General features: G+C 61.8%; 94 protein-coding genes and 1 tRNA gene (1 of these 95 running past the window's edge). 70 read left to right on the forward strand and 25 right to left on the reverse strand.

The window, feature by feature from the left end; all coding sequences use genetic code 11:
• The coding region (locus M5B98_RS22840; protein ID WP_248744060.1) for a retention module-containing protein at window positions 1-8,754 on the reverse strand (8,754 nt) is incomplete at its 3' end.
• Window positions 8,755-9,114: 360 nt separating this feature from the next.
• Between M5B98_RS22840 and M5B98_RS22845 the strand changes: the two genes are divergently transcribed.
• The 15 genes from M5B98_RS22845 to M5B98_RS22915 all read left to right on the forward strand — a co-directional run bounded on the left by M5B98_RS22845 (window position 9,115) and on the right by M5B98_RS22915 (window position 28,198).
• Window positions 9,115-10,467 carry a TolC family outer membrane protein gene (locus M5B98_RS22845; protein WP_119428529.1) on the forward strand — a complete coding sequence of 451 codons (1,353 nt, stop codon included), beginning with the start codon at window positions 9,115-9,117 and terminating at the stop codon, window positions 10,465-10,467.
• A gap of 34 nt (window positions 10,468-10,501) precedes the next feature.
• On the forward strand, window positions 10,502-12,658 hold the full coding sequence (locus M5B98_RS22850; protein WP_248744061.1) for a type I secretion system permease/ATPase: 2,157 nt from the start codon (window positions 10,502-10,504) through the stop codon (window positions 12,656-12,658).
• Window positions 12,648-14,015 (forward strand): HlyD family type I secretion periplasmic adaptor subunit, encoded by a 1,368-nt coding sequence (locus tag M5B98_RS22855; RefSeq protein WP_085712607.1) that lies wholly within the window; start codon window positions 12,648-12,650, stop codon window positions 14,013-14,015. The genes M5B98_RS22850 and M5B98_RS22855 overlap by 11 nt, the downstream gene beginning before the upstream one ends.
• Window positions 14,016-14,385: 370 nt before the next feature.
• Window positions 14,386-15,282 (forward strand): TauD/TfdA dioxygenase family protein, encoded by an 897-nt coding sequence (locus tag M5B98_RS22860; RefSeq protein WP_248744062.1) that lies wholly within the window; start codon window positions 14,386-14,388, stop codon window positions 15,280-15,282.
• A gap of 18 nt (window positions 15,283-15,300) precedes the next feature.
• Window positions 15,301-16,326: an ABC transporter substrate-binding protein gene (locus M5B98_RS22865; protein WP_248744063.1), complete on the forward strand. Its 1,026-nt coding sequence runs from the start codon at window positions 15,301-15,303 to the stop codon at window positions 16,324-16,326.
• A 5-nt stretch (window positions 16,327-16,331) separates the two neighbouring features.
• A complete protein-coding gene (locus M5B98_RS22870; RefSeq protein ID WP_248744064.1) occupies window positions 16,332-17,192 on the forward strand; it encodes an ABC transporter ATP-binding protein in 861 nt (286 codons plus the stop codon).
• Window positions 17,193-17,212: 20 nt separating this feature from the next.
• On the forward strand, window positions 17,213-18,079 hold the full coding sequence (locus tag M5B98_RS22875; protein WP_085608535.1) for an ABC transporter permease: 867 nt from the start codon (window positions 17,213-17,215) through the stop codon (window positions 18,077-18,079).
• 58 nt (window positions 18,080-18,137) lie between these two features.
• Window positions 18,138-19,055 carry a LysR family transcriptional regulator gene (locus M5B98_RS22880; protein WP_011331856.1) on the forward strand — a complete coding sequence of 306 codons (918 nt, stop codon included), beginning with the start codon at window positions 18,138-18,140 and terminating at the stop codon, window positions 19,053-19,055.
• Window positions 19,056-19,157: 102 nt separating this feature from the next.
• On the forward strand, window positions 19,158-20,693 hold the full coding sequence (locus tag M5B98_RS22885) for an MFS transporter (protein WP_248744065.1): 1,536 nt from the start codon (window positions 19,158-19,160) through the stop codon (window positions 20,691-20,693).
• Window positions 20,694-20,712: 19 nt separating this feature from the next.
• Window positions 20,713-21,783 carry an HlyD family secretion protein gene (locus M5B98_RS22890; RefSeq protein WP_085733425.1) on the forward strand — a complete coding sequence of 357 codons (1,071 nt, stop codon included), beginning with the start codon at window positions 20,713-20,715 and terminating at the stop codon, window positions 21,781-21,783.
• Complete coding sequence (locus M5B98_RS22895; RefSeq protein WP_248744066.1) at window positions 21,780-23,231, forward strand: efflux transporter outer membrane subunit; 1,452 nt, start codon at window positions 21,780-21,782, stop codon at window positions 23,229-23,231. Before M5B98_RS22890 ends, M5B98_RS22895 begins: the two co-directional genes overlap by 4 nt.
• A 271-nt stretch (window positions 23,232-23,502) precedes the next feature.
• Window positions 23,503-24,282, forward strand: coding sequence for an efflux RND transporter periplasmic adaptor subunit (locus M5B98_RS22900; RefSeq protein ID WP_085712616.1), 780 nt, complete (start codon window positions 23,503-23,505; stop codon window positions 24,280-24,282).
• Complete coding sequence (locus M5B98_RS22905) at window positions 24,279-25,598, forward strand: efflux RND transporter periplasmic adaptor subunit (RefSeq protein WP_248744067.1); 1,320 nt, start codon at window positions 24,279-24,281, stop codon at window positions 25,596-25,598. The genes M5B98_RS22900 and M5B98_RS22905 overlap by 4 nt, the downstream gene beginning before the upstream one ends.
• Window positions 25,599-27,695 carry a biotin/lipoyl-binding protein gene (locus tag M5B98_RS22910; RefSeq protein ID WP_248744068.1) on the forward strand — a complete coding sequence of 699 codons (2,097 nt, stop codon included), beginning with the start codon at window positions 25,599-25,601 and terminating at the stop codon, window positions 27,693-27,695. It abuts the gene before it with no gap.
• 11 nt (window positions 27,696-27,706) lie between these two features.
• Complete coding sequence (locus M5B98_RS22915) at window positions 27,707-28,198, forward strand: GNAT family N-acetyltransferase (RefSeq protein WP_412548552.1); 492 nt, start codon at window positions 27,707-27,709, stop codon at window positions 28,196-28,198.
• A 1-nt stretch (window position 28,199) separates the two neighbouring features.
• Here M5B98_RS22915 and M5B98_RS22920 read toward each other — a convergent pair whose 3' ends face one another.
• The 7 genes from M5B98_RS22920 to M5B98_RS22950 form a co-directional block, all read right to left on the reverse strand.
• Window positions 28,200-30,383, reverse strand: a complete 2,184-nt coding sequence (locus tag M5B98_RS22920) for a lipase family protein (protein WP_248744195.1) — start codon at window positions 30,381-30,383, stop codon at window positions 28,200-28,202.
• Window positions 30,380-31,219 (reverse strand): hypothetical protein, encoded by an 840-nt coding sequence (locus M5B98_RS22925; RefSeq protein WP_248744070.1) that lies wholly within the window; start codon window positions 31,217-31,219, stop codon window positions 30,380-30,382. The genes M5B98_RS22920 and M5B98_RS22925 overlap by 4 nt, the downstream gene beginning before the upstream one ends.
• A 12-nt stretch (window positions 31,220-31,231) precedes the next feature.
• Window positions 31,232-32,005 (reverse strand): hypothetical protein, encoded by a 774-nt coding sequence (locus M5B98_RS22930; protein WP_248744071.1) that lies wholly within the window; start codon window positions 32,003-32,005, stop codon window positions 31,232-31,234.
• The gene (locus tag M5B98_RS22935) at window positions 32,002-32,850 is read right to left on the reverse strand and encodes a DUF4123 domain-containing protein (RefSeq protein WP_248744072.1); all 849 of its coding nucleotides are present in this window, start codon (window positions 32,848-32,850) and stop codon (window positions 32,002-32,004) included. Before M5B98_RS22935 ends, M5B98_RS22930 begins: the two co-directional genes overlap by 4 nt.
• Window positions 32,847-34,916, reverse strand: a complete 2,070-nt coding sequence (locus M5B98_RS22940; RefSeq protein ID WP_248744073.1) for a type VI secretion system tip protein VgrG — start codon at window positions 34,914-34,916, stop codon at window positions 32,847-32,849. Before M5B98_RS22940 ends, M5B98_RS22935 begins: the two co-directional genes overlap by 4 nt.
• Window positions 34,917-35,085: 169 nt before the next feature.
• Window positions 35,086-35,397, reverse strand: a complete 312-nt coding sequence (locus M5B98_RS22945) for a DUF6916 family protein (protein WP_248744074.1) — start codon at window positions 35,395-35,397, stop codon at window positions 35,086-35,088.
• Window positions 35,398-35,454: 57 nt separating this feature from the next.
• On the reverse strand, window positions 35,455-36,042 hold the full coding sequence (locus M5B98_RS22950; RefSeq protein WP_085733413.1) for a phage tail protein: 588 nt from the start codon (window positions 36,040-36,042) through the stop codon (window positions 35,455-35,457).
• Between the two features lie 241 nt (window positions 36,043-36,283).
• Between M5B98_RS22950 and M5B98_RS22955 the strand changes: the two genes are divergently transcribed.
• The 7 genes from M5B98_RS22955 to M5B98_RS22985 all read left to right on the forward strand — a co-directional run bounded on the left by M5B98_RS22955 (window position 36,284) and on the right by M5B98_RS22985 (window position 49,195).
• Window positions 36,284-37,879, forward strand: a complete 1,596-nt coding sequence (locus tag M5B98_RS22955; RefSeq protein WP_248744075.1) for a glycosyltransferase family 39 protein — start codon at window positions 36,284-36,286, stop codon at window positions 37,877-37,879.
• 138 nt (window positions 37,880-38,017) lie between these two features.
• Window positions 38,018-38,863 (forward strand): sulfotransferase family protein, encoded by an 846-nt coding sequence (locus tag M5B98_RS22960; RefSeq protein WP_248744076.1) that lies wholly within the window; start codon window positions 38,018-38,020, stop codon window positions 38,861-38,863.
• Between the two features lie 53 nt (window positions 38,864-38,916).
• Window positions 38,917-45,300, forward strand: coding sequence for an Ig-like domain-containing protein (locus M5B98_RS22965; RefSeq protein WP_248744077.1), 6,384 nt, complete (start codon window positions 38,917-38,919; stop codon window positions 45,298-45,300).
• 47 nt (window positions 45,301-45,347) lie between these two features.
• Complete coding sequence (locus M5B98_RS22970) at window positions 45,348-46,862, forward strand: TolC family protein (RefSeq protein WP_248744078.1); 1,515 nt, start codon at window positions 45,348-45,350, stop codon at window positions 46,860-46,862.
• Window positions 46,846-47,451, forward strand: a complete 606-nt coding sequence (gene cysC, locus M5B98_RS22975; RefSeq protein ID WP_248744079.1) for an adenylyl-sulfate kinase — start codon at window positions 46,846-46,848, stop codon at window positions 47,449-47,451. Before M5B98_RS22970 ends, cysC begins: the two co-directional genes overlap by 17 nt.
• On the forward strand, window positions 47,448-48,233 hold the full coding sequence (locus tag M5B98_RS22980) for an aspartyl/asparaginyl beta-hydroxylase domain-containing protein (RefSeq protein ID WP_248744080.1): 786 nt from the start codon (window positions 47,448-47,450) through the stop codon (window positions 48,231-48,233). Before cysC ends, M5B98_RS22980 begins: the two co-directional genes overlap by 4 nt.
• Complete coding sequence (locus M5B98_RS22985) at window positions 48,221-49,195, forward strand: sulfotransferase (protein WP_248744081.1); 975 nt, start codon at window positions 48,221-48,223, stop codon at window positions 49,193-49,195. Before M5B98_RS22980 ends, M5B98_RS22985 begins: the two co-directional genes overlap by 13 nt.
• Here M5B98_RS22985 and M5B98_RS22990 read toward each other — a convergent pair.
• Both M5B98_RS22990 and M5B98_RS22995 read right to left on the reverse strand, forming a co-directional pair.
• Complete coding sequence (locus M5B98_RS22990) at window positions 49,161-49,919, reverse strand: slipin family protein (RefSeq protein WP_114880952.1); 759 nt, start codon at window positions 49,917-49,919, stop codon at window positions 49,161-49,163. The genes M5B98_RS22985 and M5B98_RS22990 overlap by 35 nt on opposite strands.
• Before the next feature lie 2 nt (window positions 49,920-49,921).
• On the reverse strand, window positions 49,922-50,473 hold the full coding sequence (locus tag M5B98_RS22995) for an NfeD family protein (protein WP_248744082.1): 552 nt from the start codon (window positions 50,471-50,473) through the stop codon (window positions 49,922-49,924).
• A 174-nt stretch (window positions 50,474-50,647) separates the two neighbouring features.
• On the opposite strand from M5B98_RS22995, the gene M5B98_RS23000 reads away from it, so the two are divergent.
• Both M5B98_RS23000 and M5B98_RS23005 read left to right on the forward strand, forming a co-directional pair.
• Window positions 50,648-51,109 (forward strand): aminoacyl-tRNA deacylase, encoded by a 462-nt coding sequence (locus tag M5B98_RS23000; protein WP_085712631.1) that lies wholly within the window; start codon window positions 50,648-50,650, stop codon window positions 51,107-51,109.
• A 129-nt stretch (window positions 51,110-51,238) separates the two neighbouring features.
• A complete protein-coding gene (locus M5B98_RS23005) occupies window positions 51,239-51,484 on the forward strand; it encodes a DUF2789 domain-containing protein (protein WP_065257452.1) in 246 nt (81 codons plus the stop codon).
• Window positions 51,485-51,493: 9 nt separating this feature from the next.
• On the opposite strand, the gene M5B98_RS23010 is transcribed toward M5B98_RS23005, so the two are convergent.
• Entirely contained in the window at window positions 51,494-51,694 is a 201-nt protein-coding gene (locus tag M5B98_RS23010; protein WP_085733407.1) for a hypothetical protein, read from the reverse strand.
• A 173-nt stretch (window positions 51,695-51,867) separates the two neighbouring features.
• On the opposite strand from M5B98_RS23010, the gene M5B98_RS23015 reads away from it, so the two are divergent.
• From M5B98_RS23015 to M5B98_RS23090, 16 genes are all read left to right on the forward strand, one after another.
• A complete protein-coding gene (locus M5B98_RS23015; RefSeq protein WP_085712633.1) occupies window positions 51,868-52,296 on the forward strand; it encodes a MarR family winged helix-turn-helix transcriptional regulator in 429 nt (142 codons plus the stop codon).
• Window positions 52,293-54,356 (forward strand): FUSC family protein, encoded by a 2,064-nt coding sequence (locus tag M5B98_RS23020; protein WP_085712634.1) that lies wholly within the window; start codon window positions 52,293-52,295, stop codon window positions 54,354-54,356. The genes M5B98_RS23015 and M5B98_RS23020 overlap by 4 nt, the downstream gene beginning before the upstream one ends.
• A complete protein-coding gene (locus tag M5B98_RS23025; protein ID WP_007957657.1) occupies window positions 54,353-54,562 on the forward strand; it encodes a DUF1656 domain-containing protein in 210 nt (69 codons plus the stop codon). Before M5B98_RS23020 ends, M5B98_RS23025 begins: the two co-directional genes overlap by 4 nt.
• A complete protein-coding gene (locus M5B98_RS23030) occupies window positions 54,559-55,446 on the forward strand; it encodes an HlyD family secretion protein (RefSeq protein WP_248744083.1) in 888 nt (295 codons plus the stop codon). Before M5B98_RS23025 ends, M5B98_RS23030 begins: the two co-directional genes overlap by 4 nt.
• Window positions 55,443-56,885 (forward strand): efflux transporter outer membrane subunit, encoded by a 1,443-nt coding sequence (locus M5B98_RS23035; RefSeq protein ID WP_248744084.1) that lies wholly within the window; start codon window positions 55,443-55,445, stop codon window positions 56,883-56,885. The genes M5B98_RS23030 and M5B98_RS23035 overlap by 4 nt, the downstream gene beginning before the upstream one ends.
• Window positions 56,886-56,978: 93 nt before the next feature.
• On the forward strand, window positions 56,979-57,614 hold the full coding sequence (locus M5B98_RS23040; protein WP_085712637.1) for an NADH:ubiquinone oxidoreductase subunit N: 636 nt from the start codon (window positions 56,979-56,981) through the stop codon (window positions 57,612-57,614).
• A 199-nt stretch (window positions 57,615-57,813) separates the two neighbouring features.
• Complete coding sequence (locus M5B98_RS23045) at window positions 57,814-59,325, forward strand: YdgA family protein (protein WP_114880958.1); 1,512 nt, start codon at window positions 57,814-57,816, stop codon at window positions 59,323-59,325.
• A gap of 257 nt (window positions 59,326-59,582) precedes the next feature.
• Window positions 59,583-62,066, forward strand: coding sequence for a poly-beta-1,6 N-acetyl-D-glucosamine export porin PgaA (gene pgaA, locus M5B98_RS23050; protein WP_248744085.1), 2,484 nt, complete (start codon window positions 59,583-59,585; stop codon window positions 62,064-62,066).
• Between the two features lie 12 nt (window positions 62,067-62,078).
• Window positions 62,079-64,076 (forward strand): poly-beta-1,6-N-acetyl-D-glucosamine N-deacetylase PgaB, encoded by a 1,998-nt coding sequence (gene pgaB / locus M5B98_RS23055; RefSeq protein WP_248744086.1) that lies wholly within the window; start codon window positions 62,079-62,081, stop codon window positions 64,074-64,076.
• A gap of 1 nt (window position 64,077) precedes the next feature.
• A complete protein-coding gene (pgaC, locus tag M5B98_RS23060) occupies window positions 64,078-65,433 on the forward strand; it encodes a poly-beta-1,6-N-acetyl-D-glucosamine synthase (RefSeq protein ID WP_248738709.1) in 1,356 nt (451 codons plus the stop codon).
• Window positions 65,430-65,960 (forward strand): poly-beta-1,6-N-acetyl-D-glucosamine biosynthesis protein PgaD, encoded by a 531-nt coding sequence (pgaD, locus tag M5B98_RS23065; RefSeq protein WP_119428556.1) that lies wholly within the window; start codon window positions 65,430-65,432, stop codon window positions 65,958-65,960. Before pgaC ends, pgaD begins: the two co-directional genes overlap by 4 nt.
• A gap of 103 nt (window positions 65,961-66,063) precedes the next feature.
• Window positions 66,064-66,624, forward strand: a complete 561-nt coding sequence (locus M5B98_RS23070; RefSeq protein WP_085712643.1) for a YbhB/YbcL family Raf kinase inhibitor-like protein — start codon at window positions 66,064-66,066, stop codon at window positions 66,622-66,624.
• An 88-nt stretch (window positions 66,625-66,712) separates the two neighbouring features.
• The gene (locus tag M5B98_RS23075) at window positions 66,713-68,404 is read left to right on the forward strand and encodes a vWA domain-containing protein (protein ID WP_248744087.1); all 1,692 of its coding nucleotides are present in this window, start codon (window positions 66,713-66,715) and stop codon (window positions 68,402-68,404) included.
• 29 nt (window positions 68,405-68,433) lie between these two features.
• Window positions 68,434-69,015: an RNA polymerase sigma factor gene (locus M5B98_RS23080; RefSeq protein WP_248744196.1), complete on the forward strand. Its 582-nt coding sequence runs from the start codon at window positions 68,434-68,436 to the stop codon at window positions 69,013-69,015.
• Window positions 69,012-69,623, forward strand: coding sequence for a hypothetical protein (locus M5B98_RS23085; protein WP_248744088.1), 612 nt, complete (start codon window positions 69,012-69,014; stop codon window positions 69,621-69,623). The genes M5B98_RS23080 and M5B98_RS23085 overlap by 4 nt, the downstream gene beginning before the upstream one ends.
• Before the next feature lie 20 nt (window positions 69,624-69,643).
• Complete coding sequence (locus M5B98_RS23090; protein ID WP_244220768.1) at window positions 69,644-69,913, forward strand: hypothetical protein; 270 nt, start codon at window positions 69,644-69,646, stop codon at window positions 69,911-69,913.
• A 66-nt stretch (window positions 69,914-69,979) separates the two neighbouring features.
• Here M5B98_RS23090 and M5B98_RS23095 read toward each other — a convergent pair.
• Window positions 69,980-70,056: transfer RNA gene (locus tag M5B98_RS23095), tRNA-Arg, on the reverse strand.
• Between the two features lie 444 nt (window positions 70,057-70,500).
• On the opposite strand from M5B98_RS23095, the gene gabD reads away from it, so the two are divergent.
• From gabD to M5B98_RS23110, 3 genes are all read left to right on the forward strand, one after another.
• The gene (gene gabD / locus M5B98_RS23100; protein WP_085712649.1) at window positions 70,501-71,943 is read left to right on the forward strand and encodes an NADP-dependent succinate-semialdehyde dehydrogenase; all 1,443 of its coding nucleotides are present in this window, start codon (window positions 70,501-70,503) and stop codon (window positions 71,941-71,943) included.
• A 186-nt stretch (window positions 71,944-72,129) separates the two neighbouring features.
• Window positions 72,130-73,407, forward strand: coding sequence for a 4-aminobutyrate--2-oxoglutarate transaminase (gene gabT / locus M5B98_RS23105; RefSeq protein ID WP_085684283.1), 1,278 nt, complete (start codon window positions 72,130-72,132; stop codon window positions 73,405-73,407).
• A 141-nt stretch (window positions 73,408-73,548) separates the two neighbouring features.
• The gene (locus tag M5B98_RS23110) at window positions 73,549-74,760 is read left to right on the forward strand and encodes a response regulator (protein ID WP_114880967.1); all 1,212 of its coding nucleotides are present in this window, start codon (window positions 73,549-73,551) and stop codon (window positions 74,758-74,760) included.
• A gap of 25 nt (window positions 74,761-74,785) precedes the next feature.
• On the opposite strand, the gene M5B98_RS23115 is transcribed toward M5B98_RS23110, so the two are convergent.
• Together M5B98_RS23115 and desA are read right to left on the reverse strand one after the other, a co-directional pair.
• Window positions 74,786-75,775 carry a GGDEF domain-containing protein gene (locus M5B98_RS23115; protein ID WP_248744089.1) on the reverse strand — a complete coding sequence of 330 codons (990 nt, stop codon included), beginning with the start codon at window positions 75,773-75,775 and terminating at the stop codon, window positions 74,786-74,788.
• A 144-nt stretch (window positions 75,776-75,919) separates the two neighbouring features.
• Window positions 75,920-77,104, reverse strand: a complete 1,185-nt coding sequence (desA, locus tag M5B98_RS23120) for a delta-9 fatty acid desaturase DesA (protein ID WP_248744090.1) — start codon at window positions 77,102-77,104, stop codon at window positions 75,920-75,922.
• Between the two features lie 146 nt (window positions 77,105-77,250).
• Between desA and dibA the strand changes: the two genes are divergently transcribed.
• The 6 genes from dibA (at window position 77,251) to M5B98_RS23150 (ending at window position 83,457) form a co-directional block, all read left to right on the forward strand.
• Entirely contained in the window at window positions 77,251-79,170 is a 1,920-nt protein-coding gene (gene dibA / locus M5B98_RS23125) for a phosphodiesterase DibA (RefSeq protein ID WP_248744091.1), read from the forward strand.
• A 190-nt stretch (window positions 79,171-79,360) separates the two neighbouring features.
• A complete protein-coding gene (gene oscA / locus M5B98_RS23130) occupies window positions 79,361-79,543 on the forward strand; it encodes a sulfur starvation response protein OscA (protein ID WP_085712654.1) in 183 nt (60 codons plus the stop codon).
• A 132-nt stretch (window positions 79,544-79,675) separates the two neighbouring features.
• Window positions 79,676-80,689 carry a sulfate ABC transporter substrate-binding protein gene (locus M5B98_RS23135; RefSeq protein ID WP_065257482.1) on the forward strand — a complete coding sequence of 338 codons (1,014 nt, stop codon included), beginning with the start codon at window positions 79,676-79,678 and terminating at the stop codon, window positions 80,687-80,689.
• Between the two features lie 70 nt (window positions 80,690-80,759).
• Window positions 80,760-81,578 (forward strand): sulfate ABC transporter permease subunit CysT, encoded by an 819-nt coding sequence (gene cysT, locus M5B98_RS23140; RefSeq protein ID WP_007952818.1) that lies wholly within the window; start codon window positions 80,760-80,762, stop codon window positions 81,576-81,578.
• A gap of 13 nt (window positions 81,579-81,591) precedes the next feature.
• Entirely contained in the window at window positions 81,592-82,464 is an 873-nt protein-coding gene (gene cysW / locus M5B98_RS23145) for a sulfate ABC transporter permease subunit CysW (protein ID WP_003220512.1), read from the forward strand.
• Window positions 82,465-82,467: 3 nt separating this feature from the next.
• Window positions 82,468-83,457, forward strand: coding sequence for a sulfate/molybdate ABC transporter ATP-binding protein (locus M5B98_RS23150; protein WP_085733384.1), 990 nt, complete (start codon window positions 82,468-82,470; stop codon window positions 83,455-83,457).
• Window positions 83,458-83,510: 53 nt separating this feature from the next.
• On the opposite strand, the gene M5B98_RS23155 is transcribed toward M5B98_RS23150, so the two are convergent.
• Window positions 83,511-84,035, reverse strand: coding sequence for a DUF962 domain-containing protein (locus tag M5B98_RS23155; protein ID WP_248744092.1), 525 nt, complete (start codon window positions 84,033-84,035; stop codon window positions 83,511-83,513).
• Window positions 84,036-84,120: 85 nt separating this feature from the next.
• Here M5B98_RS23155 and M5B98_RS23160 point away from each other — a divergent pair, with 85 nt between their 5' ends.
• Window positions 84,121-84,804, forward strand: coding sequence for a Crp/Fnr family transcriptional regulator (locus M5B98_RS23160; protein WP_115076135.1), 684 nt, complete (start codon window positions 84,121-84,123; stop codon window positions 84,802-84,804).
• Window positions 84,805-84,822: 18 nt separating this feature from the next.
• Here M5B98_RS23160 and uraH read toward each other — a convergent pair whose 3' ends face one another.
• Both uraH and M5B98_RS23170 read right to left on the reverse strand, forming a co-directional pair.
• Window positions 84,823-85,233: a hydroxyisourate hydrolase gene (gene uraH / locus M5B98_RS23165; RefSeq protein WP_248744093.1), complete on the reverse strand. Its 411-nt coding sequence runs from the start codon at window positions 85,231-85,233 to the stop codon at window positions 84,823-84,825.
• Window positions 85,234-85,249: 16 nt separating this feature from the next.
• A complete protein-coding gene (locus M5B98_RS23170; protein WP_248744094.1) occupies window positions 85,250-85,732 on the reverse strand; it encodes a GlcG/HbpS family heme-binding protein in 483 nt (160 codons plus the stop codon).
• A gap of 136 nt (window positions 85,733-85,868) precedes the next feature.
• Here M5B98_RS23170 and M5B98_RS23175 point away from each other — a divergent pair, with 136 nt between their 5' ends.
• The 4 genes from M5B98_RS23175 (at window position 85,869) to M5B98_RS23190 (ending at window position 89,506) form a co-directional block, all read left to right on the forward strand.
• The gene (locus tag M5B98_RS23175) at window positions 85,869-86,549 is read left to right on the forward strand and encodes a heavy metal response regulator transcription factor (protein WP_248744095.1); all 681 of its coding nucleotides are present in this window, start codon (window positions 85,869-85,871) and stop codon (window positions 86,547-86,549) included.
• Window positions 86,539-87,927 (forward strand): heavy metal sensor histidine kinase, encoded by a 1,389-nt coding sequence (locus tag M5B98_RS23180; protein ID WP_248744096.1) that lies wholly within the window; start codon window positions 86,539-86,541, stop codon window positions 87,925-87,927. The genes M5B98_RS23175 and M5B98_RS23180 overlap by 11 nt, the downstream gene beginning before the upstream one ends.
• A 114-nt stretch (window positions 87,928-88,041) precedes the next feature.
• On the forward strand, window positions 88,042-88,290 hold the full coding sequence (locus tag M5B98_RS23185) for a helix-turn-helix domain-containing protein (RefSeq protein WP_085746304.1): 249 nt from the start codon (window positions 88,042-88,044) through the stop codon (window positions 88,288-88,290).
• Entirely contained in the window at window positions 88,283-89,506 is a 1,224-nt protein-coding gene (locus tag M5B98_RS23190) for a type II toxin-antitoxin system HipA family toxin (protein WP_248744097.1), read from the forward strand. The genes M5B98_RS23185 and M5B98_RS23190 overlap by 8 nt, the downstream gene beginning before the upstream one ends.
• Before the next feature lie 15 nt (window positions 89,507-89,521).
• Here M5B98_RS23190 and M5B98_RS23195 read toward each other — a convergent pair whose 3' ends face one another.
• Window positions 89,522-90,526 (reverse strand): AraC family transcriptional regulator, encoded by a 1,005-nt coding sequence (locus tag M5B98_RS23195; RefSeq protein WP_248744098.1) that lies wholly within the window; start codon window positions 90,524-90,526, stop codon window positions 89,522-89,524.
• 100 nt (window positions 90,527-90,626) lie between these two features.
• Here M5B98_RS23195 and M5B98_RS23200 point away from each other — a divergent pair, with 100 nt between their 5' ends.
• Window positions 90,627-91,700, forward strand: coding sequence for a fatty acid desaturase (locus M5B98_RS23200; protein ID WP_248744099.1), 1,074 nt, complete (start codon window positions 90,627-90,629; stop codon window positions 91,698-91,700).
• 219 nt (window positions 91,701-91,919) lie between these two features.
• Here M5B98_RS23200 and M5B98_RS23205 read toward each other — a convergent pair whose 3' ends face one another.
• The 3 genes from M5B98_RS23205 to M5B98_RS23215 are packed head-to-tail and all read right to left on the reverse strand — an operon-like array spanning window position 91,920 to window position 95,955.
• Window positions 91,920-93,530, reverse strand: coding sequence for an arylsulfatase (locus M5B98_RS23205; RefSeq protein WP_248744100.1), 1,611 nt, complete (start codon window positions 93,528-93,530; stop codon window positions 91,920-91,922).
• A 14-nt stretch (window positions 93,531-93,544) separates the two neighbouring features.
• Window positions 93,545-94,360 (reverse strand): ABC transporter ATP-binding protein, encoded by an 816-nt coding sequence (locus M5B98_RS23210; RefSeq protein ID WP_248744101.1) that lies wholly within the window; start codon window positions 94,358-94,360, stop codon window positions 93,545-93,547.
• Window positions 94,357-95,955 carry an ABC transporter permease gene (locus M5B98_RS23215; protein WP_248744102.1) on the reverse strand — a complete coding sequence of 533 codons (1,599 nt, stop codon included), beginning with the start codon at window positions 95,953-95,955 and terminating at the stop codon, window positions 94,357-94,359. Before M5B98_RS23215 ends, M5B98_RS23210 begins: the two co-directional genes overlap by 4 nt.
• Window positions 95,956-96,259: 304 nt before the next feature.
• Between M5B98_RS23215 and M5B98_RS23220 the strand changes: the two genes are divergently transcribed.
• Window positions 96,260-97,273, forward strand: coding sequence for an ABC transporter substrate-binding protein (locus M5B98_RS23220; RefSeq protein ID WP_248744103.1), 1,014 nt, complete (start codon window positions 96,260-96,262; stop codon window positions 97,271-97,273).
• 39 nt (window positions 97,274-97,312) lie between these two features.
• On the opposite strand, the gene M5B98_RS23225 is transcribed toward M5B98_RS23220, so the two are convergent.
• The gene (locus M5B98_RS23225) at window positions 97,313-98,233 is read right to left on the reverse strand and encodes a LysR family transcriptional regulator (RefSeq protein WP_039764497.1); all 921 of its coding nucleotides are present in this window, start codon (window positions 98,231-98,233) and stop codon (window positions 97,313-97,315) included.
• Window positions 98,234-98,413: 180 nt separating this feature from the next.
• Between M5B98_RS23225 and M5B98_RS23230 the strand changes: the two genes are divergently transcribed.
• On the forward strand, window positions 98,414-99,334 hold the full coding sequence (locus tag M5B98_RS23230) for a TauD/TfdA dioxygenase family protein (RefSeq protein WP_085712666.1): 921 nt from the start codon (window positions 98,414-98,416) through the stop codon (window positions 99,332-99,334).
• An 87-nt stretch (window positions 99,335-99,421) separates the two neighbouring features.
• On the opposite strand, the gene M5B98_RS23235 is transcribed toward M5B98_RS23230, so the two are convergent.
• Window positions 99,422-101,032, reverse strand: a complete 1,611-nt coding sequence (locus tag M5B98_RS23235; RefSeq protein WP_248744104.1) for an alkaline phosphatase family protein — start codon at window positions 101,030-101,032, stop codon at window positions 99,422-99,424.
• 101 nt (window positions 101,033-101,133) lie between these two features.
• Complete coding sequence (locus M5B98_RS23240) at window positions 101,134-102,078, reverse strand: LysR family transcriptional regulator (protein WP_248744105.1); 945 nt, start codon at window positions 102,076-102,078, stop codon at window positions 101,134-101,136.
• A gap of 165 nt (window positions 102,079-102,243) precedes the next feature.
• Here M5B98_RS23240 and M5B98_RS23245 point away from each other — a divergent pair, with 165 nt between their 5' ends.
• The 13 genes from M5B98_RS23245 (at window position 102,244) to M5B98_RS23305 (ending at window position 114,977) form a co-directional block, all read left to right on the forward strand.
• Window positions 102,244-104,604: a TonB-dependent receptor gene (locus M5B98_RS23245; RefSeq protein WP_248744106.1), complete on the forward strand. Its 2,361-nt coding sequence runs from the start codon at window positions 102,244-102,246 to the stop codon at window positions 104,602-104,604.
• A gap of 23 nt (window positions 104,605-104,627) precedes the next feature.
• Complete coding sequence (locus M5B98_RS23250; RefSeq protein WP_248744107.1) at window positions 104,628-105,971, forward strand: aryl-sulfate sulfotransferase; 1,344 nt, start codon at window positions 104,628-104,630, stop codon at window positions 105,969-105,971.
• Between the two features lie 181 nt (window positions 105,972-106,152).
• Window positions 106,153-106,479, forward strand: coding sequence for a hypothetical protein (locus M5B98_RS23255; RefSeq protein WP_007952780.1), 327 nt, complete (start codon window positions 106,153-106,155; stop codon window positions 106,477-106,479).
• A 380-nt stretch (window positions 106,480-106,859) separates the two neighbouring features.
• Window positions 106,860-107,669 carry an energy transducer TonB gene (locus M5B98_RS23260; RefSeq protein ID WP_248744108.1) on the forward strand — a complete coding sequence of 270 codons (810 nt, stop codon included), beginning with the start codon at window positions 106,860-106,862 and terminating at the stop codon, window positions 107,667-107,669.
• Window positions 107,670-107,714: 45 nt separating this feature from the next.
• Window positions 107,715-108,440, forward strand: coding sequence for a MotA/TolQ/ExbB proton channel family protein (locus M5B98_RS23265; protein WP_007952775.1), 726 nt, complete (start codon window positions 107,715-107,717; stop codon window positions 108,438-108,440).
• Between the two features lies 1 nt (window position 108,441).
• A complete protein-coding gene (locus tag M5B98_RS23270; protein WP_003220570.1) occupies window positions 108,442-108,843 on the forward strand; it encodes an ExbD/TolR family protein in 402 nt (133 codons plus the stop codon).
• A gap of 167 nt (window positions 108,844-109,010) precedes the next feature.
• A complete protein-coding gene (locus tag M5B98_RS23275; RefSeq protein ID WP_085712674.1) occupies window positions 109,011-109,592 on the forward strand; it encodes an alpha/beta hydrolase in 582 nt (193 codons plus the stop codon).
• Between the two features lie 56 nt (window positions 109,593-109,648).
• Window positions 109,649-110,581, forward strand: coding sequence for a sigma 54-interacting transcriptional regulator (locus M5B98_RS23280; protein ID WP_248744109.1), 933 nt, complete (start codon window positions 109,649-109,651; stop codon window positions 110,579-110,581).
• A 167-nt stretch (window positions 110,582-110,748) separates the two neighbouring features.
• On the forward strand, window positions 110,749-111,546 hold the full coding sequence (locus M5B98_RS23285; RefSeq protein ID WP_007952772.1) for a MetQ/NlpA family ABC transporter substrate-binding protein: 798 nt from the start codon (window positions 110,749-110,751) through the stop codon (window positions 111,544-111,546).
• Between the two features lie 471 nt (window positions 111,547-112,017).
• On the forward strand, window positions 112,018-112,683 hold the full coding sequence (locus M5B98_RS23290) for an amino acid ABC transporter permease (RefSeq protein ID WP_007918712.1): 666 nt from the start codon (window positions 112,018-112,020) through the stop codon (window positions 112,681-112,683).
• Window positions 112,664-113,323: an amino acid ABC transporter permease gene (locus tag M5B98_RS23295; RefSeq protein WP_248744110.1), complete on the forward strand. Its 660-nt coding sequence runs from the start codon at window positions 112,664-112,666 to the stop codon at window positions 113,321-113,323. The genes M5B98_RS23290 and M5B98_RS23295 overlap by 20 nt, the downstream gene beginning before the upstream one ends.
• Window positions 113,320-114,102: an amino acid ABC transporter ATP-binding protein gene (locus M5B98_RS23300; RefSeq protein WP_248744111.1), complete on the forward strand. Its 783-nt coding sequence runs from the start codon at window positions 113,320-113,322 to the stop codon at window positions 114,100-114,102. Before M5B98_RS23295 ends, M5B98_RS23300 begins: the two co-directional genes overlap by 4 nt.
• Window positions 114,099-114,977, forward strand: a complete 879-nt coding sequence (locus M5B98_RS23305; protein WP_248744112.1) for a transporter substrate-binding domain-containing protein — start codon at window positions 114,099-114,101, stop codon at window positions 114,975-114,977. Before M5B98_RS23300 ends, M5B98_RS23305 begins: the two co-directional genes overlap by 4 nt.
• On the opposite strand, the gene M5B98_RS23310 is transcribed toward M5B98_RS23305, so the two are convergent.
• Window positions 114,974-115,343: the final stretch of an AAA family ATPase gene (locus M5B98_RS23310; protein WP_248744113.1), read on the reverse strand. 791 nt of this gene lie beyond the right edge of the window; the window shows 370 of its 1,161 coding nt (coding positions 792-1,161); its start codon lies off the right edge, out of view — the gene reads right to left on this strand; the stop codon is at window positions 114,974-114,976. The genes M5B98_RS23305 and M5B98_RS23310 overlap by 4 nt on opposite strands.

The raw sequence follows: 115,343 nt of genomic DNA on the forward strand, positions 1-115,343 counted from the left end.
TTCGATGGTGATCACCGCGCCGTTCGACAGGGTCACGGTCACCGGAGTGCCGGCCGGGTTGGTCAGGGTCGCGGTATAGACGATCGAGCCGCCTTCGGCCACGGTGCCGGTCGCGGTGAGCGACAGGTTGGTGGTGTCGATGGTGTCGGTCACGGTGGTGCTGACCGGAGTTTTATCAGCAACCAGATTCTCGTAGTTGCCACCGGTCACGTTGGTGATCGCGTTGGTGAGCGGCGCGTGGCCGTTCAGCACATCGTTCGGCGCGGTGGTGGTCACGGTGCCGGTGGTTTTGCCCACTTCAATGGTGATTTGCTGACCGTTGGACAGGGTCACGGTCACTGGCGAGCCAGTCACCGGCGCGCCCACGGTCGCGGTGTAAGTAACGGTGCCACCTTCGGCGGCGGTTTCGGAAGCAGTGAGCTTCACGGTCGTCGTGTCGATAGTGTCGGTGACTTCGGTGACGGCCGGAACGGTGCTTGGCACCAGGTTCTCGAAGTTGCCACCGGTTGCATCCTTGATGGTGACTTCGACCTTGCCGGCATCCTTGTAGACGTCATCGGCCGGGGCCGGAACGGTTACGGTACCGGTGGTTTTACCGGCTTCGATGGTGATGACGGCGCCGTTGCTCAACGTCACGGTCAGCGGCGTGCCGGCCGGGTTGGTCAGGGTCGCGGTGTAGACGATCGAACCACCCTCGGCCACGGTCCCGGTCGCGGTCAGCGACAGGTTGGTGGTATCGATGGTGTCGGTCACTGTGGTGCTGACCGGGGTTTTGTCGGCGACCAGATTTTCGTAGTTGCCGCCGCTGACATTGGTGATGGCGTTGGTCAGCGGAGCATGACCGTTCAGCGCATCGTTCGGCGCCGTGGTGGTCACGGTGCCGGTGGTCTTGCCGACTTCGATGGTGATTTGCTGACCGTTGGACAAAGTCACGGTAACTGGCGAACCGGTCACAGGTGCGCCCACAGTCGCGGTGTAGGTGACTGTGCCGCCTTCAGCCGCCGACTCGGTCGCAGTCAGTTTGACCGTGGTGGTATCGATGGTGTCAGTGACCTGAGTCACCGCCGGAACGGTGCTCGGCACCAGGTTCTCGAAGTTGCCGCCAGTGGCCGTCGAAATGGTTGCTTCGACTTTGCCCGCGTCCTTGTATACGTCGTCCGCCGGAGCTGGAACGCTAACGGTGCCGGTAGTTTTACCGGCCTCGATGGTGATCACGGCGCCGTTCGACAAGGTCACGGTCACCGGAGTGCCCGCCGGGTTGGTCAGGGTCGCGGTATAGACGATCGAACCGCCTTCGGCCACGGAGCCGGTAGCGCTCAGGGTCAGGTTGGTGGTGTCGATGGTGTCGGTCACGGTGGTGCTGACCGGAGTTTTGTCAGCCACCAGATTCTCGTAGTTGCCGCCGCTCACGCCGGTGATCGAGTTGGTCAGCGGCTCGTGACCGTTCAGCGCGTCATTTGGCGCAGTGGTGGTCACGGTGCCGGTGGTTTTACCGACCTCGATGGTGATTTGCTGACCATTGGCCAGGGTCACGGTAACCGGAGAACCCGTCACCGGAGCACCAACAGTCGCGGTGTAGGTAACGGTGCCACCTTCAGCAGCGGTTTCGGTCGCGGTGAGTTTCACCGTTGTGGTGTCGATGGTATCGGTGACGTTGGTCACGGCCGGAACGGTGCTCGGCACCAGGTTCTCGAAACCGCCGCCGGTGACGGTCGAAATGGTCGCTTCGACTTTGCCCGCATCCTTGTAGACGTCATCGGCCGGAGCCGGAACGGTCACGGTGCCCGTAGTCTTGCCGGCTTCGATGGTGATGACGGCGCCGTTCGACAGGGTCACGGTCATCGGGGTGCCGGCCGGGTTGGTCAGGGTCGCGGTGTAGACAATCGAACCACCCTCGGCCACCGAGTCGGTGGCGGTCAGGTTGAGGTTGGTGGTGTCGACAGTGTCCGATACCGAGGTGTTGGCCGGTTTGCTGTCGACCGCCAGGTTCTCGTAGTTGCCGCCGGTGGCCTTGTCGATGGTCACGCTCAGCGAGCTGCCGCCCGCCAGCGGGCTGTTCGGCGCGACGAAGTTCACGGTGCCGGTGGTCTCGCCCACGGCGATAGTGATGGTCTGGCCGTTGGACAGGGTCACCACGACCGGCGAGCCGGTCACTGGCGCAGTCACGGTCGCGGTGTAGACCACGGTTTCGCCTTCGGCGACGTTGGCGGTAGCGGTCAGCGATACTGTGGACGTGTCGATGGTGTCGTGGACGGTGGTGACAGCCGGGGCAGTGCTGGTGACCAGGTTTTCAAAGTTGCCGCCGGTGGCGCCCTTGATGGTCGTTTCCACGGTGCCGGCGTCCTTGTAGACGTCGTCCTTCGGTGCGTCGACGGTCACGGTGCCGGTGGTTTTGCCGGCTTCGATGGTGATCACGGCGCCGTTGCTCAACGTCACGGTCACCGGGGTGCCGGCGGCGTTGGTCAGGGTCGCGGTGTAGGTGATCTGGCCACCTTCGTTGACTTCCGGCGTCGCGCTCAGGGTCAGGTTGGTGGTGTCGACGGTGTCGGTCACGGTGGTGCTGACCGGGGTCTTGTCGGCGACCAGATTTTCGTAGTTGCCGCCGCTCACGCCGGTGATCGAGTTGGTCAGCGGTTCGTGACCGTTGAGTGCATCGTTTGGCGCGGTGGTGGTCACGGTGCCGGTGGTTTTGCCGACTTCGATGGTGATTTGCTGCCCGTTGGCCAGGGTCACGGTCACCGGGGAACCGGTTACCGGAGCGCCAACAGTCGCGGTGTAGGTGACGGTGCCGCCTTCCGCCGCCGACTCGGTCGCGGTCAGTTTGACCGTAGTGGTGTCGATGGTGTCGGTGACTTCGGTCACGGCCGGAACAGTGCTCGGCACCAGGTTCTCGAAGTTGCCACCGGTTGCATCCTTGATGGTGACTTCGACCTTGCCGGCGTCCTTGTAGACGTCATCAGCCGGAGCCGGAACAGTCACGGTACCGGTGGTTTTGCCAGCCTCGATGGTGATGACCGAGCCGTTGCTCAAGGTCACGGTCACCGGAGTGCCCGCCGGGTTGGTCAGCGTGGCGGTGTAGACAATCGAGCCGCCTTCAGCCACGGTGCCGGTCGCGCTCAGCGTCAGATTGGTGGTGTCGATGGTGTCGGTGACGGTGGTGCTGACCGGTGTCTTGTCGGCGACCAGGTTCTCGTAGTTGCCGCCGCTTACGTCGGTAATCGAGTTGGTCAGCGGTGCATGGCCGTTCAGCGCATCGTTAGGTGCGTTGGTGGTCACGGTGCCGGTGGTCTTGCCGACTTCGATGGTGATCGACTGACCGTTGGACAGGGTAACGGTGACTGGCGAACCGGTCACAGGTGCGCCCACAGTCGCGGTGTAAGTAACGGTCCCGCCTTCAGCCGCCGACTCGGTCGCAGTCAGTTTGACCGTGGTGGTGTCGATGGTGTCAGTGACCTGAGTCACGGCCGGAACGGTGCTTGGCACCAGGTTCTCGAAGTTGCCACCGGTGGCCGTCGAAATGGTGGCTTCGACTTTGCCCGCGTCCTTGTATACGTCGTCCGCCGGAGCTGGAACGCTAACGGTGCCGGTAGTTTTACCAGCCTCGATGGTGATCACCGCGCCGTTCGACAGGGTCACGGTCACCGGGGTACCAGCCGGGTTGGTCAGAGTTGCGGTGTAAACAATCGAACCGCCCTCGGCCACGGAGCCAGTGGCGCTCAGGGTCAGATTGGTGGTGTCGACGGTGTCGGTCACGGTGGTGCTGACCGGAGTTTTGTCAGCCACCAGGTTCTCGTAATTGCCGCCAGTGACACCCGTGATCGAGTTGGTCAGCGGTTCGTGGCCGTTCAACGCGTCGTTCGGTGCGGTGGTGGTGACGGTGCCGGTGGTTTTACCGACTTCGATGGTGATCTGCTGACCATTGGCCAGCGTCACGGTGACTGGCGAACCAGTCACCGGTGCGCCAACAGTGGCGGTGTAAGTGACGGTGCCACCTTCTGCTGCCGACTCGGTCGCGGTCAGTTTGACCGTGGTGGTGTCGATGGTGTCGGTGACTTCGGTAACCGCTGGAACAGTGCTTGGCACCAGGTTTTCGAAGTTTCCGCCGGACGCATCCTTGATGGTCACTTCGACTTTGCCAGCGTCCTTGTAGACGTCATCGGCCGGAGCCGGAACGGTCACGGTACCAGTGGTTTTGCCTGCTTCAATGGTGATGACGGAGCCGTTGCTCAACGTCACGGTCACCGGGGTGCCGGCAGGGTTGGTCAGGGTAGCGGTGTAAACAATCGAACCGCCCTCGGCCACGGTACCGGTCGCGGTCAGCGACAGATTGGTGGTGTCGACGGTGTCGGTCACGGTGGTGCTGACCGGGGTTTTGTCAGCCACGAGGTTTTCGTAGTTGCCGCCGCTCACATCAGTGATCGAGTTGTTCAACGGTTCATGACCGTTCAACGCATCGTTCGGTGCGGTAGTGGTGACGGTACCGGTGGTCTTGCCGACTTCGATGGTGATGGTCTGGCCGTTGGCCAAAGTGACAGTCACTGGCGAACCGGTCACAGGCGCACTGACCGTCGCGGTGTAGGTGACGGTTCCGCCCTCGGCCACCGATGTATCGGCGCTCAGTTTGACGGTCGAGGTGTCGATGGTATCGGTGACTTCCGTCACGGCAGGGACGGTGCTTGGAACAAGGTTTTCGAAGTTGCCACCGGACGCGTCCTTGATGGTCACTTCGACCTTGCCGGCGTCCTTGTAGACGTCATCGGCTGGGGCCGGAACGGTCACGGTGCCGGTAGTTTTACCAGCCTCGATGGTGATGACCGAGCCATTGCTCAAGGTCACGGTCACCGGCGTGCCAGCCGGGTTGGTCAGGGTCGCGGTGTAAACGATCGAACCACCCTCGGCCACGGAGCCGGTCGCGGTCAGCGACAGGTTGGTGGTGTCGATGGTGTCGGTCACGGTGGTGCTGACCGGAGTCTTGTCGGCGACCAGGTTCTCGTAGTTGCCGCCGCTTACGTCGGTAATCGAGTTGGTCAGCGGTGCATGGCCGTTCAACGCATCGTTCGGCGCTGTGGTGGTGACGGTACCGGTGGTTTTACCGACTTCGATGGTGATTTGCTGACCATTGGCCAGGGTCACGGTCACCGGCGATCCGGTCACTGGCGCGCCAACAGTGGCGGTATAAGTGACAGTGCCACCTTCTGCTGCCGACTCGGTCGCGGTGAGCTTCACCGTGGTGGTGTCGATGGTATCGGTGACTTCGGTGACGGCTGGAACGGTGCTTGGCACCAGATTTTCGAAGTTGCCGCCGGACGCATCCTTGATGGTCACCTCGACCTTGCCGGCATCCTTGTAGACGTCATCGGCTGGAGCCGGAGCGGTTACGGTACCGGTGGTTTTACCCGCTTCGATGGTGATGACCGAGCCATTGCTCAAGGTCACGGTCACCGGGGTGCCGGCCGGGTTGGTCAGGGTCGCGGTGTAAACAATCGACCCGCCCTCGGCCACGGAGCCAGTGGCGGTCAGCGTCAGATTGGTGGTGTCTACGGTGTCGGTGACGGTGGTCGAAACCGGGGTCTTGTCGGCCACGAGGTTTTCGTAGTTACCGCCGCTCACGTCAGAGATCGAGTTGGTCAGTGGTTCGTGACCGTTCAACGCGTCATTCGGCGCGGTGGTGGTCACGGTGCCGGTGGTCTTGCCCACTTCGATGGTGATTTGCTGACCATTGGCCAGGGTCACGGTCACTGGCGAGCCGGTCACTGGCGCGCCAACAGTGGCGGTATAAGTGACAGTGCCACCTTCGGCTGCCGACTCGGTCGCGGTGAGTTTCACCGTGGTGGTGTCGATGGTATCGGTGACTTCGGTGACGGCCGGAGCGGTGCTCGGCACCAGATTCTCGAAATTGCCGCCGGTTGTACCGGTAATGCTGACTTCGACTTTGCCCGCATCCTTGTAGACGTCATCAGCCGGAGCCGGAACAGTCACGGTGCCAGTGGTTTTGCCAGCCTCGATGGTGATGACCGAGCCGTTGCTCAAGGTCACGGTCACCGGAGTGCCCGCCGGGTTGGTCAGCGTGGCGGTGTAGACAATCGAGCCGCCTTCAGCCACGGAGCCAGTCGCACTCAGCGTCAGATTGGTGGTATCGACGGTGTCGGTGACCGTGGTCGAAACCGGGGTCTTGTCAGCCACGAGGTTTTCGTAATTGCCGCCGCTCACGTCAGTGATCGAGTTGGTTAGCGGCGCGTGGCCGTTGAGTACATCGTTCGGTGCGGTGGTGGTCACGCTGCCGGTGGTCCTGCCGACTTCGATGGTGATTTGCTGACCGTTGGCCAACGTCACGGTGACCGGGGAGCCAGTCACCGGTGCGCCAACGGTGGCGGTGTAAGTGACGGTGCCGCCTTCAGCGACCGAAGTGTCAGCGGTCAGTTTCACGGTCGAAGTGTCGATGGTATCGGTCACTTCGGTAACCGCCGGGACAGTGCTCGGAACGAGGTTCTCGAAGTTGCCGCCGGATGCATCCTTGATGGTCACTTCGACTTTGCCGGCGTCCTTGTAGACGTCGTCGGCAGGGGCCGGAACGGTCACGGTGCCGGTGAGCTTGCCGGCTTCGATGGTGATCACCGCGCCATTGGACAGGGTCACGGTGACTGGCGAGCCGGCGGCATTGGTCAGGGTCGCGGTGTAGACGATCGACCCGCCCTCGGCCACGGAGCCAGTGGAGCTCAGGGTCAGGTTGGTGGTGTCGACGGTGTCGGTGACCGTGGTCGAAACCGGGGTCTTGTCGGCTACGAGGTTTTCGTAGTTGCCGCCCGTAACGTCGGTGATCGAGTTGGTCAGGGGCGGATTGCCGGTCAGCGCGTCATTCGGCGCGGTGGTGGTCACGGTGCCGGTGGTCTTGCCGACTTCGATGGTGATCTGCTGACCGTTGGCCAGGGTCACGGTCACAGGCGAACCGGTCACCGGCGCGCCAACGGTAGCGGTGTAGGTGACAGTGCCACCTTCGGCTGCGGTTTCGGTCGCGGTGAGTTTTACCGTGGTGGTGTCGATGGTGTCAGTGACTTCGGTCACGGCGGGAACGGTGCTCGGCACCAGGTTCTCGAAATTGCCGCCAGTGGTGCCGGTAATGCTGACTTCGACCTTGCCGGCGTCTTTATAGACGTCATCGGCCGGCGCCGGAACGGTCACGGTGCCGGTGGTCTTGCCCGCTTCAATGGTGATGACTGAGCCGTTGCTCAACGTCACGGTCACTGGCGTGCCAGCCGGGTTGGTCAGTGTCGCGGTGTAAACGATCGAGCCGCCTTCGGCCACGGAACCGGTGGCGCTCAGCGACAGATTGGTGGTGTCGATGGAGTCGGTGACGGTGGTGGTCGCCGGCGTGGTGCTCGGCACCAGATTCTCGAAGTTGCCGCCCGTGGCACCGGTAATCGTGGTGCTGACGGTGCCGCCGTTGTTGTAGACGTCATTCGGTGCGGTCGGCACGTTGACGCTGCCGCTGGTCTTGCCGGCTTCGATGGTGATGGTCGAGCCGTTCGACAGGGTGACGGTCACCGGCGTCTGCGCCGGGTTGGTCAACGTCGCGGTGTAGGTGATCTGGCCACCCTCGACCACGGTGCCGGTCGCGGTCAGGGTCAGGTTGGTGGTGTCGACCGAATCGACGATATTGGTAACGGCTGGCGTCGGGTTCGGCACCAGATTCTCGAAGTTGCCGCCCGTGGCACCAGTGATGGTGGTGGTGACGGTGCTGCCATTGTTGTAGACGTCATTCGGCGCGGTCGGAACGTTGACGGTGCCGGTGGTCTGGCCGGCGCCGATGGTGATGGTCGAGCCGTTGGACAGGGTGACGGTGACCGGCGTCTGCGCCGGGTTGGTCAGGGTCGCGGTGTAGGTGATCTGGCCACCTTCGGTGACGCTGCTGCCCGCCGTCAGGGTGACGGTGGTGGTGTCGATGGTGTCGGTGACCTGGGTCACGGCCGGGGTGGTCGGCACGGTGACGGTAATGCCGTTGCCGCCGGTGGTGCCGGTGACGGTCACGTTGATCTGGCTGGCGTCGTTGTAGACCGTGTCATTCGGGGCCAGCGGCACGTTGACGGTGCCGGTGGTGGAACCGGCCGGAATCACGATCACCGCGCCATTGGACAGGGTGACAGTGAGGTCGGTCAGCGGCGCCTGGGTCAGGGTCGCGGTGTACACCAGCACGCCGCCGGCTTCGGTGATGGTCGGCGTGGCGCTGAGGCTCAGGGTCGAGTCGCGCAAGGCGTTGGCGGTGGTGTCGGTGGTCTGGCCGCCGGTGATGTTCTGGGCGGCTTGACCGCCGGAGTTGATGCCCGCAGTCGGGAAGCCGATGGTCGGATCGACGCGGCCAGCGGTCGCATCGAGCATCACGAAGCTGTGGCCGCCACCGGCGGCGCCGCCTGTACCAGCGGCGGTCGGGCCGGCTGCTGCGGCCTCTAGGGCGGTGGTCGGGTCGACACCGGCGGCAATGGCTTGCTGCAGTTCTTCAACGGACGGCGCGGCCTGCGCAGTGGCCTCGGCCAGGTCGGTGACGGAGTCCGGAGTGTCGGCGCTCCATTGAGTGTCACGACCCAGATCGAGGGTGCGGCCATCAGCCAGTTCCAGGGACACCGCGCCGGAAACGCCGGTATCGACCTGATCGCCGGCGAACAGACGGTCGCCTTCAACGAGTACGCGACGGACGCCCTCTGGGGACACCACGAAAACCTGACCGACAATGCTTTTGACGATGGCCACAACACTGCTCATTGAAGACTCTCCGGGTGTCACGTTCAGTTGACTTCCATAGACCTGATGGCTTTTCTGCGCCGATTCAGTCTGGACGTACTTTTAAAAAAATGTGAATCAAGTTTGACGCTGATCTTCGTCAATATTTTGGCTAGAATCTTTCGCTATTAACTTTATGCCAAACTATTGACCTTATGGATGCCATCCTAAACAATCGCCCCACTAATGTCACATTGATATTTACGCGGCGACTTGCCCTTGAGCATGTGATCCAGTTCCGGTTTTAAACTTTCCGACATACGGTCATTCCGGTTGCCATCATCCGACGCAGCACCCTTATTTGCTGTGATTCACGACAAGAAGTTTTGGGAATTCCTTACCATGCGTTCGCCCCTGTTCAAGGCTCTACCTTTCGCTCTCGCCGCGTCTTTTGCTCAAGCACAATCCTTACCGGAAGCCATGCAACAGGCACTGGATGTCCATCCGGAAATCCAGGCAGGGGTCAACAGTCGATTGGCTGCGGATTATCAGTTAAAGGCTGCCAAAGGTGGATACCTGCCCAAGGTCGACCTGCTCGGCGGTTATGGCCGTGAAGGCACCGACAGCGTCACCACCCGTGCCAACGGCGGTGGCAATCACTGGGAAACCCTGAACCGTGGTGAGTCGAGTGTGCGACTGTCGCAAATGGTTTTTGACGGTTTTGCGACGTCCAGCGAAGTCGGGCGTCAACAAGCCACCGTCAACTCCCGCGCCTATGCCTTGCTCGGCACCTCCGAGCGCACCGCGCTGACCGTGGCCCAGGTTTATCTGGATGTGCTGACCCGCCGCGAATTCGTGCGCCTGGCCGAGGAAAACCTCAAGAGCCACCAGCGCATCTACGATCAGATCCAGTTGCGCACCCAGCGCGGCGTCGGCAGCGGTGCCGACCTCGACCAGGCCGAAGCGCGGATGGCCCAGGCCCGCAACAACCTGATCACCGAGCAGACCAACCTGGCCGACTCGGAAACCAACTTCCTCAGCGCCGTCGGCCAGATGCCCGATCAACTGGAGCGTCCGGCGCCGTTCATGGCGATGATGCCGGCCAACCTCAATGAGGCCCGCGCGCAGATGCTGGAGAACAGCCCGATCCTGCGTTCGGCCGAGTCCGACATCGCCGCTGCGGAAAAGCAGTACGAAACCGCCAAGTCGACCTTCTACCCGCGTTTCGACGCCGAGCTGGGCCGCACCGCCGACAACGATCTCGACGGCCAGAACGGTCACAGCAATGAATGGCAGGCCATGCTGCGCATGCGCTTCAACCTGTACTCCGGTGGCAGCAACAAGGCGGATCTGGAATCCAAGTCCTACCTGTCGAACCAGGCGCTGGACATCCGCAACAACGCCCTGCGCCAGTTGAACGAAGAGCTGGGCCTGGCCTGGAATGCCTTGAACAACGCCAACGCCCAGGTGCCGATCGCTCAGCAGTACGTTGATCACAGCACCGCAGTGCGCACCGCGTACCAGCGCCAGTTCAGCCTCGGCGAACGAACTCTGCTGGATTTGCTCGACAGTGAAAACGAACTGTTCACCGCTTCGCGCCGTCTGGCCGAGATCAAGAACATTCAGTTATTTACTCAATACCGAATCAAGGCGACCATGGGCGAGTTGCTCAAGAGCCAGGGAGTGGTCGCACCGATGGCATCCGTTGTGCAGAACGACGTGAAGCCCAAGGTTCAACTGCCCGGGATGAATTGAGTTGTCCCTTTTCAACTGTTAAAGAGTGTCGAGCGTGGAATCAGAAGTCAGTCGAGTTCATCTCAGTCATGATCCACGCGCGTTGCACGACGATCCGTTACTGGATGGTCTGCTCGCCCTTTGCATGCTGCACCAGAAACCCGCCAGCGCGGCGATGCTGACCACCGGTCTGCCGCTACCCAAGCAGCGCCTGAGTGTCGAGCTGCTGCCCCGTGCGGCAGCGCGCGCCGGGCTGCAGGGGCGGGTGCTGCAACGCAAGCTGGAAGAAATTCCGGCCATCGCCATGCCGGCGCTGTTGCTGCTCAAGGATGGCCGCAGTGCCGTCCTGCTCGGCTGGCAGGGAGAGAACGAAGCCCGGGTACTGCTCAGCGAAACCGATGGTGGCGAATCTCTCGTCAACCGTGAGTTGCTGGCCGATGACTACCTCGGCAAGGTGTTCTTCGCCCAGCCCCAGCACAAATTCGACGTCAACCACGGCACGCTGATCCCGCGCGCCCGCTCGTGGTTCCGCGACACCCTCAAGCGTTCGCGCTGGCTGTATGCCGACGCCATCGCCGCCAGTTTCCTGATCAACATCATCGCCATGGCAGCCCCGCTGTTCGTGATGAACGTCTATGACCGCGTGGTGCCGAACCAGGCCGAAGCGACCCTGTGGGTGCTTGCACTGGGCATCACCGGCGCCTATATGTTCGACCTGATCCTCAAGAGCCTGCGCAGCCTGTGCCTGGATCTGGCCGGCAAGAAAACTGACCTGATCATCTCCGCCACGCTGTTCGAACGCATCGTCGGCATGGCCATGAAATACCGGCCGGCGCGGGTCGGCAGCTTTGCCCAGAACATCCACGAGTTCCAGAGCCTGCGCGACTTCCTCGCCTCGCTGACCCTGACCAGCCTGATCGATTTGCCGTTCACCATTCTGATCTTCATCGTCATCGCCATTCTCGGCGGGCATCTGGTGTGGATTCCGGTGCTGGCCTTCCCGATTGCCCTGCTGATCGGCTATGCGTTGCAGAAGCCGCTGGTGGCCACCATGGAGCGCACCATGGCGCTGGGTGCCGAGCGTCAGTCGAGCCTGATCGAAACCCTCGCCGGCCTCGACGCGGTGAAGGTCAACAACGCCGAAAGCGAACGCCAATATCAGTGGGAGCAGACCATCGGCACCCTCAGCCGCCTCGAACTGCGGGTGAAAATGCTCTCCGGTCTGGCGATGAACATCACCCTGCTGATCCAGCAACTGGCCGGGGTGATCATGATCGTTTTCGGCGTGTACCAGATCATCGCCGGCAACCTGAGCATGGGCGGTCTGATCGCCTGCTACATGCTCAGTGGCCGCGCATTGAGCCCGCTGGCGTCGCTGTCCGGTCTGCTGACCCGATACCAGCAGGCGCGGGTGACCATGACTTCGGTCGACCAGATGATGGAGCTGCCGCAGGAGCGCAATTTCGAAGAGCGCCCGCTGAGCCGCAAGGTGCTGCAAGGCGCCATCGAATGCCGTCAGCTCAACTTCACCTACCCGGATCAACAGAACCCGGCGCTGAAAAACATCAACCTGGTGATCCGTCCCGGCGAGAAGATCGGCATCATCGGCCGCAGCGGCTCGGGCAAGAGCTCGCTGGCCAAACTGCTGGTGGGTCTGTATCAGCCGGACGACGGCGCGTTGCTGGTGGACGGCGTCGACATCCGCCAGATCGACGTCAGCGAGCTGCGCTACAACATCGGTTACGTGCCACAGGACATCCAGCTGCTGGCCGGCACCCTGCGCGACAATCTGATTTCCGGCGCCCGCTACGTCGAGGACGAGCTGGTGCTGCAAGCCGCCGAACTGGCCGGCGTGCATGAATTCGCCCGCCTGCACCCGCAGGGTTATGAACTGCAAGTCGGCGAGCGCGGGCAGAACCTGTCCGGCGGCCAGCGGCAGAACGTCGCCCTGGCCCGGGCGCTGCTGCTCAATCCGCCGATCCTGCTGCTGGACGAACCGACCAGCGCCATGGACAACACCGGCGAAGAACGCCTCAAGCAACGTCTGGCTGCAGTCGTTGAAAACAAGACCGTGGTGCTGGTGACGCACCGGGCATCGCTGCTGTCGCTGGTGGATCGCCTGCTGGTGGTCGACCGTGGACAGATTCTCGCCGATGGCCCGAAAGCCGCCGTGATGGAAGCGTTGAAGAAGGGGCAGATCAGTGTTGCTTAAGTCGGGTTTCAAGGATTCGATCCGTCGCTACTTCAAGGGCTCCGCATCGTTGCAGGGCCAGCCGCTGCCGGAGGTCAACAAGGCCTTGATCGAGGACGCGCCGCGTGTGGTGCGACTGACGATCTGGGCGATCATCGGTTTCTTCGTGTTCCTGATGCTGTGGGCCAATTTCGCCGTGATCGACGAAGTGACCAAGGGCGACGGCAAGGCGATTCCGTCGTCGAAGATCCAGAAAATCCAGAACCTCGAGGGCGGCATCGTCTCCGAGCTGTTCGTCAAGGAGGGCCAGATCGTCGAGGCCGGCGCGCCGCTGGTTCGCCTGGACGACACGCGCTTCGCCTCCAACGTTGGTGAAACCGAGGCCGATCGTCTGTCGATGCTGCTGCGGGTCGAGCGTCTGAGCGCCGAGGTCGATGACCGGCCGCTGAATTTCCCCGAGGACGTGCTCAAAGCCGTGCCGGGTCAGGCCAAGAGTGAAGAGTCGCTGTACGTCAGCCGTCGTCAGCAACTGCACGATGAAGTCGGCGGCTTGCAGGAGCAGTTGATCCAGCGTCAGCAAGAGCTGCGCGAATTCACCTCGAAGCAGGCGCAGTACCGCCAGCAACTCGGTCTGCAACGCCAGGAAATCAACATGTCCGAGCCGCTGGTGGCCCAGGGCGCGGTGTCGCCGGTGGAAGTGCTGCGACTCAAGCGTGCCGAAGTGGAAACCCGTGGCCAGCTCGACGCCACCACCCTGGCGATCCCGCGTGCCGAATCGGCGATTAAGGAAGTCCAGCGCAAGATCGACGAGACTCGCGGCAAGTTCCGCAGCGACGCCCTGACCCAGCTCAACGAAGCCCGCACCGACCTGAACAAGGCCCAGGCTACCGGCAAGGCGCTGGAAGACCGGGTCAGCCGTACGCTCGTCACCTCGCCGGTGCGGGGCATCGTCAACAAGATGCTGGTCAACACCATCGGCGGCGTGATCCAGCCGGGCAGCGACCTGCTGGAAATCGTGCCGCTGGACGACACCTTGCTGGTCGAAGCGAAGATCCGCCCGCAGGACATCGCGTTCCTGCATCCTGGGCAGGATGCGACGGTGAAATTCACCGCGTATGACTACACCATCTATGGCGGCCTGAAGGCCAAGCTGGAGCAGATCGGCGCCGACACCATCACCGACGAAGACAAGAAAACCACCTACTACATCATCAAGCTGCGCACCGAGCGCAGCCATCTCGGTACTGACGAGAAGCCGCTGCTGATCATCCCGGGGATGGTGGCGTCGGTGGACATCATCACCGGCAAGAAGACCGTGCTGAGCTACCTGCTCAAGCCGATCATCCGCGCCCGCGCCGAGGCGCTGCACGAACGTTAGATCTTCATTGGTCTTCCGGGCCCCATCGCTGGCAAGCCAGCTCCCACAGCGACCTAGGGTGGACACAAGCTTGTGTGTTCACCACGGAATCTGTGGGAGCTGGCTTGCCAGCGATGGCGTAAGTGAATTCGCCTGTTTACGCACAGAAGTGACGCAAATGGTCACTCACCATCCAGTCCATTCCGAAGCAATCGCCATATCGTTATTCGCTAACGGTATTTAAATTAAGCTTCTTATAGCTATAAAGTCAGCCTCCTGCGTACCTGCCGACCAATCGGCGCGCCGCACGACACGAACCCACACGCAATCCAGCGTGAGTTTCTGATCGACGTGCGCGCCCTTGAACGCGCCGTGCGTGGGAGATTGATTGATGTCCGCAGCTACTGCTACCCCAAGCGCCGCGACTGCCGCGCCGCAAACCTTCGAAATCCGCCCGTTCAGCGGTGCCGTCGGTGCCGAAATCATTGGCCTCGACCTGACCCGTCCGGTCAACGACGAGGACTTCGCCCGCATTCACCGCGCGCACCTCGATCACCACGTCGTGGTGTTCCGCGACCAGCGCATCACCCCGCAACAGCAGATCGATTTCAGCCGCCGCTTCGGCGTGTTGCAGATCCATGTGCTCAAGCAGTTCCTGCTGGCCGATCACCCGGAAATCCTCATCGTTTCCAACATCGTCGAGAACGGCCAGAACATCGGCCTCGGTGATGCCGGCAAGTTCTGGCACTCGGACCTTTCCTATAAAGAGCTGCCGAGCCTCGGCTCGATGCTGCACGCCCAGGAGCTGCCGTCCGAAGGCGGCGACACCCTGTTCGCCGACATGCACAAAGCTTGGGACAGCCTGCCCGAGGCGCTGCGCAAAGCCGTCGAAGGCCGCTCGGCTGCGCATTCCTACACTGCGCGCTACAGCGAAACCAAATTTGAAGGCAACTGGCGCCCGACCCTGACCCCGGAGCAATTGGCTCAGGTCGCGGAAGTCGTGCACCCAGTCGTCCGCACCCATCCGGAAAACGGCCGCAAGGCGTTGTTCGTCAGTGAAGGCTTCACCACCCGCATCGTCGGCCTGCCGGAAGACGAGAGCAAGCAACTGCTCGACGAGCTCTACGCCCACAGCGTGCTGCCGCAGAACATCTATCGCCATCAATGGCAGCCCCACGATCTGGTGTTCTGGGACAACCGCTCACTGATCCACCTTGCCGCCGGCTGCCCGGCGTACCTGCGCCGCAAGCTGTATCGCACCACCATCCAGGGCGACGCGCCTTTCTGATTTGCCGGAGATCCGATCATGTCCAAACGTCTTCCATTCGCACCGCTGGCGGCGGCCATCGGCCTCGGTTTCAGCCTGATCGCTGGCAGCCTGGTGACGCCGACGGTGGCCCACGCCGAAGGTGAAATCCGCATCGCCGAACAGTTCGGCATTGTCTATTTATTGCTCAATGTGGTGCGCGATCAGGGACTGATCGAGAAGTACGGCAAGCAGGAAGGCCTCGACATCAAGGTCGACTGGACTCAGTTGTCGGGCGGTGCGGCGGTCAACGATGCGCTGCTCTCCGGTTCCATCGACATTGCCGGCGCCGGCGTCGGGCCGCTGCTGACCATCTGGGATCGCACCCACGGCAAGCAGAACGTCAAGGCCGTGGCCTCGCTGGGCAACTTCCCGTACTACCTCGTCAGCAACAATCCCAAGGTCAAAACCATCGCCGATTTCACCGAGAAGGACCGCATCGCAGTGCCGGCGGTTGGTGTTTCCGTGCAGTCGCGCTTCCTGCAATACGCGGCCGCCAAGCAATGGGGCGACAAGGAATTCAATCGTCTCGACAAGTACACCATCGCCGTCCCGCACCCGGACGCCACCGCCGCGTTGATCGCCGGCGGCACCGAACTGACCGGGCATTTCTCCAACCCGCCGTTCCAGGATCAGGCGCTGGAAAATCCGAACGTGCACGTCGTACTCAATTCCTATGACGTGCTCGGCCCGAACTCGCCGACCGTGCTGTTCGCCACCGAGAAATTCCGCAACGAGAACCCGAAAACCTACAAGGCGTTCGTCGAAGCCCTGACCGAAGCCGCGCAATTTGCGCAGAACGACAAAGGTGCGGCGGCCGACACATACATCCGCGTGACCAAAGCCAAGATCGACCGCGCCGAGCTGCTGAAAATCATCGACAACCCGCAGTTCGAATTCAGCGTCACGCCGAAAAACACCTACCCGCTCGCCGAGTTCCTCTACCGCGTCGGCGCGATCAAGAACAAGCCTGAATCGTGGAAGGATTACTTCTTCCAGGACGCCAAACCGCTGCAAGGGAGCTGATCGAGATGAGCGCCCCTTTGCAAGGCCACGCGGCCAGCAACCCGATCGCCACGGCGCAGGCGCTGCTGGCGGTCGATCAGGTCAGCCTCGAATACCGCACGCCGCAGCGCGTCGTGCGTGCCACGCACCAGGTCAGTTTCGAAGTGGATCAACAGGATCGTTTTGTGCTGCTCGGTCCCTCCGGCTGCGGCAAGTCGACCTTGCTCAAAGCCGTCGCCGGGTTTATTGCGCCGTGCGAGGGCGAGATCCGTCTGCAAGGTCAGCGCGTCGACGCGCCGGGGCCGGACCGCATTGTGGTGTTTCAGGAGTTCGATCAACTGCCACCGTGGAAAACCGTCAAACAGAACGTGATGTTTCCGCTGCTGGCTTCGCGCACCTTGAAGAAAAAGGAAGCCGAGGAGCGTGCGCTGCACTATCTGGAAAAGGTCGGTCTGGCGGCGTTCGCCGATGCTTATCCGCACACCTTGTCCGGCGGCATGAAAGCGCGGGTGGCGATTGCCCGGGCGCTGGCGATGCAGCCGAAAATCCTGCTGATGGACGAGCCGTTCGCCGCGCTGGACGCTCTGACCCGGCGCAAGATGCAGGAGGAATTGCTGCTGCTCTGGGAGGAGGTGCGTTTCACCTTGCTGTTCGTCACCCACTCGATTGAAGAAGCGCTGGTGGTCGGCAATCGCATCCTGCTGCTGTCGCCGCATCCGGGGCGGGTGAGGGCGGAAGTGCACAGTCATCAATACGATCTGCACAGCCTCGGTGGCGTGGCGTTTCAGGAATCGGCGCGGCGTATTCACCGGTTGTTGTTCGATGAAGGGCAGTCGCCGGAAACCGAGCGCGAGCACGATTTTAACGACATTCGCATCGCTTATTGAGCCACCCGGAGGATTGCCCGATGAGCCATTCATCATCCGTACGTCAAGAATTCGAAAACGATCTGCAACCGCTGACCAGCGTGCCGGTGGAGCGCGAACTGCCGCTGGGCCAGCGCCTGTGGCAACAGGGTTGGCTGCGCAAAAGCGTGATCCTGATTCTGCTCGCCGTGCTCTGGGAAGTGGTCGCCCGGGTGCAGAACAACGACCTGCTGCTGCCGAGCTTTTTGCAGACCAGTCATGCGCTTTACGACGGTCTGCTCAGCGGCGAACTGCTGGGCAAGGTGTGGATTTCGCTGGTGGTGCTGCTCAAGGGTTACCTGATCGGCATCGTCCTGGCCTTCGCCCTGACCACGCTGGCGGTCTCGACCCAATTCGGCCGGGACTTGCTGAGTACGCTGACCTCGATGTTCAACCCGCTGCCGGCGATTGCGTTGTTGCCGCTGGCGTTGCTGTGGTTCGGCCTGGGTCAGAACAGCCTGATTTTCGTGCTGGTGCATTCGGTGCTGTGGGCATTGGCGCTGAACACGTATGCCGGGTTTCTCGGGGTCTCTGAAACCCTGCGCATGGCCGGGCGTAATTACGGTCTGAAGGGCATGCGCTTTGTGCTGTTCATCCTGATTCCGGCGGCGCTGCCGTCGATCCTCGCCGGGCTGAAAATCGGCTGGGCCTTCGCCTGGCGCACCCTGATCGCCGCCGAACTGGTGTTCGGTGCCACCAGCGGCAAGGGTGGTCTGGGCTGGTACATCTTCCAGAACCGCAACGAGCTGTATACCGACAAGGTGTTTGCCGGTCTGGCGGTGGTGATCCTCATCGGTCTGCTGGTGGAAAACCTGGTGTTCGACACGCTGGAGCGGGTGACGGTGAAACGCTGGGGTATGCAGCGCTGATTTTCTGATCTGCTAGCATTGCGTGCGAATCAATCCTGATCAGTCACGAGTGCTCAGCATGCAACTCCCGGACATGAACCTGTTGGTCGCCCTCGACGCCTTGCTCGACGAGGGCAGCGTGGTCGGCGCCGCGCGGCGGATGAACCTCAGCCCGGCGGCCATGAGCCGCACGCTGACACGGATCCGCGAAGCCATCGGCGATCCGATTCTGGTACGTGCCGGCCGGGGACTGGTGCCGACGCCCAAGGCGCTGGAGCTGCGCGAACAGGTGCGCGATGTGGTGGAGCAGGCGGCACTGCTGTTTCGTTCGGCGGATGCCGTGGAGCTGGGCACTCTGCGCCGGCGCTTCAGCATTCGCGCCAACGACTTTTTTGTCGGCGTGTACGGCGGCAAGCTGTTCGACACCCTGGATCAACTGGCACCGCACTGTGAGTTGCGCTTCGTCCCCGAGGGTGACGGCGACGATGAAGCCTTGCGCGAAGGGCGCATCGACCTGAGTGTCAGCAACACGCGTCCGGTGACCCCGGAAGTCAAAGTGCAGAACCTGTTTTCCACCCACTTCGTCGGCCTGGTACGCGAGGATCATCCACTGCTGGATGGCGAGATCACCGCCGAACGTTACGCCGGGTTTTCCCATATCAGCATGTCCCGCCGCGGCATCGCCCGCGGCCCCATCGACACCGCACTGAATGCACTGGGTCTGGAGCGGCGGGTGGCCGTAATCGCGCCGAGTTTCCACGCGGCAATGTTCGCCCTGCCGGACTCCGACCTGATCCTGCCGGTGCCCAAGGAAGCACTGCTCAGCGTGCGGCGACTGGGATTGAAGCTGCGCTCGTTCGACCTGCCGATCCCGCTGCCGACGCTGATGCTGACCCAGGCCTGGCACCCGCGATTCGACAAGGACCCGGCCCACCGCTGGCTGCGGGAAACCCTCAAGACCTGCTGCGACGAAACCTGGCTGGCGGCGCAGCCCTGACGATTGCGTCTGATGCACTTATAAACTGCCAAGAAGTCAATTTTCGTCAGCACTAAGCCCTACTACCATGCTCCGGTATTTTTCCCTCCGGAGTTTGCCTGCATGACATCCCTGACGGTCACGGCGCCGGTTGCTGCTGCCGCTCCGATGGCCGCCGCGCCACCGGTGTTCGGGGCGCGCATCATCATCGGTCTGGTCGGCGTGCTGCTGGCGGTGCTGGTGTCGGGTCTCAACGAGATGGTGACCAAGGTTGCCCTGGCCGACATTCGCGGCGCCCTGAGCATCGGTTACGACGAAGGCACCTGGCTGGTCGCGAGTTACACCGCGACCTCGGTGGCGGCCATGGCGTTTGCGCCGTGGTGTTCGGTGACCTTTTCCCTGCGCCGCTTCACCCTGTGCGCCATCGGCCTGTTCACCCTGCTCGGGGTGCTCTGTCCGTTCGCCCCGAACTACGAAAGCCTGCTGCTGATGCGCATCCTGCAAGGCCTGGCCGGCGGTGCGCTGCCGCCGATGCTGATGACTGTTGCGCTGCGGTTTCTGCCGCCCAACTTCAAGCTTTACGGCCTCGCCGGTTACGCCCTGACCGCCACGTTTGGCCCAGGCCTCGGAACACCGCTGGCCGGGTTGTGGACCGAATACGTCGGCTGGCAATGGACGTTCTGGCAAATCATCGTGCCGTGCCTGATCGCCATGGCGATGGTGGCTTACGGCATCCCTCAGGATCCGCTGCGCCTGGAGCGTCTCAAAACCTTCAACTGGAAAGGTCTGCTGCTGGGCTTTCCGGCGATCTGCATGCTGGTGATCGGTCTGTTGCAGGGCAATCGTCTGGACTGGTTCGAGTCGGACCTGATTTGCGCGTTGCTGGGTGCCGGTTCGCTGCTGCTAGTGGCGTTTCTGATCCATGAATGGTCGCAGCCGATTCCGTTTTTCAAGTTGCAGATGCTCGGCATCCGCAACCTGTCGTTCGCGTTGATGACCCTGGCCGGGGTGCTGGTGGTGTTGCTGGCGGTGGTGCTGATTCCATCGAGTTATCTGGCTCAGGTGCAGGGTTACCGGCCGGTGCAGACCGCGCCGATCATGCTGCTGGCGGCGTTGCCGCAACTGATCGCGCTGCCGCTGGTTGCGGCACTGTGCAATCTGCGTTGGGTCGATTGCCGCTGGGTGCTCGGGATCGGGTTGAGCATGCTGGTGCTGTCCTGCCTGGGCGGGTCGCAGCTGACGTCGGTGTGGATTCGCGACAATTTCTACGTTCTGCAATGGCTGCAGATTTTCGGTCAGCCGATGGCGGTGCTGCCGCTGCTGATGCTCTCCACCGGCAGCATCCAGCCCCAGGACGGGCCGTTCGCTTCGGCCTGGTTCAACACCGTGAAAGGCCTGGCGGCCGTGGTCGCCACCGGGGTCATCGAGGCGCTGACCACCGCGCGTCTGCATTTTCACTCGACCATGCTGGTCGATCGCCTCGGCAACTCGCCGCTGGCCGCAAGCAACGACCCTGGCCTCGCCCATCGCCTGCACGAACAGGCGGTGGTGCTGACTTCTTCGGATCTTTACCTGTGCATGGCTGGCGTCGCAGTGGCGCTGATCCTGCTGATTTTCTGGCTGCCGACGCGGATCTATCCGCCACGCGCACCGACCTGACTGGAACAGAAGGTTTTTTATGACGACTCAAGCAAAGCAAAAACTCGCGGTGGCCGTGGCGGCCGCGCTGGCGGTCGGTGTGCTGGTGTATCTGGCGATGCCGGGCCTGTTCGGCAAGCGCACTCAGCAGAACACCAACGACGCGTTCGTCTCCGCCGACTTCACCTTGGTAGTACCGCGTGTGGCAGGGTTCATCAAGGAAGTGCTGGTGGAAGACAACCAGCAGGTCAAGGCCGGGCAATTGCTGGCGCTGATCGATGATCGCGACCTGCGCGCCGCCGCCGAAGCCGCCGATGCGCACACCGTGGTTGCCCGGGCTCAATTGCAAAACGCCAAGGCTACGCTGGAGCGGCAGACCTCGGTGATCGCCCAGGCGCAGGCGTCGGTGGTCTCGGCCAAGGCTGAAATGGCCTTCGCCCAACAGGAATTGAACCGCTACAACCATCTGGCTGGCGTCGGTGCCGGCACCGTGCAGAACGCGCAACAGGCGCGCACCCGGATCGATCAGGCGACTGCGCGGCTGGACACCGCCACGGCAAAACTGGCTGCGGAGCGCAAACAGGTCGAGATTCTGACGGCGCAGCGCGATGCCGCCGAAGGCAGCCTGAAACAGGCGCAGGCGGCACTGGAAATCGCCAGTTTCGAGCTGTCCTACACGCGCATCACTGCGCCTCAGGACGGCATGATCGGCGAGCGTGCCGTGCGGGTCGGCGCCTATGTGACGCCGGGCAGCAAACTGCTGGCGGTGGTGCCTTTGAAGCAGGCCTATGTAGTCGCCAACTTTCAGGAAACCCAGCTCACCGATGTGCAACCCGGACAGGATGTTGTCGTTCGGGTCGACAGCCTCGGCGGCGAAGCCCTGAGCGGTCGCGTCGAAAGCATCGCCCCGGCCACCGGCGTGACCTTTGCCGCCGTCAAACCGGACAACGCCACCGGCAACTTCACCAAAGTCGTGCAACGGATTCCGGTGAAAATCCTGCTGGAACCGGGCCAGCCACTGGCCGAGCGCTTGCGGGTGGGCATGTCGGTGGAGGCGAGCATTGATACCAAAAGCTCGGCGACATCGGTGCGTGAGGTGACGCAGCGATGAAGCGCATTCAATCTCTGACGGTTGTCCTCAGTCTGTCAGCGTTGGCGGCCTGCACCGTCGGCCCGGACTTCCAGAAGCCCGAAGCCACGCAGATTGCCGAGTGGGCCAAACCCGGCAAATCCGCACCCAGCCAGGCCGTCAGCGAACCCCTGAACGAGCGCTGGTGGGAAGTCTTCCACGACGCGCAACTTTCCGCCCTGACCCAGCGCGCCGTGAGCAGCAACCTCGACCTGAAACTGGCCAGCAGCCGCCTGCAACAAAGCCGCGCCGCACGTCAGGTGATCACCGCTGATCGCTACCCGACAACCGCCGCCACCGGCAGTTATGCCCGCAAACGCAACAGCGGCGAAGGTTTGAACGACCCGTCCGGGCACAACGGCGATTCCGCCTTCAACCTGTGGGATGCCGGTTTCTCCGCCTCCTGGGAGCTGGACTTCTGGGGCCGTGTGCGCCGGGAAACCGAAGCGGCCGATGCCAACCTCGAAGTGGCGGAAAACGACCGTCGCGGTGTGTTGCTGGCGGTACTCGCGGACACTGCGCAGAACTACATCCAGTTGCGCGGCGTGCAGAACACCCGCGCCGTCACCGAGCAAAACCTCGATGTCGCGCGGCACAGCCTGAAACTCTCGCAACTGCGCCTCAACGACGGCGTGGCCACCGATCTCGACGTGGCCGAAGCGGCCGCGCAAGTGGCGGCCATCGAATCGCGACTGCCGGCGCTGGAGCAACGTCAGGCACAACTGATCAACGCCATCAGCCTGTTGATGGGCGAGCCGCCGCAGGCGTTGGCCAAAGCATTATCCACAGACGCGCCAGTGCCGCAGTCGCCGCCGCAAGTCGCCATCGGCCTGCCGTCACAACTGGCCGAGCGCCGCCCGGACATTCGCCAGGCCGAAGCCCGGTTGCATGCCGCCACCGCCAACATCGGCGTGGCCAAGGGCGATTTCTATCCGCGCATCACCCTGTCCGGCAACCTCGGCTCGCAGGCCATGCAACTTAGTGATTTCGGTTCATGGGGCTCGCGGGCCTTCGGCATCGGCCCGCAATTCAGCCTGCCGCTGTTCGACGGCGGCCGCCTGCGCGGCGTGCTGCAACTGCGCGAAGCCCAACAGCAGGAAGCGGCCATTGGTTATCAACAGACCGTGCTGCGCGCCTGGCACGAGATCGACGACCAGTTGACCGCCTACAACGCCAGCCAGCGCCGCCGCGACAGCCTCGCCGAAGCCGTGCGGCAGAACCAGATCGCCCTGCGCACCGCGCAACAGCAATACGTCGAAGGCGTGGCCGACTTCGTCAACGTCCTGACCGTACAAGGCGCACTGCTCGCGACCCAGGAGCAATGGGTGGAAAGCTCCACCGGCGTTTCACTGGCGATGGTCGGGTTGTACCGGGCGTTGGGTGGGGGATGGGAGTCGGTGTATCCGGTGGGGGAGATGGCGCAGCGTTGAGTGTATGAGCGCAAAAAATAAAAAAACCGGCCGAGGCCGGTTTCTTTACCCCAACTGCCAGCGAACTGAATCACTACGTACGGGGTTGAGTGCGGTGAGAGTAAGCAGCAAACGATAAATCGGCAATAACGGCCCTTTGGAAAGACGCGTAGGAAACTTCCCTAAAGTTTGTAAGCGACGAAAACGCCCACCTCGAGACGAATGATGGCCTTTCGCTTGACGCTAAACCCCGCTGTCGTAGACTCCGCTCATCCGTCAGGGAGTAACGGTTATGCGGCGTTTTCGTGGTTGGGTTGTCGGATTGACCTTTGTAACGTGTGCAGTTCAGGCGCAAACGCCTGTGCCAGACGATCCGCTGCAGGATAACGCTGGGGCCGCCAATGCCTCGGCCAGCAGCGAAGCACGGGGTGTGTTGCGGGCGCGGGATCAGGCGACGCTGGCCAGCGAGTTGTCCGGGCGGATCGTCGAGTTGCCGTTCAGCGAGGGCGAGTCGTTCAAGAAGGGCGATACCCTGGCGAAGTTCGACTGTTCGGCCTATCAGGCCCAGTTGAACGCCGCGCAAGCCGCAAGCCGTGGCGCCGGCGAAGAGTTGGCGCACAACCGGCAACTGGCGGCGCTCAATTCTGTCGGGCGTTTCGAAGTGGCCCGGGCCGAGGCCAAGGTCAGCGAGACCCAGGCGCAATCCCAGGTTTATCAAGTCCAGGTCAAACGCTGCAGCGTGGTCGCGCCGTTCGACGGGCAAGTGGTCGAGCGCAAGGTGCAACGCTACGAAAGCGTGTCGGCCGGGGCGCCGCTGCTCGATGTGGTCGACAACCGCACGCTGGAAATCCATTTGCTGGTGCCGTCGCGCTGGATGGCGAAACTCAAGCCCGGCCAGACCTTCAGTTTCGTTCCCGATGAAACCGGCCAGCCCATCGACGCTACGGTCAAACGCCTTGGCGCGCGGATCGATGAGGGCAGCCAGACGCTGTTGCTGGTCGCCACACTCCCTGAAGCCAAAGGCCTGCTCGCCGGCATGAGCGGCACCGCGCGTTTTCCGGAGCTCAAGTGAACGCCCCGGTGAGCGGCGGCGCCGAGCAGGTGTTCGCGCGGTTTCTCGATCTCGAACGGCATACCCGCGCCGCCCGCGATGCTTCGCAACTGGCCTACAGTCTGGTCAATGACGGGCAGCCGCTATTCGGTTATCGGCATGCGGCGCTATTGATCGCCGGCAAGGTGCAAGCCGTGACCGGTGTCAGTGCGGTAGAGCCGAATGCGCCGTTCGTGGCGTTCGTCGAGCAGGCGGTGGCGCAGCTGTTCAAGCAGGATGTGCTGAAGGTGGCGCGGGTGATCGCGCCGGAGATGGTCAGCGAGTCGATCCAGAGCGACTGGCGCAGTCTGTCGGCGCTGCAGGTGTTCTGGCTGCCGCTGATCGACCGCGAAGGTCAGGTGTTTGGCGGCTTGTGGCTGGCCCGTGATGTGCCGTGGAACCCTTCCGAACAAGTGCTGCTGTCGCAACTGGGCGACACCTACAGCCACGCCTGGCTGGCCTTGCAACCGCGCAAGCCGTGGCGGCTGCGCTGGACCCGCAAACGCCAAGTGGCGCTGGTCGCTGTGCTGCTGCTCGGTTTGTTGATTCCGGTGCGCCAGTCGGTGCTGGCCCCGGCCGAAGTGGTGCCTTTGGGTGGGCGTGTGGTGGCGGCGCCGCTGGACGGGGTGATCGCCGAGTTTTTGGTCAAACCCAATCAGAATGTGAAGACCGGCGATCTGCTGCTGCGCTTCGAAAGCACCACCCTCAAGGCCCAGGCCGATGTCGCCGAGCGTGCGCTCGGTGTGGCCGAAGCCGAACTCAAAGCCAATTCTCAACGTGCATTCGCCGACGCCGAATCCAGTTCACGGGTGGATCTGCTGGCCGCCCGCGTCGAGCAGAAACGCGCCGAACGGGACTACGCCCGGGAACTGCTCAACCGCAGCGAAGTGCGTGCCGAGCGCGACGGTATCGCGGTGTTCGCCGACGCCGAGCGCTGGACCGGCAAGCCGGTGCAGACCGGCGAACGATTGATGGAAATCGCCGACCCGAACCAGGCCGAACTGCGTATCGAACTGGCGGTGGGCGACGCGATTTCGCTGGAGCCGGGCGCCGACATTGCGTTGTTCCTCGACAGCGATCCGTTGCAACGCCACGTCGCCCGACTCGAGCGTTCGGCCTATGAAGCGCAACCCACCGCCGGCGGCCAACTGGCCTACCGGCTGGATGCGAATTTCACCGACGCGCCGCCACGTATCGGCCTGCGCGGCACAGCGAAGATCTTCGGTGATCGCGCGCCGCTGGCGCTGTATCTGCTGCGCCGCCCATTGGCCGGTTTGCGCCAGAGCGTGGGCCTGTAAATGAACCTGCCGAGCCTGCGTGCCGACCTGCAATTGTCGCCCGCGGCGCCGGCACTGGACGGCTCGCCACGCTGGACCCTGGCCGACCCGGTGCGCGGGCGCTATTTCAAACTCGGCACGGCGGCGATGCGCCTGTTGCGCCACTGGTCGCTGGGCGATCCGGAGCAGGTGCTGCGCGCTGCCAACCGCGAACCCGGTTTGCCGCTCGATGGTGTGGAGCTGGAGCAACTGCTGACGTTCCTGCGCGGGCATGACCTGATCAGCGCCCTCGACGATCAGCAACGCGCCAGCTATCAACTCAAGGCCCTCGCGCAACGCCAGAGCCTGTGGAAAATCCTGCTCCATCAATATCTGTTCTTTCGTATTCCACTGTGGCGCCCGGATGCGTTTCTCAATCGGGCGTGGCCGTGGTTGCAGCGCTTCGGACCAAGGATTTTGCGCTACGGCTTTCCGGCGACCCTGGGGCTCGGGGTGTTTCTGGTGTCGCGGGACTGGCAGCGCTTCGTCGGCACCTTCCCGCACCTGTTCAGCCTCGGCGGGGCGATTTCGTTCGGTGTGGCGCTGTTCTTCGCCAAGCTCTGCCACGAGTTCGGCCACGCGTTCATGGCCAAGCGCGCCGGGTGTCGGGTGCAGAGCATGGGCGTGGCGTTCATGGTCTTGCTGCCGATGTTCTACACCGACGTCAGCGATGCCTGGCGGGTCAACGACCGGCGTGCGCGGCTGCTGATCGGTGCCGGCGGGGTGCTGGCGGAATTGCTGCTGGCCTGCATCGCGTTGCTGGTCTGGTCACTGCTGCCGGACGGTCCGGCGCGCACGGCGGCGTTCATGCTCGCCAGTGCGACCTGGATCACCACGCTGGTGGTCAATCTCAATCCGTTCATGCGCTTTGATGGCTACTTTCTGCTCAGCGATTTGTGGGAGGTCGACAACCTTCAGGGCCGGGCCTTTGCGTTTTGTCGCTGGCGCCTGCGGGAATTCTTGTTCGGCTATGGCGCACCGGCGCCGGAGCCTTGGTCGCCGGCGATGCAGCGGCGTTTGCTGATCTGGGGGTATGGCTCGTGGTTATGGCGTGCGGCGTTGTTTTTCGGGATCGCGCTGGCGGTCTATCACCTGTTTTTCAAGGTGTTGGGGATCTTCCTGATGCTGGTGGAACTGGTGTGGTTCATCTTTCTGCCGATCATGAGTGAGTGGCGCCAGTGGTGGAGTCGCCGCGAACAGGCTCACGGCCCGCGCGTGCTGCTCAGCAGCCTGGCGGTACTCGGCCTGTTGCTGGTGCTGATCGTGCCGTGGCGCAGCGCCGTCGAACTGCCGACGATGCTCGAGGGCGGTCGGGCCAGTGCGTTGCATGCGCCGGTGGCGGCGCGGGTCAAAACGGTGAAGGTTGCGGACGGCCAGAAGGTTGCTCAGGGCGATGTGCTGATCGAACTGGAGTCGCCGGATCTCGACTCGCGGCAGGCCATCGTCCGCCGGGAAATCCAGATTCAACAATTGCTGATGCGCCGTCAGGCCGGCCGCAGCGAAACCGCCGCCGACGCCGGCATCGTCGAGCAACGCCTCGCCGAAGCCGTGGCGGAATACCGAGGCCTGTCCGCCCGCCGCGAACGCCTGCTGCTGCGGGCGCCCCATGCCGGCACTGTGCGCGACTTGTTGCCGAACCTGACGCCGGGCCGCTGGCTGTCGAGCAAGGATGCACTGGCGCGAGTGGTCGAGGACGGCTCGCGCCTGCGTGGTTATGTGGCCGAAGCTGAACTGTGGCGGGTCAAACCGGGGGCGACCGGGCGGTTTATCGCCGATGACCCGATGCATCCGGCGATCACCGTGAAACTCGATGAAATCGATACCAATGGCGTGGCCTATGTCGATCAGGAAGCGCTGACGTCCGATCACCACGGGCCGATTGCCGTGCGCCGCGATCAACAGCAACGGGCGGAAGCGGTGCAGGCGCAATACGGCGCGCGATTGACTACGCTGGATCAGCCACCGACGCCGGTACAGCCGTTACGCGGCGTGGTGGTGTTGCAGGGCAGCGGCGAATCGGTGCTCGGCGTGGCCTGGCGTCGGCTGGCGGCGCTGGGGGTCAGGGAAAGCGGTTTCTAGGGAGCATGAAGATGACGGAAAACCTGGCAGCGGACGGATTGGTGGTGCGGCCTTCGCGGGCGACTGACGGCCCTTTTCTGCAAAGCCTGTATCAATCGGCGCGGCCGGATCTGCAATGGGTCGACGGCGAGCAGGAACAGGTGCAGCAAATCGTTGCCCAGCAGTTTCAGGTGCAGGAGCAGGGCATGGGTGAAAACCATCCGAATGCCATGCACTACGTCGTGGAAAAACTCGGCACGGCCATTGGCGCGCTGAGCACCGATTTCGGCCCCAACGAAATCCGCGTGTTGTACATCGCCTTCATCCCTCAGGCCCGGGGCAAGGGGTACGGACGAACCGTGCTGCAAGGCGTACAAAAAGCCGCGCAGCAAGTGCGCTGCCCGGTGGCGACGGTGGTCTGGGCCAACAATCCCCATGCGCGCCAGCATTACCTGGCGCTGGGGTTTGCGGTGGAAGAGCGCAATCCGGCGGCGGAGCGTCTGGTGTGGTATCCACAGGGTTGAGTCAGATGATCGAGTTGATATCGAAGGTATGCGGCGCGCCGATCTTGTGGCCGTAGAGCGTCGCCAGCAGCGGGTCATCTTCGGCGGTGTCCGGCGCCATGGCGAGCTGTTCGGCTGCAGTGTTTTCCGGGTGCAGCTGCCAGCGCGGCAGGCTTTCGGCCAGTCGTTCCGGTTGTTCTGCCAGTTGCCCGTAAACGTCCTGGGTCGTGATGCGCCGATGGCGAAGGATTGCCAGGCGCTCACGTGTCACGCGGATTTTCTCGACTTCACAATTAAGCGCCTCAAGGGTGCCGGACTGAGTGCGCACGTAACTGTCCGGGCGTCCCGGCAGGTTGTTGCGCCGGGTGCGCAATTGGTGGGTGATGCGTTCCAGGGCCGACTCCACCACGGCAAACTCCCGTTCGGTGACCAGCGAACGGCTTGATTCCTGGGCCTCCTGCCAACGCCGCGACACCGCCCAGCACGCCGGAATGTACGCCCCGGTCATCGAGTGGTGCCCGGCGTCGAAAATCTGTTTGAGCAACGTCGGCCGATCCGGCAAACCGTGCCGCTGCCGGATCGCCACGTCGCAGGCGGCGTGCTGGGTGATGGTGTCGCAACCCGGCTCCCACAGGATCGAAGACACCTGCTGACGCCCGAACTCCACCGGCATGGCGTGCCGCAGGTTGCCGTGGTGGTCGTAGGCTTCCCCGGTCCAGTTGGTGATGCCGGCGACGAACACCGACAGCCCCACCGGCACATTGACGAACGTCAACGCCGCTCCGGTGCCGTAGATGTCGGCCTTGGTGTTCATCCAGCTGCCGGGCACGCTGGGCACCGGGTCGTTGTGATTGACCATGCGGTGATGCACGAGATCGGCTGCGCCCCTGACGAAATCCGCGTCGCCGGCGCGGGGGGCGCCGTAGGTGTAGAGCTGGATGTTGTAGCCCTCGGGCCGGCGGCGGAGCATTTCGGACAGCAGCAATGTGATCGCACCGCCGAGGCTGTGGCCGCAAATCAGGAGGGTTTGGCCGGTGTAGAATTTTTCGAGGTAGCTGACGGCGAAAGTCGCGGCTTTCCTGGCCGCTTCATAGAAACCCCGATGTACCTTGCCTTCACCTTCGGCAAATGGCACTTGCAAGGCATCGGCATCACGTAATCCATCGGCGATGATCTCTGCAGTGCCGCGAACGGCGATCAGGATCAGTTCGTCGTTGTGGGTGATGAAGGCTTGGGTGTCGGTGCTGTCTTTATTACCGATGTCGTCGAGGAAGTGGACGCTGGCCGGGTGTTCCGGATCCCGTTCAGGGCTGTGCCTGTTGACTGCATAGAGGTTCGGGTCAAACGGAATGATCTCTAGCCTTCTTGAGTAGGAAACATCCTCGTAGAGCGGGTAATAGAATTTGGTCTGAGCGTTGTCGACTTTCCACAGTTCCTCTCCCTTGGCCAGTGCATCGCCGAACCAGTTGCCGACGCTGGGTTGCAGCGGAAACTTAACGGATCTGGTTTCGGCGGAAGGGACTTTGGGTTCCTGGCCGAAAGGGCAGTAACTCAGGGTCGCCATCAATGCGAGCTGGTACAGGTTGAGTGCACAGAATGCCGGAGCTGTGGATAACATCGGCCGCAACGCGCGTAGCGGGCGCACTTCAAGAACGGTGTGACGTTGCGGCATCAGCGCTACGCCAAGTTTTCCGTGTTCGCGCATGATTGCAGCGCACCCGGAATCGAGGGGGTAATCGCGATAAACCTCGGGTGGCAGGTGCGAGGCATGCCTGACAAGATGACGGACTTCGACTTGAAAGTAGTCCGCACCGTCTGCAATTTTCGGGCGTTCGCGCCTGCGGGTGGCATTTGGGTTCAGGTACCGGGTTGCCTCGGCTCGGACCTGAAGTTCGGTGATTTTCAGGGGGTAATGTGGTCTGCTTTGCAAATATGAGTAGAGCTTTTCCTTTCCTTCGTACGCTTGATCAAACAGCAGCGAAATTGGCCCCGCAAAATGGTTGTCTACTCTGCCCTTGCCCGCAGCGTCCAAGCGGCCTGTGTGTTTATAGCCTTCCGAGTCGGTGGCGATATAAGCCAACCCGGCGTAGGGCTCGCCCGAGCAGAACTCGTCGATGAGTTGGAAACTTGTCCATATGCCACCCTCGGGACATTTCAGAATGCGGCTACTCAACGGAGATTGCAGATCCTTCTCCAGTACCTTCATGGCGAAACCTTCTTTTCCGTACATCCGGGATATATGGTGCATTGCTGCCCGTCTGGCATTTGAAAGCCGCTGAAATCCGTGTAGTTGCCGTAACAAAAAGCGTACTGATCCTCAAAATTGTCGCCCATACAGCGTTTCCAGCCGTTAGGGACTTTGACCCAGGTGTCCTTGATGGCCGGTCGCTCTTCCGCTGCCAAGGTGATCTTCATCCTCACGGTTTTGCCTGGCAGTTGATCAGGGTTAAAAGCCCCGAAGGTCTTGCCATAAGCACGTGCCCCCTGGGCATCGACTGTTCTGCAATCCAGGATTTTTCTTAGAATTCGCGGTTTGCCCGAAGTGCGGAACCACCACTCACACTGACCATGGAACGTGCTTTCACCGGCTTCGCTGAACACACCTTTGAACTGCTCCTCCAGATCATCACGGATGAAAACCATGGCTTCGTCACGGCTGAAGTCGCTCCAATCTTTGCCGTATGCCGAATTGATCTCCAGCTCGATTCGCCTCACGACCAACAGACACCCCTTAACCGTCTTGCGAATCGTGATCTCGGCATCCGGTTTGTAGTCCGTGCGCCACTTGCTGTTGAACACCGGGGCAAGGTTGTCGCGTCTGTCGAGGGTGCAGGTCTGGCCTTTCTCGGGTACGTAATAAACCGCCGCGACATAGGCAAATCCCGGTGGTAGATCGGCTGTGAATTTGAAGGTGTTGGGTGGCTCGCTCTTACAACCTGCGATGAAGAAGAGGCAGCAGCCCAAAGTTGCACCACGTCGCGCGAGTCTGTTTTTCAGGGAGGTCAGCGCGGGTGAGTACAGATCCTTTTCCAATGACGTCATGGCGAAATCTCCTTATTCCGTGCAACCCGGATAAATGGCGCAGACCTGGCCATCCGGCATGGTGAAAGTGCTGAAGTCGGTGTAGTTGCCGTAACAAAAGGCGTACTGATCTTCAAAGTTGTCGCCCAAGCATCGTTTCCAGCCATTTGGAAACTTGAGCCATGTGTCTCTGACGTAAGGCTGTTCTTCCCTTGCTAGCCTGATCTTCATCCTCACGGTTTTGCCCGGAAGTTGATCGTGGGTGTATGCCGCAAACGGGCGCCCCGGCTCTGGCGTACCCAGAGCATCGGTTTCCTTGCAGTCGAGTATTTTTCGCAGGATTCTCGGCTTGCCCGAGGTGCGAAACAGCCACTGGCATTGGCCATGGAAGGTGCTTTCGCCCCGGCTGTCGAAGCTGTTTTTGTAGCGTTCCTCGATATCAGGAAGAACGGCGACTACGGCACTGTCTGCACTGAAGTCGCCGCGAGATTTTCCATAGACCGAATTGATATCGAGGCTGATTCTGCGTATCGCCATCGGGCAGCCACTGATCGTCCGGCGAATAGGGATTTCAAAGGTTGGTTCATACCGTTCACGCCACTTCTGATTGTGTGCTGAGACTGTCTTTCTGCGGTCCGGCACGCTGCACGTTTCGCCCTTGGCGGGTGTGTACTCGACGATAGCCTTATAGGTAAAACCTGGTGGCAATTCAGCTGTGAAGGTGAATGCATTCGGCAGTTCGGTCCTGCAGCCTCCCAGTGCCGCGAAACAGCCGATCAGACCGAGGCTTTTGAGCGGAATTTTCATGAGGGCGTCTTCCCGTTCCAGTGCTTCGAAAGCTGGTAAACCCGATCAAAGTGTTCATCCGGTGTTTCGTCCGGTCGGGCTTGCCAATGGGGCGCGGGATTCGGGGTTTGCAGGCTGTGGATCAGCAGAAACTCCAGCCGCTCCGGTGCCAGCCAGCCCCAGGCTTGGGCCTGGGTCAGTCGTTCACGGAGCCAGATTTGCGGATCCTGAACACACGCCAGCGCGGAATAAGCCTGCACATGTCCGGCCAGCAGAAAGCGGTGGGCATTGGCCAGGCGAATCGCCATGGCTTGCTCGTCAGGCATCGGCAGTTGCAGCCATGGCGGCGTGTCCGGCACGGGGTAGCTGCCCGGCGCAGGGTTGTCGGTCATCTGCCAGTGCGAACCCTGCCAATGGCAAACGCTGATCGCCGGTCCGAGATACGCCGGCAAAGCCTCGACCGGCAGATGCTCCAGCGCCCGGTCCAGCACCCGGTTGTCGTGAAAGCGGTACAGCGCCTGATGCGGACGGACGCCGACGATAAGCCGCTCCTGCCAGTGCCGGACCCAGCTCTTCATCTCGCCTTTGCCCAAGCTGGCCAACCATCCCCAATGGCTGTCCGGCCTGTCGAGCAGGGCGTCGAAACGGCGGTCGTCGGGCTGGTCGAAGGTGAAGAGGAACGGGCCGGTGTCGGCCAGTTCGGCGACTGCAGTTTCGCCGTAGACGCTGGCGTATTGCTCGTAACGGCTGCTCTTCAGCCAGCGCTGGCGCATGTCGCGTTCGTTCTGCGAGTCGAGGACCAGGCACAGGAGGCAACCGGCGCGGTGTTGTTCGATCAGCCAGCGTCGTACAAGGGCGTCGCTCATGCGGCAGCCTCCGGGATCGGGCACAGACCCGCACGGCAGGCTTCGCAGATCGGGCAGAAGTCCGCACCCAGGGTTTTGCTGGCGGCCATCAATGCCTGTTGTGAGGGCGCCACCAATGGCGGCAAAGGCGCGGGCGCCGACAGGTCTTCAATACCGTCGGGCTGCAACAGCGGGGCGCGCAGGAAGGGCGCGGGCACGCCGCCAATCAGCAAGTCGCTGCTGCCGAAAAGGCCGCTGTGATCGAGGACAAAATGCTCGCCACCGACTTTCAGACTGATGCTTTTCCCTGCCTCCAGCACCAGATGTTCGCCCGCGCTGAGGCACAGCTGTCCGGCGGCTTCGGTTGTCAGTGATTGACCGACCCGGGTGTGGCTGCTGTCGCCGACGTGCAGGTAGTCGCTGGCCTTGAGATGGGTCTTGCGATGACCGGTGACGAGGCGGTGTTCTTCCGCGTGCAGTGCGCTGAAACTGTTGCCCCTGATGGTTTCCCGGCGTTGGTTGCCGATATCCAGATGACTGTCGTTTTCGACCTTCTGTAGCAAGTCGCGCTGGGCGCGCAGGTAAATCTGCTCCTGGCCCGCGCGGTCTTCGATCATCAGCTCGTTGAAGCCTGAGCTGTCCGGCGAACTGCGGGAGCGAAACACGCTGCGGGTCTTGTGCGCCGGCAACTCGTAGGGCACCGGGTTGGCGCTGTTTGCCAGGCAACCGCTGATCACCGGACGGTCGGGGTCGCCGTGGAGAAAGGTCACCAATACTTCCATGCCCACGCGCGGGACGATCACGCTGCCGTGGGCATTGCCGGCCCAGCCCGAGGCCACTCGCAGCCAGCAACTGCTCTTGTCGTTGTGGCGGCCTTCGCGATCCCAGAAGAACTGCACCTTGACCCGGCCGTACGGGTCGCAATGGATGTCTTCGCCTTCCGGGCCGGTGACCACCGCTGTCTGGGTCGAACCGATGTGGGGTTTGCGAAAGCGCAACGGCGGTCGATGGATCGCCTTCCAGGGCGTTGCCGTGAAGTGGTTGCGGTAGCCCTGGATGAAGTCCTTCTCGGGATCGGCTGACGCATGGTCAGCGGTTTCCTCCAGCACTTGCGGTTGTTTGCCTTCATGGCGGATTTCGGTCAGCAGCCACAGGTCGTTCAATGTCGGATCGGGGTGTTCGGCCAGTGACAGAAAATGCCCCGACACCAGCGCCGGTTCGTTGCTGTCGCCTTCTCCCAGGCAGTCATCGGCACGGTGACCTTCCAGGGCTCGCCGGGCCAGCCGCTTGCCGTGCTCGCGATCGAGGTAGCGTCCCGGATATTCGTAAACCCCGGGATCGGGCTGGAGGTGCCGATCGGGATTGTGGGCATCCGCTTCCAGCAACATTCGCGCCTTTTTAAAGTCGTAGGCGCGGCTGGAGGCGTGGTTGGGCCGAGTTTCGAGCCGATAGTCGAATCGCTGAATCACCGGCCTGTCGGCCACCATGGCGTTGTGCGGTTTAAAGCATGTTGGCCGAGCGAGGCGGGGGAACACGGTCTGGTCGTCACCAAAGACCAGCAGGTGTCGGTCGCGGCTGTGTCGGAAGTGGTAATGCAAGCCGTCTTCCTGGCACAGGCGCTGGATGAAGTGCAGATCGGACTCGTTGTACTGCACGCAATATTCACGATCCGGCAACGGGTGGCCGAGCTGGAACCTGTAGCGATCGGCGTGGATGCCATGCTCTTCGAGAATTTGCGCGATGATTCGCGCAACGCTCAGGTTCTGGAAAATCCGCTGATTGACGCGATGGCGCAGATTGGCCAGGCAAGGGGCGAGGGTCAGGCTGTATCGCGTCAACCGTTCGCCGATATTGCCGCGGCCGATGTGCTGGATCTGTCCGTGTATGCCGTGGCCGTGGTCATCGAAGGCAAGAAAGGCCTGTTGGTGCATCAGGCCCGCAAGATCGGCATCCGGTCTGGTGCCGACCAACTCGACCTTAAAGGCAAACGGCTCGCTGATGGCTTCGCTGCCACTGAAGGACAGCACTTGAAAATCGTGTTTAAAGTCGTCGGTCGTAAGGCGAAAGTGTGCGTTGGCATTGAACATCCGTTGTTCCTCGTCCTGTGACGGATTCGGAACAACGCTAACAAGGTGAGCCGGGAAATGATGTCGGACGTTTCCCAATAAAATCGGTTGAAGAGCCCGGCCTACAAGGCCTTGGCTTTAGTCCTACATCTTTTTCCTACAAGGTTTCGCGAAGATTTTGCAGGGGGTATCAGTTGAAGGAAATACAGAAATAACCCAACTGCGGATCCCGCCCCATCGCCGGCACTCGTGACACGAAAATATCTTCCACCCGGCCGAATTCCGGCAGCTCCAGTGCGCACAGGCCGTCGACAAACTCGGTCGGCTCCAGGCTGTTGAATTCGAGGCAGAAGGGCATGCGTTCGCTGTAGCGCATTTTCGCCGAGGGGACTTCTTCAAGGTGGGCGAGTTGAATCGGCAGCGCCGTGCCATCCGGCAGGTGCAGTGTGCGCTGTTGCCCCAGCATTGGCTGGAGGTGTTCGATCTGAACCGATTGCAGCATGGTCTGACTCCAGAAAAAAACGAAACGTCCGGGGGCTCGGGGCCCCCGGACGATTGCTCAGTTGCGCGACGGAAAGAGGCCGTTCAGGGCAACGCTGAAGTTGAGGACCAGGAAGGGGTTCATGATGCCCAGCGGCTGGCTGCCGCCGGTGGAGGAAATGTCGCCGGTGACGGTGGTGGTCACACCTTTGAGTGGCACCGGCGTGGCGCCCTGGGCGTCGGAATAGATGTTCGCCGAGCCGGGGCCGCCGCCGGAGGCACCGATGTAGGAATTGGTGGCAGTCGGTACGGTCGCCGGATTGCTGGCAGGTACCGCCAGCGACAAGGCCGTATTGGCGGTGAGACCGGTCATTGCGTGGGTGTGGTTGGGCATGTTGGCAATGGTGGCGGTGACGCTTTCCGTGCCGGCCACCTGACCGATGACGCGCGGCGTCAGGCCTAGACCGTTGCCCTGGGCCATTGGCACGCGGCCCTGCAGGTTGGGCAACTGAAAGTTGGTCGTGCCGTTGCCGCCGTAGTAAGTGCCCAGCAACGCAAACAGCGCGTTGTATTGCGCAATGGAAAGGATCTGTCCATTACACAGGGCCCAGCCACTGGGAGCGAAGTTGAAGGCGAACGGTTGAATCGTACCCATAAAGACTTCCATGGTTCCTCATCCTTCTGTTATGTGGTTGGCGCGCCGCGCGTTAGCCTGTGTTGCCGGGCAGGTCGAAACGTTTTACTGACGCCTTCCATTTGCGCGGGCAGGTCACGCCAAGCCGTAGCGTAGACCCGGATCGGCGGACTTGCCGGACGTCGTCGCGGCCGCGCGTCGGCTTCGGCTCTGGCCTACAGTGTGCGCAATGAATGGCGCTGTTTTTTACTCGGAATACCGTAAGGGAAGGTTGATGGAAGCGCGTCGAGAGACTCCGCTGGGGGATACCCAGGACCCGTTTGCCGCACCGAATGCCGGTGTCCGGCGTCTGCTGCGCTGGGTTCGCCAGCAGTGGCTGATACCGATTTTGCTGCTGGCGACCGTCGTGCGGTTTTATGACCTGACCGCCGCCGCGATCTGGGGTGACGAAGGCTCCAGTCTGCTGCTGGCGCGCTATACGCTGGGCGGTATCTGGGAGCACGCCGCGTTCGATGTGCATCCGCCGTTGTATTTCATGCTGCTGCATGGCTGGATCGGACTGTTTGGCGAAGGGATCCTGTCGATCCGCAGCCTCAGTGCCCTGGCCGGCATCGCTACGGTCGGGCTGGGCATGTGCCTGGTCGATCGCCTGGCGACCCGCCGTGCCGCGATCATCGCCGGGGTGCTGCTGGCGCTGTTGCCGACGGCGGTGCGCTACAGCCAGGAAGTGCGCATGTACTCGCTGCTCGGCCTGCTGCTGGTCGGCACCACCCTGGCGTTGATCTGCTGGGTCAGACGCCCGCAGCGCCGACGGTATCTGGTGATCTATGCGCTGCTGATGAGCGCCGCGTTGTATACCCACTACTTCGCGGTGCTGGCGGCGCTGAGCCACTGGCTGTACCTGGGGCTGATCCGCCTGTTGCCGGGTTATCGCCTGCGGCATATCCAGCGCAAGGACTGGTGGCTGGCCAATCTGGCCATTGTCGCGCTCTACCTGCCGTGGCTGCCGAACCTGCTCGATCTGACGCAGCACATGGAAGAGCTCAAGGTCGGTGGCGATGTGGGCTGGGAAGATCCGGTGACCCTGTCTTCGCTGCCGTCGATGATCTGGCTGTGGCTGATCCAGAACGAGGGCGATCATCTTCCGCTGCTGCTGTTTTGCGGCATGCCGCTGGCGATGCTGGCGCTGGCGGGCGTGGCCGTCGCCCGCGACCGCAGCGTAAATCACGGCAGCGTGTTGCTGGCGCTCTATACCGGTGTGCCGTTGTTTCTGGTGTTCGCGGTGTCGTTCATCAGCCCGGTGTTCATCGAGCGCTATCTGACGGCCTATGCGTTGGGCCTGCCGATGCTGGCGGCGCTGGCCATCGACCGCCTGTACAGCCGCGTTCGCGTATTGGCGCTGGCGGTGCTGGTGGCGTTTGTCGGAATCGAAATGGTCGGGGTGAACACCAACGCCACGGTCGATCCGAATGACCAGTTCAACGTGATGGTCGATCACATCAACCACCACTTCGTCAGCGGCGACCGGATCGTCACCAGCGACATGCTCTGGTACCTGAGCTACGTCTACTACAACCGCACGGATGCGCAAATCCGCTTGTATACACCGCCTGCCGCCGACGGGCGCTCGACGCGTCCGAACCACTACGGTTTCGGCACACTGGTGTCCGATGAGGTTTATCTGGATCGTCTCGCGGATCTGCCGAAGGACAGTTCCCGGGTCTGGCTGATCGGTGATCTGGACCCGGAAGTTGCGGACCCGTTCCTGCCTCTGCCCAAGACCTGGCAGTTGCGTGATCAGTCCAACGCTGGCGGGGCGAAAGCGCGACTTTTCGTTCTGGAAAAGGACGATCGTACCAACGGAGAATGACTTAAACGCTTCACCTTACTGTTCGCGATAAGAAATGGTCTAACAAGTCCGTTTTGCTCTATGTTGATGTCAAAACACTACTAGTCGAAAGGGTATTGTTGGACTACGCTCGTCGGACAAAAGGACTTACAAAGTAAGGTGAAGGGATTGCAGCAGTTCCACTTTATCTCCGGCTTGCCGCGCTCGGGCTCAACCCTCCTTTCTGCGATCCTTTTGCAGAATCCGCGCTTCCATGCCGGCATGACCAGTCCGGTCGGCGCACTGTTTTCCGGTGTCCTTGAACAATGCAGCGCCGGCAGTGAATTCGGCGCGGTGATCGACACCGACATGCGCCGTCGCCTGCTGCGCGGCCTGTTCGATTCCTATTACGCCGACAAGGCCGACAAACCGGTGGTGTTCGACACCAACCGGCAGTGGAGCTCGCGCCTGCCGGCCATCAGCGATCTGTTTCCCAAAGCCAAGGTCATCGCCTGCGTGCGCAACGTCGCCTGGGTGATGGACAGCCTGGAGCGGCTCTACCGCGCCAACCCTTACGAAAACACCAAGCTGTTCGGCGATGCCGTCGAGCGCAACACCGTCTACAGTCGCTGCGAAACCCTGGCCCAGCGCAACCGCCTGGTGGGTTTTGCCTGGGCGGCACTCAAGGAAGCCTATTACGGCGAGCACGCCGATTCGCTGCTGATCATCGATTACGACTTGCTGACCCAGGCCCCGGAGCGCGTGCTGCGGCTGGTCTACGACTTCATCGGCGAGCCGTGGTTCGAGCACGATTTCGAGCACCTGGCCTATGACGCGCCGGAGTTCGACCAGGCCCTGGGTGTGGCCGGCCTGCACAAGGTCAAACCCAAGGTCGCCCTGCAGTCCCGGCGCACGATTCTGCCGCCGGACCTGTTCAAGCAATACGCCGATCTGTCCTTTTGGCTCGATGGCTCAGCCAGCGCTGCCAATGTGATTCGTATGAAGTCCGACGCCGCGATCAGTTGATCGCGGCGTTTTTCATTGATGCGTTTACAACTGTTCGAGTCCGGGTGAGCAACATGTGGTGGAGCAAGCAAAAGTCGCGGGTAACCGAGGGCCAACGGACGCTGGCTGCGCCGCTGATCATGTCGCTGGAGCCGCGCATGCTGTTCGACGGTGCTGTCGCGGCCACCGTGGCCGATACCACTGCGGCCCAGCCCGACAGCCACCCCACTGCCGATGCGGCCAAAGCGCCGACCGCCGATCATCCGGTGGCGAGCAAGGACACCCACGGCCAGGCCGATGCCACGCCGGCTGCCAGCCCTGTGGCGGTGCCGGGCCAGGCTGTGGTGTTCGTCGATGCCCGGGTCAAGGATGCCGACAGCCTGCTCAAAGGCGTTGCCCCCGGCACGCAAGTGGTCAAGCTCGATGCGAACAAGGACGGCTTGCAGCAGATCGCCGATTACCTGGATCAGCATCAGGGCATCAGTACCGTGGAAATCATCGCCCACGGCAACGCCGGCGACCTGTGGCTCGGCAACAGCTATCTGTCGGCGGACAACGTTGCACAACGCAGCGCGGTGCTGGCGGAAATCGGCAAGGACATGAACGTCGGTGGCGACATCCTCATTTACGGCTGCTACACCGCCGAGGGTGACCGTGGCCTGAGCTTCGTCGACTCGCTGGCGCAACTGACCGGCCGTGACGTGGCGGCGTCGAACAACCGTACCGGCGTGGGCGGCGACTGGGATCTGGAGATCGCCACCGGCAAGATCGAGAGCGCCAACGTGCTGTCGACCCTGTCGATGAGTGAATACCAATGGGGCCTCGCCACCTGGACCGCCACCAACAACGCGAACACCGGGGTCGGCTCGCTGCGCGCGGCGCTGGCGTCGGCGCAGAACGGCGACATCGTGACCTTCAGCACCGGCATGACGGTGCAGCTCACCTCGGAACTGCTGATCAACAAGAACATCACCGTCGATGGCGACCTGAACAACGACGGCGTCGCTGACGTCACCCTCGACGGCCAGTACAAGACCCGGGTGGTGGAAATCACCTCCGGCAGCACCGTGACCCTCGATGGTCTGGTGATTACCCGGGGCCTGGTCTCGGGCAACGGCGGCAATGGCGGCTACGGCGCGACCGGGGCCATGGGCGGCGGGATTTTCAACGCCGGCATCCTCACGCTGAACAACGTTTCGGTCACTGGTAACGCGGCAGCGGGCGGCGGCGGCGGCGGGGGAGTCACGGGCGCCAACTACGGCGGCGGTGGTGGCGGTGGTGGTGGCCTCGGCGGTCAGGGTGGCGGTCATGGCGGTACCGCCGGGCCGGGCACCGGTACGCTGGGCGGCCAGGCCGGCAGCGGCGGTGTCGGCGGCTACGGCGGTGGCTACGATGCGACGCACATGGGCGGTCGTGGCGGCTCCACCATCGGCGGCGCCGGTGGTGTCGGCGTGTCCTATTACAGCAACGGCGGCAATGGCGGCACTGCGAACAATGGCACGATTGCCATTGGCGGCGGCGGTGGCGGCTCCGGCTGGGACAAGGTCGGCGGCGTCGGCGGCAACGCGGCCGGCGGCATTTACAACGCCTCCACCGGCACTCTGAAAATCGTCGGCACCTCGGTCATCAGCAACAACATCGGCGCGGGCGGCGGTGGTGGCGGCGGCAGTGGCCAGGGCAGCAACAACCTGAACGGCGGCGACGGCGGACGAGGTGTCGGCGCGATCTGGAACCAGGGCGGCACGGTCCTGATCACGGCCTCCAACTTCAGCGCCATCAGCGGTAACGCGGCGGGCAGCGGCTCCGGCGGCTCAGAGCTGGGTGGTGGCGTGACGGGTTCCGTGCCGTTGGCTTTTGCGGCGATCTACAACAATGGCGGCACCCTCAACACCGCTTATGTGGAACCACCGACCGCCACCATCGTGATGTCGGACACGGCGCTGAAAATCGGCGAAACCTCGCTGGTAACCATCACCTTCAGCCGCGCAGTCACCGGTTTCACCAACGCCGACCTGACCATCGCCAACGGCACGCTGACATCGGTGAGCAGCAGCGACGGCGGCCTGACCTGGACCGCGACCTTCACCCCGACCAACAACATCACCGACGCCACCAACCTGATCACCCTCGACAACACCGGGGTGACCGCGATCAGCGACGGCGTGGCGGGTGTCGGCACGACCAGCTCCGTCAACTACGCGATCGACACCGCGCGGCCAACCGTGACCATCGTGATGTCCGACACGGCGTTGAAGATCGGCGATACCTCGCTGGTGACCTTCACGTTCAGTGAAGCAGTGACCGGTTTCACCAACGCCGACCTGACCATCGCCAACGGCACGCTGAGCGCAGTCAGCAGCAGCGACGGCGGCATTACCTGGACCGGGACGTTCACCCCGACTGCCAGCATCACCGACACCACCAACCTGATCTCCCTGGACAACACCGGTATCGCTGACCTGGCCGGCAACGCCGGCAGCGGCACCACGGATTCGCCCAACTACGTGATCGATACCGTGCGGCCGACCGCGACCATTGTCGTGGCCGACAGCAATCTGGCGGCGGGCGAAACCTCGCTGGTGACCATTACCTTCAGCGAAGCGGTCAGCGGCTTCACCACCGCCGACCTGACGGTGGCCAACGGCACCCTGACCGGCCTGAGCAGCAGCGACGGCGGCATCACCTGGACCGCCACGCTCACGCCGACCAACAACATTACCGACACCACCAACCTGGTCACCCTGGACAACACCGGGGTCGTCGATCTGGCCGGCAACGCCGGCAGCGGCACCACCAACTCCAACAACTACGCCATCGACACCGCGCGGCCGACCGCAACCATCGTGGTGGCCGACAACAACCTGAAAATTGGCGAAACTTCGCTGGTGACCATCACCTTCAGCGAAGCAGTGACCGGTTTCACCAATGCCGACCTGACCATCGCCAATGGTACGCTGACAGCGGTCAGCAGCAGCGACGGCGGCACCACCTGGACGGCCACGTTCACGCCGACCGCCAGCATCACTGACGCGACCAACCTGATCACGCTGAACAATACCGGCATCGCTGACCTGAACGGCAACGCCGGTGTCGGCACCACCGATTCGAACAATTACGCGATCGACACCCAGCGCCCGACCGCGACCATTGTCTTGTCCGATAACGCGCTGAAAATCGGCGAAACCTCGGTAGTGACCATCACCTTCAGCGAGGCGGTCACCGGTTTCACCAACGCCGACCTGACGATTGCCAACGGCACGCTGAGCGCGGTGAGCAGCAGCGACGGCGGTATCACCTGGACGGCGACGTTCACACCGACCAGCAACATCACCGACGCCACCAACGTCATCACCCTGGACCAGACCGGCGTTTCGGATCTGTCCGGCAACGCCGGCAGCGGCACTGTCGATTCCGGCAACTACGCCATCGACACCCAGCGTCCGACCGCCACCATCGTGGTTGCCGACATCACCCTCACGGCCGGCGAAACGACGCTGGTGACCTTCACCTTCAGTGAAGCGGTGACCGGTTTCAGCAACGCCGACATTGTGGTTGCCAACGGCACCCTGACGGCGGTGAGCAGCAGCGACGGTGGCATCACCTGGACCGCGACTTTCACGCCGAACGTCGGCGTCAACGACGCCACCAACGTGATCGGGTTGGCCAACACCGGCATCACTGACCTGGCCGGCAACGCCGGCAGCGGCACCACCAACTCCAACAACTACACCATCGACACTGTGGTGCCGACCGCGACCATCATCATCTCCGACCCAAGCCTGAAAATCGGTGAAACCTCGCTGGTGACCATCACCTTCAGCGAAGCGGTCACCGGTTTCACCAACGCCGACCTGACCATCGCCAACGGCACGTTGAGCGCGGTCAGCAGCAGCGACGGCGGTATCACCTGGACGGCAACGTTCACGCCGACCACCAACATTACCGACGCCACCAACCTGATCACCCTGGACAACTCCGGGGTTCAAAACCTGTCGGGCAACGCCGGCATCGGCACCACCGATTCGAACAATTATTCGATCGACACTCAGCGCCCGACCGCCACCATTGTGGTTGCCGACACGGCACTTGGCGTCGGCCAGACCTCACTGGTGACCATCACGTTCAGCGAAGCGGTGACCGGTTTCACCAACGCCGACCTGATCATCGCCAACGGTACGCTGAGCGCAGTGAGCAGCAGCGATGGCGGCATCACCTGGACCGCGACGTTCACGCCGGCGGCGGGAATCACCGACACCACCAACGTCATCACCCTGGACAACACCGGCATTGCCGACCTGGCGGGTAACCTCGGTAGCGGCACCACCGATTCCAACAACTACGCCGTCGACAGTCAGCGGCCGACGGCGACCATTGTCATGACCGACAGTGACCTGCGCCCAGGCGAAACCTCGCTGGTGACCATCACTTTCAGCGAAGCCGTGACCGGATTCGACAATTCCGACCTGAGCGTCGCCAACGGCACCCTGAGCAATGTCTCGTCGAGCGACAGCGGCATCACCTGGACGGCCACGTTCACGCCGAACATCGGCATCACCGACCTCACCAACCTGATTGTCCTGAACAACACCGGCATCACCGACCTGGCCGGCAACACCGGCACCGGCACCACCAGTTCGGCCAACTATCAGATCCAGACCCAGGTGCCGACCGCCACCATCGTGGTTGCCGACACGTCGCTCAGGGCCGGGGAAACCTCGCTGGTGACCATCACCTTCAGCGAAGCGGTGAGCGGTTTCGACAACAGTGACCTGACCATCGCCAACGGCACGCTGACCAACGTCAGCAGCAGCGACGGCGGTATCACCTGGACCGCGACGTTCATCCCGACCGCCAATGTCACCGACGCCACCAACCTGATCACCCTGAACAATGCCGGGGTGGCCAACCTGTCGGGCAACAGCGGCGTGGGTACGACCGATTCCAACAACTTCGCCATCGACACCGCGCTGCCGACCGCCACCATAGTGGTCGCCGACAATCGCCTGGGCATCGGTGAAACCACCACCGTGACCATCACCTTCAGCGAGGCGGTGAGCGGGTTCGATCTGTCGGACATCAGCGTCGCCAACGGTGCGCTGTCGAACCTGACCAGCAGCGACGGCGGCGTGACCTGGACCGCGACCCTGACGCCGACTGCCGGCATCAACGACGCGACCAACCTGATCATCCTCGACACCGCCGGCGTTCAGGATCTGGCCGGCAACGCCGGGGCGAGCATTGCCATCTCCAACAACTACATCCTCGATGCGACCCGGCCGACGGTGAACATCGTTGTCGCCAACCCGCACCTGGGCATCGGCCAGACCACCACGGTGACTTTCACCTTCAGCGAGGCAGTGAGCAATTTCGACCTGTCGGACCTGAGCGTGACCAACGGTGACCTGAGCAACCTGAGCAGCAGCGATGGTGGCAAGACATGGACCGCAACTTTCACGCCGACCGCGAATGTCACCGACCCGAGCAACTTCATTGCCCTGGACACCAGCAACGTAACCGACCTGGCGGGCAATGCCGGCAGCACGGTGGCGGTGTCGAACAACTATGCCCTCGACAGTGAGCGGCCGACCGCCACGGTGGTGGTCGCCAATCCGAACCTGGGTGTCGGCCAGACCTCGCAAGTGATCATCACCTTCAACGAAGCAGTGACCGGTTTCGACCTGTCGGACCTCAGCGTGGCCAACGGTACCCTGTCCAACCTGAGCAGCAGCGACGGCGGCAAGACCTGGACCGCGACCCTGACGCCGAACGCCAACGTCAACAGCGCCAGCAACGCAATCAGCGTCAACAGTGCCGGGGTCAATGATCTGTCGGGCAACAGTGGCAGCGGGATCAGTCAGTCCGGCAACTATGTGATCAACACGGTGCCGGCCGAGCCTCCGACTTCGCCGCTGCTAGTGGTAACGCCGGATCCGGAGTTCCGCATCGAAGTTCCGGTCATTTTGCCGTCGCGGGTCGACGTGCCGTTGCAACCGACCATCTTTGCGCCACCCACAGGTGGCCTCGGTTCACCGCTGACCTTCCCGCCGCTGTTCGAACAGCGGGTGATCGGCAATGGCATCCGTCCGCTGGGCGACATTTTCATCAACCACGGCGCGTTGAGCCCGAGCTTCATTGCCCAGGTGTTCACCAGCAGCGACAGCGGCGGTGACGGTTCCGGCCATGGTTTCCTCGGTTTCGGTGGGGGTGATGGCGGGGTGTTCGGCATCAGCACGCTTTCGAGCCTGTTCAACCAGGACAGCGCCGCCGAGCGGGACTCCCTGAACGCTTTCGACAGCCACTCGATCCGGGGCGGCGACGTTTCCCAAGGTCTGCACGGCGTGTTCGGCGCGCCGACCCTGGGCCAGCAACTGCAAGAGATCAAGGACAGCGAGCAGCATCGGGTCGACAACCTGGCGGCGGCTCTGCAACAGGTCGGCATCAGCGAAATGCCGGCCTGACAACACACAACAACTCAATATGTGCGGGACCTAGGGGCGATCCAGGGATGAAGAAAAGTCAGAAACTGTTCGGCGCCAGCCTGCTGGCGCTGGCGATCAGCGGATGTGCAGTCACCAGTGAACCGATCGAACGCAGTGTCAGCGAACAACGGGCCAAATCTGACCTGCAAACCATGTACAAGGGCCAGGAACCGTTGCGCGGTCCGCTGACCCTGCACCAGGCCATGGCCCGCGCGGTGAAATACAACCTCGAAGGGCGCCTGAAGATCATGGAGGAAGCGCTGGCCAAGCGGCAGCTCGACCTCGCCAGTTTCGACATGCTGCCGCGCATGGCGCTGGACGCCGGTTACGTCGGGCGCAACAACGTCAGCGCTTCCAGCAGCCAGAGCGTACGCACCGGCACCCAGTCCCTGGAACCGTCGACCTCCCAGGACCGCGACCGCAACGTCGCCGACCTGACCATGGTCTGGAACGTCCTCGATTTCGGTGTCAGCTACATCAACGCCAAGCAGCAGGGCGACCAGCGTCTGATCGTTCAGGAACGCCGACGCAAGGTGATCAACACCATCGTTCAGGACGTGCGCTCGGCCTATTGGCGAGCGATGGCGGCCGAACGTCTGCTCAAGCAGATCGACAGCCTGATGGCGCGGGTCGATGCTGCCCGGCGCAACAGCGAAAGCATGAGCGAACAACGCATCGGCGATCCGGTGCAGTCCCTCGGCTACCAGCGTTCGCTGATCGAAGCCACCCGGCAACTGGAAGAGCAGCGCCGCGCGCTGTCACTGGCGAAGACCGAGCTGGCGACCCTGATCAATCTGCCGATGGGCACCAACCTGACCTTGGCCACCGACGACGGTTATCAGATCCCGGAACTCAAGGTCGATATCGCCAAACTGGAACAGGAAGCCCTGACCAGCCGCCCGGAACTGCGCGAGCAGGATTACCAGACCCGGATCAGCGCCGCCGAAACCCGCAAGGCCATGTTGCGCATGCTGCCGGGTCTGGAGTTTTCCGCCGGCGGCCACTACGACAGCAACTCGTTCCTGGTGAACGACCGCTGGGCCGACTACGGCGTGAAAGTGACCTGGAACCTGTTCAACGTGATCTCCGCTCCCGCGGCCATCGATGTGGCCAAGGCCGGCGAAGAAGTCGCCACCGCACGCCGTCAGGCCATGTCGATTGCGGTGCTGGCGCAACTGTACGTGGCCAACGCCAACTATCAGGAGGCGCTGCGTCAGTTCAAGACCAACCAGCAACTGTCGGACATCGACGGGCAGATTGTCGGTCAGTTGCGCAACCGTCATCAGGCAGCGGGCATCGGCGAACTGGATCTGATCCAGGGTGAACTGAACAACCTGCAGGCGGACTTGCGCCGTGACCTGTCCTACGCCGATCTGCGTAATGCCTATGGCCAGATCTTCGCCAGTGCCGGCCTCGATCCGCTGCCGGATCAGGTGCAGTCGACCGAGGTGCAGTCGATCGCCACGGCGCTGGCCAACCGCGAAGCGGCGTGGGCCTCGGGGGATATTTCGGTGCCGGTGGTCCATGCCCCCGCGAAGTGATGTGCTGGCGCCGACCGCCAGCATCAGCCGTGCGCAACGCGAGGCCCGCAACGGTCATCGCGGCACGGCGGTGTTGCTGACCGGGTTGCCGGCGGCGGGCAAATCGACCCTTGCTCAGGCGCTGCATGCCGAGTTGTTCAGTCGTGGTCAGCAAAGTGTGGTGCTGGACGGCGATGGTTTGCGCGTCGGGCTCAACCGCGACCTGGGATTCACCGATGCCGACCGGCTGGAAAACATCCGCCGCGCCAGTGAACTGGCGGCGTTGCTGGTGGAGAACGGGCAGATCGTGATTCTGGCGATGATCGCGCCGCTGGTGGAGTTGCGCGAAGTGTTCGCCCTACGCCTGGGCGATGACTATCGCGAAGTCTGGTGCAGCGCCGCGCTGGTGGTGTGCGAACAGCGCGACCCGAAAGGGCATTACGCCCGGGCGCGACGCGGCGAGCTGGCTGGGTTCACCGGCGTGTCGGCGCCTTACGAACCGCCGGCTCAGGCCTCATTGGTGCTCGATACCGGAACGCTGACGGTCGAGGCCTGCCTTGACCGCTTGCTGACCTGGCTCGGCGAATCTGCGGTGTTGCCCAGGACATGAGCCGGCCGGCGTTTTCGCGACTGCCGGTGACGGTGGATCTGCCGTTGCTGTTGCAGGCACTGGCAGCGATTGAAAACGATTCCTGGCGCGGGCATTTCAACACGGCCTATTTCGCCGGCGACTGGAGTGGAGTGGCCCTGATTTCCGCGGCCGATGCGTTGACCGAACTATCTCCCGGAACCGCCGAGCCTGTGCAGCGCGCCCCTTGGCTGAATGACCTCCGCTGGCAGCAGGCGCTGCAGGATCTGCCGCTGGAGATCGTCAGTGCGCGATTGCTGCGACTCGGGCCCGGCGGGCAGATTCATGAGCATCGAGATTACGACCTCGACGGGCCGGACGCCGATCTGCGGTTGCACATTCCATTGCTCAGTCCGCCCGCCGTGGATTTCTGGCTCGATGGATTGCGCATGCCAATGGTGGCAGGCGAGTGCTGGTTTCTAGATCTTGCGCGACCGCATCGGGTCGACAATCGCGACAGCACGGCACGCATTCATCTGGTCCTCGACTGTCGCCCCGGCGCCTGGCTGGAGCAGATGATTGCCGACGGTTTGCTGAGTACGCCGCAGCCTGATGCCGAAGATTCGGCATTGCAGCGTTTTCAGCGTCTGCTGGTCGCGGATCCCGCGTTGTCGGCGACCCTGCAGGCGTTGCACGACCCTGAAGCGTTCATCAGCCAGACACTGGCGCTGGCCGCCGAGCGTGGCTTGTCATTCTCCCGGGAAGAACTGCACGCGGCGATGCGCAACGGCCGCCGGTCGTGGAACGAACAATGGCGAACCTGAATTTCGACGGCTGGCTGCCGATCCGCATCTGGAAAAGTGCCGGTCAATGGCAGGTGGACTGGTGCTGGTTTGGCAACACGCCGCTGCACCAGCCGTTTTTTCGGGAGGCGGTGGAGCAGGCGCTGCAGTTGCCGTTCAACCAGGCGTTCCGAAGGCAAACCCCGTTGTCGGCGCTTACGGAGTGGCAGGCGCTCAGTCCCGGCCTGGCGCCGAGCGCCTTCATCCTGCATGCCTCGCGTTGCGGATCGACGCTGATCAGCCAGATGCTCGCCCGCCTCGACGATCACATCGTGATCTCGGAACCGCCGCCCCTCGATACCTTGCTGCGCAGCGATCTGCCGGCCGTCGAACGCCGTGCGGCCATCGCCGGGTTGCTCTCGGCCTACGGTCAGCACCGGCGCGGGATGGAGCAGCGGCTGGTGATCAAGCTTGACGCCTGGAACATCGGTGAATGGCCGCTGCTCCACGAATGCTTTCCCGATACGCCATGGCTGTTTGTCTATCGCGATCCGCTGGAAATCGCCGTTTCACATCTGCGTCGCCCCGGCATGCACATGGTGCCCGGCCTGCTTGGCGAGTGCGTGCTGGACGACGACCTGCCATTCGAGGGGCGCGAAGATTTCATCGCCCGCAGGCTCGGACGCCTGCTGGAAGCGGCGCGCTTGCACTGCGCTGATTTCGGCGGGCTGACGGTCAATTACAGTGAGTTGCCCGAGGCGATGACGGGACGTCTGGCGCGGTTTTTTCAGCTGAATGCCGAGCAGTGCGAACAGGCGCTGACAGCTTCGGCACAACATGCGAAACAGCCGTCACAGGCGTTTGTTGCCGATGGCGAAAGCAAACGCCGCGAAGCCTCTCCACTGTTGCAGGCGCGAGTAGAACGGTGCGCGCGAGCACCTTACGAAGCGCTGGAACGCTTGCGCGCACTCACGACTTGGCCGACAGATCCGCCATCCCCTTGAGCAATTCGATCGGCAACGGGAAGACGATGGTCGAGCTCTTGTCGCCGGCAATCGAACTCAGGGTCTGCATGTAGCGCAATTGCATGGCGCCGGGCTGGCGACCGAGCATTTCGGCGGCCTGCATGAGTTTTTCCGAAGCCTGCAATTCGCCTTCGGCGTGTATCACCTTGGCGCGCCGTTCCCGCTCGGCTTCGGCCTGTCTGGCGATGGCGCGGACCATCGATTCGTTGAGGTCGACGTGTTTGATCTCGACATTGGCGACCTTGATGCCCCAGGCGTCGGTCTGGGCATCGAGTACTTGCTGGATGTCGATGTTCAACTGTTCGCGCTCGGCCAGCAGTTCGTCCAGCTCATGCTTGCCGAGTACCGCGCGCAGGGTGGTCTGGGCCAGTTGGCTGGTGGCCACCAGGAAGTCTTCGACCTGGATGATCGCTTTCTGCGGATCGAGCACCCGGAAATACAGCACCGCGTTGACCTTGACCGAGACGTTGTCGCGGGTGATCACATCCTGCGGCGGCACGTCGAGGACGATGGTGCGCAGATCGACCCGGACCATTTGCTGTACCACCGGAATCAACAGGATCAACCCCGGCCCCTTGACCTGCCAGAAACGCCCGAGCTGGAACACTACGCCACGTTCGTATTCACGCAGGATGCGGAACGTCGAGCCGGCCAGGGCAATGAGCAACAGCAGCAGCGCGACAAAACCGATTTGCAGACCCATGATCACTCTCCGAGCGGTGCCGCGTCAGCCGCGGCCACTTGCAGCAACAAGCCCTTGCGCCCGACCACCCGCACCGGTTGCCCGGCGTGCAGCGGCGTGGCACTCGACACTTGCCAGCGTTCTCCTTGCAATTGCACCCAGCCATTGCGGGTGTCCGGCGACTCTACGACGGTCACGGCCGTCACGCTGCCGACCAGGCCGGCGTCGCCGCTGACCGGGTGTCGCGGCCGGGTCTTCAGGGCACGAACCAGCAACGCGATCAGCAGCAGCGCGCTGACCAGCCCGAGGCCGATCATCATCGGCACGGGCAGCTCGGCGTTGCTCAGGATCAGCGCGCCGATCACGAACATGACGATGCCGCCCAGGCCAATCACGCCGTAATTGGGCAGCGCGGCTTCGGCGATCAGGAAGGCGATGCCCAGGGTAATCAGCCACAGGCCGACGGGATCGATGGCGTGCAACGGGATGTCCGCAGCCAGGGACGATCCGCTCAGCAGCATCAACAGGACAAACGCACAGCGACGGATGTTCACGTGACCCTCCGGGAGAGTCATGGGGTTCTCTTATCAGTCTAGTTGAGCCTGGGGTCGGAGGAATTCTGATCAGATCCAGCGTCGCCAGTGGGCGGATTTACCTTCATTCGCGGCTTGTCCGACTAGACTTTCCAGAACAGGAACAACGGTCATCATCGCTCGCCGAGCAGCGTCCGGCGGGCACCGAGGTGCATCATGCGTATGGCAAGAAAAGTGCAAAGCAGCCTGACCCGGGCGCAATGCCAATACGACGTCGTCTCCCATCCGCACTCGAGCAGCAGCCTGGAAACGGCGCGGGTCTCGGGAATTCCGGCGGAACGGGTGGCCAAATCGGTGATCCTCGACGACCACCACGGGCATTACCTGATGGCCGTGCTGCCCGCCAGCCGCCATCTGGACCTGAGCAAAGTGCGCACCAGTGGCGAGTGGCAGATCACCCGCGAAAGCACCCTGGCGCACCTGTTCGATGACTGCGAACGCGGCGCGGTGCCGCCATTGGGCGATTCCTACGGGCTGGACATGGTCATCGACCCGCTGGTGACCCGGCAGAAAGATATTTACCTGGAGGCCGGCAACCACAACAACCTGCTGCACATGAGCATGCCCGAGTTCCTGAAAATGGTGCCCCATGCCCAGGTGCGGGAGTTGAGTCAGTAGGTTTTTTCAGCGTCTGTGCCGACGCCAATCGCGAGCAGGCTCGCTCCCACAGGTTCTGCAATGAATCTGTGGGAATGTGGCTTGCTCGCGAAATGTTTTTATCCACTGAGTCTTCGAAGGAGTAGAACAATGGAAAATCCGACACACAGCCTCCCGTCCCTGTTCAAACAACTCGGCCTGCCCAACGACCCGGTCAGCATCGACCAGTTCATCGCCGCCCATTCCCCGCTCAAACCCGAACTGCACCTGTGCGATGCGTTTTTCTGGACCAAGAGCCAGGCGGATTTTTTGCGGGACGAGATTCTCGATGATGCGGATTGGGCGGAGGTGGTGGATCAGCTGGATGTGATGTTGAGGAAGGGGCGGGCGGGGTAATCATCGGACCTATCCCTTGGCAGTCATAGCTCTCAGGGAAGAGAACTTCGCTTCAATCTCAAGATTGGATAAACCGATTCCGGAGGCCATTGACTCACGGGCGATGCTGACTTTTTGCTCTAAAAATGCCGCGTACGCAGATGTATCGGGCAGACGTTCAATCGGATGTTCTTCGGAATTCGGGTTCTCGGTCGTGAAGTTGATCGTCATGGTTCAGTGCTCTCGGGTGTCGGTGTCGGCGCAGTTTCAACGAGGGTCATTTCTTGTGCTCAAAGCATTTTGTTTCAAAACTTGACTGAATTTCCCCTCCAATGCCATATTGATAGTTAGCAAACTAACAGTGTGTGCATTCCTTCGTGCCGAACAACCTCGAATCCCTCCAGATGAACATCAGCAGTGCCATGGTGGTGGCCGCCAGGCATTGGCGGAAGATCTGCCAGACCACGCTGGTCAACTATGGAATTTCCGAAGCCTGCGCCGTCCCGTTGTTGATGATCGGGCGGCTGGGGGAGCGCGTGCATCAGGTGCAGGTGGCGCAAGCGGCAGGGATCGAGAGTCCTTCGCTGGTGCGGCTGCTCGATCAGTTGTGCCACGCCGGCTACGTTTGCCGCACTGAAGACCCGCAGGATCGCCGCGCAAAATGCCTGAGCCTGACCGACACCGGCCGTGAACTGGTGCAGGCGGTGGAAGGCGAGCTGGTGCGTCTGCGCAATGAGGTGCTCGAAGGCATCGACCGGAGCGATCTGGAAGCTACGCTTCGAGTATTGAGGGCTTTCGAGGCGGCCAGTCCGCCAGCGGTGACCCATCCGTGAACGGCTTTTTTTCCGGCATTCCTCCCGCTCGCGACTGGTTCTACGGGATCCGTACTTTCGCGGCCTCGATGATCGCGCTGTACATCGCCTTGTTGATGCAGATGCCGCGTCCTTACTGGGCGATGGCCACGGTGTACATCGTTTCCAGCCCGTTCCTTGGGCCGACCAGTTCCAAGGCGCTGTATCGGGCGATCGGTACGTTCCTCGGCGCCGCTGCGGCAGTGCTGTTCGTGCCGATGTTTGTCCAGAGCCCCTATGTGCTGGTGGTGGTCATCGCGTTGTGGACCGGGATTCTGCTGTTCCTGTCTCTGCATCTGCGCACCGCCAACAACTATGCGTTGATGCTCGCCGGCTACACCTTGCCGCTGATCGCCCTGCCGGTGGTGGATAACCCGCTGGCCGTGTGGGACGTGGCGGAAGCACGGACTGAAGAGATCTTCCTCGGCATCGCGGTCGCTGCCGTGGTCGGCGCGATGTTCTGGCCTCGGCGCCTGGCGCCGGTGTTCAACGATGCCGTGGGCAAGTGGTTCGCCGATGCGACGACCTACAGCCTGAAATTCCTCAGCCGCGACGTGAACCCAGAAGAAGTCACCGCCCTGCGCATGGCCATGGTCGGCAGTTTCAACAGCCTGGAATTGATGATCGGCCAGTTGCCCCACGAAGGCGCGCGGCCGCAGACGGTGCGCAACACCAAGGAATTGCGCGGGCGGATGATTCATCTGCTGCCGGTTATCGATGCGCTGGAGGATTCGCTCTACGCCCTCGAACGGCGCACGCCGGAACTGGTGGAAAAATTCGCGCCGCTGCTCACCGCCACCCGCGAATGGCTCGGCTACAAAGACGCCGATCTCGACCGCTGGCAAGCCCTGCGGGATCAGCTCGAAGCCCTGCAACCGAGCGCCGAAGCCCTGGAAGATCGCAAACAGTTGCTGTTCTCCAACGCGTTGTACCGCCTCGGCGAATTCATCGATCTGTGGCAGGACTGCCGCAGTCTGCAGGACGCGATCCTGTGCGAGCGTCAGGACAGCTGGCGCGCGGTTTACCGCCACTGGCGCCTCGGTCGTCTGACGCCGTTCCTCGACCGTGGATTGATGCTGTATTCGGTGGCGTCGACCATTCTGGCGATCATCGTCGCTTCGACGCTGTGGATTCTGCTGGGCTGGACCGACGGCGGCAGCGCGGTGATTCTGGCGGCGGTGTCGTGCAGTTTCTTTGCCTCGATGGACGACCCGGCGCCGCAGATCTACCGGTTCTTTTTCTGGACCGGGATGTCGGTGCTGTTCGCCAGTCTGTACCTGTTTCTGGTGCTGCCTAACCTGCACGACTTCCCGATGCTGGTGCTGGCGTTTGCCATCCCGTTCATCTGCGTCGGTACCCTGACGGTGCAGCCACGGTTTTACCTCGGCATGCTGCTGACACTGGTCAACACCTCGTCGTTCATCAGCATCCAGGGCGCCTACGACGCTGACTTCTTTGCGTTCGCCAACTCCAACCTGGCGGGGCCGCTGGGGTTGTTGTTCGCGTTTATCTGGACCCTGATTGCCCGGCCGTTCGGTGCCGAACTGGCGGCCAAGCGCCTGACCCGTTTCAGCTGGAAAGACATCGTCAGCATGACCGAACCGGCGAACCTCGCCGAGCACCGGCAACTGGGCGTGCAGTTGCTCGACCGCTTGATGCAGCACCTGCCGCGTCTGGCGCTGACCGGCCAGGACACCGGCATCGCCATGCGCGAAGTGCGGGTGGGGCTGAACCTGCTCGACCTGCTGGCCTACACCCCGCGCGTGACCGGTGCGCCGAATGCGTTGTTGCAGCAAGTGGTGGCCGAGGTCGGCGAGTATTTCCGCGCCTGCCTCAAGGCCGGCGAACGCTTGCCGGCGCCGAGCGCCTTGCTGATGACCATGGACCGCACCCGCCGCGCACTCAACGGCCACGGCGATGAAGAAACCCGACTACACCTGTTGCACGCCTTGAGCGGTTTGCGTCTGGCGCTGTTGCCCGGCGTCGAATTCGTCTCCAGTGCCGAGCCCGAAGAACCGCTGCCCGAAGGAGCGCCCCTATGATCGGTGACCTGGACATCAGCGGCATTTTCCTGCCGACCCTGCTGGTGCTGATGGGCATCACTTACGTGCTGTTCGTGCTGGTACACGGCGTGCTCACACGCCTGCATTTCTACCGTCTGGTCTGGCACCGGGCATTGTTCAACGTGGCCCTCTACGCCGTGATGCTGTACGGCGTGGACTCACTCAGTCGATACCTGATGACATGAAAAAACCGTTTTTGACTATCGGTCGCGTGATGCTGACCTTGCTGATCGTGGCTTTCGCCGTCGTCGTGGTCTGGCGCATGGTGATGTATTACATGTTCGCGCCCTGGACCCGCGACGGCCACATCCGTGCCGACATCGTGCAGATCGCCCCGGACGTGTCCGGGCTGATCCAGCAGGTCGAGGTCAAGGACAACCAGTTGGTGAAACGCGGCCAGGTGCTGTTCAGCATCGATCAGGACCGTTTCAAACTGGCGTTGCGTCAGGCCAAGGCAGCCGTTGCCGACCGCGAAGAAACCCTGGCTCAGGCCCAGCGTGAAGCCAAGCGTAACCGTGGCCTGGGCAATCTGGTGCCGGCCGAGCAGCTGGAAGAAAGTCAGTCGAAAGTCGCTCGCGCGCAATCGGCACTGGCCGAAGCGCTGGTGACGGTGGACAGCGCCCAGCTCAACCTCGACCGCTCGGTGATCCGCAGCCCGGTGGACGGCTACGTCAACGACCGTGCGCCGCGCGCGCAAGAGTTCGTCACCGCCGGGCGTCCGGTGCTGTCGGTGGTGGACAGCAACTCGTTCCACATTGACGGCTATTTCGAAGAGACCAAACTCGACGGCATCCACATCGGTCAGTCGGTGGATATCCGCGTGATCGGCGACCGAGCCCGTTTGCGCGGGCATGTCGAAAGCATCGTCGCCGGTATCGAAGACCGTGACCGTTCGAGCGGCAGCAACCTGTTGCCCAACGTCAACCCGGCCTTCAGCTGGGTGCGTCTGGCCCAGCGGATTCCGGTGCGTATCGCCTTTGACGACGTACCGGAAGACTTCCGCATGATCGCCGGGCGTACTGCCACCGTGTCGATCATCGACGATCAGCAGCAGGAGCCCGCGAAATGAGCAGGGCCCTGATGATCGCCGGTCTGGGCGTGATGTTGTCGGCCTGCTCGATGGTCGGGCCGGACTATCAACTGCCGGGTGATGCGGCGATTCAGCGCAAGGATTTTCAGGGCGATCTGGCGGTGGCCGGCAAGCCTGTGGTTTCTACTCCCGTGCCGGCGGACTGGTGGCGGTTGTATCGCGATCCGCGTCTGGACCAACTGGTGCAGCAGGCCATGGCGTCCAACACCGATCTGCGGGTGGCGGCGGCGAACCTGTCGCGGGCCCGTGCCCAGGTCGATGAAGCCGAGGCAGCCGGTGGCTGGAGCGGCGGCGTGAAAATGGGTGCCCAGCGCTTGCAGGAGGCTGGTCAGGCGTTCCTGCTGCCGGAGAAAGTCCCGGTGGCCAACGTCGCCGACATCGGTATCAGCGCCTCCTACCAGTTCGACCTGTGGGGCGTCCTTCAGCGCGGGATCGAAGCAGCGAAAGCCAACGCCGACGCGACCCAGGCCGCCGCCGACACCGCGCGCATCACCCTGGTCGCCGATGTGGTCCGGGCTTACACCCAGGTCTGCGCGGCCAACGAAGAACGGGAAATCGCCCAGCACTCCCTCGACCTGCAATCCCAGAGCACCACGCTGATCCAGCGCCTGCGCGATGCCGGGCGCGGGGACGAAACCCAGGTCACCCGTTCGCAGACCCAATTCAAGTCCTTGCGCGCCGATCTGCCGCGCTACGAAGCGGCGCGTCAGGCCGGGTTGTTCCGTCTGTCGATGCTGCTGGCCAAACCGGTCGATCAATTGCCGGCCGGCACCGCAACCTGCGCCGAATTGCCGAAAATCGCCCAACTGGTGCCGGTCGGCGATGGTGCTGCGCTGCTCAAGCGTCGGCCTGACATCCGCCAGGCCGAGCGTCGCCTGGCCGCCGCAACCGCCGGCATCGGCATCGCCACCGGCGAGCTGTACCCGGACATCAGCATCGGCGCGACCATCGGCACCGTCGGCATTGTCTCCGACCTTGGCGACCCGTCGACCAACCGCTGGGGCTTTGGCCCGTCGCTGAGCTGGAAGGTGCCGACCAACGGCGCCCGGGCACGTATCCGCGAAGCTGAAGCCTCGACCCAGGGCGCTTTGGCACATTTCGACGGCGTGGTGCTGAACGCCATCCGCGAAACCCAGACCGGTCTGGCCCAGTACACCGCGCTGCTGCAACGCCGCGATGCCCTGGCCGATGCCGAGCAGTCGGCGAAGCTGGCGGCTGACCAGACTCACCGCTTCTTCCAGGCGGGCCGCGAGTCGTTCCTTGCCGACCTGCAAGCCACTCGCACCTACACCGATGTCACTGCGCAACTGGCCGCCGCCAACACCCAGGTTGCCATGAGCCAGATCGATTTGTTCCTCGCCCTCGGCGGCGGTTGGGAAAGCGGACGAACGCAAGCGTCGAGCGCCAGCAAACCCTGAGGCCGTTGCTATGCTTTGAAGTGTTGGAGGGGCGCCCTGAGCAAGGCGCCTTTTCAGTGCACATTGCTAGCGCAGGTCTAGGGGAAACCAATAATGAAAAACCCTTACGCTCTCGGCTTCTGGTGCGCCCTGGTCGCACTGGTGCTGCTGTCTGCCACCTATTTCTACGGCATCATGCTGGCCCATCAGATCGACAAGGCGATGGTCTTCCTCGACAGCGCGACCGCGTTGATCGCGGTGATGGCGATCGTGGTGGTGGCCTGGTCGCTGGTGCAGGTGCAACGACTCAAGAAACGCCAGCTTGAGCAAAGCAAGACCCTGCTGCTGATCTGGGACACCAAAGTCGCGCTGCGCAAAGTCGAAACCGTGTTCGACCGCTACTTCTGGGGCAGCTACTGGCAACCCGGACGCACCTTCGCCGAGGTCATGGGCGAACTCACCGGCACCCCGCTGGAAAAAAGCCTCGAAGCCCTGAAAAAACAATGCCTGGAACTCGACAGGCAGGTCGCCGATGACGGCTGGCACTGGCTGAACAACGCCCGTGAGCTGTCCGATGTGGCCACGGCCATGGCCCGCGAGCGTTATCAACTGGATTTCTGTGATCCGCGCGGCGACGGGCCGGGCGGGGCGGTGATCGACCGGGATTTCGAGGTGCTCGTGTACACCTGGACCGCGAGGCTGAAAAGCTTCGATCATCAGCTCGATGAGATCGAGGTCCAATATTCCTGATCCCGAAAAGATCGCCGAACCCGGCGATCTTTTTGTTTGTCCATGTCCCGTGGACACTCTTTAACCTTTAAACATTGGGCCGTCCCGCGCGGCCAGTGCTAATCTCCACCGCTAAATTCAGCGGAGTCGAGCCACGGCCCGGTCACGGGTTCACGGAAGACGACCACACCTTCAGCCACGGAAATCGATCAGGTCATTCATGAATAAATCAGCAGGCGTGCTTCTCGGAATCGTTGTTGCCATCGGCGCCATCAGCGTCGGCGGGGCCTGGTATACGGGCACCAAGATTGAAGGCGTGCTCAACAACGCCGTCGTCGACGCCAACAAAGAGCTGCAGACCGCCATGGCCGGTTCCAACGGCAGTGCGTCGCTGGAGCTGGTATCGCTGGAGCGTCACACCTTCAGCAGCACCGCGCACTATCGCCTCAAGGGTGAAGGCGAGATGTTCGGCGAAGCGCCGGTCGAGCTGCTGTTCGTCGACCACATCGAACACGGCCCGCTGCCGTTCTCGCGTCTGGTCTCGCTGAAATGGCTGCCGGTCATGGCCACCAGTCACTACGAGCTGGAAAAGACCCCGGTCACCGAAAAATGGTTCGCCGCCACCAAGGGCGCTGCGCCACTCAAGGGTGTGGTCAACATCGGCTACGACCAGTCCACCACTGGCAACATCGAACTGCTGCCGCTGGAAACCGCGCTGGATGACAAGTCGAGCCTGAAGTTTTCCGGTCTGAACATGGACATTTCCGCCAGCGCCCAGGCGCAGAAGGTCAAGGCCAACGGCTACATGGACAGCCTGCACCTGACCACCGTGGCCGAGGATCAGGCGCCGGTGCAGATCGAACTCAACGGCCTGACCCTGGCCAGCAACCTGAACAAGAGCAGCTACGGCTACTACACCGGCGAGAACACCCTCGAGCTGACCGGCAGCAAGACCACTTTCGGCGCCAAGCAGTTGGTGCTGGGCGTGAAGAACTTCGAGATGAAGAACCTCACCGAAGAGAACGGCAGCAACGCCTCCGGTCGTGCCGACTATAAAATCGGCGAAGTGACCCTCAACGACAAGAAAATCGGCTCGGCCAACCTGGCCATGAGCCTGAAAAATCTCGACATTCCGTCGGCCCTGTCGCTGATGCAGATCTACCAGACCAAGCTGCAGCCGTACGAAAAAGCTGCCGCTGAAGCCACCGCCGCCGGCCTGCCGGCGCCCGAGCTGAACCTGACCGAAGCCGAGTCCGCCCAGGTCAAGGCTGACATGCAGAAACTGCTGGCCGCCGGCCCGCAACTGGCGCTGGAAGACCTGTCGCTGAAAACCGCCAACGGTGAAAGCCGTGCCAATCTGGTGCTCGACCTGACCAAACCGGCCTCGATGGACCTGCCGCCGGATCAACTGGGCAAACAGCTGATCGCCCTGCTGGACCTCAATGTGCAGGTGTCCAAGCCAATGCTGGTGGATCTGCTCAGCGTGCAGGCCCAGATCGACGGTCAGACCGACGCCAAAGCCATCGTTGACCAGGCCAGCGCCGCCGCCGACATGTTCTCCGGCATGGCCGTCGGTTCGCAGCTGGCAACGCTGGACGGCACCAATGTGACGACCAAATTGCATTACGCCGCCAATCAGGTGGAGTTCAACGGTCAGAAGATGACCGTCGAGCAATTCGTCGGATTCCTGATGAGCAAATTTGCCGGCGTCAGCGTCAGCCAGGAACAGTAAAACCCCGCGCAACACCGCAGCGCCCGGCCTTGCCTTCCGCAAACGTCGGGCGTTTTGCTGTCTGGAATCTGCGTTTGCGGCGAGCCCCCGCGTTTTCGGTCACGAATCTGAACAAATATTGTGTTCTGAATATTGGTCTACGCTTGCGTGCAAGACTGCTTGGATTAGCTTGGCCGAGTGAATCCGACTTGGCCTCCGTCACGAATCGGGCAAGGGGGGGCATTGCAACCCGGCTGGCCATGTAAGGATGCTGACGAATGCCGCGTACTGATGTTCCCGTATTACATCGTGGTTTACGCCCTTTGTTTCGAGTCGCGCTGTGCAGCCAGTTGCTCTGGCCGACGCTCGCGCTGGCCGATACGGCCTACGATCAAATGGTGCTCGATGCCCGGGCAGGGCATTACACGCCTGCGCTGACCGCTTTGCGTCAGGTGCCGCCGGCCCAAGCCTCCACCGGGCAGATCAGCGATCACCTGCAAATCGCCAGTTGGGCCGGGCTCGACGCCGAAGTGGTGCAGGTCTACGAGACTCAGGGGCGCGGTCGCGCATTGCCGATCCAGGCCCTGACCGCCACCGCCCGGGCCTATCGCAATCTCAAGCGCTGGGATCAGGCCACCGAGGTCTACAACAAGGCCCTGGCGCTGGAGCCGAACAATGCCGACCTGCAACTGGGTCTGGCGCTCACTCAGGCTGATTCCGGCAAACCTGATGAAGCCGTGGCCCGCGCCAAAGCGTTGGTTGCCGCCAAGCCTGACGATCCTTCCCGCCGTCTCGCACTGGGCTATGCCCTGACCCGTGCCGGCAAACAATACGACGCACTGTTCGAATACGATCAAGCCTTCACTCGTGCCGGCAGCAAACCGGAAGTCGCCCGTGAATACGTGGTGGCCCTGCAAAAGGCCCGCCTCCCCGAGCCTGCACTGCGCCTGGCCAATCAGCGGCCGGGGCTGATCGATCCGGTGACCCTGCGCCGCCTCGAAGGCGACCTGGCCGCAGAACGCGTGCGTCTCGCCGAATTTGCCACCCGCAGCGAAAAAGAACGCTACGTGATCGCCGACCGTGCGCTGGCCGACTACGACAAGCTGCTCGCCACCTGGACTCCTGACGCCAGCGCCCACGATGACGTGACCCGCTGGCGCATCGACCGCATGGGCGCCCTCAAGGCCCGGGCGCGCACTGCCGACGTGATTACCGAATATCAGAAGCTGCAAGCGGAAGGCGTGAAGATTCCGACCTACGCCCTGCGCTGGGTGGCCGCGTCCTATCTGGATCAGCGGCAACCGGAAGTTTCCACCGACCTGTATCGCCAAGTGCTCTCGGCACCGGACGCCGATGCCGGTGATCGCCTCGAAGACACTACCGCGCTGTATTACTCGTTGCTGGAAAGCGACCGGGCGGAAGAGGCACGCAAGGTCGCCGAAGACCTGGCCAAAAACGAGAAACCACGCGTCGAACTCAAGGGCCTGCCGATCGGCAACCCCAGCGACGACTGGATGGACGCCCAATTGCTGTCGGCCCAGGCCGCCGGCACCTACGGCGCGGACCTGCCCCATGGCGAGGATCGCTTGCAGACGCTGGTCGATCAGGCGCCGGGCAATATCGGCTTGCGCCTGTCCCAGGCCGATCTGTATCTGGCCCGCCAATGGCCCCGTCGCGCCGAAAGCCAGCTCAAGGAAGTCGAGAGCATGGTGCCCCGGGACATGGGCCTGGAAGTCGCTCAGGCCCGCACCGCCATGACGCTTCAGGAATGGCGGCAGATGGATGCCCTGACTGACGATGTCGTCGAGCGTTTCCCGGACAACCGCCAGGTGCAGCGCGCCGCCCGCGAGCGTGAAGTGCATGACATGTCCGAGCTGCGCGTCGAAGCCTACGGCGGCAAGGCCAATGGCGGCAGCGGCGGCAATGCCGGCGCGGTCAGCGGCAGCCGGGACTTCGGCATCCAGAGCACGCTGTACAGCCCGCCGATTGATGAGGACTGGCGCGTGTTCGCGGGGATCGGTTACGCCACTGGCGACTTCGCCGAGGGTACCGGCAATCACCGCTTCCAACGTGTCGGTCTGGAGCGTCGTACTCGCGACATGACCCTCGAAGCGGAAGTCTCCAACCATTCCTACGGTTATGGCGACAAGCAGGGCGCCCGTCTGGCGATTGCCCGGGATATCAACGACAACTGGCAGTACGGCGGCAGTCTTGAATACCTGTCGGCGGACACCCCGCTGCGCGCGTTGAACAGCAACATCAAGGCCAACGGCGGCAGCGGTTTCATTCGCTGGCGCGCCAACGAAAGCCGCGAGTGGAAACTGTCGGTCAGCCCCTCGCATTTCAGTGACGGCAACAACCGCGTCGAAGCCTTGTTGACCGGGCGCGAGGGCGTCTACAGCACCACTCATGTGCAGGTCGATGCCGGTCTGGAGGTCAGCACCAGCCACAACTCGAATTCCGAAGACGTGCCTTACTACAACCCGAAGGCGGACTTCAGCGTGATGCCGACGGTCAACGTCAACCACGTGCTTTACCACCGCTACGAAACCTCCTGGAGCCAGCAGTTCCAGGCCGGTGCGGGTACGTACAGCCAGCGTGATCACGGCACCGGCGGCATGGCGATGCTCGGCTACGGCCAGCGTTATGCCTGGAACGACGTATTCGAGGTGGGCGGCTTGTTCAGTGTGATCAACCGGCCCTACGACGGTGATCGGGAAACCGATCTGCGTCTGCTCGTCGACCTCACTTTCCGCTTCTAGAAGAGTTTGAAGATGCCTTTGATTTCGCGTTTCATCCTTCTGCTGGGAGTGCTGCTGGTCAGCGCCTGCGCCCAGCAAGCCCCGGCCTTCGCGCCGCCGTCCGAGCGTCCGCTGGCGGCCAATGAAAAGCCATGGCCGAAAAACCACGTGCTGGGCATTGCCTACCACGATATCGAAGACCGTGATCCCGATCAGGCCGTGGTGGCGGTGCGCACCGAGCGCATGATCGAGCAACTGGCCTGGCTGCGGGAAAACAACTACAAGCCGGTGACGGTCGATCAGATCATGGCCGCGCGCAAGGGCGGGCCGGAACTGCCGCCCAAAGCGATCCTGCTCAGCTTCGACGATGGTTATGCGAGTTTCTACACCCGTGTGATGCCGGTGCTGCGCGCCTATAACTGGCATGCGCTGCTGGCACCGGTGGGCGTCTGGATCGACACTCCGCTGAATCAGCCAGTGGATTTTGCCGGCGCCATGCGCCCGCGTTCCGACTTCCTGACCTGGGATCAGGTGCGCGAAATCTCGCAATCCGGCCTGGTGGAAATCGCCGCCCACACCGACGCCAGCCACAAAGGCATCCTCGCCAACCCGCAAGGCAATATGCAGCCGGCGGCCGCGACCCGGCGTTACGATCCGGTGACCAAGCGCTATGAATCCGAGGCGGATTTCCAGGCGCGGATCCGCACCGACGTGGCCACCATCTCGGAAAAAATCCGCAAGGCCACCGGCAAGAAGCCACGGGTCTGGGTCTGGCCTTACGGCACGGCGGACGGCACTTCGCTGACTGTGGTGAGTGAGCAGGGCTACGAAATGGCCCTGACCCTCGACGACGGTCTCGATGCCCTCGACAACCTGATGAGCAGCCCGCGATTCCTCGTTGCGTCCGACCCGGATGGCGAGCACTTCGCCAACAGCATCGTCGCGGTGCAGTCGGATTTCGCCATGCGTGTGGTGCACGTCGACCTGGACAACGTCTACGACCCGGATCCGGCGCAGCAGGAAGTGAACCTCGGCAAGCTGATCCAGCGCATGGCCGACATGGGCGCCAACACCGTGTTCCTGCAAGCCTTCGCCGATCCGAAAGGCGATGGCCTGGTGCATTCGCTGTACTTCCCCAACCGCCACTTGCCGGTGCGTGCCGATATTTTCGACCGTGTCGCCTGGCAACTGCGCACCCGGGCCCACGTGAAAGTGTTCGCCTGGATGCCGGTGCTGAGCTTTGCGCTGGATTCGAAACTGCCGCGTGTCACGCGCTGGGATCCGAAGACCGGCACCACGTCGGTCGACCCGGATCAGTACAAGCGACTGTCGCCGTTCGACCCCGAAGTGCGGAGGCTCATCGGTGAGATCTACGAAGACGTGGCGCGCCTGACCTCGGTCGACGGCATCCTCTACCACGATGACGCCGTGCTGTCGGACTTCGAAGATGCCAGCCCCGAAGCATTGAAGGCCTATGTTGCCCACGGCCTGCCGGGCTCGATTGCCGCCCTGCGTGACGATCCGGCGGCCATGCAGCGCTGGACCCGGTTCAAGAGCCGTTACCTGATCGACTTCACCAACGAACTGACCGCCAAGGTCCGGGCGATCCGTGGCCCGCAGGTGCTGACTGCGCGCAACATCTTTGCCGAGCCGATTCTCAACCCCGAGAGCGAAGCGTGGTTCGCGCAGAACCTCGACGACTTCCTCGTGAGCTACGACTGGACAGCGCCGATGGCCATGCCGCTCATGGAAAAACAGACCCATGCGCAATCCGGCCCGTGGCTGGAAGAACTGGTGGCGAAGATCAAACAGCGCCCCGGAGCGCTGGATCGCACGGTATTCGAATTGCAGGCCCGGGACTGGACGAAAAAGGACCAGGCCGACATCGAAGGTGCACAACTGGCCGACTGGATGGGCCGCCTCAAGCGTCAGGGCGCGACGAGTTTCGGCTACTACCCGGACAACTTCCTCGAGAACCTGCCGGACCTGAAAACGGTGCGGCCAGCGCTCTCCAACAAATGGAATCCATGACATGCTGGATAGACTGCTGGCCCTGCTTGTTCTGGCGATCGTCCTTGGCGTCCCGCTGGGGCTGATCTTCCTGGTCACCGGGCAATTCCTGATGGACTTCGTGTTCTTCTACCCGCTGTTCATGTCCGGGTTGTGGATTTCCGGCGGCCTGTATTTCTGGCTGCACTGGGAGCGGCACTGGCCGTGGAAAGACGACACGCTGCCGCCACCGCTGGAAGGCGAACCGCTGATTTCGATCCTGATCCCTTGCTACAACGAAGGCGATAACGCCGCCGACACCATTCACGCGGCGCTGGCCCAGCATTACCCGAACATCGAAGTCATCGCGATCAACGACGGTTCCAAGGACAACACCGCGCAAGTACTGGATGCGCTGGCCAAGGAAGACCCACGGCTGCGGGTGCTGCACCTGGCGGAAAACCAGGGCAAGGCCGTGGCCCTGCGCATGGGCGCCATTGCGGCGCGCAGTGAATATCTGGTGTGCATCGACGGTGACGCGCTGCTGGCGCCGAACACCGCCGCTTATCTCGTGGCACCGATGCTCGACAATGCGCGGCTTGGCGCGGTGACCGGCAACCCGCGGATTCGCACGCGTTCGACACTGGTCGGGCGGGTCCAGGTCGGCGAGTTTTCTTCGATCATCGGGCTGATCAAACGTACCCAGCGGGTTTTCGGGCGGATCTTCACTGTGTCCGGTGTGATCGTCGCGTTCCGTCGCACGGCGCTGAACCGGGTCGGCTACTGGAGCCCGGACATGATCACCGAAGACATCGACATCAGCTGGAAGCTGCAACTGGACCACTGGAGCATCTTCTACGAGCCCCGCGCCCTGTGCTGGATCCTGATGCCGGAAACCCTGCGTGGCCTGTGGAAGCAGCGTTTGCGCTGGGCCCAGGGCGGCGCCGAAGTGCTGTTCAAGAACATTCGCGGGATCTGGCAGTACCGTCACCGTTATCTGTGGCCGCTGCTGTTCGAATACTGCCTGTCGACCGGTTGGGCGTTCACCTTCCTGCTGTCGGTGATCTTCTGGGGGATGGGCAAGTTCATGGTCATGCCCGAAGCCATTGCCGTGCATCACCTGATGCCGCCGGCCTTTACCGGACTGTTGCTGGCGTTTGTCTGCCTGGTGCAGTTCGCGGTCAGCATCATCATCGACCGACGCTATGAGCCGGGTCTGGGCAGAACCATGTTCTGGGTGGTCTGGTATCCGTTGGTGTTCTGGTTCATCAGTCTGCTGACCACGCTGGTCAGCTTTCCGAAGGTGCTGTTCGGCCAGCATCAGAAGCGTGCGCGCTGGGTCAGCCCGGACCGGGGCATCAAACCGGCGAGCGACGACGAAGAGGAGGTCATCAAATGAAAATCATCCGGACCCGCCAGCGGCCATTCCTGGTGGTGATCGACGTGATCCTCACGGTGCTGGCCTGGGTCGGCCTGCTGTATCTGCTGGTGCGCGGGCTGTGGCCGCTGATTGAAACCCATGCCGGCGGGCCGCGTATCGACAACTCGGCGTTCGAAGCGCTGGGGACCTTGCAGGTTTACCTGTGGGTGGCGCTGGTCAATGCCGTGATCCTGATTTCCTGGGCCCGTTATCAACAGCGCAAGAGCCGCAGTTTCGCCCAGCGTCGTCTGGCCGCCCCGGTGGTCGACGATGATGGCCTGAGCAAAAGCTTCAAGCTGTGCGATGACCGCCTGCAGAAGCTGCGCAGCCCGGGCGTCATCACCATCCACAACAATCAGGACGGTGATGTCAGCCACGTGGTGCCGCACCTGTGGCCGGTGGAACCGGCTGAGCTGCCGCCACCCCTGGCGCCGCTGGAGCATCCGCGGGTGATTTTTCTGCATGCCGAGGACGACGATAACCGTGAGCCGACGAACCGTCTGTAAGCGCGGTGATACCAATGGGCGTCATTTGCCACTGCCACGGCACGAACGGTACAGCTATAGTCTGCAGGCCGAAGACGGCCCAACTGCACAAGGTGCTCCCGGAATGACCCGATTGACCTCTCTCAACCCTTGGCTGGCGGCCGTTGCCGTCGCCCTTTGCGTGCAGTTTCCGGCGCAGGCCCAGGAGCGTTTCACCCTCAGCATTCCCGGTGTTTCGGACAACCGTCTGTTCACTGCGGCGGCGGCCAGTGACGCCGCCGGTTGCGGCGGCAAGAACCTGTCCCCGGCGCTGAGCTGGAACGCCGGCCCGGCCGCCACCCAGAGCTACGCCATCGTTATGCACGATCCGGACGGCCAGAAAGGCCTGGGCGTCGATCACTGGGTTCATTACGGCATCAAGGCCACAACCCGACAGATCCCGGCCGGCAGCGGCACCAAACCGACCTTCGAAGGCCTGGGCGGCACCAACAGCAAAGGCACGACCACTTATGTCGGCCCGTGCCCGCCAACCGGCGACAGCGCGCACCACTACATCATCCAGATCTACGCCCTGGACCTGGCCCCCGACGCCTTGCCGGCCGGCCTGACCCGCGCCCAACTTCTGGAAAAAATCAAAGGCCATGTGCTGCGCAACAGCAGTGCAGTGCGGCGTTATCACCGCTGAAAATAATTTCGGCGGCGTTTAACCCGAACTGAAAGGGCTGTCCGTCTCAGAGGTTGAATGGATCAATTCTTCCTCGAGGTCAGCCCCCATGTCTCTTCCATCGACGCTTCTGCGACCCCTGGCTGCCGGTGTGCTGTTGGCTATCGCCGGTTGTGGCATCTCTTCCAGCCCGGAATCCGCCGCCGTGCGGTCACCGGCACAGCCCTCCTCAAAACCCGTAGCGCAACAAGAGAGGGTCATGGCCGATCACGCGTTGGCCAAGCGCAGTGCATTGGCGGCACCGACGGCCAGTTTTGCACCGATGCCCGCCGGGGAAAGTTATCCACAGGGCTATCGCGCCGAGCCGCGCGAGCAATACGAAACCCTGGCCGATAACCCGATTCACAGCGTTGCCGAAACGCCCGTCTCGACCTTCAGTGCCGATGTGGATACCGGCGCCTACGCCAACGTCCGCCGTCTGCTGAATCAGGGTCGTCTGCCGCCGGAAGGCGCGGTGCGGCTGGAGGAGATGGTCAATTACTTTCCCTATGACTATGCATTGCCCACTGATGGATCACCGTTCGGCGTGACCACTGAACTGGCCGCCTCGCCCTGGAACCCGCACACCCGGTTGCTGCGCATCGGCATCAAGGCGTCCGACCGTTCAGTAGCGGAACTGGCCCCGGCCAACCTGGTGTTTCTGGTGGATGTGTCCGGCTCGATGGACCGCCCCGAAGGGCTGCCGCTGGTCAAAAGCACCCTGAAGCTGCTGGTCGATCAACTGCGAGAGCAGGATCGCGTTTCGCTGGTGGTGTATGCCGGTGAATCCCGAGTGGTGCTGGAGCCAACGTCCGGACGGGAAAAAGCGAAAATTCGCACAGCCATCGAGCAGTTGACGGCGGGAGGCTCGACCGCAGGCGCCTCCGGCATCGAACTGGCTTACCAAATGGCGCAACAAGCCTTCATCCCCAAAGGCATCAACCGCATCCTGCTGGCCACCGACGGTGACTTCAACGTCGGCGTCAGCGACTTCGACAGCCTCAAGCAAATGGCTGTGGATAAACGCAAGACCGGGATTTCCCTGACCACCCTGGGTTTCGGTGTGGATAACTACAATGAACATCTGATGGAACAACTGGCGGACGCCGGTGACGGCAACTACGCCTACATCGACAATCTGCGTGAAGCGCGCAAGGTCTTGGTGGATCAGTTGGGTTCGACCCTCGCCGTGGTGGCGAAAAACGTCAAGTTGCAGGTGGAATTCAACCCGGCGCAGGTCAGCGAATACCGGCTGCTCGGCTACGAAAATCGCGCGCTCAAGCGTGAGGATTTCAGTAATGACAAGGTCGATGCCGGTGAAGTCGGTGCAGGCCATACGGTGACGGCGCTGTATGAAATTGTTCCGGCCGGCGAGAAGGGCTGGCTGGAGCCGCTGCGCTACGGAAAAAACGATGCAGTGGTTTCCGAGAAGAAAGGAGAACTGGCAATGCTGCGTGTGCGATATCAAAAGCCTGAAGGTGGGAAAAGTCTGCTGATCGAGCGGCCGATTGCCAGTCAGGTTGCGCCTGCCAGTGAAGACCTGCGCTTTGCTGCCGCCGTCGCTGCGTTTTCCCAGCAACTCAAGGACGGCCGCTACACCGGTGATTTCAGCCTCAAGGACACCGAAGCGCTGGCCCGAGGTGCCCGTGGTGATGATCGCTTCGGTCTGCGCAACGAGCTCGTGCAACTGGTGGAACTGGCCCAGAGCCTGCGGACTTCGACCGCCTCCAACACGATGCCGACCGAGCGACGGGTTGAATAGTGAGTCGCCTGAAGGGGTTTATCAGTCAGCTGTTTGCCAGCGCCGACAGCCTTGAGGCCAGCAGCGACGAATCGCTGCTGGCCCGTTATCGCGAGGGCGACGGCAAGGCGTTCGAGATCTTGTACGCCCGCCACCGCCAGAGCCTGTACCGGTTTCTGCTCGGGTTGAGTGGTAAGCCGGAGCTGGCCGAAGAGGTGTATCAGGAAACCTGGCTGAGCCTGATCCGCAGCGCCAGTCGGCCACAAGGTCGGGCGACTTTTCGTACCTGGTTGTTCCAGATTGCCCGCAATCGGCTGATCGATCACTGGCGCAAGCATGGCGCCCATCAGCCGTTGCATGACAGCTACGACGAGCAGACCCATGCGGTCAGTGACGATGCGAGCGACCCCGAACAACTGCTGAGCCTCAGCCGCGACAGCCTGCGCCTGGATAGCGCGCTGCAAACCCTACCTGCCGACCAGCGCGAAGTGTTCCTGCTGCGCGCCCACGGCGACCTCGACCTGGCGCAGATCGCCAGCCTCACCGAAACACCGCTGGAAACCGTCAAGAGCCGCTTGCGCTACGCCCAGCAAAAACTGCGTCGGCTGCTGGCCGAGGAGGTACTGACATGACGGACACCCGCCAGACACCCGAAGAGCAACTGCTCAAGCATTATCGTGAGCAACAGCACGGCGAGCCGCCGGCGAAGCTCGACGCACTGATTCTCAATGCCGCACATCGCCAGACCCCGGCACCGAAACCGAGCCTGTGGCAGCGCTGGATAAAGGCCTGCCAGAGACCGCGCTATCAGGTGGCTTTCGCCAGTCTGGTCGGCATCGCACTGATGCTGTCGCTGGTGCAGCGCGCCCCGGAGCCTGTGGCTCATTACGATTTCGCTCCTGCCACAAAACCTGCTGCTCCACTGGCCCGAAAGGAAGCTGTTGAATCCCGAAGATTGTCAGCCCCTGCGGGCGCGTTATCCGCACCTGCACCCGCACCGATGGCAGAAATGGCCGCGCCGATGCAAAGCGAATCGGTCAGCGCCGACAGGGCTGACGAAGCCAAAGCCAGCAAGCGCGCCGCCGCCCCGGCCAATGGGCTCGACGAGCAACTGCGCGAAGTCCTGCGCCTGCGCGAATCCGGTCAATCACAAGCGGCCGATACCCTGTACAACAATCTGCACAAGCGTTACCCGAGCGTGAATCTGGACCTGCGCCTCGAACAAATCCGCCAGAACTGACCGGTTGATCGTCCAGCCATTTGGCATTGCCCCGCAAAAACGCGCACTATCGGGGCATTGCCGATGCGCTGGAGGATGCCGTGGCCCAAAAAATCGACCGCATCGCCCAAATGCTCAACTGCCCGGTGAAGGGTGAGGAACTGCGGCGAGCCGTGACGGAGAGTCGCAAGGAGTTTCTTCTGGCCAAGCAGGCAGAAGAAGATCTGCAGGAAGACGTTCTTGATGATGAGTGGATCGAGGACGACGAAGACGATGATGAATATGACGAGTTTGACTGGACGACGGAGTGAGCCGCCAACCAGCAGGCACAAAAAAGCCTCAGACCTTTCGGCCTGAGGCTTTTTCGTTTCTGTTCATGGCGCACCAGGCGGGATTCGAACCCACGACCCCTGCCTTCGGAGGGCAGTACTCTATCCAGCTGAGCTACTGGTGCAGCGGGCGACATCATACCTAGGTCGGCTCGGGGCGTCCATGCCGGGTTTTGGCGCTTATTGTCAGTGCGCGTGTCGGTGGAAAACGCTGCATTCCATAAAGCTGTAACGTCCTGCAAAAGGCTCGCTTGGCGCTTTGGCGGGACTGAACTAAGGTTTCGTTGCGGCGCAGGCTTGTTGCTCGTTGATCTGAAAAGTCCGGCAAAAGCGGCGTTTTTGTTCTTTTTTTCGAACGACCTATTGTCCTTTACCCCCTTTGATCCTAGGATCCGTTTGAGATTTCAAACGCTCTTTGATCGGGTGCCGAGCCGCACGTGTTTGCAACCGTGCACTATTCAGGTGCTTGAGCCCGGTGAATGATTTCCCTGACGGCAGCCTTGCGAGGCGCCTTTCTACAATCATAATTTTGCTCCGCGCTGGCCGCGGTGCTGTTAAGGAAAGCCGACATGCAGCTTAAAGACACCCAGTTGTTCCGCCAGCAAGCCTTCATCGATGGCGCTTGGGTCGACGCGGACAACGGTCAGACGATCAAGGTCAACAACCCGGCCACCGGCGAAATCCTCGGCACCGTGCCGAAGATGGGCGCTGCCGAAACCCGCCGTGCGATTGAGGCCGCTGACAAAGCGCTGCCGGCCTGGCGTGCACTGACCGCCAAGGAGCGTGCAGGCAAGCTGCGTCGCTGGTTCGAGCTGATCATCGAGAACCAGGAAGACCTGGCTCGCCTGATGACCCTCGAGCAGGGCAAGCCACTGGCCGAAGCCAAGGGCGAAATCGTTTACGCCGCTTCGTTCATCGAGTGGTTCGCCGAAGAAGCCAAGCGCATCTACGGTGACGTGATTCCGGGCCACCAGCCTGACAAGCGCCTGATCGTGATCAAGCAGCCGATCGGCGTGACCGCCGCCATCACCCCGTGGAACTTCCCGGCGGCGATGATTACCCGTAAAGCGGGCCCGGCCCTGGCTGCCGGTTGCACCATGGTGCTCAAGCCGGCTTCGCAAACCCCGTTCTCCGCTTTCGCCCTGGCCGAACTGGCCCAGCGCGCCGGCATCCCTAAAGGTGTGTTCAGCGTGGTGTCCGGCAGCGCCGGCGACATCGGCAGCGAGCTGACCAGCAACCCGATCGTGCGCAAACTGTCCTTCACCGGCTCGACTGAAATCGGTCGTCAGCTGATGTCGGAATGCGCCAAGGACATCAAGAAAGTTTCCCTGGAACTGGGCGGCAACGCGCCGTTCATCGTGTTCGACGACGCGGATCTGGATAAGGCCGTCGAAGGCGCGATCATTTCCAAGTACCGCAACAACGGCCAGACCTGCGTCTGCGCCAACCGTCTGTACATTCAGGATTCGGTCTACGACGCGTTTGCCGAGAAGCTGAAAGCAGCGGTCGCCAAGCTGAAGATCGGTAACGGTCTGGAAGATGGCACCACCACCGGTCCGCTGATCGACGAGAAAGCTGTAGCCAAGGTGCAAGAGCACATCGCTGACGCCGTGGCCAAAGGCGCCACCGTGCTGGCCGGCGGCAAGCAGATGGAAGGCAACTTCTTCGAGCCGACCATCCTGACCAACGTGCCGAAAAATGCTGCAGTGGCCAAGGAAGAAACCTTCGGTCCGCTGGCGCCGTTGTTCCGCTTCAAAGACGAAGCCGAAGTGATCGCGATGTCGAACGACACCGAGTTCGGTCTGGCTTCGTACTTCTACGCTCGTGACCTGGGCCGTGTGTTCCGTGTGGCTGAAGCCCTGGAATACGGCATGGTCGGCGTCAACACCGGGCTGATCTCCAACGAAGTCGCGCCATTCGGCGGCATCAAGGCTTCGGGCCTGGGCCGTGAAGGCTCCAAGTACGGCATTGAAGATTACCTGGAAATCAAATACCTCTGCCTGGGCATCTAAGCCTCGGTAGAAGATCGCTGTAAACGCAAAGGGCACGAGAGCGCTGTCCCTTTGCGTCGTTTCAAACCGGAATTTTCTCTGCGGCCGGGAACGCCGTGGCAGTCGATCATCGCATGCTGCCACCGCCGATTCCTCCCGCTTAATCCTTGAACCACGCCGCCCGATGAGCGGTGAATGAGGACTGTAATGAGCAAGACTAACGCTGACTTGATGGCCCGCCGTACCGCTGCTGTTCCACGTGGTGTTGGCCAGATTCACCCGATCTTCGCCGAGTCCGCGAAGAACGCGACCGTGACCGACGTTGAAGGTCGTGAATTCATCGACTTCGCCGGCGGTATCGCCGTGCTGAACACCGGCCACGTGCACCCGAAAATCATCGCCGCCGTGACCGAACAGCTGAACAAGCTGACCCACACCTGCTTCCAGGTTCTGGCCTACGAGCCGTACGTTGAGCTGTGCGAGAAAATCAACGCTCGCGTACCGGGCGACTTCGCCAAGAAAACCCTGCTGGTGACCACCGGTTCCGAAGCCGTTGAAAACGCCGTGAAGATCGCCCGTGCTGCTACTGGCCGTGCCGGCGTGATCGCTTTCACCGGCGCTTATCACGGTCGCACCATGATGACCCTGGGCCTGACCGGTAAAGTCGTGCCTTACTCGGCCGGCATGGGCCTGATGCCAGGCGGCATCTTCCGCGCGCTGTACCCGAACGAGCTGCACGGCGTGAGCATCGATGACTCGATCGCTTCCATCGAGCGCATCTTCAAGAACGACGCCGAGCCGAAAGACATCGCCGCGATCATCATCGAACCTGTACAGGGTGAAGGTGGTTTCTACGTCGCGCCGAAAGAATTCATGAAGCGTCTGCGTGCCCTGTGCGACCAGCACGGCATCCTGCTGATCGCTGACGAAGTGCAGACCGGCGCTGGCCGTACCGGCACCTTCTTCGCCATGGAACAGATGGGCGTTGCCGCCGACCTGACCACCTTCGCCAAATCCATCGCTGGTGGCTTCCCGCTGGCCGGTGTGTGCGGCAAGGCCGAGTACATGGACGCCATCGCTCCAGGCGGCCTGGGCGGCACCTACGCCGGTAGCCCGATCGCTTGCGCCGCGGCCCTGGCCGTGATGGAAGTGTTCGAAGAAGAAAAACTGCTGGATCGCTGCAAGGCTGTCGGCGAGCGTCTGGTTACCGGCCTGAAGGCCATCCAGGCCAAGTACCCGGTGATCGGCGAAGTCCGTGCCCTGGGCGCGATGATCGCGGTCGAGCTGTTCGAAAACGGCGACAGCCACAAGCCAAACCCGACTGCCGTGGCAGCGGTGGTGGCCAAGGCACGCGACAAGGGCCTGATCCTGCTGTCCTGCGGCACCTACGGCAACGTTCTGCGCGTCCTGGTTCCGCTGACCTCGCCGGACGAGCAACTGGACAAAGGTCTGGCGATCATCGAAGAGTGCTTCTCGGAGCTGTAATGCCGGGCACTGTGTGATCGGATCGACAAAAAACCCGCTTCGGCGGGTTTTTTTACGCTTGCTGAAACACATACCCCGTATTCGAGCTGTATCGAATCGCCAGCATTGGCTAAGGTTCAAGCATTGCTAGGGAGGGCGAGCATGACTGCCGTCGAATTACCCGCTGTACCCCGAGTCCTGATTGCCGAGGCCGACCCTTGGTCTCGTGACCTGCTCAAACAGGTTTTGCTCAACGTGCGCTGCGATGCGCGGCTGGATCTGTGCGCCGATGGCCAGGAGGCGATGTCTCTGCTCGGCGAAGTGCCCTATGACCTGGCGATCGTCGACTGGGAGTTGCCCGGCGTCGACGGTTTGAACGTGTTGCGCAGCGTCCGCCAGCGCAAACGCAATCCGCCGTTGCCGTTCATTCTGATGAGCAGCCGCAACGACAGCGCCAGCGTGCGCGAAGCCTTGCCGCTGGCCCCCACGGCCTATCTGGCCAAACCTCTGAACATGGAAAGCCTGACCGAGCGTTTGCAGGGGCTGCTGCTCAATGCCGGTCAGGAAGTATTCTGCGAAGTGCCCGCACTGGCGCCGGGCATGACCCTGTCGGTGTTTCTCGAGCGCCGCCGCGAGCAGGCCGACGGCGCGCCGTTGATGACCGACGTGCAAGTGGCGGTCAAACGCAGCCTCCACCCCAACGGGCTGGACTTGAAACTGCTGGAAGAGGAAATCCGCACCGACCCGCAGATCACTGCGGTGTTGATCGCAGCGGCCAACAGCGCCGCTCAGCACCACGGCGCGGCGGTGCAGACCCTGGCCCAGGCGCTGCATCGACTGGGCACCGGGCAAAGCATGAACCTGATTCTTGGCCTGGCGCTCAAGCGCAGTGCACGACTCAGCGATCCGTGTCTGGCCGACTACGCCGAGCGCTATTGGGGCCTGTCGTTGCACACCGCCGAATACGCGCGCACCCTGGCGCGTCTGCTCGATCTGGATCAGGAACGCTGCTATTGCGCCGGGATGCTGCATCGTCTCGGCGATCTGGCGTTGCTGCGTTGTTTGCAGGAGTGGAAGCAGGCCGGCGGCGAGCTGGATGAATTGGAGGAAGTCGGCGATGCGCTGGCGGAGTTCGGTGCTGCGTACGGTTCGGCGTTGCGTACCCGCTGGCGCCTGCCACTGGAGCTGCGCGAGTTGATTGCCTCGGTCTACCAGCTCGGTGGCGGGGTGTATTCCCGTGAGGCGCTGGTGATGAACATGGCGGCGCAGATGGCGCGACTGACCGAGCACGAGGGCGTCGAGGAACTGGCGAAGAGCCGCACGGCGCGCCTGCTCAAGATCGGGTTGCCGGAGCTGATGCGGATGCGCAAATAGCGCTTGTCCTGCATCAGCGTGGTGTTCAGGCCGAGATGATCCGGTTCTTGCCCTGACGCTTGGCCTCGTACATCGCCGCATCGGCCCGGGCGAACAGGCTGTCGAGGCTTTCGTCTTCCGGGGTGAGGCTGGTCAGGCCCTGGCTGACGGTGATGCCGAACGTCTGTTCGCCGTGGCTGAAGCTCAATCTCTGGATTTCCTGTTGCAGCCGCTCGGCCACCTGCATGGCCATGTCCGGCGCGCAGCCCGGAAAAACCGCAGCAAACTCTTCACCGCCAATCCGTCCGAACAGGTCTCCCCGGCGCAGCGAGGCACGCCCGCATTCGGCGATCCGTTGCAGCACATTGTCGCCCTCTGGGTGACCGTAAGTGTCGTTGATCACCTTGAAGTCATCGATGTCCAGCAGCAGAAACGCCAGTGGCGCACCCTGCAGGCGGGCCTCTTCAAACTCGCGGTTGGCGCATTCGAAGAAGTGTCGACGGTTGCTGCTCTGGGTCAGCACGTCGGTGGTGGCCAGACGTTGCAGCTCGGTTTCCATCTGTTTCTTTTCGGTGATGTCCTCGGCAATGCCGACGATGATCACCGGTTGTCCCGGTTCTTCCTGGCGGTTGATGAAGCACTTGTCGCTGATCCAGCGCACCTGGCCGTCGGCGTCGATGATCCGATATTCGCGGTCTTCCACGGCGCCCTTGTGCAGCACTTCGGCGAGGCTGCGTTCGGCGTACTCGAGGTCGTCGGGGTAGATGCTGTCGCGCCACTGGTTGTAGTCGGACAGCAGCAGGGCGGCCGAGCGGCCGAAAATCCGTTCATAGGCGGGGCTGACGTACAGCACCTGACGGGTTTCCCAATTGAAGGCCCAAAGCACGGCGTTGACGCTGACCAGCAGCGAGCTGAACAACTGTTCGCGTTCGCTCAGGCGAGCGACTTCGCCCTGGGCGTGCATCAGTGCCATCAGGGTTTGTGCGGCCTCGGGCCACTGGGGAAGGGATGAGTCTTTTTGATTGTTGTTGACCATCGACACGGATCTCAAAGGGCGTGCCGGGAAGTCGACAACAGCCACGGGACAGCCCGCCGGGGTGGCGAAGTGTCTTTGAGATAAGGGATCGGGGGTGAAGTTCCGAAGGGTGCGCCCGGGAGCCGGGCGCACCGATCAACGGCATCAGACGGCGGCAGGACGCAGCGAGTAGGTTTTCAACTGGTCGGCGAATTCGCGCAGGGACTGGATGCCACTGGCCTCGGCCTCGTGGACCCATTCCTTGATGGCCGCGAGCATGTCATGGCCATTTGCGCTGGTCTTGACCCAGATCTGCTGCAGGGCCAGGCGTTTCTCGTAGATTACCTTCAGCGCCTGGCTGTGCTCGAGCATGCTCTGGATGCGCGCGTGGTGGCGGTCCTCCAGCAGGCTGGTTTCACGGGAAAGCAGACGCTTGGCGCGGTGGAACTGATGGCGCACCGAATGATCGACCTTGTCCAGCTCCTGCTTGACCAGCGGCCCGATCACCAGCTTGCGGTACTGGGCCATGATCTGGAAGCGGTTGTTGAGGATCGCCATGGCAGTGTCCATGTCCAGGCTGCCCTTGCCTTCGACGCGGTGGGCGATCGGCGCAACGCGCTGCACCTTGGCCAGGCGCAGGAAGCTGAAGACCTGGATCCAGGCCCAGCCGAGGTCGAACTCCCACTTCTTGACCGAGAGCTTGGCCGAGTTGGGGTAGGTGTGATGGTTGTTGTGCAGCTCTTCGCCGCCGATCAGGATGCCCCATGGCACCAGATTGGTCGCGGCATCGCGGCATTCGAAGTTGCGGTAGCCGATGGCATGGCCGAGACCGTTGACCACGCCGGCGGCCCAGACCGGGATCCACATCATCTGGATCGCCCAGATGGTGATGCCGATGGTGCCGAACAGCAGCAGGTCGACGACCGCCATGATTGCGATGCCCAGCAGGCGATAGCGGCTGTAGAGGTTGCGCTCGATCCAGTCTTCCGGGCAGTTCTTGCCGTAGATGCGCAGGGTCTCGGGGTTCTGCGCTTCTTCGCGGTACAGCTCGGCACCTTTGCGCAGGACCGTGGACAGGCCTTTGACGACCGGGCTGTGCGGGTCATCCTCGGTTTCGCATTTGGCGTGGTGCTTGCGGTGGATGGCGGTCCACTCACGGGTGTTCTGCGCCGTGGTCAGCCACAGCCAGAATCGGAAGAAATGCTTCAGCCCGGCATTCAGCTCCAGGGAGCGATGAGCCGAGTAGCGGTGCAAGTAGACCGTGACGGCAACAATCGTCACATGGGTCATCAGCAGGGTCACGGCGACCAGTGACCAGGCCGACAAGCCAAGAAAACCTTCGTACCACATAGGCTATAGGGCCCTCGATAGAGAAAAAACAGCCGTTGCATTATCACCAAGCACACAGATAAAACCAGTCGCCCTTTCAGATAAGAGATGGCTGGATGTTTCTTGACCTATAATCCCGACATTTTTGTAGGGACATGGACGGCCGAATGTCTGCCACATACCGCGATGCCTTGCGTGCAGCGCTGCTTTACCTGGTTCTTGCCGTTGTCTGGCTGCAAGGCATTGGCTATTTATTGAACAGTTTCTTCGATAGCTCTGATCAGTTGCTGCGTTGGCAACTGATCAACGGCTATGCCTTTGTGGTGTTCAGCGCCGGTTTGATCTTTCTCGCCCGGGCGCGCCTGTTCGAATGCCTGGGCATCGGTGCCCGGTTGCGTGAGCGCCAGGCCGATCGCGAACGCCTGCGTCAGGCCGCTGCGGTGTTCGATTGCACCCGCGAAGGCGTGCTGGTCACGGACCGGCAGGGGCTGATCGTGCACGTCAATCGCGCGTTCATGGAAATCACCGGCTACCAGCGTGAGGAAGTCATTGGCCAGCAGCCCAGCCTGTTCAAGTCCGGGCACCATCCTCCGGGTTTCTATCAGGCGATGTTCGCCACGCTGCAGGCGAAGGATGAATGGAGCGGCGAGATCTGGAACCGGCGCAAGAGCGGTGAAATTTATCCACAGTGGCAAACCATCCGGGTGATCCGCGACGAGGACGGTCGGCTCAGTCATTACGTCGCGGTGTTTTCCGATATCAGCGCGATCAAGGATTCCGAACACGAGCTCAAGCACCTGGCCCACCACGACCCGCTGACCGACCTGCCCAACCGCCTGCTGTTCAGCGATCGCGCCGAGCAGGCGCTGGCATCGGCACAGACCCACAAGCGCGGCTGCGCGCTGCTGATGATCGATCTGGACCACTTCAAACTGATCAACGACAGCCTCGGCCACAACATCGGTGACCGCTTGCTCAAGGCGGTTGCCGTGCGTTTGCAGGCGCTGTTCGGATCGGGCATCACGCTGGCGCGGCTGGGTGGCGATGAATTCGCGGTACTGATGGAAAGTTGTCCACAGCCAGCGCAGGCCGCAGCCCTGGCCCAACGGATTCTCGATGCACTCAAGGAACCGTTCTGCCTCGACGGCCATGAACTCTTCATCAACGCCAGCCTCGGCATCAGCCTGTTTCCCAGCGATGCCCTGAGCGCCGAACAGCTGTTGCGCAATGCCGACGCCGCATTGTTCAAGGCCAAGAGCAGCGGCCGCAACGGCTACGCGTTGTACACCGAAGAACTCACCGCTCATGCCCAGCAACGGGTCGAGATCGCCTTCGAACTGCGCCGTGCACTGGAGCAACAAGAGCTGCGGGTCTATTACCAACCGGTCCACGACCTGCAGACCAGCCGCCTGATCGGCGTCGAGGCCTTGGTGCGCTGGGAGCACCCACAGCGTGGCCTGGTGTCGCCGGCGGAGTTCATCCCGATTGCCGAGCGCACCGGGATGATCTCGGAAATCGACGCCTGGGTGATGCAGCAGGCCTGCCGACAGATGTGCCAATGGCAGCAGGCCGGGGTGGTGCTGTCGTTTGTCGCGGTGAACGTGTCGTCACGGCTGTTCGCCCGCCGCGAGTTGTATCAACAGGTGGCGCAGGTGCTGCACGACACCGGCCTCGATCCGGCGTATCTGGAGCTGGAAGTCACCGAAAGTGCAGTCATGGATGACCCGGAAGTGGCGCTGGAGCAGATGCATCGTCTGCGCGAGCTGGGGATTCGTCTGGCAATCGATGACTTTGGCACCGGTTATTCGTCGCTGCTGCGACTCAAGCGCCTGCCGGTGCAGAAGCTGAAGATCGATCAGGGGTTCGTCGCCGGACTGCCGTGGGACGAGGACGATGCCGCCATTGTCCGGGTGATCATCGCCCTGGCCCGCAGCATGGGCATGCAGGTGCACGCTGAAGGCATCGAGCAGGCCGAGCAAGCGGCGTTCCTGCTGGAGCAGGCGTGCGATCTGGGGCAGGGCTACTGGTTCGGGCGGCCGGTGCCGGAAGCGCAGATCGACTGGGCCAGAGCGCCGGCAATCGGCTGACAGTCCCGTGCAGCGGGTTTGCGAGTGGGCAAATCCGCCGCAAACCCTTGCTGCATCACATAATGTTTTCCAGTTATATAAACATTCTTAAATAGTCTTTTTAAGAATATCTGCGCCTCTCTTATATTGCTCCCACGCCGAACGCAGTGCCGCCCACTGCCAGGCATATCCCATACAAAGGAGCAGCACCATGAGCGCATCCCTGCGTAGCGTTGACGGTCAGGACGAAACCACCATCTTGCGTGAAATCCAGAGCGCCTTGCGCGACCTGCGTTTCGGCGCGGTGGAAATCACTGTGCACAACGCCCAAGTCGTCCAGATTGAACGCAAAGAGAAATTCCGTCTGCAGCAACCGGGCAACAAGCAGGCCTGAAGATCGCATCTGCGACAGCTCCTGCAGGGGGTAATGCGCAGGAGTTGCCGCAGGCGCGATCACTGAATGAGCAATCCGATTCCAGCAATACATAAGAAAAAGCCACCACCAAGAATTCCAGGAGCTTTCACCATGTCGTCGATTCGCCGTTACGCTCTGGCCGCCCTGGCCAGCGCTGTGTTTGCCGGTTCCGCGGTTGCCAAGGATTACGAACTGCTCAACGTTTCGTATGACCCGACCCGCGAGCTGTATCAGGATTACAACGCCGAATTCGTGAAGTACTGGCAGGCAGAGCATGCCGGCGACACCGTGAAAATCCAGCAATCCCACGGCGGTTCGGGCAAGCAGGGCCGTGCGGTGATCGACGGTCTGCGCGCCGACGTCGTGACCCTGGCCCTGGCCGGTGACATCGACGAAATCGCCAAGCTCGGCAAGACCCTGCCGGCCGACTGGCAGAAGCGTCTGCCGGACGCCAGCACTCCGTACACCTCGACGATCGTGTTCCTGGTGCGCAAGGGCAACCCGAAAGGTATCAAGGACTGGGGCGACCTGATCAAGAACGACGTCTCGGTGATCACGCCGAACCCGAAAACCTCCGGCGGTGCACGCTGGAACTTCCTCGCAGCGTGGGCTTACGGCCTGAAAGCCAACGGCGGCAACGAGGCGAAAGCCAAGGAATACGTACAGACCCTGTTCAAGCACGTTCCGGTTCTGGACACCGGCGCCCGTGGCTCGACCATCACCTTCGTCAACAACGGTCAGGGCGACGTGTTGCTGGCCTGGGAAAACGAAGCCTTCCTGGCGCTGAAAGAAGACGGCGGCAAGGACAAGTTCGACATCGTCGTGCCGTCGCTGTCGATCCTCGCCGAACCTCCGGTGGCCGTGGTCGACAAGAACGCCGAGAAGAAGGGCAACGAGCAGATCGCCGAAGCCTACCTCAAGCACCTGTACAGCCCGGCCGGCCAGGAAATCGCGGCGAAGAACTTCTACCGCCCGCGTGACAAGGACGTGGCGGCCAAGTACGCCCAGCAGTTCCCGAAACTGGAACTGGTGACCATCGACAAGGACTTCGGCGGCTGGAAAACCGCACAGCCGAAATTCTTCAACGACGGTGGCGTGTTCGACCAGATCTATCAGGCGCAGTAAGTTTCAATAGCCTAAAACGAGCCCCGGATTTATGTTCGGGGCTTTGCGCGTTCTCAAACCAAGGACTTTTATGTCGCGTCGTATCTCCCCCGTCATACCCGGCTTCGGGCTGACGCTGGGCTACACCTTGGTGTACCTCAGCCTGATTGTGCTAATCCCGCTGGCGGCGATGTTCGTCCACGCCGCCCAACTCACCTGGGATCAGTTCTGGACGATCATCTCCGCGCCCCGCGTTCTCGCCGCACTGAAGCTGAGCTTCGGCACCGCGCTGTGCGCCGCGATCATCAACGGCATCATCGGCACGTTGCTGGCGTGGGTGCTGGTGCGCTACACGTTCCCGGGGCGCAAGGTGATCGACGCGATGATCGATCTGCCGTTCGCACTGCCGACCGCAGTGGCCGGTATCGCGCTCACTGCGCTGTACACGCCGACCGGACTGGTCGGGCAGTTCGCCGCCGACCTCGGTTTCAAGATCGCCTACACCCCGCTCGGGATCACTCTGGCGCTGACCTTCGTGACCCTGCCGTTTGTGGTGCGCACGGTGCAGCCAGTGCTGGCCGATATCCCCCGTGAAGTCGAAGAAGCGGCGGCGTGCCTCGGTGCCAAGCCACTACAAGTGTTCCGTCACATTCTGCTGCCGGCGCTGTTGCCAGCCTGGCTGACCGGTTTTGCCCTGGCGTTCGCCCGGGGCGTCGGCGAGTACGGTTCGGTGATTTTCATCGCCGGCAACATGCCGATGAAAACCGAGATCCTGCCGCTGCTGATCATGGTCAAGCTCGACCAGTACGATTACACCGGCGCCACTTCCATCGGCGTGCTGATGCTGGTGGTTTCCTTCGTCCTGTTGCTGCTGATCAACTTGTTGCAGCGGCGCATCGAAACCCCATAAGGAGGCGCGAACCATGTCCCAATCGTCTATTGCGGCCGCTTCCTCGGCCAACGCCGCCCGCCGTGGCAGCGCCACTTCGCGCAGAGTCCTGATCGGCCTCGGCTGGCTGATTTTCTTCCTGTTTCTGGTGCTGCCGCTGTTTATCGTGGTGTCGCAGGGTTTGAAGAACGGCCTCGGTGCATTCTTCACGGCAATCTTTGAACCGGATGCCTTGTCGGCGCTGAAACTCACCGTGATTGCGGTGCTGATTTCGGTGCCGCTGAACCTGGTGTTCGGTGTCAGCGCCGCGTGGTGCGTGAGCAAATACTCGTTCCGTGGCAAGAGCATGCTGGTAACACTGATCGACCTGCCGTTCTCGGTGTCGCCGGTGATCGCCGGTCTGGTCTACGTGCTGATGTTCGGCGCCCAGGGCCTGTTCGGGCCGTGGCTGCAGGATCATGACATCCAGATCGTCTTCGCCCTGCCGGGCATCGTGCTGGCGACGATCTTCGTCACCGTGCCGTTCGTGGCCCGTGAGCTGATCCCGCTGATGCAGGAACAAGGCACGCAGGAAGAGGAAGCCGCGCGGCTGCTCGGTGCCAATGGCTGGCAGATGTTCTGGCACGTGACCGTCCCCAACATCAAATGGGGCCTGATCTATGGCGTGGTGTTGTGTACCGCGCGGGCCATGGGTGAGTTCGGTGCGGTGTCGGTGGTTTCCGGGCACATTCGCGGGGTGACTAACACCTTGCCGCTGCACGTCGAGATCCTCTACAACGAATACAACCACGTGGCCGCGTTCGCCGTGGCGAGCCTGTTGCTGATCCTGGCGCTCTTCATCCTGCTGCTCAAGCAGTGGAGCGAAAACCGTATCAACCGCCTGCGCGCCAGCGCCGCGGAGGAATAATTCATGTCGATCGAAGTGCGTAACGTCAGCAAGAATTTCAATGCGTTCAAGGCGCTGGACAACATCAGTCTGGACATCCACAGCGGTGAGCTGGTGGCGCTGCTCGGCCCGTCCGGCTGCGGCAAGACCACTTTGCTGCGCATTATTGCCGGTCTGGAAACCCCGGATAACGGCAACATCGTGTTCCACGGCGAAGACGTGTCCGGCCACGACGTGCGGGATCGCAACGTCGGTTTCGTGTTCCAGCACTACGCCCTGTTCCGCCACATGACCGTGTTCGACAACGTCGCGTTCGGCCTGCGCATGAAGCCGAAAAACCAGCGCCCGAGCGAAAGCCAGATCGCGACCAAGGTCCACGAATTGCTGAACATGGTGCAACTGGACTGGCTGTCGGATCGTTATCCGGAGCAACTGTCCGGCGGCCAGCGTCAGCGTATCGCTTTGGCCCGAGCGCTGGCGGTAGAGCCGAAAGTGCTGCTGCTCGACGAGCCGTTCGGCGCCCTCGACGCCAAGGTGCGTAAAGAGCTGCGCCGCTGGCTGGCGCGCCTGCACGAAGACATCAACCTGACCTCGGTGTTCGTGACCCACGACCAGGAAGAGGCGATGGAAGTGGCCGACCGCATCGTGGTGATGAACAAGGGCGTGATCGAGCAGATCGGCTCACCGGGCGATGTTTACGAAAACCCGGCCAGCGATTTCGTCTATCACTTCCTCGGCGATTCGAACCGTCTGCATCTGGGGGATGACAACCACGTACTGTTCCGCCCGCACGAAGTGTCGCTGTCGCGGCATGAGCTGGAGGATCACCACGCTGCTGAAGTCCGCGATATCCGGCCGCTGGGCGCGACCACGCGGGTGACGTTGAAGGTTGAAGGCCAGACGGATCTGATCGAGGCGGAAGTGGTGAAGGATCACGATAGCCTGACCGGGTTGGCCAAGGGTGAGACTTTGTTCTTCAAGCCGAAGGTGTGGCAGAAAGTCGCCAGCCTCTAAAAGCATCGCTCGTTCCCACGCCGAGCGTGGGAACGAGCGAATCAGCCAGAGGTTCAGACCGCCGCACGATTCGGATTGACCCGCACCATACCCGCCCGCGCTTCGATCTGCTCTTTCAGCTCATGCCGCATCCCGAGCATGAACGCCAGCTCGGCCACCACAAACAGCGGCCCGACAATCAACCCGCTCAAGTCATCCACAAACGCCGGTTTTCGCCCTTCATAGTGGTGCCCGACAAACTGGATCACCCAGCCAATCACAAACATCGCCAGACCGCCGCTGAGCCAGACCATGGTGCTCTGCTGCGCTAAAACATGCCCGGCCCAGACCGACAACCCCATCAACACGGTCATCAGAACCCCGAGCTTCAGTTCCAGTCGCAGGTAAAACCATGCCGACGCAAGGGCGGCAATCACCGCCGGGGAAATCCACAAGCCGCCCACCGACCATTCCGGCCGCGACAACAGCACGGCCACCGCCACCACAATCAGCGGAATCCCGATAAAGTGGCTGGCGATGTTGCGCGGGTCACGGTGGTAAGCGGCGTATTGACTCAAATGATCGACGAGGCTTTTCATTGTTGTTCCTCCTGTAGGGTGATCGAATCATGCCCCGGGTTCACGGCTCGCTCTGTCAGGCAGGCGACAATCTTTAGGAGAACGCATGGATAAGGTCTGGCGCGAGCGCCTGCTGACCGGGCAATGGTTCAGTCATCTGCCTTCGTCCTTTCAGGATAGTCTGCTGGCGGCGGCAAAGGAGCGGCGGCTGGCGGCGGGGCAGCGGTTGTTCCAGCGCGGCGATGCGCCGTGCGGACTGTACGCGGTGCTCGACGGCGCGGTACGCATCGGCGCGGTCAGCGAGCAGGGCAAGGAGGCGTTGCTGAGCCTGGTGGAAGCGCCGCACTGGTTCGGCGAAATCTGCCTGTTCGACGGCCAGCCCCGCACCCACGATGCCTACGCGGTCGGGCCTTGTACCCTGCTGAACATTCCCCAGGCCACGCTGCTGAAACTGCTCGACGAACACCCCGTCTACTGGCGACATCTGGCCCTGCTGATGAGCCACAAACTGCGCCTGACCTTCATCAATCTTGAACAGCTGAGCCTGCTGCCGGCCCCGGCGCGTCTGGCTCATCGTTTGCTGATGATTGCCGAAGGCTACGGCGAACTCGATCCGCCACGCCGCGTGCTGCAACTGCCGCAGGAACAATTGGCGTCGATGCTGTCGCTGTCGCGGCAGACCACCAATCAGATTCTCAAGGAGTTGCAGGGGCAGGGGATTATCGGACTGAGTTATGGCGAGATCGAAATCCTCGACGCCGCGCGATTGCGGGCGCTGGCGACACTCTGATCTCGATCGACCAATGGCCTACGAGCCGCGATAGGTTGAGAAGCCATACGGGCTGAGCAGCAACGGAATGTGATAGTGCTGATCCGTCTGCTTCACTTTGAAAATCACCGGAATCTCCGGAAAAAACGTCTCGTGCTTCGCCTTCTCGAAATACTCGCCGGTCTTGAACACCACACGATATTCACCCGCCTCGAACGGCTTGTTCGCCGGGAACAGTTCGGCGATGCGCCCCTGTTCATTGGTCGTGCCCTGCGCCAGCGGCTGCCAGTCCTGGCCCACGTGTTTCTCCAATGTCACGTTGATGCCTGGCGACGGCAGGCCGTTTTCCAGATTGAGCACATGCACGCTCAGCGGGTTGCCGGCGGCCAGCGCCAGGCTTGAAAAAGCACTCAGGCCGAGCGCGGCGAAAGTGATTCGTAGTGGGGACATGGTGATGCTCCTGGGTTCAAATACGGTTGATGGACAGGCCGACGATTTCGGCAGCCTTGATTGCGCAGTTTTCGTCCTGCTCGCCGCCGCCGGAACCGGCCACGCCCATGGCGCCGACCAGTTCTTTTCCGGCAAACAAAGGGATGCCGCCGCCGAGCAACAGCAATTCATCGAGGGTGTTGAGGTTTGCGGCTTCCGGGTTGCTTCGGGCACGCTCGGCGAACAGTCGGGTCGGGTTTTTCGTCGATAGCGCGGTGTAGGCCTTGCGTTGGCTGGCGGCGGTGTTGTGCGGGCCGATACCGTCGCCGCGCAAGGTCACCAGCAGGTTGCCGCCACGGTCGAGCACCGACACCGTTCCGGTGCAGTTTTCCAGCGTCGCATCGGCCAGCAGCCGTGCGGTTTTCAGATCGAGATCGGCGTGACGTGGCAGCTCAGGCGCGGCGAACGCGGCGGTGCCGAGGCCGATTGCCAGGCTGGCGATCAAGTATTTAGCGGACATGGGCAGGCTCCAAAAGAGAAGGCCGCCACCTTATCCGCCGGTTCCCGTCGAAACCTCGTCAGCCGGATTACAAGTTTGTAATGGGCAACGCCGCAGAAGGGGCCTAGCCTGTGCCTCTGATCAATCGAGGTGTGCCATGCGTTTGCTGGTTGTAGAAGATGAAGCCAAAACCGCGAATTTCCTCGCCAAAGGGCTGGGCGAGTCGGGTTTCGCTGTTGATGTGGCGCTGAATGGCCTCGACGGGCGCTACTTCATCGAGCAGCAGGCATATGACCTGATTATCCTCGACGTGATGCTGCCGGGCCTCAATGGGTGGCAATTGCTCCAGCTGATCCGCCAGCGTGGCGCCACGCCGGTGCTATTCCTGACGGCGAAGGACGCCATAGAAGACCGCGTGTGTGGCCTCGAACTGGGGGCCGATGACTATTTGCTCAAGCCGTTCGCCTTCGCCGAATTGCTCGCGCGGGTGCGCACGTTGTTGCGGCGCGGGCCGATGCGCGAAGCCGAGTCGTACAGCATCGCCGATCTGGAAATTGACGTGCTGCGCCGCCGGGTCAGCCGTGGCGGCCAGCGTATCGCCCTGACCAACAAGGAATTCGCCCTGCTGCATTTGCTCGCCAGCCGTCAGGGTGAAGTGCTGTCGCGCACGCTGATCGCTTCGCAGGTGTGGAACCTGAATTTCGACAGCGACACCAACATGGTCGAAGTCGCGGTGCGCCGGCTGCGTTCGAAAGTCGATGATCCGTACATGCCCAAACTGATCCACACCGTGCGCGGGGTCGGCTATCAACTCGAAGCGCCTGACGATGCGCGCTAGATCCATCGCCTGGCGTCTGGCCCTGGCGTTCGCGGCAGTCTGTGCGTTGGTGCTCAGCGCGATCGGCGTGTTCCTGTATCGCTCGCTGGCGTCGGAAATCGCCTGGCGCGACGACATGGCCTTGCTCGGTCGTCTGGAACAGGTGCGCGCATTGCTCGCCGACAGTGACAGCCTCGACGCCTTGCAGGCGCGGCCACGGCTGTACCAGAACATGCTCGGCAATCTCGACAGTCTGCTGCTGGTACAACGCGCTGACGGCTCGAATGTGATCACGATCAACCCTCGCCAACGCGCACTGCCGTCCGTGCAGGCCATCCCCCGGGATCAACCGCCGCAACGCCGCGATGTGCTGACCTGGAAGGCGCCCGACGGTGTCGAGCTGGCCCTGTTATCAGGTCAGGCTCAAGGGCCGAACGGCGAAGCATTGACCGTGATCGCCGGCAAGGTCTTGAGCGAGCGCGAGCAGATGCTCGGCAGCTATCGCCTGCGCTTGTATCTGGCCGTTGGCCTGGGTGCCGTGTTCGCTTTCACGCTGGGCCTGTTGCTGTTGCGCCGAGGCTTGCGGCCTCTGCGCAAGCTGAGTGAAGCGCTGCGTGGCATCGACCTACGCAGCCTCGACCAACGGGTTCCCACCGCCGGCACGCCAGCGGAACTGCTGGAACCGGTGCACGCGCTGAACGGGATGCTGGTGCGGCTGGACGATGGCTTCCAGCGCCTCTCACAGTTTTCCGCCGACCTTGCCCACGAAATCCGCACGCCCCTGCACACCTTGCTCGCGAGCAACGGCCAGGCACTGAATTACCCGCGCAGCAGCACCGAGTATCAGGAAGTGCTGGCGTCGAACATGGAAGAGTTCGAACGGCTCAAGCGCATGGCCGAAAACCTGATGTTTCTCGCCCGTGCAGAGCAGGCTGAACGGGCGCTCGATCTGCGCACGCTGGAGTTGCACGAAATCGGCGATGAGTTGTGCGACTACTTCGAAGCCCTGGCCGATGACCGGGAAATCCGCCTCGAAAACACGTTCAGCGGAGAGTTGCTGGTGGATCAGCAACTGCTGCAACGCGCCTTGGGCAACCTGCTGGCCAACGCCGTACGCCATGCCGACGCCGGCTCGGTCATCAGCCTGCGCCGGCGCGATGAGCCGGGCATGTGCTGGCTGCAGGTCCACAACCTCGGCCCGGTCATCGCAGAAAAGCATCTGGGCAAACTGTTCGACCGCTTCTACCGCGTTGACCCGTCCCGCGCCGAACCGGGAGATTCCGGCGGATTGGGACTGGCGATCGTGCAGTCGATCATGCAGTTGCATGGTGGGCGGGTGCGGGTCAGCAGTGGTGCAACGGGTACGGTTTTTGAGCTTGGATTTGTAACCAGTCGCTAATCGACCCGCACACGCCGTTTCATCTGAGCTAGACTCACCCTGAATTAGCATCAAATACGATGCATAATCTTTTATTTACGCTTTATTGCACTGCATATAATGCACTGGTGTGTCATGGAACAGTTGGGCGAACTGATCAGAACTCTGCGCAAAGCGCAAAAACTCTCGCAACAGGCGCTGGCGCAACGTTACGGCATGAGCCGCGCCACCATTTCGGGTATCGAAAACAATACGATTTCTGAAATTGGTCTGCGCAAAGTCGAGGCGATCCTTAACGGCTTTGGCTATGAGCTGACTGCGGTTCCAGTGAGAGCGCAACGCCCGACACTCGACGCGTTGCAGAAGGTGAATTTCCATGACTGAGCCGACAGATCGGTTGCACATCACCGTCGCTGATAGCCCGGTCGGAACGCTCGGTCGAGGGCAGCCGGGCATGGACAGTGTGTTCAGCTATCGCGAGGACGCCATCGACGAAAATGCAGTGTCGCTGACCATGCCCACCCGGCTGGAGAGTTACGGCTGGGAGCGGGGCGTTCATCCCGTTTTCGAGATGAATCTGCCGGAGGGCGCGCTGCGCGATGAGCTGGTTCGACGCTTCAGTAAGGCCGTGCGCGGTTTTGATGATTTCGACCTGCTCGCAATCGTCGGACCGCATCAGCTGGGACGGCTGGCGATTACCAGCGAGTCGGCAACCGAGCGTCAGCCCGAAACATCATTGGCCGAGCTTCTGGTTCATGACGGTGCCCAGGGACTGTTCGATGATTTGCTACAGAAGTACGGCCAATATTCCGGGGTTTCGGGCGTGCAGCCCAAAGTGCTGGTGCGTGATAGTGCGTCAGCAGTTGATCGCCTGACCCACCGAGGCTCCACACATCTGGTCAAAGCTTTCCGTCCCGAAGAATTTCCTGAGCTGGCGACCAACGAGTACTTCTGTATGCGCGCCGCAGCGCTTAGCGGACTTGAAGTGCCAAAGTTTGAATTGAGTGAGCAGGGCAAGTTTCTGGTGGTTGAGCGTTTTGACCTGGTTGAGCACGGCTATCTGGGTTTCGAAGACTTTTGCGTACTCAACGGCTGGCCTTCCAGAGCCAAATACGATGGTTCTTACGAAGGCGCTGCGCGACAGATCAAGGCCTTTGTTTCGCCTGCGTTGTTGAGTCAGGCGCTGGAAGCTTTTTTCAAGATCGTAGCGCTGTCAGCGGGACTGAAAAACGGCGATGCGCACCTGAAGAACTTCGGTGTGCTGTATGACCATTGTGGCGCGCAGGCCTCGATCCGGCTGGCTCCGGCATACGACATCATCACTACATCGGTTTACATCAGGAACGACAGCCTGGCCTTGCTGTTGGGCGGGTCGAAGGCATGGCCCAAGTACAAGGCGCTCATCCGCTTCGGCCGTACGGCGTGCAATCTGACGGAAGGCCGGTGCAATGAACTGCTGCAGCAGGTTGTTCATGGCATGCAGGCGGCGATGGCGGAAATGCTTGAGCATTGCCGAACCCATCAGTCGTTCGGCGAGGTGGGTGCGGCAATGATCGAGCAGTGGAAATCCGGGATTGAGCGCAGTCTGACCAAGGGTTGAGCGACCGATGTGCGCTCAACGCAACTGATCCCTAAACTGCCCCGGCGTCATCCCCGTCCAGCGTTTGAACGCGCGGCTGAAGCTGCTCGTATCGGCAAACCCCAGCAGATAACTCACCTCGCTCAGCGAGCATTGCGGATCTCGCAGATGCAGCAACGCGAGGTTCTCCCGGCTTTCATTCAACAGCGTATCGAAACGACAACCCTCGTCCGCCAGGTGTCGTTGCAGGCTGCGCAGGCTCAGGTGCAGGGTCTGGGCGATGCGTTCGGCGCTGGGTTCGCCTTCGGGCAGTTGTTCTTCGATGGCGTCGCGCACCTTGCGCTCCCAGGTCATCGGCTTGAGCTGGGCGAGGGTGCGTTTGAGCACGGCTTCGTTGTGTTCGGCCAGTTCGGGGTTGGCGTCGTCGAGGTGGCTGTCGAAGTCGTTGAGGGCGAATTCGATGCGGTCTTCTTCGGCTGAAAAATGCACCGGCGAGCGGAACACCTTGTGCCATTGATGCGCATCGGCAGGTTCCGGGCGGCGCAGGTACACCGCCAGTGGCGCGTAGTCGCGGCCAAGGCGATTGCGGCAGGTACGCACGTAGATCGCGGCGAAGGCGTCGATGGCCTCGAAGGCGGGCGCAGGGTTGTCGGCCGGGATTTTCAGGCGAAACCGGTAGCGGTCTTCGGTGCGCGTCAGCTCCAGCTCCAGCGCGTCGCTGACCACCTGGTGATAACGCACTATCCGCTCGAACACTTCCCGCAGGCTGCCGCTGGCCACCAAGGCGTAGCCCAGCGCGTGAAATGTCGTGGGGCTGACGAACCGCGACACCCGCAAACCGATCGCCGGATCACCGCTGACCTGCACCGCGATTTCCCACAGGCGCGTGGTGGCGGACAACGGGTAGCGGGCGTTCGGGTCGTCCATCAATTGCGGATCGAGCCCGGCCTGCTGGCACAGGGCAGTGCTGTCCAGCCCCAGCGCGTCGAGTTGCTTGCGCAGGGCACGGGTCCAGCTGGCGAGAGAAGTCGGTTCCTTCATGCTGATTGGCGCTTCCGGTCAACAGGTTGGCGTTCTCGGCTACCGCGTCCGGACCCTGCGCGGGGCAGGATGCGAACATCAATAACCAGAGGATGGAAGCATGGACCGTACTTCTGCAAGTCCCCAGCGACACAATGCTGCCCAGCGATCAGCGCATATTCGCGAAGTGGTGCTGGCCAAAGGCGTCGAGCTGCGTGAACGCTACCCGATTCTCAACCATCAGGACGCCCTCGGCGCGGGGATTCTGGCCTTCGCGCTGGCCGGGATGATCGGTTCGGCGGCGCTCTACATCAGCGGGCACATGGCGTGGTGGGTATGCCTGTTGCTCAACGCGTTTTTTGCCTCGCTGACCCATGAGCTCGAACATGACCTCATTCACAGCATGTATTTCCGCAAACAGCGTGTGCCGCACAACCTGATGATGGGCCTGGTGTGGCTGGCGCGGCCGAGCACGATCAACCCGTGGATCCGCCGCCATCTGCACCTCAATCATCACAAGGTTTCCGGCACTGAAACCGACATGGAAGAACGGGCGATCACCAATGGCGAAACCTGGGGTTTTGCGCGGTTGCTGATGGTCGGCGACAACGTGATGTCGGCGTTCATCCGTATGCTCCGGGCCAGGACCTGGACGCACAAATTCAGCATCATCAAGCGTTCGCTGAAGGTCTACGCGCCGCTGGCGCTGGTGCATTGGGGCGCGTGGTATGTGTTTCTCGGGTTTCACGCCGCCAATGGCGTCGCCTCGTTGATGGGCTCGCCGATTGAATGGTCGGCGACCACGCTATCGGTGATGCAGGTGATCGATATCGCCGCCGTGGTGATCATCGGCCCGAACGTGTTGCGTACCTTCTGCCTGCACTTCATCAGTTCCAACATGCATTACTACGGGGATGTGGAGCCGGGCAATGTGCTTCAGCAGTGTCAGGTGTTGAATCCGTGGTGGCTGTGGCCGTTGCAGGCGTTCTGCTTCAACTTTGGCAGTAGCCACGGGATTCATCATTTTGTAGTGAAGGAGCCTTTCTACATTCGCCAGTTGACGGTGCCGGTGGCGCATAAAGTGATGCGGGAGATGGGGGTTCGGTTCAATGATTTCGGGACGTTCGGGCGGGCGAACAGGTTTGTTCGCAAGGAAAATCAGGCTTTGGCGGGTAAGACGATCGAGGTGAACTGACTTTGCATGTTCGGCTTGAGAACCAGCCCTCACCCTAACCCTCTCCCAAGGGGAGAGGGGACTGATTGGGGGATATTGGGGAGGTACACCGACTTGAAAGTGCTTTACCGAATCCACAATCAACTCGGTTTCTCAGGTCGATGTATAGCGAAAGACACCTCGGTCTGCCCCCTCTCCTGGGGGAGAGGGCGGGGGTGAGGGGGGCTCTTGATCTTGCCCTCAATCCGGCTGAAACGGCGACTCACTCAAAATCACCCCGGTCTCCTCCACATACCGCTGCCAATGCTCGATCAGCGCTTCAAGCTTTTGCGGCTGACTCGCCGCCAGGTCATGAATCTCCCCCGGATCACTCCCCAGATCATAAAGCTGCCAGGTCGCCGGCCCGACCGGCCCGGGGATCCACACCGCCTTCCACTGCCCCTGCCGAATCGCCCGGCGTCCGAACAATTCCCAACCGGTGACGGTGTGTTCGTCATGCACCTGCGCCGTCTCGCCGGACAAGAAACCCAGCCATGATTTCCCGCGCAACGGCGCCACCGGTTTGCCGTGCCACTGCTTGCCCGGATGGCGCACGCCGGCCAGATCGAGGAGGGTCGGCGTGATGTCCATCACCGTGCCGAAACCATGGCTGATCTGCCCCTTCAGAGGCAGCTGCGGATAGTGCAACAGTGCCGGAACGCGAATCCCGCCCTCGGTGGTGAACGCTTTGAACAGGCGTGACGGCGCGGTCGCCACCTGCGCCCAGTTCGGCCCGTACCAGACGTAGGAATTGGCGCGGCCGATGTTGTCGAGGCTGTTGTCGTAATGCTGGCTCAGGTAGGTCACCAGTTCAGGGCCGAATTTCGGGAAGGCTTCCAGCAGCGCGCCTTCGGCACCGTTGTCGGACATGAACAGTATGAAGGTGTTGTCGAGCTGACCTTGCTGGCGCAGGTAGTCGACGACGCGGCCGATGTTCCAGTCCATGCGCTCGACCATCGCGGCGTAGACTTCCATCGCCCGGGCGGAAATCTGCTTCTGCTCATCGTTTAGCGCGTCCCATTGCGCGGTCAGCTGGATCAGCGGATGCGGTTCGACATCCGGCTCGATCAGTCCCAGCGATTTGAGTTTCTCCAGACGCTCGAGGCGCAAGACTTCGGGGCCCGCGTCGTAGCGGCCGCGGTATTTTTCGACGATGTCGGCGGGTGCCTGCAACGGCCAGTGCGGTGCGGAAAACGGCAGGTACGCGAAGAATGGTCGGCTCTGGTCGCGCTCCTTGAGGTACTGCAACAGCTTGTCGCCGAACGCGTCGGAGGAATAGAAATCCTTCGGCAGTTCGTCGATGAACGTGTCGTCCTCGATGTACAGCGCCGGGGTGGATTTCAGCAGGCCGGGCGTGTGTTCATCGTAGGTCGGTTCGAATCCGTAGTGGTTCGCCGCGCCGGGCAGCAGCGAGAACGAACGCTCGAAGCCACGGGCGTGGGGTGCCAGTTCGGCGGTCAGGCCCAGGTGCCATTTGCCGCTCATCAGTGTCTGGTAACCGGCCTCGCGCAGCAACTCCGGCAACGCGACGACACGGTCGTTGAGGTAACCCTCGTAACCCGGTTTGCCGATCAGCTCGGGGGTCAGTGTTTCGGCCATGGTGCCGATGCCGGCGATGTGGTGATCGGTGCCGGTGAGCAGCATCGAGCGGGTCGGCGAGCAGGTCGGTGCGGTGTGAAAATCGGTCAGTCGCAGGCCGTTGTTGGCCAGGGCATCGAGGTTCGGCGTGGCGATTTCGCCGCCGAAGGCACCGATGTCGGAGAAGCCGAGGTCATCGGCCAGAATCACCAGAAAGTTGGGACGTTGCGGCATCAACAGGCTCCTGTTCAGCAGGCAATGAACGACAACGGCAGATCACGGATCTGTACCGGCGCGCTCGGTTGGTAATGGTCGTCACTGGTCAGTTCGTGCAGCAGTTCTTCGCGCAACTGGTGGAAGTCGAAACTGCTGCGCTGGCGTGGATGGGGCAGGGCGATGTCCACCACCTGTTTGATCCGGCCGGGGCGCGGTTCCATGACCACCACGCGGTCGGCGAGGAAAATCGCTTCCTCGACATCGTGGGTGACCAGAATCGTGGTGATTTTTGCGCGCTCACGGATCGCCAGCAGTTCGTCCTGCATCTGCTGGCGGGTCAGCGCATCGAGGGCGCCGAAGGGTTCGTCGAGCAGCAGGATGCGTGGGCTCGCCACCAGCCCGCGAGCAATCGCCACGCGCTGGGCCATGCCGCCGGAGAGTTGATGCGGATAGGCACGGGTGAAGTCGCGCAGGCCCACCAGTTCGATGAAATCGCTGACGCGCTGCTGCTTTTCAGCGACGCTCAGCGGCTCGTTGACCAGGCCCAGGCCGATGTTGTCGGCCACCGTCAGCCACGGGAACAAACGGTGTTCCTGAAACACGATGCCGCGCTCGCCGCCGATGCCGCTGACGGCTTTGCCATCGACTGTGATCTGCCCGCGAAACTGCGTATCGAGGCCCACCAGCAAGCGCAGCAGAGTGGATTTGCCGCAGCCGCTGGAGCCGACGATGGCGACGAATTCGCCCTCGGCGATGTCGAGGTTGAATTCGCGAATCGCCTCCAGTTCGAAGCCGTCAACGTCGAAGGATTTGCCTACGTGGGTGAAGCTGACAATCGGTGCGTTCATGCGTGTCTCCAGCGGGTGGCGCGGATTTCCAGGCGTTGGCCAATGAGGTTGAGCAGGGCGCCGGTGAGGCCGACCAGCAGCATCCCGGCCATGATCAGGTCCATGCGCAGCAGTTGTTGGGCACCGATCATCTGGCTGCCGATGCCGCCGTTGGACGGCATGAAATATTCGGCACCGATGGTGCCGAGCCAGGCGTAGATCAGGCTCAGGCGCAGGCCGGCGAAAATCCCCGGCGCAGCGCCCGGCAACACCAGTCGACGCAGGCGTTGGGCGAGGTTCAGACGCAGCACCTGCGCGGCTTCGTTGAGTTGCGGCGAGAGGTTGGCGACGCTGCGTTGAGTCGCGACAAACAACGGAAAGAAAGCGGCGAGGGCGACAAACACCCACTTGGCCAATTCGCCCAGACCGAACCACGCGGTGAGCAGCGGCACCCAGGCGAAAATCGCGATCTGCCGCAGGGCGGCGAGCGTCGGGCCGAGCACGCGTTCGCTGGTGCGCGAAAGACCCAGCAGCAAACCCAGAACGAGGCCGAGGCCGCCGCCAATCAACAAGCCGCCGAGTGTGCGGCCCAGGCTCAGGGCCATGCCCGAGATCAACGTGCCGTCGAGCAATCCGTTTTTCGTCGCCTCAAGCACCACCCACGGACTGACCAGAATGCTGGCATCGACCCATTGTTGATCGACCGCCAGTTGCCACATCGCAAACAACCCCAGCGGCAACAGCCACGGCTGCACGCGCTGCCAGCCTTCATAACGCGGGCCGCGACGAATTTCTGCCGTGGCCGGGTGCGGCCAGTGCACCAGTTTTCTGTCCAGCAGGCCGATGCCGCGATCCATCGCCACGCCGATCAGGCCGATCACCACGATGCACACGAACACGATGTCGAGCATGAACAGCTGCCGCGCCCAGACCATCAGGTAACCGATGCCTTCGCTGGAGGCCAGCAGTTCCACCGCGAGCAATGAAGTCCAGCCAGCGGCCAGCGCCAGACGCACGCCGGCCATGAATGCGGGGAGGGCGGCGGGCAACACCAGTCGGCGAATAAGCAGGCGTGGCGGCAGACGTAAAACAGCGGCGGCTTCCCGCAGTTTCGGTTGCGCATCGCGCACGCCGACCAGCGTGTGCAGGGTCACCGGCACCACGATGGCCTTGACCAGCACCACCAGTTTCAGCGTTTCGCCGATGCCGAAAAACACCATGAACAGCGGAATCCACGCCAGCGTCGGCACCTGGGCCAGGCCGGCGAAAGTCGGGAAGATCAGGCGTTCGAGACGACGACTGAAGCCCAGCGCCGCACCGAGTACCGCGCCAGCGGCAACGCCCGCCAACAAGCCCCAGAACAACCGTTGCAGGCTGATCCACAAGTGACTCCACAACTCACCCTGGGACAGCTCGATCGCACTGTTCCACACCAGTGATGGCGCCGGCAGGATCTGTTCGCTCATCCATTGATTGCGCGCCGCCAGCCACCACAGGGCGAACAGTCCGAGCGGCAATATCCAGGGTAAAACGCGGTGGCTCAGGCTTGGCCAGGTGCGCCGGCTTTTCAACGGCGGTGCGGCCAGTGGCAGGCTGAGCAGGGATTCACGGGCCATGGATGACCTCCGTTGTCGGGTTGGATCGTGTCAGCGGAATTAGCGGTGAACTAATCGTTATAAGTGAATTAAAAAATAATCATTTTGGAGATAAGCAGCGCCATTTAAGGCCTCCAGCCCTGCACGCATCCAATGCATTCGAAGAATATTTTCGATGCTCTCCATGCATACCGCCCTGCATGTCCCGACTTTGCTGGCTTAGCTTGAAAAGCTATAAAAATGTGCTTTTTAAGTATTTAAGTGCTGATGCGGATTGCGCCTACTTTCGGCTCCTCAATGCCCGCCGTGATCAGGAGCCGCACCCATGAACCTTCCCTTCAAACGTGTCATCAGTCTGTTTGCCGCGCCGGCGCTGGCGGGTCTGCTGGCGTTCTCTGCCCAGGCCGACGAGCTCAAGGAAATCAGGATTGCCGTGCCTGATCTGAGCGCGGGTACTCAACACAGCGGCGGGGGCATCGTGGACGTGCTGCGCGATCAGCAGATCTTCGAAAAGGCCTTCGCCGATCAGGGCATCAAGATTCAGTGGAGTTTCTTCAAGGGCGCCGGACCTGTGATCAACGAGGCATTCGCCAACGGCCAGGTGGATCTGGCTTATCTGGGGGATCTGGCGGCCATCATCGGTAAGTCCAACGGGCTGGATACGCGCTTGCTCAGCGCCAGCGCCCGGGGCGTGAAGCAATACCTCGGCGTGGTGCCGGGTTCGGGGATCAAGACGTTGCACGATCTCAAAGGCAAGCGCGTGGCAATCTTCCGGGGCACCGCGACCCAGTTGTCATTCGATGCCGCGTTGGCCAGCGTGGGCCTGAGCGAGAAGGACGTGAAGGTGATCAACCTCGATTTCAACGCAGCGGTTGCCGCGCTGGCGGCGAAGCAGATCGATGCGTCGTGGGGCAGCTCCGGGCTGACCGCCTTGCAGGCCAAAGGCCTGGCCGAGTTGCCACTGAATACCAAGGACCTCGGTGGCGCCGGCAGTGTGCAGTCGGTGCTGGTGGGTACCGGCAAGTTTGTCGACGGGCATCCGGAAGCCGTGGCGAAGCTGCTCAAGGCGCAGCAACAGGCGGTGGAGTGGCTGACTCAGGACAGCAACAAAGACGCTTACGTGCAGTTGGTTTCTGGGCTGGCGAGTTATCCGCCAGTGATCCTCACCCAGGATCTGAAGGATCAGAATCTGAGCGAAGTATTCCCGTCGACACTGGATCCGCTGTTCCTCGAAAACCTGCAGGGCAAGGTGGATCTGGCAGCGCAGCAGAAGCTGATCCGCAAGCCGTTCAAGGTGAACGAGTGGGTGGCGCCCGAGCTGGCGGCGGCGAAGCTCTGAGTCATGCGGTCATTCCCGCGCTGAGCGTGGGAATGACCCTCAAACCGCGACGCTGATTTCCTGTTTATCCACCGCCACCAGCGTCTCGATCATCGCCCGCGCCGCCGGTGACAGCCGGAATCCCGTACGGCTCACGATCCCGCACCGCGCATTCATGCTCTCCAGGTTCTGCGGCAGATTGCGCCAGTGCAGCAGCGCCAGCGAGCCCTGGGCGATGTCCTCGACAAACGCCTCTTCAGTGCCCACACCAATCGCGTTGGATTGCAGCACCACTTTCACCAGCGCGGGGAAATGCTCGGTCTCGATGGTCGGGGAGAAATCGATCCGGCCGCTGAGGTTCGCCAGCAGTTTGCGAATGCCCGGCGGGATCAGCGTGGTCGCCAGCGGGTAGTCGAACATATCGTTGGTCGACAGGCTTTCCTTGGCCAGCAGCGGATGCCCCGGCCGGCAGAAAAACACCCCGCGCTTGGGCGTCAGCGGCTGGGTCTGGAAGTTCGGGTCGGACTCGAAATGGCGGATGTCGGCGATGAAGAATTCGATCTCCTCGCGGCTCAGGGCACGGCTGAGTTTTTCCCAGTTATCCACCTGAAAGCAGGTGCGCACTTTCGGGTGCGCATTGATGAATTGCGCCACCGCGTCCGGCACCAGTTTCACCGCCGGCGCCGGTCCGCAACCGAAGTGCAGTTCGCCGGCGTCGAGCTTGGTCATCTGCGTTACTTCGGCGCTGAGCAATGCCGCGCCCTGCACAAGTGTGAGGGCGTGCTGCAGCACCACTTGGCCCTCCGGCGTGGGACGCAGATCCTTGTTGCCGCGATCCACCAGCACGCAGCCGAACTCCTGCTCCAGCCCTTGAATGCTGCGACTGAACGCCGGTTGAGTGATGCCCATGGCGTCGGCCGCGCGGACAAAACTGCGGTGTTCGTTGAGGGCGATGAAGTAGCGCAACTGGCGAAGATCCATATGCTTTTCCGGCATCCTAAAAATAGCTCGAAGGCATTTGCGACGAGGTTGCTTGAGGTTTTAAATGCAAGCTCTTATTCCGTCAACGAAGCATGTTAATATCTATTAGATGTAAATGGAATATAGATAGAGCGTTGTTTCGCTGCCGTCCAACCGCAAGCAGTCGATGAGGGTCTACCCATGAGCAATGCCGCACTCGCTGTAAAACCCGCTGTCCACGCGCTGGACATTCATCCGGTGGCCGGCCGTATCGGTGCCGAAATCCGTGGAGTGCACCTCTCCGGTGAGCTGGATGCCGCGACGGTTGAGGCCATTCAACAGGCGCTGGTCCAGTACAAGGTCGTGTTCTTTCGCGAGCAGACCCAGCTCGACGATCAGCGCCAGGAAGCCTTCGCCCATCTGCTCGGCGAGCCGGTGGCGCACCCGACCGTGCCGTCCCGCGAGGGCACCCGCTACCTGCTGGAACTGGACGGCGCCGAAGGGCAGCGCGCCAACTCCTGGCACACCGACGTGACCTTCGTCGATGCCTACCCGAAAGCCTCGATCCTGCGCTCGGTGGTGGCTCCGGCGTTTGGTGGTGACACCTTGTGGGCGAACACCGCGACCGCGTACAACGAACTGCCGACCGAATTGCGTGAACTGGCGGACAAACTGGTGGCCGTGCACAGCAACGAATACGACTATGCCGGGGCGAAGCCTGATGTGTCGGCGGAGAAGCTCGAGCGCTATCGCAAGATCTTCACTTCGACCGTCTACGAGACCGAGCACCCGGTGGTTCGCGTGCACCCGATCAGCGGCGAAAAGAGCTTGCTGTTGGGGCATTTCGTCAAACGCATCAAGGGCTATTCCCAGGCTGATTCGGCGCACCTGTTCGGCTTGCTGCAAAGTCATGTAATCCGTCAGGAAAACACCGTGCGCTGGCGCTGGAAGGCCGGTGATGTGGCGATCTGGGATAACCGTTCGACGCAGCATTATGCGATTGATGACTACGGCACTCAGGATCGGGTGGTGCGGCGGGTGACGCTGAAAGGGGAGGTTCCGGTCGGGGCGAATGGGCAGCGTAGTCAGACCATCAAAGGCGCTGAAATCGTTGGTGTCTGATCGGGCCTCATCGCGAGCAAGCTCGCTCCCACAGGTTTGCGGTGTACAAAAATCCTGTGGGAGCTGGCTTGCCAGCGTTGCTTTTAATCACCAAACGCCAATCTGAACGAGCTTCTCGGTCTCCGGCTCCCCATAACGAAACCGCTGCCCCCGCAAATCAATCTCCTGATGACTGATGGTCGTGCGCCGCTTCAACCCGCGCACCCACTCGAACTGATACGCCACATGCTCCTCGCGCACCTCCGCATACGCCGGGTCCGCGCCCAGATCCTGCAGCTCCTGCGGATCATTCAACAGATCGAAAAGCTGCGGCCGGAAGCCGTCGTACGCCAGGTATTTCCAGCGTTCGCTGCGCACCATGGTCATGCGGCAACGGTCGATCGGCTGGCCCAGTCGCTCCCGGGCCGGGGCCTGGAAGGCGTAGTCGTATTCGCTGATCGCATAGCGGCGCCAGTCAGGGTTTTCACCGTGCAGCAGCGGAATCAACGAGCGGCCTTCCAGTCGATGATCAGCCCCCGTCACGCCCAGCGCTTCGAGAAAGGTTGGCACGCCGTCGATGGTTTCTGCCAGTCGATCCTCCACAGTGCCCCGCGTGACATCCGCCTCCGCACGCGGGTCGCGCACGATCAACGGGACGCCCACCGCTTGCTCCAGCAAAAACTCTTTCTCACCCAGCCAGTGATCGCCCAGAAAGTCGCCGTGATCGCTGGTGAACACGATCAGCGTGTCCTCCCAGCGTCCGTTGCTCTGCAGGAAATCGAACAGCCGCCCCAACTGATCATCGACCTGTTTGACCAGGCCCATGTACGTCGGGATCACGTTCAGTCGTACCGGGTCTTTGGAGAAGTTCAGGCTTTCCTCATGCTGGCAAAAGGCCTGATAGACCGGGTGGTCGCTTGGAGAGGCATTACGTACCGGTTCGAGAATCGATTTCGTACTGTACAAAATGTGGTACGGCGCCGGTACGATGTAGGGCCAGTGGGGTTTGATATAGGACAGGTGTAAAAACCACGGTTTTTCACCTTGCTCACCGATGAAGTCGATGGCTCGATTTGTAGTGTAGACAGTCTCTGAATGTTGCTCGGGAATTCGCGCCGGCAAATGGGCATGGCGCATTTTCCAGCCGCTGAGGATCTCGCCATGGTCGCCTTCGGCCGCGTTGGCCCAGTCGTGCCAGGGGTTACGCCCCTCGAAGCCCTGCTCGCGCAGGTAATGGGTGTACGGCGCGGATTCGCGTTTGTCGTCGAACAGCGGGTCATCTGGGAAGATGCCGTCGTGGCGAAAGTACGGCTCGAAGCCGACTTCGTTCAGCACTTCGGCCTGGGCGCTTTCAGGGTTGATCGCCAGCCGCTGCAAGGCATCCACGTTGGCCGTGGCGTGGGTCTTGCCGACCAGCGCAGTACGAATGCCGTGGGGGCGCAGGTAATCGCCGATGGTCAGTTCTTCCAGCGGCAGCGGCACGGCGTTCCATGCCACCTGATGGCTGCTGACATAACGCCCGGTGTAGGCCGACATCCGCGACGGCCCGCAGATCGTGCCCTGGGTGTAGGCACGGCTGAAGCGCACGCCGGCGGCGGCCAGGCGATCAATGTTCGGGGTGTGCAAATGTGGGTGACCGTAGCAGGACAGGTAATCGCGGCGCAGTTGATCGCACATGATGTACAGCACGTTGCGTACGGGGTTTTGCGGGTTGGACATGGGGTTCACCAGTCAGGAAGACAGGCGAGGTTTTTCGCTTTCGGCGAGGGTGTTCGGCAAGTGCATTCGGGGAATGCTTGCCATGCATGAAACGCATGGGGTCAGACGGCGAGGTTCGCCAGCGAACACACCTCCTCTTCCACCGCATCGATCGCCTTTATCTGCTCGATCATCGCCTCGGCCAACGGCGACAGCCGATACCCGGCGCGGCTGACAATTCCGTAACGGGTGTAAAGCTCTTCGAGATCATCCGCCAAGCCTTCGACCTTCAAGCACACCAACTCACCCCGGGCCTGATGCAGCGCATCCGAATAGGCACCGACGATGCCGATCGCATCGGATCGCAACACCACGCCGAGCAGGCTGGCGCTGTTTTCGCACTCCACGTTCGGGACGAAATCCGGCCGGCCACTGAGGTCGACGATGACCTTGCGCAGATTCGGCGGGCGAATGCTCACGGCCAGTGGATAACTCATCAATTGCTCGGCCGTGACTCGATCCGATGCGGCCAGCGGATGCCCGGCACGGCAGCAGAAATGCCATTTGCGTGGCCGCAACCGATGAGTCAGATAATCCGGATCCGCCTCGAAGTGACGGGTGTCGGCGACAAAGAATTCGAACTCTTCGCTCAGCAGTCGCTTGCTCAGGCTCTGCCAGTCATCGACCTGGTAATGCACCCGCGATTTCGGGTAGCGGCCGATGAAGCTGCCGATCGCTCGCGGGATCAATCCTGCCGCCGGCGCCGGGCCGCAACCGAAGCGCAATTCCCCTGCCTCCAGCCCGTTGAACTGGCTGATCTCGTTGGCCATTTGCTGTGCACCGCTGACCAGTCGCCGCGCGTGTTCAAGCAGCACCTGGCCCTGTTTGGTCGGCGGCAAGTCCTTGCGTCCGCGATCCACCAATTGGCAGCCAACGCTGTGTTCCAGCGCCTGAATGCTGCGGCTGAACGCCGACTGCGACAGGTTCACCGCCTGCGCGCCCGCGACGAAGCTGCGTTGTTCGGCGAGGGCGATGAAGTGTCTGAGCTGGCGCAAGTCGATATGCATTTTTCACATAAAAAATATCCGGGAAATGCATTGGATATGCATTAGGTCGACTCCTTATAAAGGCAATCTCTTATGCAGTAAATCTTTGTTAAAACATAAATAAATAACTTAAAAGAATATGCGGCACAGAAGATGTCTGCGTGTTTTTTGACCAGGAGCAGCCCCATGAGTCCGTTGAACCTCGCTTCACCGCCGCCGCCACGACGGCTCAAACGCTTGCCTCTGGCCCTGTTGCTGGCGGGGAGTGCCAGCTGGACCCACGGCTACGCTGCGGAAGCGGAAACCCCCGTGCCGGTACCGGCAGGCAAAACCGCCAGCGCCACTTCGCAACTGGAAACCGTGACCGTCACCACTCGCCGTCGCGAAGAAAGTTCGCAGGATGTACCGACGCCGATGAGCGTGGTCAGCGGCCAGACCCTGGAGACGCAGCGGGTCTACCGGATTCAGGATCTGCAGCAACTGGTGCCCAGCGTCAACGTCGCCTATATGCATGCGCGCCAGTCCAGCGTGTCGATTCGCGGCCTGGGCAACAACCCGGCCAGTGACGGCCTGGAAGGCAGCGTCGGCCTGTACATCGACAACGTTTATCTGGGCCGTCCGGGGATGGCGGTGTTCGACCTGATGGACATCGAACAACTCGAAGTCCTGCGCGGGCCGCAGGGGACGTTGTTCGGCAAGAACACCACCGCCGGGGTGATCAACATCAGCACCCGCGCACCGAGTTTCACCCCGGAGCGCAGCATCGAAACCTCGGTCGGCGAGGACGGTTACTTCCAGACCAAGGGCACGCTTTCCGGGCCGCTCAACGAACAACTGGCCGGGCGAATTTCCGCCTATCGCACCCGCAGCGACGGCGACATCAAAAACGAATTCAACGGCCATGACCTGAACGGCGGCTCCCGCGACGGCTTCCGGGCACAGCTGCTGTTCAAGCCCAACGAAAACTTCAACCTGCGCTGGATCGGTGATTACAACGAAGAGGATTCCAGCGCGGGTACCCGCGTGCTGTACAACACCGGGCCGACCATCAATGGCGTCAACCTCTATCAGTCCCGGGCCAACGCCGCCGGCGCGACGCTGGTCAACGGCTCGCACCGCAAGGTCAATCTGGACAATGACCAGCACGTCACGGTGCATCAGGGCGGCACATCGGTGGAAGCCAACTGGACGCTGCCGAGCGACTTCACCCTGACCTCGATCAGCTCCTATCGCTACTGGAACTTCACCCCGGCCAACGACGATGGCCTCAACGTTGCGGCAACCTACAACGCCGGCGTGTCGGTGGAGGACAAGCAGTACTCGCAGGAATTTCGCCTGGCGTCGCCCAAGGGCGAGTTCTTCGATTACGTGCTCGGCGCGTATTACTTCGGTTCGGATCTGGACAACAAATCCTTCGCCTATTACGGCCCTCAAGCCGACATCTGGAACGGCACGCCACGGGGTGCATTGGCCAACGTCGGCAGCGTCGGTCGCGGCCATATCCAGACCGACAGTTTTGCACTGTTCGCCCAAGGCACCTGGCACCTCACACCGCGCCTGGATTTCACTGCCGGAGTGCGCGGCACCTATGAAGAGAAGAACGCCTGGGTCAATCGCGATGCGCCGGTCGGTGGCGCCGCTGTCACGGGGGCTGCAGCCACTGCGCGACGCGGCCGGACCGGCGCTTACGACTCTGGCGATCTGAATCAGTACAGCACCAGCCCGTCCGGATTGCTCAACCTCAGCTATCGCATCACCGATGATCTGCTCGGCTACGCCACGCTGTCCCACGGCGAGAAATCCGGTGGGGTCAACCTTGTGGTGGGTTCGGCACCAACTGCCGGCGCCGACTCGCTGCTGATCGGCACCGAACGCGCGAACAACGCCGAACTCGGCTTCAAGAGCACTCTGTGGGATCGGCGTTTGCAGCTCAACGCCAACCTGTTCTGGACTCAGGTCAACGCCTACCAGACCAACGCCTACGACGACGTCAACCGCGTGCAATACCTGACAAACGCCGGTTCAGTGCGCTCGCGCGGTGTGGAATTCGAAAGCACCGTGATTCCGCTTCGTGGTCTGACGCTGAACTTCAACGGCTCGTTCAACGACGTCAGTTATCTCTCGTACAAGGACGCGCCGTGCCCGCCGGAAGTCAGCCAGGCACCGGGTGCTCCGGCCTCTTGCGACCTCAGTGGTCATCAGGTCGTCGGCGCCTCGAAATGGATCGGCAACGCCAACGGCAAATACGAATGGAATCTGGCCAACGGGCTGCAACCTTACGTCACCGGCAGCTACGCATTCCGCTCCAAAGCGGTGGGCACGGTCGAGGATTCCGACTACGGCCAGATCCCGAGTTACGCGGTGGTCAATCTCTCCACCGGCCTGCGCGGCGATTTCAATCAGGGCCAGTGGGACGTCTCGCTGTGGCTGAAAAACGCCTTCGACAAAACCTACTACACGACCCTGTGGACCGGCGGCAACGGCGGTTATGAAGGCCTGCTCGGCACGCCGCGCACCCTCGGCGTCACCGGTCGCTACGACTTCTGATCGATCCCTCAAGGAGCTGCATCATGTTGCGCATCAAAACCGCTTTACCGGTGTTGTTTTCCGGCGCAGTGCTCAGTGCCGGTGCGCTCGCCGCGCCCAGCGTCTACCCCACCGGAGTCACCCGATACGACCCGGCCAAGGCCTTCAATCAATATGTGATCTTCAGCGGTGCAGACAAGCAGACGCACCTGATCGACATGAACGGCAACGAGGTCAAGAACTGGCCGCAGGCCGGATTCCCGTCGGCAATCATCGATCCGAAACTGGTCGGTGGCGAGCGTGGCCATGTGTTGCTGCAATTGAGCGAAAAGGATCCTGGAAAGCTCGGTTCCGCCGGCAACGGCCTCGGCAATCAGAGCATCGGTGAGCTGGACTGGGATGGCAAAGTCGTCTGGCAGTGGGGCGAGAAAGCGCCCGGTGGCGCCGCGCAACAGCATCACGACCAGCGTCGTCTGAGCAACGGCAACACCGTGGTGCTGGCGAACAAGGTGCACAAGGTCAAAGGCTTCAAAGTGCCCGAGGCGATCGACGATGCGATCTACGAAGTCAGCCCCACGGGCGAGGTGAAATGGCAGTGGCTGGCGTCGGATCACTTGAACGAATTCGGCTTCACCGCCGAGCAATTGAAGCTGGTGCGGGCCAGTGAAAATCCGGATTACCTGCACATCAACAACCTCAGCCTGGTCGGGCCGAACAAGTGGTTCGACGCCGGCGACAAACGCTTCAACCCGGACAACCTGCTGCTCGATTCACGCAACGCCAACTTCATCGCGATCATCGACAAACACAGCGGCAAAGTGGTGTGGCGCCTGGGGCCGAACCTGCCGCTGGCCAACCCGAAAACCGCGCAGAAAATACCGCGTCCGGTGGACCAGTTTGTCGGTCAGCATGACGCGCACATCATCCCGGCCGGACTGCCCGGCGCGGGCAATCTGCTGGTGTTCGACAATCAGGGCTCGGCGGGTTACCCGAACGTCACGCTGGGGCTGATTTCCGGCTCGCGGGTGCTGGAAATCGACCCGGTGAAAAACGAAATCGTCTGGCAGTACAGCGCCGCCAATTCGAAGCAGCCGGGGTGGGCGTTCTACAGCTCGTTCATCAGCAGCGCGCGGCGTTTGCCCAACGGCAACACGTTGATCGACGAGGGCATGAACGGGCGGTTTTTCCAGGTAACGGCCAGCGGTGAAAACGTCTGGGAATACGTCAGCCCCTATCTGGGCAAGGCGCCGGGCAGTGATGCGATCAGCAACTGGGTCTATCGGGCTCTGCCTGTGAGTTATGACTGGGTGCCGACGGGAACGCCGCGTTCGGAGACGGCAGTGATTGCGCCGGCCATTGGTGTGCAACAGACCAATGCCAGTCGTTAGTTATTAGGACTCTTCCGAATCGAAATAAGTTATGAGCGACATGAATATTGCATATAGCAATATCGTTGAAAAGCCCCGTGGACAATAAGTGAATGTCCAACCATCCTGAGTGTCGTGAGTTCCCAGGAGGGAACTTGCTCTCATCGGAAGACACTTATCCAACGATAAAGGAAATCTCGTTATGTCGAGCATTAATGGCAACTATGTAAACGCTAACGCTGGCGCCAAACTGACGATTACCGATGGCAACGACTCCAACGGCACCTTCAGCGGCAAGTTCAGCCAGAACGGCGTGAACTACGACATCGCGTACGGTCACTACCACTTCCAGAACAGCACCGGGCAGCCTACGATCATTACTTTCGCGGCTCTGAATGACGGCACTGGCTATCAGTCCTGGACCCTGTTCTCGCCGGATCACAACTACTCGAAAGTTCGTGCGGTGGGTTCGCGCACCAACTTTGACGGTGATGTAGTCGGTCTGGCCGGGGAGTTTGTGAAGCAATAAGAAATTCTGCAAGTCGAAGGCCGATGCATTAAACATGCATCGGCCTTTTTATTTGTATCATGTAAAGTTCGTCAACTATCACCTTGGAATTAGTTGTCACTGGATCCCGGGTCATCGATAACCCGATGCCTTGGATGAATACTTTTTATGCCGGGAAAGCATGTCGATTCCGGCGAATCGCTGGAAGCCTTGCGGGCCGTGGCTTTGGTGGAAATGACCGTTTCTTATATTCCATAACCGTCTATTCATAACATGAAAGATTACTTTCGGAGATAAGCCTCCAGCCCCAATGATTGACCCATCGATCACGCCGTGGGGGATTCAACAAGCGGCGAATCGGCTACGCGAAAAAACGCAAAGAGACCGCAGGGAGTAAATCAATGGGCAATGTCCAGACCGCCGCCAGTGCACAGGAGGTGCTGTGGCGCCAGGCGCCGAGCGGCGAGTTGGTCGATCTCGGCCGGCCCCATCGCGTGCCGTTGGGGCAACTGCGTTTGCAGCGCGCGCCCAAGGGCATTCTGAGCCGCCGCGAAACGATTCTGCTGGGCGTTCTGGCGCTGGTGGTGCACGGCGCGGTGATCTACTGGATCAACCAGCATCCGACACCGGCGCTGCCGATCGTGCCGCCGGAAATTCCACCGATGACCATCGAGTTTTCGCGCCCGGCGCCGCCAGCTCCGCCGGTCGTCGAGCCGCCACCACCGCAACCTGTGGTTGAGCCGCCACCGCCGGTAGAGGACGAGTTGGCAGTGAAACCGCCGCCACCCAAACCCATTCCAAAACCGAAACCAGTGGTTAAGCCCGTACCGAAACCGGCCCCCAAAGCCGTAGAGCAACCCCCGGCTCCGCCACAACCGGCCGCTCCGGTCGCCGCGCCAGCGCCACCTGCACCACCGGCGCCTGCTCCGGTGACGCCGGCCTCGGCCAACGCCGCGTACCTGAAGAACCCGGCGCCGGAATACCCGTCGTTGGCCCAGCGTCGCGGTTGGGAAGGCACGGTGTTACTGCGGGTGCACGTTTTGGCCAGCGGCAAACCGGGCGAGATCCAGATTCAGAAAAGCAGTGGCCGGCAACAGCTTGACGACGCGGCGCTGGACGCCGTGAAGCGCTGGAGCTTCGTGCCGGCCAAGCAGGGTGATGTCGCCCAGGATGGCTGGGTCAGCGTGCCCATCGATTTCAAGATTCACTAAACCGAAACCAAATTCGCGCGAAATGTTTACACGAGGGAACACATCATGACGTTACTGGCATCTCCACTGGAATCCATCGAAAGCGCGGTGATCTGGCTGCTGGTGGTCTTTTCTGTCGCTACCTGGGGCCTGGCATTGCTCAAGGCGTTGCAGTTCGGTCGGTTGAAGGCGCAGGACCGCAAATTCCACAAGCGCTTCTGGGCGGCGTCGAGTCTGGACTCCGCCGCCGAGTTGAGCGAAACCCAGCCCGGCGCGGCAGCGCGGGTGGCACAGGCCGGATATGCGGCGATTCAAGTGGGCGAGGCGCCGCAGGCCAATGACCTGAGCCAGGCGATCAACCATCAGGATCGCCTCGAACGTGCCTTGCGTCAGCAGATCGTCCGCGAGCGGCGTTCGCTGGAAACCGGTCTGGCGGTGGTCGCGAGTATTGGCAGCACCTCGCCGTTCATTGGTCTGTTCGGCACGGTGTGGGGAATCATGGAAGCGTTGAAAGGCATCAGCGCGGCGGGCTCGGCGAGCCTCGAAACGGTCGCAGGACCCATCGGTGCAGCGCTGGTCGCCACCGGTGTGGGGATCGCGGTCGCGGTGCCGGCGGTGCTGGTTTACAACTACTTTTTGCGTCGTCTGAAACTGACGGCGGCGGACCTGGACGACTTTGCCCACGACTTCTACAGCCTGGCGCAAAAGAGTTCGTTCCGTGTGTTGATCCACCCGACCGCGCACAAGGCTGCCGCCCAGGGCAACGCAACAAAAGTGAAGGAGGCGTCCTGATATGGCCTTCTCCACGCAAGACAGCGACGAGGTGCTGAGCGAGATCAACGTGACGCCGCTGGTGGACGTGATGCTGGTGCTGCTGGTGGTGTTCATCGTCACCGCGCCGCTGTTGACCAACGCGATACCGATCAACCTGCCGAAGACCGAAGCGGTGGCGCCGGTCGAGCAGAAAGACCCGTTGGTGGTGAGCATCGACGGTGCGGGAAAACTGTTTATCAACAAGGACGAAATCCAGCCGGATCTGCTGGAGTTCAACCTCAAGTCGGCCAAGGCCAAGGACCCGGAAGTGCGCGTGCAATTGCAGGCGGACGACGGGGTGAATTACGGCGAAGTGGCGCGAGCCATGGCTTCGATTGAGCGGGCGGGCATCACCAAACTGTCGGTGATCACTGCACGATAAGGGTTTCACGTTTTTCCGGGGCCGTCTCCTTGGCAGGGTGCGGCCCCTTTTTTGTCTGAAACTTAATATTCTTTTCAGGTCTTAATAAATAGCTTCTTATTCCTTAACGAATATAAATCCCGTCCCTATACTCGATCAGGAACAGACACGACGCAGGAGAGCTCCCCATGCGCAACGAATCAATCCGCTATCTGATTGTGCCGGGCTGGCAAGGATCGCCAGAAGATCATTGGCAAAGCCACTGGCAGAACAGCCTGCCGAACAGCGCGCGGGTGGAGCAGGCCGACTGGCTGACGCCGCGTCGTGAAGACTGGGTCGCCGCGCTGGCCGAGGCGATTGCCGCCGACAGCACGCCGGTGATTCTCATCGCTCACAGCCTGGGTTGCATCACTGTGGCGCACTGGGCGGCCACCGCACCGTTGCAGCACCTGCGTCAGGTACGCGGTGCGTTGCTGGTCGCGCCGGCGGATGTGGAGCGCCCGGCCTGCGTGCCGGCACTGCGCAATTTCGCGCCAATTCCGACCGATCTGCTGCCGTTCCCGAGCCAGGTTGTCAGCTCCGACAACGACGCCGCCGTCAGTGCGCCGCGTGCTTTGGAGCTGGCGCGCAACTGGGGCGCCGAGGCGGGAATTCTCGCAGGTGCCGGCCATATCAACGTGAAGTCCGGGCATCAACGCTGGGAGCAGGGATTCGCGTATCTGTATCGCCTGCAAAACCGCATGGAACACCATGCCCGGCGTCGCGCCTGACCCCTTTTATTTTTTCAGCGCCCCCGTCTCCCGGCGATTTGGGGCGGGAGTCTGCCATGAGTTTCGAAACCTTCGGTCAGCCGTTGCTGACCTTTCCCGATGCGGAAAAAAGTCCCCTGAGCATTCGCGCCAAGGCGCTGGTGTTCGTCGATCCACGCTCGCGCCAGTTGCGCGAGGAAATGGCCCGACTCGCACCGCGCTCGATCTCGGTGCTGATTCGCGGCGAGACCGGCACCGGCAAGGAATTGCTCGCCCGCCACATCCACCGCGCCAGTGATCGTAGCGGCTTGTTCGTCTCGGTCAACTGCGGCGCGATCAGCCCGACCTACGCCGATGCCGAACTGTTCGGCTACGCCGCCGGCAGCTACAGCGGTTCGGCCAGCAGTCGCGCCGGCTGGTTCGGTTCGGCCAATGGCGGCACCTTGTACCTGGACGAGATCGGCGACCTGCCGCTGCCGATCCAGATCAAATTGCTTTCCGCCCTGGAAAACCACGAAGTCACCCGGGTCGGTGCGCATCAGCCGAGCCCGGTGGATGTGCGCCTGGTGGCGGCGACCAGCATCGATCTGGCGCAAGCAGTGGCGGCGGGGAAATTCCACGAGCGCCTCTATCACTATCTCAGCGAAGGGCATCTGGAACTGCCGGCGTTGCGGGCGCGGGTCGGTGACATTCTGTCGCTGGCCGAGTACTTCCTCGGCATCTACAGCCAGCGTCTGGATCTGCCGGTGCCTCTGATCAGCGAAGCGGCGCAAGAGGTGCTGGAGCAGCACAGTTGGCCGGGCAACACCCGGGAGCTGGAAAACGTCATTCACTTTGCGCTGCTGGTGAGCACTGGCGATGAAATCCTGCCGGAGCACCTGAACCTGCCCGAGGTGTCTGGGTCGCTGGTTCAGATCGAACGTCAGGTGGCGAGCATCAGCGCCAAAGGGACTGCCGGGGAACGTAAGGCATTGAAAGAATTACTGTTGAACCTGAGCGAGGCTTTGTAACCATTTTGTTCAACATGAACAAAATGGAATATGAAGCTGAATAAACGTTATTGTCCGGGAATAAAAAATCCCGGTATTGTCCGACTCACGCCAGCAGTAGCACATCGCTGGCACACGTATTAATGCCGTCGTCGATGACGACCGTGATTTTCGACTAAGGACACTGCATGAAAAAGGTTCTGTTGTTTACCGCATTGGCGGCTGCTCTGACTGCTTCCCTGGCCCAGGCCGGCGAAAAACTGGTGGTCGCCGCGACCCCGGTTCCACACGCCGAGATCCTCGAGCTGATCAAACCGACTCTCGCCAAAGAAGGCGTGGATCTGGAAATCAAGGTCTTCACCGACTACGTTCAGCCGAACGTGCAGGTGGGCGAGAAGCGTCTGGACGCCAACTACTTCCAGACCCTGCCGTACCTGAACAGCTTCAACCAGGGTAAATACAAGGACGACAAGGCCAAGTACCTGGTGACCGTACAAGGCGTTCACGTTGAACCGTTCGGTGGCTACTCGAGCAAGTACAAGACCCTGGCTGAACTGCCGGACGGCGCCACCATCGCCATTCCGAACGAAGGCAGCAACAGCGGTCGTGCACTGATCCTGCTGCAGAAGGCTGGCCTGATCGAGCTGAAAGATCCGAAAAACGCTCTGGCCACGCCGAAAGACATCGCCAAGAACCCGCACAACTTCAAGTTTAAGGAACTGGAGTCGGCCCTGCTGCCGCGTGTTCTGAAAGAAGTCGATCTGGACATGATCAACACCAACTACGCGCTGGAAGCCAAGTTGAACCCGACCAAGGACGCTCTGGTGATCGAAGGTGCGGATTCGCCTTACGTGAACTTCCTGGTCGCCCGTGAAGACAACAAGAACAGCGACGCCATCAAGAAACTGGCCGCTGCCCTGACCAGCCCGGAAGTCAAAGCGTTCATCGAGAAGAAGTACAACGGCGCGGTATTGCCGGCGTTCTGATCTGACGCAGCAACACAACCCCTTCAGGTATGAAAACGCCGATGGCCAGTGATGGTCATCGGCGTTTTTGTGTGTGCGGGTGAGGGTGTCTTTAAGCTCAGGCGATCCCGGTCTTCAACGCCCGGCGCAACGCCACCAACAATTTCACGATTTCCTGCGGATCCAGTCGCTGCGGCACTTTTACGTCCATGTTCTCTTCCTTGTTATGAGTTTGGCCGGGGGAGTCTGGCCAATAGCTGTTCGTCCTTGGAGGGCTTTTATGCAAAAAAGATCCGTCCTACAGCGCTGGGGACAATAGCCTTCCTCCTTCTTCCCGGCAAACCCGTCGATTAGTTTTTTGCGTGATATCAATATGCTTTAACGGTATTTAAATTCTTCTTTTTATACCTTTAAAGTCGGTGCCTGCAGGACAGCTACCCGCTGTCCATGGACTGCACCACCGTCGCTTACCGAGCGGCGTCAGGATGTTTCATGACCTTCGATTACGCATTTATCCTCAGCACCCTGCCGGCGTTCTTAAAAGCCGTGGGCGTGACGCTGCAGGTCGGTTTGATCGCCATTGGCACCTCGTTGCTGGTAGCGCTACTGAACGCGACGATTCTGGTGTTTCGCACGCCTTACCTGCAAAAACTGGTCGGGCTGTATGTGGAGCTGGCGCGCAACACGCCGCTGCTGATCCAGCTGTTCTTCGTCTACTTCGCCTTGCCGGCCCTGGGCATCAAGGTCTCCGGTTTCACCGCTGCGATCATCACCATGACGTTCCTCGGCGGTGCCTACCTCACCGAAGTGCTGCGCGCCGGCGTCGATGCGGTGCCCCAGGCGCAGCTTGAATCGGGCCGCTCCATCGGCCTGTCTCACGGTCAGTTGCTGCGTTACGTGATCTTGCCGCAAGCGGGGATCCTCAGCCTGCCGTCGCTGTTCGCCAATTTCATTTTCCTGCTCAAGGAGACCACCGTGGTCTCGGCCGTGGCGGTGCCGGAGATTCTCTACACCACCAAGAGCTACATCGCGCTCTACTACAAAACCTACGAAATGCTCGCCGTACTGACGCTGATCTGCGTGCTGTTGTTCCTGCCGCTGTCGCTGCTGTTGAGCCGTCTGGAAAGGAGGCTCCAGCATGGCCAGTTCGGGTCTTGAACTGCTCTGGGTGTCGTTGCCGCAATTGGCCAACGGCGCCGGGCAAACCTTGTCGATCTCGTTCCTGAGCATCGCCATCAGCACCGTCGGCGGTGTGCTCTACGGCGTGCTGCGCACGCTCAACGTGACGTGGCTGAACGCGGTGCTGCGGATCTATCTGGAACTGTTCCGGGCGATCCCGGTGCTGGTCTGGTTGTACCTGCTGTTTTTCGGTCTGCCGATTTTCTTTGGCCTGAGCCTGCCGAGCTTCTGGTGCGCGGTGCTGGTGCTGTCGCTGTGGGGCGCCAGCGAGGTCGGCGAAGTGGCGCGTGGTGCGCTGCATTCGTTGCCGCGCGGGCAGCGTGAGGCGGGGTTGTCGATCGGCCTGAACGCGGCCCGGCTCTACGGTTACGTGCTGTTGCCCCAGGCGCTGAAACGCATGACGCCACCGACCATCAACGTCTACACGCGGATCATCAAGACCAGTTCGCTGGCGGTGCTGATCGGCGTGGTGGATGTGATCAAGGTCGGCCAGCAGATCATCGAGCGCACCTACGAATCGGTGCTGATCTACGGCGCGCTGTTTCTGTTTTTCTTTTTCATCTGCTACCCGCTGTCGGCCGCTTCGCGTGTGCTGGAGCGGCGCTGGACGCAAGCATGAGCGCATTGATCGAGTTTCAGGGTTTCAACAAATTCTTCGGTGAACAGCAGGTGCTCAGGGGCATCGACCTGCAAGTGAAGTCCGGCGAAGTCATCGTCATCCTTGGCCCCAGCGGCTGCGGAAAAAGTACTCTGCTGCGTTGCCTGAACGGTCTGGAAACCGCCCACAGCGGTCACTTGAAATTCGCCGGCCGCGAACTGCTGGACAAGGCCACCGACTGGCGCGAAGTACGTCAGCAGATCGGCATGGTGTTCCAGAGTTATCACCTGTTCCCGCACATGAGCGTGCTCGACAATTTGCTGCTCGGCCCGCTCAAGGTGCAGAAGCGCCGACGCCGCGAAGCGCAGCAACAGGCCGAAGCGTTGCTCGAACGGGTGGGCCTGCTGGAGAAACGCGATGCCTTCCCGCGCCAGCTCTCCGGCGGCCAGCAGCAACGCATCGCCATCGTCCGTTCGTTGTGCATGAACCCGCGAGTGATGCTCTTCGATGAAGTCACCGCCGCCCTCGACCCGGAGATGGTCAAGGAAGTGCTGCAAGTGATTCAGGGCCTGGCCCGCGAAGGCATGACCCTGTTGATCGTCACCCACGAAATGGCCTTCGCCCGCGCGGTGGCCGACCGCATCGTGTTCATGGATGCCGGGCGCATCCTTGAACAGAACCCGCCCGAGCTTTTCTTTACGAACCCGCAAACCGCACGCGCGCAGCAGTTCCTGGAGAAGTTCTCCTACGTTGAAGCACTGCCCACAACGACTCAAACCAAGGAACTGGAACTGCCATGAAAACTGCCAAAGCTCTATTTGCATTACCGCTGATCAGCCTCGCGTTGCTGGCCGGCTGCAATAAGACCGAAGAACCGGCCAAGCCGAAAGTCGCCAGTGAAAGCACCGCGCCGGCGGGTTACCTGGACAAGATCAAGGCCCGCGACAAACTGATCGTCGGCGTGTTCACCGACAAGCCGCCGTTCGGTTTCGTCAATGAAGCCGGGCGCTATGTCGGCTTCGATACCGACATCGGTCGTCAATTCGCCAAGGATCTGCTGGGCGACGAAAACAAGGTCGAGTTCGTGGCCGTGGAGCCGGCGAGCCGCATTCCGTTCCTGCAAAGCGACAAGGTCGACCTGATCCTCGCCAACATGACCGTGACCCCGGAGCGCAAGGAGGCGGTGGAGTTCACCAATCCGAACCTCAAGGTCGCGGTGCAGGCGCTGGTCCCGCAGGGCAGCGACGTGAAGAAGCTGGATGATCTGGCGACCCGCACCACCATCGTCACTACTGGCACCACCGCCGATATCTGGCTGACCAAGAACCACCCGGACTGGAAACTGCTGAAGTTCGAGAAGAACTCCGAGTCCCTGCAAGCCCTGGCCAACGGCCGTGGCGATGCCTACGCCCAGGACAATCTGGTGTTGTTCAGCTGGGCCAAGCAGAACCCGGGCTACCGCGTGCTGGATGAAAAACTCGGCGCCGAAGCGCCGATTGCACCGGCGGTGAAGAAGGGCAATATCGAATTGCGCGATTGGGTGAATACCGAACTGGCCAAGCTTGGGGAAGAGAAATATCTGCTCAAGCTGTATGACCAATATGTGCGTAAAGAACTGAGCGATGACACCAGGCCTGAGAGTGTGATTGTTGAAGGCGGGAAGTGGCAGGGCTAATCAGGCCAATTCCACGCCGGCTCATCCAGCACCCTCTGCCCGACAACGCCTGTCTGGCCGAGGGTTTTTTCCAGCACGATGCAATTGCATTCCTCATCTTCCTGCAATGCCGAAATCAATCGCCGTGCGTGTGAAACCACCCACACCTGACACTCCTGCGATGCGCGAATGATCAACCGCGCCAGCGCCGGCAACAGATCCGGATGCAGACTGGTTTCCGGTTCGTTCAGCACCATCAGCGACGGCGGGCGTGGCGTCAGCAGCGCGGCGACCAGCAGCAGATAACGCAACGTGCCATCCGACAATTCCGCTGCCGACAGCGGTCGCAACAACCCTTCCTGAAAGAACTCGATGGCAAAGCGTCCG

The organism is Pseudomonas sp. MWU12-3088 (genome assembly GCF_023242405.1).
Taxonomy (GTDB): domain Bacteria; phylum Pseudomonadota; class Gammaproteobacteria; order Pseudomonadales; family Pseudomonadaceae; genus Aquipseudomonas; species Aquipseudomonas kribbensis.

Bases quoted from the DNA above. Each gene is read 5' to 3' on its own strand.
- M5B98_RS22845 (WP_119428529.1), top strand. From the start codon at position 9,115: ATGCGTTCGCCCCTGTTCAAGGCTCTACCTTTCGCTCTCGCCGCGTCT.
- M5B98_RS22860 (WP_248744062.1), top strand. From the start codon at position 14,386: ATGTCCGCAGCTACTGCTACCCCAAGCGCCGCGACTGCCGCGCCGCAA.
- M5B98_RS22865 (WP_248744063.1), top strand. From the start codon at position 15,301: ATGTCCAAACGTCTTCCATTCGCACCGCTGGCGGCGGCCATCGGCCTC.
- M5B98_RS22870 (WP_248744064.1), top strand. From the start codon at position 16,332: ATGAGCGCCCCTTTGCAAGGCCACGCGGCCAGCAACCCGATCGCCACG.
- M5B98_RS22875 (WP_085608535.1), top strand. From the start codon at position 17,213: ATGAGCCATTCATCATCCGTACGTCAAGAATTCGAAAACGATCTGCAA.
- M5B98_RS22880 (WP_011331856.1), top strand. From the start codon at position 18,138: ATGCAACTCCCGGACATGAACCTGTTGGTCGCCCTCGACGCCTTGCTC.
- M5B98_RS22885 (WP_248744065.1), top strand. From the start codon at position 19,158: ATGACATCCCTGACGGTCACGGCGCCGGTTGCTGCTGCCGCTCCGATG.
- M5B98_RS22890 (WP_085733425.1), top strand. From the start codon at position 20,713: ATGACGACTCAAGCAAAGCAAAAACTCGCGGTGGCCGTGGCGGCCGCG.
- M5B98_RS22895 (WP_248744066.1), top strand. From the start codon at position 21,780: ATGAAGCGCATTCAATCTCTGACGGTTGTCCTCAGTCTGTCAGCGTTG.
- M5B98_RS22900 (WP_085712616.1), top strand. From the start codon at position 23,503: ATGCGGCGTTTTCGTGGTTGGGTTGTCGGATTGACCTTTGTAACGTGT.
- M5B98_RS22910 (WP_248744068.1), top strand. From the start codon at position 25,599: ATGAACCTGCCGAGCCTGCGTGCCGACCTGCAATTGTCGCCCGCGGCG.
- M5B98_RS22915 (WP_412548552.1), top strand. From the start codon at position 27,707: ATGACGGAAAACCTGGCAGCGGACGGATTGGTGGTGCGGCCTTCGCGG.
- M5B98_RS22920 (WP_248744195.1), bottom strand. From the start codon at position 30,383: ATGAAGGTACTGGAGAAGGATCTGCAATCTCCGTTGAGTAGCCGCATT.
- M5B98_RS22925 (WP_248744070.1), bottom strand. From the start codon at position 31,219: ATGACGTCATTGGAAAAGGATCTGTACTCACCCGCGCTGACCTCCCTG.
- M5B98_RS22930 (WP_248744071.1), bottom strand. From the start codon at position 32,005: ATGAAAATTCCGCTCAAAAGCCTCGGTCTGATCGGCTGTTTCGCGGCA.
- M5B98_RS22935 (WP_248744072.1), bottom strand. From the start codon at position 32,850: ATGAGCGACGCCCTTGTACGACGCTGGCTGATCGAACAACACCGCGCC.
- M5B98_RS22940 (WP_248744073.1), bottom strand. From the start codon at position 34,916: ATGTTCAATGCCAACGCACACTTTCGCCTTACGACCGACGACTTTAAA.
- M5B98_RS22945 (WP_248744074.1), bottom strand. From the start codon at position 35,397: ATGCTGCAATCGGTTCAGATCGAACACCTCCAGCCAATGCTGGGGCAA.
- M5B98_RS22950 (WP_085733413.1), bottom strand. From the start codon at position 36,042: ATGGAAGTCTTTATGGGTACGATTCAACCGTTCGCCTTCAACTTCGCT.
- M5B98_RS22955 (WP_248744075.1), top strand. From the start codon at position 36,284: ATGGAAGCGCGTCGAGAGACTCCGCTGGGGGATACCCAGGACCCGTTT.
- M5B98_RS22965 (WP_248744077.1), top strand. From the start codon at position 38,917: ATGTGGTGGAGCAAGCAAAAGTCGCGGGTAACCGAGGGCCAACGGACG.
- M5B98_RS22970 (WP_248744078.1), top strand. From the start codon at position 45,348: ATGAAGAAAAGTCAGAAACTGTTCGGCGCCAGCCTGCTGGCGCTGGCG.
- cysC (WP_248744079.1), top strand. From the start codon at position 46,846: ATGCCCCCGCGAAGTGATGTGCTGGCGCCGACCGCCAGCATCAGCCGT.
- M5B98_RS22980 (WP_248744080.1), top strand. From the start codon at position 47,448: ATGAGCCGGCCGGCGTTTTCGCGACTGCCGGTGACGGTGGATCTGCCG.
- M5B98_RS22985 (WP_248744081.1), top strand. From the start codon at position 48,221: ATGGCGAACCTGAATTTCGACGGCTGGCTGCCGATCCGCATCTGGAAA.
- M5B98_RS22990 (WP_114880952.1), bottom strand. From the start codon at position 49,919: ATGGGTCTGCAAATCGGTTTTGTCGCGCTGCTGCTGTTGCTCATTGCC.
- M5B98_RS22995 (WP_248744082.1), bottom strand. From the start codon at position 50,473: ATGACTCTCCCGGAGGGTCACGTGAACATCCGTCGCTGTGCGTTTGTC.
- M5B98_RS23000 (WP_085712631.1), top strand. From the start codon at position 50,648: ATGCGTATGGCAAGAAAAGTGCAAAGCAGCCTGACCCGGGCGCAATGC.
- M5B98_RS23005 (WP_065257452.1), top strand. From the start codon at position 51,239: ATGGAAAATCCGACACACAGCCTCCCGTCCCTGTTCAAACAACTCGGC.
- M5B98_RS23010 (WP_085733407.1), bottom strand. From the start codon at position 51,694: ATGACGATCAACTTCACGACCGAGAACCCGAATTCCGAAGAACATCCG.
- M5B98_RS23015 (WP_085712633.1), top strand. From the start codon at position 51,868: ATGAACATCAGCAGTGCCATGGTGGTGGCCGCCAGGCATTGGCGGAAG.
- M5B98_RS23025 (WP_007957657.1), top strand. From the start codon at position 54,353: ATGATCGGTGACCTGGACATCAGCGGCATTTTCCTGCCGACCCTGCTG.
- M5B98_RS23030 (WP_248744083.1), top strand. From the start codon at position 54,559: ATGAAAAAACCGTTTTTGACTATCGGTCGCGTGATGCTGACCTTGCTG.
- M5B98_RS23035 (WP_248744084.1), top strand. From the start codon at position 55,443: ATGAGCAGGGCCCTGATGATCGCCGGTCTGGGCGTGATGTTGTCGGCC.
- M5B98_RS23040 (WP_085712637.1), top strand. From the start codon at position 56,979: ATGAAAAACCCTTACGCTCTCGGCTTCTGGTGCGCCCTGGTCGCACTG.
- M5B98_RS23045 (WP_114880958.1), top strand. From the start codon at position 57,814: ATGAATAAATCAGCAGGCGTGCTTCTCGGAATCGTTGTTGCCATCGGC.
- pgaA (WP_248744085.1), top strand. From the start codon at position 59,583: ATGCCGCGTACTGATGTTCCCGTATTACATCGTGGTTTACGCCCTTTG.
- pgaB (WP_248744086.1), top strand. From the start codon at position 62,079: ATGCCTTTGATTTCGCGTTTCATCCTTCTGCTGGGAGTGCTGCTGGTC.
- pgaC (WP_248738709.1), top strand. From the start codon at position 64,078: ATGCTGGATAGACTGCTGGCCCTGCTTGTTCTGGCGATCGTCCTTGGC.
- pgaD (WP_119428556.1), top strand. From the start codon at position 65,430: ATGAAAATCATCCGGACCCGCCAGCGGCCATTCCTGGTGGTGATCGAC.
- M5B98_RS23070 (WP_085712643.1), top strand. From the start codon at position 66,064: ATGACCCGATTGACCTCTCTCAACCCTTGGCTGGCGGCCGTTGCCGTC.
- M5B98_RS23075 (WP_248744087.1), top strand. From the start codon at position 66,713: ATGTCTCTTCCATCGACGCTTCTGCGACCCCTGGCTGCCGGTGTGCTG.
- M5B98_RS23085 (WP_248744088.1), top strand. From the start codon at position 69,012: ATGACGGACACCCGCCAGACACCCGAAGAGCAACTGCTCAAGCATTAT.
- gabD (WP_085712649.1), top strand. From the start codon at position 70,501: ATGCAGCTTAAAGACACCCAGTTGTTCCGCCAGCAAGCCTTCATCGAT.
- gabT (WP_085684283.1), top strand. From the start codon at position 72,130: ATGAGCAAGACTAACGCTGACTTGATGGCCCGCCGTACCGCTGCTGTT.
- M5B98_RS23110 (WP_114880967.1), top strand. From the start codon at position 73,549: ATGACTGCCGTCGAATTACCCGCTGTACCCCGAGTCCTGATTGCCGAG.
- M5B98_RS23115 (WP_248744089.1), bottom strand. From the start codon at position 75,775: ATGGTCAACAACAATCAAAAAGACTCATCCCTTCCCCAGTGGCCCGAG.
- desA (WP_248744090.1), bottom strand. From the start codon at position 77,104: ATGTGGTACGAAGGTTTTCTTGGCTTGTCGGCCTGGTCACTGGTCGCC.
- dibA (WP_248744091.1), top strand. From the start codon at position 77,251: ATGTCTGCCACATACCGCGATGCCTTGCGTGCAGCGCTGCTTTACCTG.
- oscA (WP_085712654.1), top strand. From the start codon at position 79,361: ATGAGCGCATCCCTGCGTAGCGTTGACGGTCAGGACGAAACCACCATC.
- M5B98_RS23135 (WP_065257482.1), top strand. From the start codon at position 79,676: ATGTCGTCGATTCGCCGTTACGCTCTGGCCGCCCTGGCCAGCGCTGTG.
- cysT (WP_007952818.1), top strand. From the start codon at position 80,760: ATGTCGCGTCGTATCTCCCCCGTCATACCCGGCTTCGGGCTGACGCTG.
- cysW (WP_003220512.1), top strand. From the start codon at position 81,592: ATGTCCCAATCGTCTATTGCGGCCGCTTCCTCGGCCAACGCCGCCCGC.
- M5B98_RS23150 (WP_085733384.1), top strand. From the start codon at position 82,468: ATGTCGATCGAAGTGCGTAACGTCAGCAAGAATTTCAATGCGTTCAAG.
- M5B98_RS23155 (WP_248744092.1), bottom strand. From the start codon at position 84,035: ATGAAAAGCCTCGTCGATCATTTGAGTCAATACGCCGCTTACCACCGT.
- M5B98_RS23160 (WP_115076135.1), top strand. From the start codon at position 84,121: ATGGATAAGGTCTGGCGCGAGCGCCTGCTGACCGGGCAATGGTTCAGT.
- uraH (WP_248744093.1), bottom strand. From the start codon at position 85,233: ATGTCCCCACTACGAATCACTTTCGCCGCGCTCGGCCTGAGTGCTTTT.
- M5B98_RS23170 (WP_248744094.1), bottom strand. From the start codon at position 85,732: ATGTCCGCTAAATACTTGATCGCCAGCCTGGCAATCGGCCTCGGCACC.
- M5B98_RS23175 (WP_248744095.1), top strand. From the start codon at position 85,869: ATGCGTTTGCTGGTTGTAGAAGATGAAGCCAAAACCGCGAATTTCCTC.
- M5B98_RS23180 (WP_248744096.1), top strand. From the start codon at position 86,539: ATGCGCGCTAGATCCATCGCCTGGCGTCTGGCCCTGGCGTTCGCGGCA.
- M5B98_RS23185 (WP_085746304.1), top strand. From the start codon at position 88,042: ATGGAACAGTTGGGCGAACTGATCAGAACTCTGCGCAAAGCGCAAAAA.
- M5B98_RS23190 (WP_248744097.1), top strand. From the start codon at position 88,283: ATGACTGAGCCGACAGATCGGTTGCACATCACCGTCGCTGATAGCCCG.
- M5B98_RS23195 (WP_248744098.1), bottom strand. From the start codon at position 90,526: ATGAAGGAACCGACTTCTCTCGCCAGCTGGACCCGTGCCCTGCGCAAG.
- M5B98_RS23200 (WP_248744099.1), top strand. From the start codon at position 90,627: ATGGACCGTACTTCTGCAAGTCCCCAGCGACACAATGCTGCCCAGCGA.
- M5B98_RS23205 (WP_248744100.1), bottom strand. From the start codon at position 93,530: ATGCCGCAACGTCCCAACTTTCTGGTGATTCTGGCCGATGACCTCGGC.
- M5B98_RS23210 (WP_248744101.1), bottom strand. From the start codon at position 94,360: ATGAACGCACCGATTGTCAGCTTCACCCACGTAGGCAAATCCTTCGAC.
- M5B98_RS23215 (WP_248744102.1), bottom strand. From the start codon at position 95,955: ATGGCCCGTGAATCCCTGCTCAGCCTGCCACTGGCCGCACCGCCGTTG.
- M5B98_RS23220 (WP_248744103.1), top strand. From the start codon at position 96,260: ATGAACCTTCCCTTCAAACGTGTCATCAGTCTGTTTGCCGCGCCGGCG.
- M5B98_RS23225 (WP_039764497.1), bottom strand. From the start codon at position 98,233: ATGGATCTTCGCCAGTTGCGCTACTTCATCGCCCTCAACGAACACCGC.
- M5B98_RS23230 (WP_085712666.1), top strand. From the start codon at position 98,414: ATGAGCAATGCCGCACTCGCTGTAAAACCCGCTGTCCACGCGCTGGAC.
- M5B98_RS23235 (WP_248744104.1), bottom strand. From the start codon at position 101,032: ATGTCCAACCCGCAAAACCCCGTACGCAACGTGCTGTACATCATGTGC.
- M5B98_RS23240 (WP_248744105.1), bottom strand. From the start codon at position 102,078: ATGCATATCGACTTGCGCCAGCTCAGACACTTCATCGCCCTCGCCGAA.
- M5B98_RS23245 (WP_248744106.1), top strand. From the start codon at position 102,244: ATGAGTCCGTTGAACCTCGCTTCACCGCCGCCGCCACGACGGCTCAAA.
- M5B98_RS23250 (WP_248744107.1), top strand. From the start codon at position 104,628: ATGTTGCGCATCAAAACCGCTTTACCGGTGTTGTTTTCCGGCGCAGTG.
- M5B98_RS23255 (WP_007952780.1), top strand. From the start codon at position 106,153: ATGTCGAGCATTAATGGCAACTATGTAAACGCTAACGCTGGCGCCAAA.
- M5B98_RS23260 (WP_248744108.1), top strand. From the start codon at position 106,860: ATGGGCAATGTCCAGACCGCCGCCAGTGCACAGGAGGTGCTGTGGCGC.
- M5B98_RS23265 (WP_007952775.1), top strand. From the start codon at position 107,715: ATGACGTTACTGGCATCTCCACTGGAATCCATCGAAAGCGCGGTGATC.
- M5B98_RS23270 (WP_003220570.1), top strand. From the start codon at position 108,442: ATGGCCTTCTCCACGCAAGACAGCGACGAGGTGCTGAGCGAGATCAAC.
- M5B98_RS23275 (WP_085712674.1), top strand. From the start codon at position 109,011: ATGCGCAACGAATCAATCCGCTATCTGATTGTGCCGGGCTGGCAAGGA.
- M5B98_RS23280 (WP_248744109.1), top strand. From the start codon at position 109,649: ATGAGTTTCGAAACCTTCGGTCAGCCGTTGCTGACCTTTCCCGATGCG.
- M5B98_RS23285 (WP_007952772.1), top strand. From the start codon at position 110,749: ATGAAAAAGGTTCTGTTGTTTACCGCATTGGCGGCTGCTCTGACTGCT.
- M5B98_RS23290 (WP_007918712.1), top strand. From the start codon at position 112,018: ATGACCTTCGATTACGCATTTATCCTCAGCACCCTGCCGGCGTTCTTA.
- M5B98_RS23295 (WP_248744110.1), top strand. From the start codon at position 112,664: ATGGCCAGTTCGGGTCTTGAACTGCTCTGGGTGTCGTTGCCGCAATTG.
- M5B98_RS23300 (WP_248744111.1), top strand. From the start codon at position 113,320: ATGAGCGCATTGATCGAGTTTCAGGGTTTCAACAAATTCTTCGGTGAA.
- M5B98_RS23305 (WP_248744112.1), top strand. From the start codon at position 114,099: ATGAAAACTGCCAAAGCTCTATTTGCATTACCGCTGATCAGCCTCGCG.